Genomic DNA, 113,205 nt, shown 5'->3' with positions numbered 1-113,205 from the left:
CTCCCTTTCGACTATGAGAGTCGTCTCGAGGAGCATCCGGTGGACTTCATGCAGATGCGCACGGTGGCGGGCGAGCCGAACGCACGCACGCGCATTGCGCTGCTCGAGCGCCTGGCCGCGGACCGCGCCCGTTACGAGCTGCGGCCGCACAGCGGCGTGAAGCACCAGTTGCGAGCGCAGCTGTGCGCGCTGGGTCTGCCCATCGAGGGCGACCGCATCTATCCGGTGCTGCGCCCGGTCGAGGACGAGGTGGATTTCAGCCGGCCGCTGCAGTTGCTGGCGCGCGAGATCGCCTTCACCGATCCGATCAGCGGCCAGCCGCGGAAGTTCGTGACTTCCCTGAAGCTGGCCGGGTCCCCCGCGCCTGGATAAGGCCCGAGTACCACGATCTCACTGGGCCCGGACCTGGATAAGGCCCGAGCGCCTGGATCTCACTGGGCCCGGAACAGGGCTTGGGGTTCCCGGACGGGACGCCCCATGCCCTGTGATGGGCCGCGCCTGGCGACGGCACGCGAGCGCCGCCGGCAGGGCGCTCAAGCGCCCCGCACGCCTCGCAACGTCGAGCGCATCGAGCGCGTCGAGCGCCGCTCAGGCCGTCAACGCATCGAGCCGCCGCAACGCCGCCAAGGTCGCGCGGCAAGCGCTCGCGAGCTCGGTGCCCTTGACCACCAGGTGCTCGTGAAAGAACCCGTGGTGGGTCGCATGCTCGTGGAAGGCCAGCGGCGTCAGCACCGCCGAGAACACCGGCACGCCGGTATCGAGCTGCACCCGCATGAGCCCGTCGATGACGGCTTGCGCGACGAAGTCGTGGCGGTAGATGCCGCCGTCGACGACCAGCGCGCAGGCGAGCACCGCATCGAACTGCCCGCCGCGGGCGAGTTTCATCGCATGCAGCGGGATCTCGAAGGCGCCGGGGACCTCGAAGGTCTCGACGCGAACGGGGCCTGAAGCCTCGAGGCCGCGGATCGCGGCCTCCCGGCATCGGCCGACCAGGTCGGCATGCCAGCTCGCGGACACGATGGCCACGCGGGGGACGGCGGAGGAGGGGGAGTGGAGGGGGGTCTGATTCATGTGAACCCTTTGCAAGGTGGAACGATGAATCAGGGCGCGCACGCACAACGCGGCCGCCCGGCGGCGCAGGCGCGAACGCTTGCGCCGGCCCGCGAGGCCGACGATGGACGCGATCTCTTTCATCCGGACTGTGACCGTCGGCCCTGGCCTCTCACCAGGTCTGCTGACCCCGGCACCGCAAGGGCGATGCCGGGCGCTCGCGGGCTCCCGGGATCGACGGCCTGACGACCGCGTCCCGGATACCGCCGGTGGGGACTTCCACCCCGCCCTGAGAACGCTGCCCCTCGCGCCTTCGGGGGAAAGCGCGGCGGGGCGGGCGGATTCTAGGCAGCGCGGCGCGGCGTCGATGTCGCCTCGGCGCAAGACCCTGAAGGGAAGGGTCGGTGGGGCGATCCTCGATCCGCCGACGGCCCGTCCGGATCGCCGCGGGGAACGCCGGGCGACGTCCCGCTTGGAGTTTCCCCGGGGAAAGCGCCGGGCGCGGCTCGGCACAATGGCTCGACGGTGACTTGACGGCGACCCGCCGCGACTCCGGTCGCGGCCCTGGCATCCACCCATGACCCACAAGGCCATCCGCATCTCGCTCGGCGCGCGCCCGCTGCTGGCGCTGCTCGCGCTGGGCCTGCTGCTGATCGTGCTGTCCAGCGGCTGGCAGCTGCGCCAGACCACGCTGCAGCGCGCCGCGGAGACCGGCGCGGAGCTGAGCGCCATCCCCCTGATGTATGCCGGCCCCCTCGCCTACAGCCTGCAGCAACGCCCCCAGAAGCCGGAAGCCGTGCATGGCCTGCTGCATCACATCCTGACCCGCCACAAGCTGCGCCGCGTGGAACTGCGCACGCCGGACGGCGAGCAGTTCCGTGCCCTGTCCGACGACGACGGCGAGCCCGGCGAGAGCGCCGAGTTCTCCCTCGCCGACACCGGCGAGCTGCGCCTGCAGGCCACCGCCGCGACCGTGCTGGATACCCTGCGACGCGATCCGCTGCTGCGCAGCACGCTCATCCACCTGGCCATCGCGACGGCGCTCGGGCTGGCCGCGGTGCTGCTGCTGGACCGCTGGGTGCTGCAGCAGTTGCGGCGGCTGTCCGAGCAGGCCAGCCGCTTCGATCCGACACTGCCGCCGCCCTCGCCGTTCTGGCCGGAGGCCCACGAGCCGCGACCGCGCGAACTGCTGCAGCTGGAGCAGGCCATCGACCACGTCCGCACTTCGCTCGGCGACGAGCTGCATCGCGAGCAGTCGCGTGGGCGCGAGATGCGCGAGGAAATCGCGCGCCAGCATCGGGCCCTGCAGCAGGCGGAGCGGTCGCTGGAGGCCAAGCGCAGGGAGCTGGCCTCGATGGAGCGGCACGACGCGCTGACGGGCATCGCGAACCGGCGGGAGTTCGACGCGGCGCTGCGGCGCGAATTCAAGCGGGCGCAGCGCGATCAGGGCCGCCTGGCCTTGGCGATCCTGGATATCGATCACCTGAAGCCGTTCAACGCACACCACGGCCGCGGCGCCGGCGACGAGGTGCTGCGCCGCCTGGCCCGGTTGCTGTCGGATCATTTCCAGCGCGACACCGACCTGGTCGCCCGCCTGGGCGGCGAGGAATTCGCCGTGCTGCTGCCCGGCCTGGACGCCGAGGCGGCGCAAGGGCTGATGGAGACGCTGTGCGATGCGTGGCGCTCGCTCGCGGTGCCGCATGGCGCGCTCCCCGACGGCGCACCGGACGAAGGCATCGTGACCCTCAGCGCCGGCCTGGCGGCCTCGCAACCCGGCCATCCCTACCTGAGCGCGCAGGCGCTGATGCAGGCGGCGGACGAAGCCCTCTACCTGGCCAAGCACATGGGCCGCGACCGGCTCTGCCTGGCGTCCTGAACCCGTCTTCCCAAACGGAACGGCCGCCCCGGAGGGCGGCCGTCGTGGCAACGGACGCGGTGCGGCGCGATCAGCGACCGCGCGATTCCGCCTGCTGGAGCTGCTCTTCAACGCGGCGCGCGGCGCGCAGCATCAGCGTCTCGTCGAGCTGCGCCTGCGGAGCGATCTCCATCACCGTCTCGTCGAGCGACTCCGGCTTGTTCATCAGCGTCCAGGCGACCAGCGAGATCGCGCCGACGCCGCGGCGCTGCATGGCCTCGGGCATCTGCAGCTCATCCTGCACCTGCACGTGGTATCTCACGCTGGCCACGGCGGCGGGCGCCAGGCCCCAGCTCTCGCACAGGGCCGCGCCCAGCGCGTCATGGCTGACGCCGAAGGCGGTGTGCTCCAGTTGGACCAGTTCCTTGTCGCTGCCGGCCGCCCGCAGCATCGCCGGGTAATGCCCGGGCGCGTGGCGATAGAGCACCGCCTTGCCGCATTCCTCGAACAGGCCGGCCGAGTGCGCCGCCCAGGGGTCGACCCCGAGCATCTGTCCCATGCGGCCCATCAGAAGGCCGCGCTTGGCGGCGCGAGACCAGACGGGTTCAAGCTCGACGGCGGGCGGGAAGGCGGCGCGCAGGCCCATCTCGAAGGTGATCGCGGCGACCTCGCGCATGCCCAGGTAGGTCAGCGCCTGGTGCACCGTCTGGACCCGGCCGCGCAGGCCGTAGAGCGAGGAATTCACCGCCTTCAGCACGGCGGCGGCCAGCGCCATGTCGGTTTCCACCAGGGAGGAGACGGCCTGCAGGTCGATGTCCTCGTCCGCCATCAGCAGCGAGAGCTTGACCAGCACTTCCGGCTGGGTCGGGATCTCGATATCCAGCGCGCGCAGTTGAGGATCGACAGGCATGGTGAGCAGCGGTTGTTTGGTCGGATGGTAGCCCGGGCGGCGGGACGCCGGCATCCCGCCTTTGGCGGACAGCCAGTGACGAGTTGTTCACGGGGCGTTTGGCGTTCCCGGGTACGGTGTACACCGGCGGCTGCGGCGAGGTCCGCGGCGCAGTGTCAGCGCAGGAAGGCGTCGTAACCCGTCTTGAGGATCAGCAGCGACACCACGACGACGAACATGCCGCGCACGAACCCGGCGCCCTTGGCCAGCGCCATGCGCGTGCCGACCAGGCTGCCGAGGACGTTGGCCACCGCCATCACCGCGGCGACGTGCCACCACACGTGGCCCTTGGCCGCGAACAGCACCAGCGCCGCGAAGTTGGTCGCCGTGTTCAGCAGCTTGGCGGTCGCGGAGGCGTGCAGGAAATCGAAGCCCAGCAGGCGCACGAAGAGGAAGACGAAGAAGCTGCCGGTGCCCGGGCCGAAGAAACCGTCGTAGAAGCCGATCGTCAGGCCGATCGCGCTGGCGATGAGCGTCTGCGTCGTCGTCTCGTGACGGGGGGCATGGTGCCGGCCGAGGTCCTTCTTCGCCAGCGTGTACAGCAGCACGCCGAGCAGGATCGCCGGCAAGGCCTTGCGCAGCCCGCTCGGATCCACCTGCGTCACCGCCCAGGCGCCCGCGAAGCTGCCGACCAACGCGGCGCCCGCCGCCGGCATCAACGCCAGCCAGGGCAGCGACACGCGCTTCGCATATTGATGGGTGGCCCAGGCAGTCCCCCAGATGGCGGCGCCCTTGTTGGTGCCGAAGAGGGTGGCCGGCGCCGCGTTGGGATAGACGCTGAACAGCGCGGGAACCAGGATCAACCCGCCGCCGCCCACGACGGCATCGACAAAACCGGCCAGCAGCGACGCGACGGCCGCGGTGAACAACTCGATCATGAACAGCGATTCGCAAGGGCAGGAGCAGCCTCGGTCGCGAGGCTGCGGACATGGGCCGCGAACGATCGCTGGGAACGCACAACACCGGACCCCGAAAACAAAACGGGCACCTGATTCAGGTGCCCGCGAATTGTGACAGTGTCACTGCGATTCGTTGGTGTTGGTTTGATCTGTTTGTCTCCTCAGCCCCCGTAGGCAACCCCCTTGGCGTCGGCTTGTCGCTGGCGCGGGACGGGTGTCGCGTCGAGTGGGATGGATGCTAGGACCCGGTCCCCATGCACGCACTTGGGGTTTTCACCCGGCGCATGCACCAAGATGGAACGGTTAGCCGGCCCTCACTTGCGCAAAATGGCCCCAACGAAAACGATTTGCGAACATCGCACGCCGCACTGTTCTCGCGCCCGGGCGAGGGCCGCCGGTGTGGCGCGAAGGTGTCATTTCCCTGAAACATGGGGGTGGTGCGCGCGCTGGCGGGCTGTTCTTTTTGCGTGCCGGGAACTTTTGGAGCCGCTCGCGCAATACGGTCATGCTGCGAGACGCGGTCTCGCGCTGCCGAACTCCTCGGCGACCGCCGGTCGCCGTTCCGCCACCGACGCAACGACCACGCCGAACGCCGATGAGCTTGTGGACCCGCCTGGCCGGCCGCGCCCGCCCGAACCCTGACGCCGAGCCCGACGCCCCTTCGGCGTCGACCTCCTGCGCCACCAGCGCGGCGCTGGTGCGCCGCCTGCGCCAGGGCGATGCCGGCGCGCTGGAACCGCTGTATCGCAGCGAGTCGCCCGGTGTCTATCGCTACGCGCTGGCCCTGTGCGGCCAGGCCGACTGGGCGGCGGACGCGATGCAGGAGGCCTTCGTGCAGTTCGCCGGCCGGCCCGAGGGCTGGGACGCGGGCCGCGGGACGCTCGGTGCCTACCTCGCCGGCATGGCCAGACATCACCTGCTGAGCCGCTGGCGGGACCGCCCGGTCGCCCATGACGAAACCGACGCCGAGACCGCCGACGACCCAGCCGAGGCGCCCGAGCAGCAACTGGTCCGCGCGCAGGACCAGGCGCGCGTGTGGGCGGCCCTGGCGCAGTTGCCCTGGACCTTTCGCGAAGCGGTGGTGCTCGTCGACCTGCAGGAGCGCCCCTATGCCGAGGCGGCGCGCATCGCGGGCGTCGAGCTCAACACGCTGCGCAGCCGCCTGCACCGGGGCCGCGCCCGGTTGCTGGCCGCCTTGCAGGACGAGTGTCGGCCCGGGGTCGACACCGCCGCGTTCGACCGTTCATCGAAGTCCGCATGATGAAGACCACCGACTCCTCCCTGCCTCGCACCGCTCGATTGGCCGACTGGCTGTGGGCCGTCGCGCAGAACCTGAGACAACGCGCCCCGTCGCGCGAACGCGATGACGCGGTGCTCGACGCGATGCGGCGCCAGTTCGACGCCCGGCAGAAAACCGCCAAGGCCGGCCGGTGGCGCTGGGCGTTGGCGGGGCCCGCGCTCTGCGCGTCGGTGCTGGTCGCCTGCGTGTGGCTGCTGGGCTCGGCGCCGCCGGGCGAGTCCGGCGCCACCGTGATGGGCAACCCCGGCAGCGGCTTCATCGTGCTGGTGTCGGCGGACCGCTGGGCTGCGTACGAGAAGGCCGGCGCGAGCACCGCCTGGCTCGTTCCCGCTGAAGTTCCGCGCGAGCGGCTGGCCCTGCTGGGCCTGCCTTACGACCCCACGGACGCCGCAGCCCCAGTGCGGGCGGAACTGCTCGTCCACGCCTCCGGCGACGTGCTCGCGATGCGCGTCATGCCCTGAACCGACCGACGTCCTCATCGCTCGACATGGATCGCTCTGCCTCTTCATTCCCGCTGCCCTGCTTCCTGGAGACCGCCATGAACACCGCCTTCCCCCCACTCGCAGCCCTCACCCTGGCGTTCGCCGCCACCGCGGTCCACGCGCAGCCCGCGCCCGCCCCCGACGCGCGACCCGCGCCTCAACCACATGGGTCGGCTTCGCCGCGCCCGTCGCCACCTTCCTCGCCCGCGATGCCCGCCGTCGTGCCGCCCGTCCCGCCGACGCCTCCGGTCCCCGACGTCGCCGAACTGATTGCTGAGTCGGGCGTCGCCACGAACATCCTGAGCGCCGAGCGCGTCGTCAAGGGCGCGCCCTATTGCGCGCAAGCCGTGCACGAGACTGTCCAGGCCCTGGCCGACGGCAATCGCATCGTCCGGCAGCAGACCAGCCAGCTGTGCCGGGACGGCGAGGGCCGCACACGGCAGGAGGTGGAACGCCAGGGCCGCAAGATGGTCTACCTGCGCGACGCGGTCAGCGGCGAGAACTGGCTGCTCGACCCCGAGCGCAAGACCGCCCGCTACCTGGGCGGCGGCCGCGCCTCGGCCGAAGCGCAGCGCGAATACGGCGAACGCATGCGCGAGTACCAGGACAAGATGCGCGACTACAACGAGAAGATGCGCGAATACGGTCGCAAGATGCGCGATTGGGCGCAGGAGAACTTCGCCCACGGTGAGCCAACCCCGCGCGGCGACACGCCCCGGCCGCCGTCGCCGCCCGCCGCGCCGCGCGTGGCGACGCCAGTGGTGATCGCGCCGGGCGAGGGCGGCCAGGAAGTCCGCGTCATCCGCGTCGAAACCCCGACGAGCCCCACCCCGCCGATGCCGCCGCTCCCGGCGGCCCTGGCTCTGCGTCTGGAACCGCTGACCGTCCCCGGCGTCGACGGGCCGCTGAGCGACCTGCCGCCCAAGGAGATCGAGGGCCTCAAGGTCACCGGCGGTCGGGCAACGCGCATCATCCCCGCGGGCAAGATCGGGAACGAGAAGCCGATCGTGATCTCCCGCGAGGTGTGGACCTCGCCCGATCTCAAGGTCACCGTCAGCGCGCAGACCAGAGATCCGCGCAGTGGCGAGCAGAACTACCAGTTGCGCAACATTCGCCGCGCCGAGCCGGATGCCGCGCTGATGCAGGTCCCGGCGGACTATGCGAAGACGGGCCTGCCCAAGCCGCGGGCGCCCAAGGACGCCAGGGAGCGCAAGGAAGGCTAGGCGGCCGGTCCGACTCGCGCGTCGCGGCCGGCACCGACAATCGCGCCCGATGACCGCACCGCCCGTTCCGCTCCCGCCGAAATTGACCTTGCAGACCCTGAGCCGCGGCGATGGCCTGCTCGGGATGCGGCCGCACGGCAAGCTGGGGCCGCGCGGCGATCGCGTGACGCTGCTGCGGCTGGAGCGCTGGCCGGCGGATCCGGCCGCGCTCGAGCAGTGGCAGGCGCTGCCCCTGCATGCGGTCGACGTGGAGATGCTGCAGTGGCGGGACGCCTCGTTCGGCCATGGCCTGACGCCCTGCTGGACGCTGGAACAGGAGGATCTGTTTCCCGATTTCGCCGCCGACGAGTTGCCGCGGCTGCGCGGTCTCGGCTGGGAGATCGAGTGTCTGCCCGGCTTCGCGCATCACAGCGTCGCGATCGATGCCTGGTCGCTGGAGGTCCAGCCTGCGGGTGACGTGCCGGATGAAGGATTCCGGCCCGAGATGCCCGGCCAGGCCGACCGGCTGCCCGGCCTGGCGCTGTCGCGCCGTAAAGGGTCGTGGCTGCTGAGCCTGGGGGTGACCGTGCAGGGAACTCGCGTCGATCTGGCGCCGATGATCTGGGATCTGCTGCGCAAGGACCGCCGCTGGCTCTACGCCGAGGCGATCGCCGGCATCGACGACGACGCGATCGTGGGCCTGAAGGCGCCGGGCGGACGTCGCCTGCACACGACCGCTGCGCCGCTCAAGCGGCTGATGCTCAACCTGCTGGACGTGCTGGTCGCGCAGCGATCGAGGCGCGGACCAGTGGCGCTCACCGCTTGGGAGGCGGCGCGGCTGGCGGCGCTCGACACGCCGGACAGCCGTTGGCAGGTCTACGGCGCCGACGAGTTGCGCACGATGTGGCAACGCCTGCGCGACGCCGGGCCGCCGCCCGTGCCGGCCGAGCCGCTCGGGCTGGGGATCACGCTGCGCCCGTACCAGTTGCAGGGCCTGGCGTGGCTGCAGTACCTGGCGCGCCAGCAGTTGGGCGGCATCCTGGCCGACGACATGGGCCTGGGCAAGACGGCGCAGGCGCTCGCGCACCTGTGGGTCGAGAAGCAGGCCGGGCGGCTGACGGCGCCGGCGCTGGTCGTCGCTCCGACCTCGCTGATCTTCAATTGGACGCAGGAAGCGGCGCGCGTCGCGCCGGGCCTGCGGGTGGCCGCGCTCGCCGATCCGGCGGAGCGCGGCGAGGTGCTCAAGCGCCTGGGCGAGATCGACCTGCTGCTGTGCAGCTACGGCTTGGCCTGGCGCGAAGTGCGGGCGCTGACCCGGCCGACGTTCTCGGTGCTGGTGCTGGACGAGGCCCAGGCGGTCAAGAATCCGCGCTCGCGCGCCGCACGGGCCCTGCGGCGGCTGCGTGCCGGGCAGCGGATCGTGCTCACTGGCACGCCACTCGAAAACCACCTCGGCGAGCTCTGGACCCAGTTCGACTTCCTGATGCCGGGCTACCTCGGCGAGTCGCGCTCCTTCGCCCGCCACTGGCGCAAGCCGATCGAGCAGACCGGGGATGCCCGCCGCGCGCGGGAGCTCGCGAGCCGCGTGCGGCCATTCATCCTGCGCCGGCTGAAGGAAGAGGTCGCGCGGGATCTCCCCCCGATGACGGTGCTGACCCAACGCATCCCGCTGCTGGGGCGGCAACGTCAGCTGTACGAAAGCGTCCGGATCGGCGCCGACCACCTGGTGCGACGGCTGCTGAAGGAGTCTGAGATCTTCGGCTCCGGCTTGATGTCGGTGCTGGACGCCATGTTGAAGCTGCGCCAGGTCTGCTGCGACCCGCGGCTGGTGCCGGGCATCGAGATGGCCCCAGGGATGGAGACGGCCAAGCTCGCCTGGCTCCGGGAGAAGGTGCCCGAGATGATCGCCCAGGGGCGGACGATCCTGGTGTTCTCACAGTTCACCGGCATGTTGGCGCTGATCGAGGACGCGATGCGCGACGCGGGCGTGCCGCTGATGAAGCTCACCGGCGACACCCCCGAAGGGCGGCGAGGCGAGGTGGTCCGGCGCTTCCAGGCGGGGGAGTCGCCGCTGATGCTGGTCAGCCTGAAGGCGGGCGGCGTCGGGTTGACGCTGACGGCCGCCGATACCGTCATCCAGGTCGATCCATGGTGGAACCCGGCGGTCGACGCCCAGGCCCACGCGCGCGCGCATCGGATCGGCCAGTCGCGGCCGGTGTTCGTCCACCAGCTGGTGATCGAAGGCTCGATCGAGGAGCGGATGCTCGAACTGCAGGCCCGCAAGCGGGCGCTGGCTGACGGCCTGTTGGGCCGCGATGGCGGGGAAAGTCTGGAGAAATTCAGCGCCGACGAGATTGATCGGCTGCTGGCGCCGCTGCAGTCACCGGAGGACGAGGACTGAGCGGCGGCTGTGGCGGCGGAAGCCGGCCCCGGACCAGGGGCGGCTTCCGCGCCGGGGATCAGCGCTTGCGATCGAAGCGCAGGGCGCGCGCGACGCTGCGGCGGTCGCAGCCCAGGCTGGCAACTTCGAAGGCCTCGTGCTTGCGGCCCTTGTCGTGGTTCGCCAGTTCCGGCATCGGAAGGCGGCGCGGCTGGGATTCGGTACGGGTCTGGAACTTCATCATGGTCGGGGACCTCTGGCTTTTCAGCGTCGGGAAGCGGGGGATGACCGCTTTGTGCCAGCTAACGCAAGCCTTTGGGACTGCGTTGACAGCGCCCTCACAAATCTGAACAAAGCTCGCGCCATCGTCACGCATGACGCACCAATCAGGTGCATCGGACGCAGTTCGAACGCGATCGTGTCTGGCGCTTTCCCGCTAAGCTCGCCTCCCATGTCCGCCGTGTCGCCGTCCCCCTCGTCTCCCCCGTCGGCCCCCTCGTCCGAACTGCTGGTCGCCTGCCTGTGCGCCGCCTGGTGCCGCACCTGCGACACCTATCGGGATGATTTCGCGAGCTTGCGCCAACTGCATCCCGGTGCCCGTTTCCTTTGGGTCGACATCGAGGACGACGCCGAACTGGTCGACGACCTGGAGGTCGAGACCTTCCCCACGCTGCTGATCGGCCAGGGCGAGCGGCTGTGTTTCATCGGCCCGGTGCTTCCCGGCCCGGGCGCGGCGCAGCGTCTGATCCAGGCGGCCGAGGACAACCCGGCGATGTCCGCCGCCAGCCCGAGCGCGCCGGCCGGCACCACCGCCGCGGCGCAGGCCTTGCTGTCGCGCCTGCGGCAGTCCTGCTGATCGCCCTTCCCCTCACCGGTTCCTGACGGCGATCTGCCATCGGGCGACGCTCGTCGGCGGCGTGCCCCCGGACGGCGGCATGACCCCCTTCCACCGAGGGAAGCGCGAGCGAGAATGCGCCACCGCCAACCCCCAAAGGCCGGCCTCCCGCGCGACCCGCGACGGACCGGTGCATCGATGAACGTCCAATTCAAGAACTCGGTGGCTCGCGCCACGCCCATCCTGGCGCTCGATCGCGCCACCTACCAGGCCCTCGGCCCCAAGCTGCCCAAGCGCACCCAGCAATGGCTGGCGACGCTCGGCTTCTCGGCGGCGCCGGACACCTTCGCGCTGGTGCCGGGCGAGGACGGCAAGCTGGCCCAGGTCTTCGCCGGCGTGGCCCATGCCGCCCATCCGTTCGCGCTGTCCGCGCTGCCGCTGGCGCTGCCCGAGGGCAACTACACGCTGTCGCCGGAGGGCCTGGCGCTGCAGGACGAGGCTGCGGCACTGTCCTGGGAGCTGGGCTGCTACCAGTTCGACCTCTACAAGCCGCGCAAGCGCGAGCCGGCGCAGCTGCTGATCAAGAGCAGCGCGGACGGCCAGCGGGGGCTGGCCATCGCGACCGCGATCTCCGCCGTGCGCGACCTGGTCAACACCCCGGCCGAGCACATGGGCCCGGAGGAGCTGTCGAAGGCCGCCGCCGTGGTGGGCAAGCAGCATGGCGCCAAGTTCAAGGAGATCGTCGGCGACGACCTGCTGAAGAAGAACTTCCCCGCCATCCACGCGGTCGGCCGCGCCAGCAGCCGCGCGCCGCGCCTGGTCGAGCTGAACTGGGGCAGCGACAAGCATCCGCGGCTGACGCTGGTGGGCAAGGGCGTGTGCTTCGACACCGGGGGCCTCGACATCAAGCCGGCCGACGGCATGCGCCAGATGAAGAAGGACATGGGCGGCGCGGCCAACGCGCTGGGCCTGGCCACGCTGATCATGGCGCTGAAGCTGCCGGTGCGCCTGCAGGTGCTCATCCCGGCGGTGGAGAACTCGATCAGCGGCAATGCCTACCGGCCCGGCGACGTGATCAAGACGCGCGCCGGCCTGCACATCGAGATCGGCAACACCGATGCCGAAGGCCGCGTGATCCTGTGCGACGCCCTCGCCTACGCGGCCGAGTTCAAGCCCGAGCTGATCATCGACCTGGCGACGCTGACCGGCGCCGCGCGCGTCGCGCTGGGCGCGCAGTTGCCGGCGCTTTTCGCCAGGCACATGGACACCGCCCGCGACCTGGTCGACCTGGGCCTCAAGATGGACGACCCGCTGTGGCACCTGCCGCTGTGGGCGCCCTACAAGGAAGGCATCACCTCCAGCATCGCCGACATCGTGAACACCGGTCGCAGCGCGCTGGCCGGCGCGATCAACGCCGCGCTGTTCCTCGAGGCCTTCATCCCGGCCGAGCAGGACTGGCTGCATGTCGACCTCTTCGCCTGGAACGACATCGCACGCCCCGGCCGCCCGGTCGGCGGCGAGGCCCAGACCCTCCGCACGCTGCTGGCCTACCTGGAAGAGCGCTTCAGCGGCTGACCGCCGCTCCCTCCCCGTCGGTCATTCCCCGGCGCGCAGCCAGGCGGCGGCGCGCTCCGCGATCATCAGCGTCGGCGAATTCGTGTTGCCGCTGGTGATCGTCGGCATCACGCTGGCGTCGATGACGCGCAGGCCGCTCACGCCGCGCACGCGCAGGCGGCTGTCGACCACCGCGCCGTCGTCGTCGCCGCGCCCCATGCGGCAGGTGCCGACGGGATGGAAGATCGTCGTCGCGATGTCCCCCGCCAGCCGCGCCAGCTCCTCGTCCGTCTGGAACTGCACGCCGGGCTTGTATTCGCTGGGCCGGTAGCGCGCCAGCGCCGGCTGTTCGACGATGCGTCGTGTCAGTCGCAGGCTGCGCGCGGCGACCTCGCGGTCCTCGGCGGTGCTGAGGTAGTTGGGCGCGATCAGGGGCGCATCGGCCGCATCCGCGCTGCGGATCGCGACGCTGCCGCGACTGGTGGGATTGAGGTTGCAGACGCTGGCCGTGAACGCGTTGAAGCCGTGCAGCGGCTCGCCGAAGGCCTCCAGCGACAGCGGCTGCACGTGGTACTGCAAATCGGGCCAGGCCTTGTCCGGACCGCTCCGGGCGAACGCGCCCAGCTGCGACGGCGCCATGCTCATCGGTCCGGTGCGGCGCAGCGCGTACTCGAGCCCGATGCGCGCCTTGCCGAACCAGCTCGACGCCAGCGTGTTGAGCGTGCTGACGCCCTCCACCTGGAACACCGCGCGGATCTGCAGGTGATCCTGCAGGTTGCCACCGACGCCCGGCAGGTCGCGCACGACCTGGATGCCGTGCCGCTGGAGCAGCGCCGCCGGGCCCAGACCCGACAGCTGCAGCAGGTGCGGCGAGCCGATCGCGCCGGCGGCGAGCAGCACCTGGCCGCCCGGGTTCAGGCGGATCTCCTCCAGCCCCTGGGGCGTGCGCACGAGCACGCCCTCGCAGCGCGTCGCGCCGTCGACCTGCTCGAGCAGCAGCCGCTGCGCCTGCGTGCCGGTCCACATCTCGAAGTTGGGGCGGCGATAGCAGGTCGGTCGCAGGAAGGCCTTGGCCGTGTTCCAGCGCCAGCCGGCGCGCTGATTGACCTCGAAGTAGCCGACGCCTTCGTTGTTGCCGCGATTGAAGTCGGGCGTCGCCGGGATGCCGGCCTCCTGCGCGGCGGCGGCGAACGCGTCCAGCACCGCCCAGCGCAGCCGCTGCTTCTCCACGCGCCATTCGCCGCCGTGGCCATGCAGAGCGGGATCGAACCCCGGCGGCCGCTCGGCGCCGTCGTCCAGCCGCCAATGGTCCTCGTGCTGGCGGAAGTAGGGCAGCACCGCGTCCCAGCGCCAGGCGTCGTCGCCGGACGCGGCGGCCCAGCCGTCGTAGTCGCGGGCCTGGCCGCGCATGTAGATCATCCCGTTGATGCTGGAGCAGCCGCCCAGCACCTTGCCGCGCGGATAGCGCAGGCTGCGGCCGTTCAGGCCGGCGTCGGGCTCGGTCTTGAAGAGCCAGTCGGTGCGCGGGTTCCCGATGCAGTACAGGTAGCCGACGGGGATGTGGATCCAGTGGTAGTCGTCGCGGCCGCCGGCCTCGAGCAGCAGCACGCGTTTGGCGGGGTCGGCCGACAGCCGGTTGGCCAGCAGGCAGCCGGCGGTGCCGGCGCCCACGATGATGAAGTCGAAGCGGCCCGAGGCCGCCTCGCGGACCGTCGCCGGTCCGTCCGCAGGGTTGTCTCCGCCCATGTCTCTCTTGTCGTCCAGGGTCCGTGGAGACCCATGCTGACCGAGCCGCGGGCGGGCGGCAACCGCGTTGTCACGGAGTGCCCGCGGGCGCGACCTCCGGCGGATCCGCAGTGCGCCCGCCCAGCGCATACCAGTCGATGCGCCGCGTCAGCGCCATCACCGCGGCCAGCACCGCGAAGAGCAGGGTCGCGCCGACCAGCAGCGAGGCCGTCTCCAGGCTGAGCAGCACGTACAGCGCGCCGTAGAGCACCGCGACCAGCGCGCCGAAGCCCAGGCCGCGCCAGGCCGCCCCGAGCATCGAAGCCCCGTAGAAAGCCAGCAGCCCGACGGCCGCGCCAGCCGCCAGCGCATAGGAGACCGGGAAGCTCAGGTGCTCCGACAGGCTCAGCAGCAGCAGGAAGAACAGCGTCATCGCCAGGCCGACCAGCAGGTACTGCACCGGATGCACGCGGCGGCCGGACAGCAGCTCCAGCAAGCCGACGCTGACGAAGGTCAGCACGATGAACATCAGGCCGTACTTGATGGCGCGGTCGCTCATCACATACGGGTTGACCGGGTCGATCATCGAGAAGGCCAGCGTGTCCGCCACGACCTCGGCGCGGCCCTCCTGCGCGGCGACCCGGGCCGGCGCATACGCGGCGGGGCCGGCATCGGGATCCCGCGCCACGCCGGGCAGCGCGAAGCCGGCGAGCACGTCGCGCGGCGCGGTCGTGGCGAGCTCGGTGACCTGCCATTGCGCCTCGAAGCCGCTGTCGTCGATCCGCCGGGACATCGGCAGGAAGCGGCCGCCGAAGCTGGGATGCGGCCAGTTCGAGCGCAGCTTCACCTGCGTCGCCGACGCGGCGGGCACGATGCCGAAGTCGGTCATGCCGATCAGCTTGATGGCCACCGTCAAGCTCAGCGGCTGGTCCAGCGCGGAGTCCGGCAGCACGGCATGCAGGCCATGCGGATAGCTGCCATGACGGGTGCCCGGGCGCACCGCCAGGGCCTCCGTGCCGCGCTGGAGCGTCACCGCGCGCAGGCCGCGCGCGTCGCTGACGGCGACCATCACGCGCGGGTCCTCGCAGCTCAACCGGCCCTTGTGCTCGGCCACCGGCACCAGCGCGCCGAGCGACGCCCAGCGTGCCTGCAGCGCGACCTCGCCCGCGTAACCGTTCACCTTGAACAGGCCGCGCTGGCGCTGTTCCTGGTTCAGCGTGCCGTCGACGGCCAGTTCTACCGGCACCGCCGACAGCACGAAGTCGCGCCGCTCGGCGGTGCGTGTCTGGTCCTTGCCGGTCCCACTGACGTTCTCCCACTCCTCGGTGCAGCTGCGCTGCAGCACCGGCCCGAGCAGCACCTGCGGTCCGGCCTGCGCCAGCGCCACGCTGGCCTCGGCGGCGCGCTGGCGCTGCTGGCGCTCGTCGACCAGCCAGCCGATGCGCATCAGCACCATCAGCAACAGCAGCGTCACCCCGCCCAGGATCAGCAGCTTCCACCACAGCGCCTTGCTCTGCATTCGTCCTCTCCTTGCCCGCGGGCCATTTAGGGAAGGCGGCAGTCTCGGCAGGCGGGGTGAGCTCAGGACGAAGTTTGTGTGGCGGCCGTGAAGTGGGGGAAGGAGAGCCGCACGCGCAGGCCCGGCTCGGCCGGCTCGAAGCGCAGGTCGCCGCGGTGCAGGCCGGCGATCTGGCGCACGATCGCCAGGCCCAGGCCGGAGCCCTTGCGCAGGCTGCCCGGTCGCGCCGTCGAGAAGAAGCGCTCGCCCAGCTGCGCGAACGCGGCGGTCGGCACGCCGGGCCCCTGGTCGCGGAGCTCGAAGAACGCGCGGCGGCCGCCCGCCCCGGACGCGGGCTCGATGCCGACCTGCAGCGTCAGCTCCGCGCCGGCGGGCGAGAAGTCGATCGCGTTGACCAGCAGGTTGCTGATGGCGAGCATCAGCATCTCGGCGTCGGCCTGCAGCTCGACCTCGTCGCGGCGCAGCCAGCGCACCGTCAGCGCCTGCTGCGCCAGGCGGTCGTCGAGTTGCGCGAGCACCTCGTCGACCGTGGCCGCCAGCGCCACCGGCCGCGGATGCGCCGGCCCGCGCCGCAACTCCAGCGTCGACAGCGCCAGCAGCCGCTCGACCAGTTCCGTCATGCGCTCGCTCTGCGAGACCACCTGCGCGGCGAAGCGCTGGCGGTCCGGCGCCGGCAGGTCGTCCTGCAGCAGCTCGCCGGCTCCGCGCAGCGCCGCCAGCGGGCTCTTGAGCTCATGCGTGAGCGCGCGCGCCATGTGCTCGAGGCGCTCGCGCCCATCGAGCCGCTCCCGCATCGCGTCCATCGCATGGGCCAGGTCGCCGAGTTCACCGGGCACCTTGGGCGGCGCCTGGCGCTCGCCCATCTGCACTTCCTGGGCGTAGCGGCGCAGGCGCCGCACCGTGACGATCATCCAGGCCGTCACCGCCACGCCCACCGCCAGCGACACCGCCAGCAGCGACAGTCCCGCCATCCAGATGCGGCGCTCGGCGCGGTAGATGATCTGCTGCACCGCGGCGGCCGGCTTGGCGACGGTGACCACGCCGATCGTGCGGCCGTCCAGGCGCACCGGCGCGGCCACGTACATCACCGGGCTGCCCTGCGCGTCCTTGCCGTTGCCCAGGTCGCCGGCGTTGCCGTAGGGCGTGAGCTGTTCCGGTGTCGTCCGGGCGCCGTATTCGCCGCGCAGCGTGCGGGCGACGTCATTCCAGGCCGAGTAGTCCTGCCCGACCGCCGGCGCGGGACTGGTGTCCAGCACCACGCGGCCGACGGCGTCGGTGACATAGATGCGGAAATCCAGCGTGCGCTTGCGGGCGCTGAGGATGCGGGCGTCCACCGGCCGCTCCGCGTAGTCCTTCACCCGTTGCGCGAAAGCGGTGCCCACCAGGTCGCCGCCCGGCGGCATCGCGGCCAGTTCATCGCGGGCCAGCGCCGCCACCAGGTTGGCGGTGTCCACCATCATGTCTTCCATCACCTCGCGCACGCTGGGCTTGAACTCGCCCAGCACCACGCGCAGCAAGATGAAGGCGCTCAGGCCCGCCACCAGGAAGAAGCCGAGGAACAGCCGCAGGCCCAGGCGCATGCGCCGTCACTCCAGCGAGTAGCCCATGCCGCGGTGCGTGCGGATGGGGTCCAGCTCCGGGCGCACCTGGCGCAGCTTGGCGCGCAGCGTCTTGATGTGGGTGTCGACGGTGCGGTCCCCGCTGTCGGCGTCCAGGCCCCAGACGGCATCGAGCAGGCTCTCGCGGCTGTGGATGCGACCGGGCGCCTTCAGCAGGCGCAGCAGCAGGCCGAGCTCGCGGCGCGTCAAGGGCAGCAGCTCGCCATGGAAACGCACGCGGGAGCCCTCGGCCTCGACGAGGAAACCGGCCACGGCCGGCGCGCTCGGCTCCGCGGGGGCCTGGGCCCGCCGCAGCAGCGCCCGCACCCGCGCCACCAGCTCCCGGTTGCTGAAGGGCTTGGCGAGGTAGTCGTCCGCGCCGAGTTCCAGCCCCAGCACCTTGTCGCTCTCCTCGCTGCGCGCGCTCAGCATCAGCACCGGCAGGCGCCCGAGCGGGCCCTGGCGCAGTTCGCGGCACAGGTCCAGGCCGTTGCCGTCGGGCAGGCCCACGTCCAGGATCGCCAGGTCCGGCGGCGTCGTGGATAGCGCGGCGCGGGCCTCGTGCAGCCAGCCGCAGGCGCGGACGCGGTAGCCCTCGCGTTCCAGCACGAAGCTGACCGTCTGGGCGATGGCGGGGTCGTCCTCCAGCAGCAGGACCTGGCCGGCGAACGGCGCGGGCGGCAGGGTGGGCGGGGACGAAGCGGGAGCGGTCGAACTCATGGGCGCGATCATCGCGGAGCGGCGGACAGTCCGCGAAGGTAACGCAGCCCCTCGGCGGCGCGCGGGCCATACCAGCTGACCAACTCGCCGTCGACGAGGCGCACCCTCGCGTTCGGACACAGGGCCTGGGCTTCGGCCACGTGCTGGGCGCCGAACCGGTAGGGCTCGGAACTGAGCAGCAGTTCGTCGACGCCGGCCAGCCAGAGCTCGTCGCCCGTCAGCACCGGATAGCGCGCCGCGCCGCGCTCGCCGCCCTCGACCGGGGGCCAGGTCGACCAGCCCACCTCCGCGAGCATGCAGGAGATATAGGTATCGCGGGCGACCGTCATCCAGGGGTCGCGCCAGATCAGGTAGAGGACGCGCGGCGTCGGCCGCCCCTCGCCGGATGTCCGCAGGGCCAGGCAGGCCGCCAATTCCTCCCGCAGGGCGTCGGCCAGCCGGTTCGCCCGGTCACGGAGATCGGGGACATGCGGGAGCGAACTCGCCCCTGTCGAACTTTCTTCCGAGCCTTGGAGATTTCTGCCGGTGAGTTCAGACCTGACCCTCCAATCGGCGGCAAAAACCTCCACCATCTCCACCATCTGGGTGACCAAGGTCAGGTTGTCAGCGGGTGCGCAGGGATGCGTCACCACCACATGGGGGACGAATTCGCGCAGGGCCTGGACCGTCTCGAGCCGGTTTTCATCAACGTTCACGATGACATGGCTGGGGGCCAGCCTCCGCAGCTTGGGGAGATTGACGTCCTTGGTTCCACCGATCTTTGATATTGCTGACACCGCCGGCGCGGGATGAATGCAAAAACCGGTGCGACCGACCACCCAAGGCCCCAGTCCGAGGGCGAACAGCAGTTCGGTCACCGACGGAACCAGCGAGACGATGCGCAGCTCGGGCGTGAGCGGGACGGGTGTGGACGGCGGGCGCTGGAGGGCGATGGGCGTCACCTTGTGCGATCAGGGGGTGGGTTCCCGCATAGTGGAAAACACCGAGCGCCGGCGGGGGGTCTCGGGAGCCGGTTTTGCCCCGATCTAAAGCCGGGGGCGAGGGATTTCCAGCGCTTCCGACACTGCTCGGGGTTTGCGCGCATAAGCCGAAAAACAACAACCGGCTTGACGCGTTGCGAACCGCCAATCCTGTCACACATAATCGGATCGCCTGAATGCAGCGCCTTCGTATGAGTGGTTCACGATGGGTTGAAGCAGCACATTGGGTTATTTGGTTTTGAAAGGGCTTCCCCCATGGGAAACAAGCTATACGTGGGCAACCTCGCTTACAGCGTGCGAGATGAGTCGCTCCAGGAGGCATTCTCGCAATTCGGCACCGTCATCTCCGCCAAGGTCATGATGGACCGCGAGACCGGCCGTTCCAAGGGCTTCGGCTTCGTGGAAATGTCGACCGACGACGAAGCGCAATCCGCCATCAACGGCATGAACGGTCAGGCCCTGGAAGGCCGCGCGATCGTGGTCAACGTGGCGCGTCCGCGTGAAGACCGTCCGGGCGGCGGCTTCGGTGGCGGCGGCGGCGGTGGTCGCGGCGGCTTCGGTGGCGGCGGCGGCAGCCGTGGCGGCTACGGCGGCGGCGGCGGTGGTGGCGGCTACGGTGGTGGCGGCGGCGGCGGTGGTCGCGGCGGCTACGGCGGTGGCGGCGGCAGCCGTGGCGGCTACGGCGGCGGTGGTGGCGGCGGCGGCTACGGTGGTGGCGGCGGCGGCAGCTACGGCGGCGGTCGCGGCGGCTACTGAGCCACGGCGGGGTTGATCCCCGCCTCGCAATGAACAAGGCGCTCCTCGGAGCGCCTTTTCTTTTGCCCGCATGGCAGAGCATCGCGGGAATCGTCATCGGCGCCACGGCGGCCGACGCGCGTCGGCCCACTTGGTGGGCGCGAGCGCCCCGAAGGGCGCTGCCTCTCAGCGCTCGCCCTGCCGATGCTTGCGCGGACGCCCCGCTAGCAGCTGGTCGAAGACCGCGCCCGGCAGCAGGCGCATCGCGTGCGCCACGAGCCCCATCTGCCAGGGAATGAAGCGCACCCGGGCGCCGGCCTCGATCGCGGCGTAGGCCTTGCGCGCGAAGTCGTCCGGCTGCATCAGGAAGGGCATGCTGTAGCGGTTCTCGCGCGTCAGCGGCGTATCGACATACCCCGGCGCGATGGTCACGACCTTCACGCCATCGGGCCGGCATTCGCCGCGCAGGCTCTCGCAATAGCTGAACACCGCCGCCTTGCTGGAGCAATACGCCCCGTGCCCCGGCAGTCCCCGGATGCCCGCGACGCTGGCGATGCCCACCAGCGTGCCGCCGCGGCGCTCGCGCATCGGGCCGACGAAGGGATGGAAGGTCGCCGCCAGGCCGATGTTGTTGGTCGCGTAGACGCGCTGCATCACGGCCAGGTCCTCATGGATCGCCGTGTCCATGCCGATGCTGATGCCCGCGTTGGCGATCACCACATCGGGCAGGCCCTGCTCGGCGATGCAGCGGCGGCCGGTGGCGGTGATGGCCTCGATGTCGCTGACGTCGGCGCGGTAGACCCGCCAGCGTGACGGCGCCAGGCCTTGCTGCTCCGCCCAGGCGCTGAGTTCCTCGACGCGGCGCGCGACCAGCGCGAGGTTCCAGCCCTCGCGGTAGTACTGGAGCGCGAGCGCCTGGCCGATGCCGCTCGAGGCACCGGTGATGTAGACGAGTCGATTCATGGCTTGCGGGCGGGCGTCGGCGCCGAGGCCCTGGCGGCCGGTGCCGCGGCGCGCGCGCCGGGTCGGGCGGCGAAGGTGGCGCGGCCACCGCCGCTGAAGCTCAGGCGCCCGGTGAGCTGGTCGTAGACGAAGCTCTTCACCTGCATCTCGCCGCCCATGCCGATGACACGCGCCGGCAGGTGCGAGCGGATCTGCTGCTGCGGGACGAAGGCATGGAGGAACTCGCCATACAGCTCCAGGTCGGGCGGCTGCGACGGATCGCCGTCCGGATAACGCTTGACCTTCACGTCCCCGAGCAGCTGCACCTCGCTGCCGTCACCGTTGGACAAACCGCGCTGCGCGTCGGCGACCAACAGTTCGCCCTGCTTGCCGTAGGCGCGCAGCTGCGGCGCGTCGATCTCCAGCGTGTCGTTGTCGGGGTAATGCCGCATCTCGGTGCCGATGATGCGTCCGGTCAACCGGCCGTCGCTGCTGAAGCGCTCGACCTCGAAGCCGTTCATCCGGTAGTCGGGCTCGTGCTTGGGCGCGGCCTTCTCGCGCGGCGTCTCCAGCTGCGGCGTGTTCTTGATCAGCCACCAGGTGAAGCCGGCCAGCATCGCCATCAGCAGCAGCGGCACGTAGCTGGCCAGCATCGACTGCAGGCGCCACAGCAAGGGCTGGACGCGGCGCCGCGGCGAGGTCGGCGGCGGAGCGAGCGCCGCCATCAGTGGCCGCTCCCGTCCAGGGTCTCGAGGTGGCCGTGCAGCAGCCGCGCGTACTGGCCGGCGGCCATCAGCAGCAGGTCGCAGAACTCACGGGCGGCGCCGTGGCCGCCGGCGGCGGTGGTGACGTGATGCGCGGCCGCCTTGACCTCGGCATGCGCCTGAGCCGGCGCGCAGGCGAAACCGGCGCGCACCATCAGCGGCAAGTCGGGCCAGTCGTCCCCGATCACGGCCACCTGCTCCCAGCGCAGGCCGAGCTGGTCGAGCAGCGGCTGCGCCGCGGCCAGCTTGTTCCTGGCCCCATAGACGGCGTGCGGCAGGCCGAGGTCGGCGACCCGCCGCCGCACCGCCGGCGAATCGCGGCCGGTGATGACGATCGGCACGATGCCGCCCTGCGCGAGCAGCTTCATCCCGTGGCCGTCCAGCGTCGCGAAGGCCTTGAACTCCTCGCCCTGCGCGCTGAGGTAGATGCGGCCGTCGGTCAGCACGCCGTCGACGTCGAAGATCGCGGCCCGCAGGCCGAGCGCCTGGCCCTGCGCCTTGAGCAGCAGTTCCGGCGGAAAGGCCAGCGCGGGCTGGAGCTCGCGCACGACCGGCGCGTCCGCGTCCGCGGGAGTCAGGGAGGAAGCGCTCATCAGATCACCTTCGCGCGCATCAGGTCGTTGATGCTGATCGCGCCGACCAGGCGCTGTTCGTCGTCCACGGCCAGCACCAGCGTGATGCGGGCCTGCTCCATCAGGTCGGCCGCGTCGACGGCCAGCGCGTCGGCGGCCACGGTGCGCGGATTCGGATGCATGACCTGGCCGGCCGTCAGGCCGCGCAGGTCGCCGCCGCGCTCGATCAGCCGGCGCAGGTCGCCGTCGGTGAAGATGCCGCCGGCCTTGCCGTCGGCGCCGACCAGCACCGCGCAGCCCAGGCCCTTGTCGGACATCACCCGCATCATGTCGAGCAGCGGCAGCTCGGCATTCACGCGCGGCAGCGCGTCGCCGCCGCGCATCAGGTCGCGCACATGGGTCAGCAGGCGCCGGCCGAGCGAGCCCCCCGGATGGGAGCGGGCGAAGTCCTCGGCGCGGAAACCGCGTGCGTCCAGCAGCGCCACGGCCAGGGCGTCGCCCAGCGCGATCTGCGCGGTGGTGCTGGCGGTCGGCGCGAGGTTCAGCGGGCAGGCCTCCTGCGCCACGCGCGAGTCGATCACGAAGTCCGCATGCTTGGCCAGCGACGACGACAGCCCGCCGGTCATGCCGATCAGCGTGACGCCCTGGCGCTTGAGCACCGGGATGATGGCGTTGAGCTCGTCGCTTTCGCCGGAATTCGACAGCGCCAGCACGATGTCGCCGGGCGTGACCATGCCGAGGTCGCCATGGCTGGCCTCGCCGGGATGGACGAAGAACGCCGGCGTGCCGGTGGAGGCCAGGGTGGCGGCGATCTTGCGGCCGACGTGGCCGCTCTTGCCCATGCCCATCACGACGACGCGACCGGAGCAATCCAGGATCTTGCGGACCACCTGTTCGAACGATTCGCCCAGGCGGGGACCGAGCGCGAGCAGCGCGTCGGCCTCGACTTGCAAGGCCGCGCGGGCCACGTCGAGCGCGCGGGAATGGGTGAGGGCGGCGTGGGTCGTCATAAGGGCGAAAGTGTAGCCGCCGGGGTCGATTCAGTCCGGCGCCGGCCCCAGTCTGAGGGCCACGCCGAAGCCCGCTTCCATGGCCGGCAGCCGCAGGTCGCCGCCGTGGGCGCGGGCCACGAGGTCGGCCATCATGAGGCCCAGGCCCATGCGCCCTTCGTACTGCTGCCGCTCCAGCGCGTCGTTGAGGTCCACGCGCTGCCAGTCGGCCACGCCCTCGCCGTTGTCGGTGAGCTCCAGCGTCATCCCCCCGTCCAGCTGGGCCTTCAGGCGCAGCCGTACCTGCGAGGCCCCGTGGCGCCAGGCGTTGTCGATCAGGTTGATCAGCGCGGCGGCCAGCAGGTCCGGATCGGCGTCGATGCCGGCCTCCGGCGGCAGGTCCAGCACCAGGCCGTCGGGCAGGGGCAGGAGCTGCATCAGCTCGACCAGGTCCAGGCGCTGCCAGCGCAGGCTCATGCCGGTGCGGAACAGCGTCAGCAGCGCGGTCACCACGCGGCGCAGCCGGTCGCCCGCCTCGCGGGTGCGCTGCAGCCGGGCGCGCGACTCGGGCGGCGCTTCGCGCAGCGCCATCGCGAGCTGGGCGTCCATGCCCGCGAGCGGCGTGCGCAGCGCATGCGCCGCATGCGCGCTGAAGGCACGCTCGTTGGCGACGCGCTGGGCCAGGCGCTGGCCCAGGTCGAGCACCGCGGCGCGGATCTCCGCCAGCTCGCTGCGCGGCTGCTCCGGCAGCAGTTGCCGGGTGTCGAGCGGGTCGTAGCCGCCCAGCGCGGCGGACAACTCGCCCAGCGGCGCGAGCTCGGCGCGTGCGCGCCGGTTCATCCACACCATGCACAGCCCGCCGACCAGCAGCGCGGACAAGGCGCTGGCCAGCCCGACGCGGCTGCGCACCTCCTTCCGCTCGGCGCTGGTCTGCGCCACCATCAGCCAGCCGGGGCCGGCCGCCGTCGGCAGCGGGCGCACGTGCACGCGCCAGTCGTCGCCATCGCTGCCGTCGTCCTGCCAGTCGCTGAAGCCCGGCGGCAGCTTCCAGGCCTTGATCGGCGCGAGCGGCGAGCGATGCAGCAAGGCGCCGTCCGGCGCCACCAGCTGCCAGGCGAAATGGGTGCTGAGGTCGTCGTTGTCGGCGATCTGGGCCGGCATGGCCTGGCTCTGGCGCAGCAGCTGGCCCAGCACCTGCGAGGACGCCTGCAGCGTCTCGTCGAGCAGCTCGTCGACCTCCTCCTGCACGACCAGCCAGACGCTCACCCCGGCCAGCACCGCCCAGAACGCCGAGATCAGCAGCAGCTGGCGCGCCAGACGGCCGGCGATGGACGGGCGGCGCGGCCCCGGCGTGCCGCTCACGGCGCCTCCGGGCCGAGCCGGTAGCCCAGGCCGCGGACGGTCTCGATGAGCTCGCGGCCGAGCTTGCGGCGCAGGCTCGACACATGGACCTCCAGCGCGTTGCTCAGCACCTCGGCGTCGTCGCCCAGCACCTGCAGCTCCAGGTCGCGCTTCGGATAGAGCCGGCCGCCGCGCTGCACCAGCGCCTCCAGCACGGCCCACTCGCGCGCGGTGAGCTCGACCGGCTGCCCGTCGCGCGTGGCCCGCTTGGCGGCCAGGTCCAGCACCACGTCGCCATGGCGGCGCTGCGAGCTGCTCGCGCCCGCATGGCGACGGCTGACGGCGCGCAGCCGGGCCGCCAGCTCCTCGGGCGCGAAGGGCTTGACCAGGTAGTCGTCGGCGCCGCTGTCCAGGCCTTGCAGCCGGTCGGCGAGCAGGTCGCGCGCGGTCAGCATCAGCGCCGGGATCGACACGCCCCGCTGGCGCAGGCCGCGCAGCCAGTCCAGGCCGGAGCCGTCCGGGAGCTGCCAGTCGACCAGCAGCGCATCGAACTCCTCATGCTGGCGCGGCAGCAGTTCGGCCAGGCGGCGGGCCCAGGTCACGGCATGGCCTTCGTCGCGCAGGAAATCGCGCAAGGCCTCGCCGAGCAATTCGTCGTCTTCGAGCAGCAGGAGTCGCATGGGCGTGCGGCGGGCAGCCGCGGGAAAGGGGGCCGTCGGGCCGAAAACGATACCAGCGGCCACCGGTCGGTCCGGCCGCGGCGCGCACTGTGCGGACTGTCGCAGAACTTCAGCCGGCCTTCAGCTTGGCTTCAGTCGAACTTCAGGGCGGCGGTGCCCACTGCGAGGCCGTGAACACGCCTCCCCTCTCCCCCCTGCCGCTGGGCGCCGGATCGGCGTCCGCGCCCGTCCTGTCCCCTGTCGGCGCGCTGCGCCTGCCGGACCTGCGCCGCGGCTGGCTGGTCGCGCTGGCGGGGCTCACTGCGCTGCTGCTCTGGGATGCGGCCGGCTGGGACCTGGCCGTGGTGCGGCTCTTCGCCGATGCGCACGGCTTCGCGCTGCGCGACCACTGGCTCACCTCGGGCCTGCTGCACCAGGGCGGGCGCTGGGTGGCGACCGGCCTGGCGGTCGTGTTGCTGATCAACGCGCTGCGACCCCTGTGGCCGGGACTGACGCGCCGCGAGCGCTGGGGCGCCGTCGCGCTGACAGCGGTCAGCCTGGTGCTGATTCCGCTGATGAAGCAGGGCAGCAACACCAGCTGCCCGTGGGACCTGGCCGAATTCGGCGGCGTCGCGCATTACGTGTCGCACTGGCGCTTTGGCGTCGGCGACGGCGGACCGGGGCACTGCTTCCCATCGGGTCATGCGAGTTCCGCCTTCGCCTTCTTCAGCATCTTCTTCATGCTGCGCCGCGCCTATCCGCGGCAGGCGCGGATCGCACTGGGCGCGGTGCTCGTGATGGGCACGCTGTACGGCCTGGCGCAGATGGCGCGCGGCGCGCATTACCCCAGCCACACGATGTGGACCGCCTGGATCTGCTGGACGCTCGCGGTCGCTGCCGCGCCGGCGCTGCGAGCCCGCGACGCCGACGCGGGTACATGAGGGATTCATCGACCTGACGGCCTTGGCCTCCCAGAATCGGCGCTCCCTCAACCGACTCTGGAGAGATGCGATGGGCAAGAAGCTGCTGCTGCTGGCGGGCGACTACGTCGAGGACTACGAGTTGATGGTGCCGTTCCAGGCGCTGCAGGCGGTGGGACACCGGGTCGACGCCGTCTGTCCGGGAAAGAAGGCCGGCGATTTCGTGCTCACGGCCATCCATGACTTCGAGGGCGCGCAGACCTATTCGGAGAAGCCGGGTCACCGCTTCACGCTGAACGCCAGCTTCGACGCGATCAAGCCGCAGGACTACGACGGACTGGTGATTCCGGGTGGCCGGGCCCCCGAGTACCTGCGCACGATGCCTGGCGTCCTGCCGCTCGTGCAGCACTTCTCCCAGGCCGACAAGCCGATCGCCGCGATCTGTCATGGCGCGCAACTGCTGGCCGCCGCCGGCATCATCCGTGGCCGCAAGGTATCGGCCTACCCCGCGTGCGCCGCGGAAGTGGAGCTGGCTGGCGCCAGCTACGCCGACATTCCGGTCGACCAGGCGGTGACCGACGGCAAGCTGGTCACGGCGCCAGCCTGGCCCGCGCACCCCGCCTGGATCGCACAGTTCCTGCAGGTGCTCGGCACGAAGATCAGCCACTGACTTCCTCCCCCAAAGTCCCCGCTGGCAAAACCGTCGAAGGACGGAGGTGATGGGGGACGGCAGGGCGTGGGGTTTTGGCGCTCGCCGCCAAGGCCCCATGCCCTGGCGGCCAACGCCCCGGCCTGCGCATGAACTCCACCTGCGCCCACCGCCGACCCATGAAAAATGGGCCCACATGGGGCCCATCCGCTCCGTAACCGCGAGAAACCCGCGGCTGGTCGATGAGGAGGGATCAGGGGTAGAGGCCGCGCTCTTCACGGGCCTGCAGCACGCGCGTGCAAGCGACCGTGAACGCCGCCGTCCGCAGCGGGATCTTGTGCTGCTCGGCCGTATCCCAGATGCCCTTGAACGCGCCGACCAGGATCTTGTCCAGGCGGACGTTGATCTCGTCCTCGGTCCAGAAGAACGACGAGAAGTCCTGCACCCACTCGAAGTAGGAAACGGTCACGCCGCCCGCGTTGGCGATCACGTCGGGGACGACGATGATGCCGCGGTCCGCCAGCACGGCGTCGCCGTCGGGCGTGGTCGGGCCGTTGGCGCCTTCCAGCACCAGGCGGGTCTGGACGCGCTTGGCGCGCTCGCCCGACAGCTGGCCTTCCAGCGCGGCGGGGATCAGCACGTCGGACTTCACGTCCCAGAAGTTCTCGTTGTCGATGCGGTCCGCGCCCTTGAAGCCGGCGACGCCGCCGGTGTGGCCGACGTGCTCCAGCAGCGAGGCCATGTCCATGCCGCTGTCGTTCTGGATGGTGCCGGTGTGGTCTTGCACGGCCACGACGATCGCGCCGTTGGCGGCGAACATCTTGGCGGCCACCGAGCCCACGTTGCCGAAGCCCTGCACCGCGACGCGGGCGCCTTCCATGTTGATGTTGAGGCGGCGCATCGCCTCGCGGCCGACGACGAACACGCCGCGGCCGGTGGCGGCCACGCGGCCCAGCGAGCCGCCCAGCGGGATCGGCTTGCCGGTGACGACGCCGGTGGCGGTGGCGCCGACGTTCATCGAGTAGGTGTCCATCATCCAGGCCATGATCTGGCCGTTGGTGTTGACGTCAGGCGCGGGGATGTCCTGGGTCGGGCCGATGATGATGCCGATCTCGCTGGTGTAGCGGCGGGTGACCTTTTCCAGTTCCTTCAGCGACAGCGTCTTGGGGTCCAGGCGGATGCCGCCCTTGGCGCCGCCGTAGGGCAGGTTCACCGCGGCGTTCTTGACCGTCATCCAGGCCGACAGCGCCATCACTTCTTCCAGCGTGACGTCCGGGTGGTAGCGCACGCCGCCCTTGCCGGGACCGCGGGTCAGCGAGTGCTGGACGCGGTAGCCCTCGTAGTGGGCGATGGTGCCGTTGTCGAGTTCGATGGGGATGTCCACGATCAGCGCGCGCTTGGGGCGGCGCAGCGTTTCCACCCAGCGGGCCAGCTTGCCCAGGTAGGGCTCGACGGCGTCGATCTGGGACAGGTAGGTGCCCCAGGGACTGTTGCGCGTGGGGGAAACGAAACTCAGGTTGGGCATGAAATGCTCCATAACTTTTCGGTGGCGCGAACGGTACCCCGAAGCCCTGCGCGTCCGCCACGTCCGGCAAAGCCGAGTACACATGCGGGCATGCGCCCGATGCATAAGGCGGGTAGTTTGCGCCTGACGCGTGACCAAAGCCAGTCCCGTCCCGCGGCGGCGGACCGCGTGTCGCGACCCGCGCCCGCATGGCTGGGGCGCCGCTCGCCGGCCCTATGGCGAGGCCTGTCCTTGCTGCATCCGGGGCCGCCCGGGGCCGGGGGCCAGTACCATCGCCGCCATGCTTTCCGCGCTGGACCTGACCCTCATCTACCTGATCGCCGCCGTGCTGGGCGTCGTGGTGTGCCGCTCGCTGAAGCTGCCGCCGATCCTGGGCTACCTGGTGGTGGGCGTGCTGATCGGTCCGAACGCGCTGGCGCTGGCCAGCGACGTCCCCGGCGTGCAGCACCTGGCCGAGTTCGGCGTCGTGTTCCTGATGTTCGCGATCGGCCTGGAGTTCAACCTGCCCAAGCTGCACAGCATGCGCGCGATGGTGTTCGGGCTGGGGCTGCTGCAGGTGGTGGTGACGATCGGCGGCACCATGGCGGGCAACCTCTTCCTGCGCTGGTTCTTCGGCCTGATGGGCTGGCCCTGGGACCTGGGCTGGCAGGGCTCGCTGGTGCTCGGGTCCGCGATGGCGATGAGTTCCACCGCCATCGTCGTGAAGCTGATGGCCGAGCGGCTGGAGCTCGAGAGCGAGCACGGCCGGCGCGTGATCGGCGTGCTGCTGTTCCAGGATCTGGCCGTGGTCCCGCTGCTGGTGCTGATCCCGGCGCTGGGCGGCAGCGGCACGCAGATGATCGAGTCGCTGGGCTGGGCGGCGCTGAAGGCGACGCTGCTGCTGGTGCTGCTGCTGACCGGCGGCCAGCACCTGATGCGCCGCTGGCTGACGCTGGTGGCGCGGCGCAAGAGCCAGGAGCTCTTCATGCTCAACCTGCTGCTGGTGACGCTGGGCCTGGCCTGGCTGACCGAGCATGCGGGGCTGTCGCTGGCGCTGGGCGCGTTCGTCGCCGGCATGCTGATCGCGGAGACCGAATACAAGCACCAGGTGGAGCTGGACATCCGGCCCTTCCACGACGTGCTGCTGGGGCTGTTCTTCATCACCATCGGCATGCGGCTGGACTGGCAGACGCTGGTCTTCCAGTGGCCGCTGGTCATCATCCTGACGCTGGTGCCGACGACGGCGAAGTTCGTGCTCGTGGCCGGGCTGGCGAAGCTGTTCCGCGCGCCGACCGGCGTGGCGCTGCGCACCGGCCTCTACCTGGCGCAGGCGGGGGAGTTCGGCTTCGTGCTGCTGACGCTGGGCGCGCAGCACAACCTGATCGCGGCGCAATGGGTCAGCCCGGTGCTGGCGGCGATGGTGCTGTCGATGCTGATGACGCCGCTGATCATCGAGCACAGCAACCGCATCGTCATGAAGCTGTCGGCCAGCGACTGGCTGCTGCAGTCGGTGCAGCTGACGACGATCGCGAAGAAGTCGATCAAGACCGATGCCCACGTGATCATCTGCGGCTACGGCCGCAGCGGGCAGAACCTGGCGACGCTGCTGGAGGCGGAGCACATCCCCTACATGGCGCTGGACCTGGATCCGGACCGGGTGCGGCAAGCTGCGGCGGCCGGCAAGAGCGTGGTGTTCGGCGACGCGGCGCGTCTGCCCAGCCTCATCGCCGCGGGCCTGACGCGCGCGAGCGCCGTCGTCATCTCGTACCACGACACGCCGTCGGCGCTGAAGGTGCTGCACGAGGTGCGCGGGCACGCGCCGCATGTGCCGGTGGTGGTCCGGACGATCGACGATACCGACCTGGAGAAGCTGCGCGCCGCCGGCGCCACCGAGGTGGTGCCGGAAGCGATCGAAGGGTCGCTGATGCTGGCCAGCCATGCGCTGGCGCTGGTCGGCGTGCCGATGCGGCGGGTGCTGCGGATCGCGCGCGATGCGCGGGACCGGCGCTATGGGCTGCTGCGTGGCTACTTCCACGGGGCGGACGACGACACCTCGGAGGAGCGCGATCAGGCGCGGCTGCAGTCGATCAGCCTGCCGATGGCGAGTGCGCTGGAGGGCCGCACGCTCGGGGAGCTCGGGCTGACCGGATGGGGCGTCAGCGTGCTTTCGGTGCGCCGTCCCAACGGCGCGGTCAAGGACGCGAGCGACGAGCTGGTGCTGCAGGGCGGGGACACGCTGGTCATCTCCGGCACGCCCGAGGCGCTCGCGCGCGCCGAGCACGGGTTGCTGGTCGGCTGACGCCGCCCCGGCGCGGGATCTGCCACTCCGAGAACTCCCTCGGCGAGGGACTCATTCAGTTCAATTTCGCAACGCGAGCTGCCGTTCGCCCACGGCTTCCGACATCACTGCCGGCATCAGCAGTCTCGAGCCCTCGCGGCTGAGGTGGCCCTGGTCGCGGTAGAGCGGCACGCCGTCGCGCTCGACCTGGCAGCTCGTGCCGTCGCACAGCAGCGGCTCGAAGCGCAGCACCGGCAGCCGCGCATCCGCCTTCGCGAGCGCCTCGATGAACGCATGCTCGGAGGCGCGCCGCTGTTCGTCGTCCTTCACATCGATCACGCAGCCCGGTGTAGCGCCGATCGTCCAGCGACGCGCCTGCCGGCGTTCCAGGCAGCCCGCGATGTCGAACGGGGCGGAAGGCGGTGGCGCCACCACCATCACCCGCTTGCCCATCGCCTTCAGACGCTTCACCGTCTCGGCCATGTCCGCCAGCAGGGCCTCTCTCATCGCCCGCTCGCCGCGCACCCGTCCGTCGTCCGACGCATCGCCGCGCGTGCGCTGCAACTCGTACTTCGACGCGTCCAGGTACTGCGTGAGCAAGCTGGACAGCACCACGGTCTCGATCTCCGGATGCCGCGCCAGCCAGCGCAGCACCGATGCGTTGAAGGCCTGGCACTGCTCGATCCACGGTGAAGCGAAGCTGTTGCCGCGGCCCAGTCCCGGTCGCACCGGCGTCAGCCCGGGGAACGGGCCGCAGGAGGACTTCGTCGCCTGCGCCAACCCCTGGTCGCTGGCCACGCGGACCAACCCCGGCACCAGGTGCATCGCGTAGGAATCGCCCCAGACCATCCAGCGCGCGCCCGGCCGCGTGCGGCAGTCCTCGCGGCCGTCGAAGGGCTCTTCGGCATCGCAGTTGGCCGACAGGCCGTAGTTGGGCTTGCGCAGCTCGACGAAGTCGATCGCCCCCGGCGCCGGCTTGTGCAGCGCCAGCACGATGCCTCCCAGCGCCAGCGCCGCCGTGCCGCTGCCCAGGATCCAGGCCCCGCGAGGCCCGGTCAGCGCCGCCTTGGCTGGCCGTTCGACGCCACGGTGCAGCAGCCACGCCAGCGGGAACGACAGCAGCACCGCGCCGATGCGCCAGGCCATCAGCGCCTGCGGATCGGCTTTCAACCCGACCCAGGCGTTGTGCAGGATCGCGATCAGCGGCCAGTGGACGAGGTACAGCGCATACGACCAGTCGCCGATGCGGATCAGCGGCGCCGCGACGCGCGGCCAGCCCTGCGGCTCGCGCAGCAGCAGGACCAGGGTCGCCAGGCCGACGACCAGCGCCGCCGGCCCCGGGTGCGCGGGGCCGAAGAGCTGCGGCGCCGCGAGGACGACAAGCAGCAGCGCCCATGACGGCAGCGTGAGCGCCCTCAGGACGCGCTGCCATCGCTGGGCGCGCACGTCGACCAACGCGGCCGAGGACCTCGCCGTCGCCGTCGCCAATGCCGTCGGCGCCGACACGGACGTCATCAGCGCCCCGATCGATCCCAGGCCCAGCTCCCAGGCCCGCGTGGGCAGCAGGTAGAACGCGCCGCCGGCGTCGATCGGCTGCCACCACGCCAGCAGCGCCAGGCTGCCGAGCGTCACCGCGATGGCCGTCGCCGTCCGCAGCCGCGCGGGACTGAAGACCAGCAGCGCGGGCAGCACGAGGTAGTACTGCTCCTCCAGCGCCAGCGACCAGAAGTGCAGCAGCGGCTTGAGGTCGGAGGCGCCCTCGAAGTAGCCGGTCTGCTTCCACAGCACGAGGTTGTTGGCGAAGCCCAGCGCGCCCAGCAACTGGCCGACGAAGTCGATCTGCTCGCGGCGGTTGAGCGCCCACGGCACGACGAGCAGCGTCGCGCCGAGCACCACGTAGGCCGCCGGCAGCAGACGCCGCGCGCGCCGGCCGTAGAAGGCGCGGAAGGAGAAGTCGCCGCGCCGCAGCGCGCGCTGGATCAGGCCGGTGATCAGGTAGCCGGAGATGACGAAGAAGATGTCGACACCGAGGTAGCCGCCCGACGCGCCGGGGATCTGCGCGTGATACAGCAGCACCCACAGCACGGCGACCGCGCGCAGTGCCTGGATGTCGTCGCGCAGCGGTGGCTCGCCGGCCGCGTGCGGGCCCGGCGGGCGATGAAGAGGGAGCGGAGCGGGGCTTGTCACCAAGGCGTCAGGACGGAAGCGGGGAACGGAAGTGGCACGGGTGCGCCGCTGCACGGCACGGCACGGCACGGCACGGCACGGCACGGCACGGCACGGCACGGCACGGCACGGCACGGCACGGCACGGCACGGCACGGCACGGCACGGCCGCGAATTGTGGCCCGGTCCGCGAGCCTGCCGCCTGCGTGACAGTGCGGCCTGCGTCGTTGCGCCACACTGCCGCCCATGTTGGACACCCAGCCCCGCAGCCCGCAACGCCGCCGCGTCTACCTGATGCGGCATGGCGCGGTGACCTACTTCGATGGCACGACCGGGCGTCCGGTGCTGCCCGAGCAGGTGCGGCTGAACGACGACGGCATCGCTCAGGCGCAGGCCGCGGGCGAGGCCTTCCGCGCGGCCGGCGTGCGATTCGATCGCGTGATCGTGTCGGGCCTGCCGCGCACCGTCGAGACCGCCGACCTGGTGCTGCGCCACGCCGGCCAGGGCGAGCTCTCGCCGCAGGTCTGGCCCGAGTGGCAGGAGATCCGCGGCGGCCGCCTCGGCGATATCCCCACCGATGAACTCGCGCGCACCTTCACCGGCCTGCAGCGCAGCCCGGTCCCGGAATCGCAGCGCTTCCTCAACGGCGAGAGCGTCGGCGAGCTGCTCGACCGCGTGCTGGGCGGCGTCGCCCGCCTGCAGGCCGATCCCGACTGGGACTGTGCGCTGCTGGTGCTGCACGGCGTCGTCAACGCCGCGATCCTGTCGCATGCGGTCACCGGCGGCCAGCGCCTGATGCTCGGCAGCTGGGTCCAGTCGCCGGCGTGCATCAACGTGCTGGACGTCGCGCCGCCGACCGGCGACGCGCCCGGCGACTGGCTGCTGCGCGTCTGCAACTTCGCGCCCTCGCATCCGCTGCATGCGGACGAACGGTCCACCACGATGGAGGCGCTGTACGCGCAGTACCTCCGCTATCGCGGCCAGCGCGGCTGACGCGCGCTGCGCCGACCCGCCGCGCGCCTCACGGCCTCACGAACGCATCAAGAACGCATCAAGAACGCCTCACCGGGAGACTCCTCCATGAACTTCGACTACAGCCCCAAGGTTGAACAGCTGCGCGACCGCCTGCTGGCGTTCTTCGACCAGCACATCTATCCCAACGAGCATCGCTACCACGCCGAGATCGAGGCCAACCGCCGCGCCGGCAACGCCTGGATCCCGACGAAGGTGATCGAGGAGCTCAAGCCCAAGGCGCGCGCCGCCGGGCTGTGGAACCTGTTCCTGCCGCGCTCGGCGCGCGCGCCGGAAGGGCTGTCCAACCTCGAGTACGCGCCGCTGTGCGAGATCATGGGCCGCGTGTACTGGGCGCCGGAGGTCTTCAACTGCTCCGCGCCCGACACCGGCAACATGGAGACGCTGGAGCGCTACGCCAGCGAGGCGCTCAAGGACCGCTGGCTCGAGCCGCTGCTGCGCGGCGAGATCCGCTCCGCCTTCCTGATGACCGAGCCCGACGTGGCCTCGTCCGACGCGACCAACATCCAGTGCCGCATCGAGCGGGACGGCGACGAATACGTCATCAACGGGACGAAGTGGTGGTCGTCGGGCGCCGGCGATCCGCGCTGCGCGCTCTACATCGTGATGGGCAAGACCAACCCGGACGCCGGCCGCCATGAGCAGCAGTCCATGGTGCTGGTGCCGGCGAACACGCCCGGCATCACGGTCAAGCGCCACCTCAGCGTCTTCGGCTACGACGACGCGCCGCACGGCCACATGGAGATCGAGCTGAAGAACGTGCGTGTGCCTGTCGAGAACATCCTGCTGGGCGAGGGCCGCGGCTTCGAGATCGCGCAGGGGCGCCTGGGCCCGGGACGGATTCACCACTGCATGCGTTCGATCGGCGCGGCGGAACGGGCGCTGGAGCTGATGTGCAAGCGGGCGATCTCCCGGGTCGCCTTCGGCAAGACGATCGCGCAGCAGACGGTGACGCAGGAGCGCATCGCCGAGGCGCGCTGCAGCATCGAGCAGGCGCGGCTGCTGACGCTCAAGGCGGCCTACATGATGGACACCGTCGGCAACAAGGTCGCCAAGGCCGAGATCGCCATGATCAAGATCGTGGCGCCGACGATGGCGCTGAAGGTGATCGACTGGGCGATGCAGGTCCACGGCGGCATGGGCGTCAGCGACGACACCCCGCTGGCCTACATGTGGGCGGGCCAGCGCACGCTGCGCTTCGCGGACGGCCCGGACGAGGTGCACCGCAACTCGCTGGCGAAGCTGGAACTGGCGCGCCACATGAGCCTGCCGAACGCGGGCGACATGCCGGTCACCCGCGGCGGCTGACCCGTCCCCGTACACCGTCGCTCACAAAGCGTGGCACCCCACCAACGAGGGGACGTCGCCCGAACCCGCTTCTCCCCCCGTGGAGCGGTATTCATCGCGGAGCGGGCTGGCTAGGATCAGCCACCCTTTTCCATGGCGTCGCCGCCGGCGCCGCGCTCCGCGATGAACCGATCCGCCGAAGTCCGCACCTGGCCGCTGCTGGCGTTCGCGCTGCTGGTGGGCCTGCAGGCCATCGTGCTGACGGTCACCCTCGGCGGCGACGCGGTCGACGGCTGGCTGGCGTGGGTGGGCGTGGCCTCGCTGGCGCTGACGGTGCTGCTGGCGGTGGCGGTCGTGTCGACGCTGGCGCGCACGCAGGCCCGCGCCCGGCTGGCGCAGCGCACGATGGAGGAAGCGATCGACGCGCTGCCGGCCAGCGTCGAGATCTTCGACGCCGAGGACCGCCTGATCGCCTACAACCGCCGCCTGGTCGAGATCTACCCGCACATGCTGCGGCACTTCCAGCGCAAGAGCACCTTCGAGGACCTGGTGCGGGAGTCCCTGGCGCGCGGCGGCATCCCGGAGGCGCGCGGCCGCGAACCCGAATGGCTGGAAGAGCGCCGCCAGGCGCGCGGCAAGCAGGTGTCGCCGCTGCTGCAGCGGGTGCACGACGACATGTGGCTGCGCATCTACGAATCCCGCACGCCATCCGGCGGCATCGTCGGCGTGCGCATGGACGTGACCGACCTGATCCACGAGCAGCAGCGCCTGGCGGCGAGCCGCGCGCAACTGCGCGCCACGATCGAGTCGGCGGCCAACGGCATCCTGACGCTGGACTCCGGCGGCCATGTGCTCGAGGCCAACCCGAGCTGCGAGTCGCTGTTCGGCTTCACCGCCTCGGAGCTGCAGGGCGTCCACCTGGGCATGCTGCTGGGCGCCGCGGCGGCGGCGGCCGGTGGTGCGGGTGCGACGCAGGAGGCGCCGCTGGACCCGCGCTCGCTGCTGGGCCAGCCGCGCGAGTTCACCGCCCGTCACCGCAGCGGCGAGGCGCTGCACCTGCAGCTGGCGATCGCCGAGGTCCGGACCGACACGATCCACCTCTACGTCTGCATCGTCACCGACCTGACCGAGCGCAAGCGCCAGGAGGAGCGGCTGCGCCGCGCCAACGAGCTGCTGGCCCGGCAGTCCACCACCGACGGGCTGACCGGCGTCGGCAACCGGCGGCTGTTCGACCAGCTGCTGCAGACGGAGTGGCAGCGCGCGACCCGCGCGGGCCGGCCGCTGGCGCTGCTGATGGTCGACATCGACCATTTCAAGCAATACAACGACTGCTACGGCCACGTCTCCGGCGACGACTGCCTGCGGCGCGTCGCGACGCTGCTGCGCAGCTGCGCCGGACGCGGCGGTGAATCGGTGTGCCGCTACGGCGGCGAGGAATTCGCGGTGCTGCTGGTCGACACGGACCTGGCCGGCGCGCAGGTGGTGGCGCAGCGCTGCCTGGACAGCGTGCGGCTGGCCGCGATCGAGCATGTGGGCTCGCCGGTGCGGCGCTCGGTGAGCCTGTCGATCGGCGTGGCGGCATTGATCCCGCGCAGCGGCGAAGAGGCCCAGCGCCTGATCCAGACGGCGGACGCCGCGCTCTACGAAGCCAAGCAGGCCGGCCGCGCCCGCCTGATCTGCCAGCAGCAGACGGCCTGACCCCGCCGAGCCCGGCCGGCGCGACAATCGCGCCCATGCCGCACACCGACCTCACCCCTGACCCGATCGCCTTCCTGAGGCAGCAGATCCGCACCGTGCCGGACTGGCCGGAGCCAGGCGTGCAGTTCCGCGACATCACGCCGCTGCTGGCGAACCCGCGGGCCTTCCGCGTGCTGATCGACCAGTTCGTGCACCGCTACTTCGACCTGCGGCCCGATGCGATCGCGGGGCTGGATGCGCGTGGGTTCATCATCGGCTCGGTGCTGGCCTATGAGCTCAACGTCGGTTTCGTGCCGATCCGCAAGAAGGGCAAGCTGCCCTTCACGACGGTGCAGGAGACCTATGAGCTGGAGTACGGCAGCGCGACGGTGGAGATGCACACCGACGCGGTGAAGGCCGGCGACCGGGTGCTGCTGATCGACGACCTGATCGCCACCGGCGGCACCATGATGGCCGGCAAGCGGCTGCTCGAGCGGCTGGGCGCCGAGGTCATCGAGGGCGCGGCGATCGTGGACCTGCCGGAACTGGGCGGCTCGAAGCGGTTGCGGGAGGGCGGGTTGAAGGTGTTCTCGCTGGTGGCGTTCGAGGGGCATTGAGCGCCTCGGCGCTCACTTGCCGATGCAGAACCTGCTGAAGATCTCCCCCAGCAGATCGTCGGCGGTGAACGCGCCGGTGATCTCGCCGAGCGCGTCGTGCGCCAGGCGCAGCTCCTCCGCCATCAGGTCCAGCGCTGGCGGCTCGGTCTCGGCCTGGGCCAACGCCAGCCCGATGTGCTCCTGGGTGCGGCGCAGTGCCTGCACGTGGCGCTCGCGCGCGATGAACAGGCCCTCCGGCACCGCGTGCCAGCCGACCTGCTCCAGCAGGCGCCGGCGCAAGGCGTCCAGGCCCTCGCCCGTCTTCGCCGACAAGGTCAGCGCGTCCGCCGGCAAGCCCGCCGGCGCATGCGCGTCGGCCTTGTTGTAGATCTGCAGGATCCGCGCCGGATCGACGCTCGTCAGGCGGCCGCGGATCTCGGCGTCCTCGGCCTCGTAGTCCGCATGGCCGACGCGCGTCAGGTCGTGCAGGAACAGCACCACGTCCGCATCCGCGATCGCGTCCCAGCTGCGGGCCACGCCGATGCGCTCGACCTCGTCCTCGGTGTCGCGCAGGCCGGCCGTGTCGCTGATGTGCAGCGGCACGCCCTCGATCTGGATGGTCTGGCTCAGCTTGTCCCGCGTCGTGCCCGGGATCGGCGTCACGATCGCCAGCTCGGCGCCGGCCAACGCGTTCAGCAGCGAGCTCTTGCCGACATTCGGCTGCCCCGCCAGCACGACCTTGATGCCCTCGCGCAGGATCGCGCCCTGGCGGCTGCGATCGAGCAGCGCCTCCACCCGCTGCAGCAACCGGCGCAACTTGCCCAGCGCATCGGCCTGCTCGAGGAAATCGATCTCCTCCTCGGGGAAGTCCAGGGTGGCTTCGACCAGCATCCGCAGCTGGATCAAGCCATCGCGCAGCCCGCCGACCTCGCCGCTGAGCGCACCGGCCAGCGCCCGACCGGCGCTGCGCGCGGCGGCTTCGGTGCTGGCGTCGATCAGGTCGGCCACGGCCTCGGCTTGCGCCAGGTCCAGCTTGCCGTTGAGGAAGGCGCGGCGCGTGAACTCGCCCGGCTCGGCCAGCCGCATCCGCAGCGCGGGATCGGCCTCCAGGCAGCGCGCCAGCAGCAGTTGCAGCACCACCGGGCCGCCGTGGGCCTGCAGTTCCAGCACATGCTCGCCGGTGTAGGAATGCGGCGCCGGGAAGAGCAGCGCCAGGCCGTGGTCGATCGCCTCGCCCTGGGCGCTACGGAAAGGCAGGTAGGTCGCCTCGCGCGGCTTGAGCGTGCGGCCACAGATCGCCGTCACCAGCGGGGCCAGGTCTTGTGGCGCGGACACCCGCACGATGCCGACGGCCCCGCGTCCGGGCGCGGTGGCGATGGCGGCGATGGGATCCTGGTGTCGCGACAGCATGGGCGCGATTGTCTCGCAGCGTCCGGGCACCAAGAACAACGGCGATGGGCCGCCAGGCCGCATCGCCGTCATCGTGGATGGCGCGGGGCAGGCCTCGTCGCCGCCTCTCGTGAGCCGGCGTCTTGCGCCTCCGGTCCCCCACCGTCCCGAGTCAGGTGGAGAAGCGATCCCCGCATGGACACGATTAAGCGCCTGCGCGCGGACGAAAAAAAGCCCCCGGGGTGCGGGGGCTCCTGCGATCGGCGTGAGGAATTGGCGAATCCCCCGCCGCCGTCGATCACTTCTTCGAGCCGCTGACGCCGATCTGCTTGTTGATCATCCATTGCTGGGCGATCGACAGGATGTTGTTCACCAGCCAGTACAGCACCAGGCCCGACGGGAAGAAGAAGAACATCACGCTGAAGGCCAGCGGCATGATCCACATCATCTTGGCCTGGACCGGGTCGGCCGGCTGCGGGTTCAGCCAGACCTGCAGCAGGCTGGAGGCCGTCATCAGCAGCGGCAGCGGGCCGATCGGCGCGCCGAACAGGTGGCCGAACAGGCTGTCGGGCTTGGACAGGTCGTGGATCCACATCACCCACGGCGCGCCGCGCATCTCGACGCTGGACAGCAGCACCCAGTACAGCGCGATGAAGAACGGCATCTGCAGGAAGATCGGCAGGCAGCTGCCCAGCGGATTGATCTTCTCTTCCTTGTAGATCCGCATCATCTCCTGCTGCATCTGCTGCGGCTTGTCCTTCAGGCGCTCGCGCATCTCCTGGATGCGGGGATTCACCGCCTTCATCTTGGCCATGCTGCGGTACGCGCTGGCGTTCAGGCCGTAGAACGCGACCTTCAGCAGCACGACCAGCAGGATGATCGCCCAGCCCCAGTTGCCCAGCAGCGTGTGCAGGACGTCCAGCAGCCAGAACAGCGGCTTGGACAGGATCTTGAAGATGCCGTAGTCCTTCACCAGCTCCAGGCCCGGGGCCAGCACTTCCAGCTTCTTCTCTTCCTGGGGGCCGACGTACAGCAGGTTGTCCAGCTTGGCCGACGCGCCCGGCGCCACGGCCGGGAAGTTCATCACCATGCCGGCGGTGTACAGGTCCTGGTTGAGCGGACGGACGTTGAACTCGCGCGGCCCGGCTTCGTTGCGGATCCAGGCGCTGACAAAGTAGTGCTGGACCATCGCGACCCAGCCGTCATCGGCGTTCTTCTCGTACTCGGCCTTGCCCTTCTTGAGGTCGTCGAACGCGAGCTTGTGGTACTTCGCCTTGTCGGTGTAGATCGCCGGGCCGGAGAACGAGGTCGGCGCGAAGGACGGACCGGTGTGCTCGACATGGCCGTCACGCACCAGCTGCAGGTACAGCTGCGGCGTGACCGCGGCCGCGCCGGTGTTGGTGACCTCGTGGTTCACCGCGATGGCGTAGTCGCCCCGCTTGAAGGTGTAGGTCTTGGCCAGCTTCACGCCGCCCTGTTCACCTTCCAGACGCACAACCAGGGTGTCCTGGCCGTCCTTGAGCTCCTTGGGGCCGTCGACCAGCGTCAGCACCGTCTGGTCGCTGGGCGCGTTCGGCACGTTCAGCAGGCCGGAACGGGCGCTGTAGTTGCGCATCGGATCCAGCACGACGACATGGCCGCTGGGGTTGGTGTCGTCGGCATGCTTGAGCAGCTCGACGCGCACCAGGCTGCCGCCGCGGGTGTCGATGGTGGCCTTGACCACGTCGGTGCTGAAGGTGACCAGCTCGTTCTTGACGACGGGCGCGACCGGCGCGCCGGCAGTGGCGCCGGAAGCAGCCGCGGCGGCCGGCAGCGCGGCGGCGGAAGCGGCCGATGCCGGGGCGGCGGGTGCGGTGGCGACCTTGGCCGGCGCCGGATGGAACAGCGACGGCTGGCCGTTGTGCCGCTGCCACCCGTCCCACAGAAGGACCAGCGACATCGTGAACACCACCCACAAGATGGTGCGGCGAATATCAGTCATGGGAAGCTTTTGGATTGGCGGTTGAAGAGGCTGACCCCGGACGGCATCTGGAGGGACGCTCGGTGAACCGGGTGAACAGGCGGGGCGGATTGTCGGGCACGGGATCGTGTCCGCCCAGACAGAAAGGGTTGCAACGCAGGACCCGTCCGACCGCAAGGTAGGTGCCGGCGGCGGCGCCGTGGCGGCGCAGGGACTGCATCGCGTAGTTCGAGCAACTCGGGCTGTAGCGGCAGCCCGCGCGCAACCAGGCGCTGAACAGCAGCTGGTAGCCGCGCACCAGCCCCATCAGCAGTCGCGTCGGCAGGCCGGGGCGGTCGTCCATGGTCGCTGTTCCGAACCGCGATCCGGTCAGCCGGCGGCGCCCGGGGGCGGTGGCGCGAGCTTGCGGGTCAGCTGCAGCAGCTCCGCGCGCGCGGCGGCGCGCAACGCGTCGGAAGAGGCGCTGGGGTACTGCTTGCGGTCGAAGGGCATGCGCAGCCGCACCACCCAGAGGCCGGGCGGCAGCGTCGGCAGGTCGCCGAACACGGCGCGGATCTGGCGCTTGAGCAGCGCCCGCGTCACGGCGCGCTTCGCGTGCCGCTTGGGCACGACGTAGCCCAGCCAGGCCCGATCGGGCGCGGCTGGAACCGATTCAACGGGGGTGGGCGCCACGTTCGCGGAGGACCGTTCATCCACAGCTTGGGGATGAATCGGTGCATCACCTGTGGACAAGTCAGCCGTTCCTGTGGATGGACGGCGCTTCGGCAGCGAGGGGCTGGCGGCCAGGTGATGCACGGCGAAGTGCGCGCTGCGTGCGCGGCTGGGGGTGCCCAGCACGCGCTCGAAATCGGCCGATCGCACGATGCGGCCGATCACGGTGCTGTCGGAGTCGTCTTGCGCTTCGCTCAGACGGCCAGGCGCTTGCGGCCCTTGGCGCGGCGAGCGGCGATGACGGCCTTGCCGCCACGCGTCTTCATGCGGACCAGGAAGCCGTGGGTGCGGGCGCGACGGGTCTTGGAGCCTTGATAAGTGCGTTTCATGTTCAACCTCTTGGAAATCTTCGGTACTTCCCGTCGCCTCGCGCCACCTTGGCGCCGCGGACGGTGGCGACGGTGGACATCTCGGAGGGATGTCGCAAGCCGCTCGAAAAGCGGAGGCCCACGCAGCAACGTCCGGGCGTCCGGAAAACCCGCGATTACAGCAAAGATTTGCATCAGGGTCAATCCGGAGGCTGGCAGGCACGGGGATTACCAGCACTTGACCGGGGCAAAAAATCTGTGGATAACCCTGGCTTCGCGGTCTCGCATCGGTACAATCCGGCCGCTCGAAGAATAAGTTTTCCACAATGAGCGCAGACTTGTCAGGGGCGGCCTTGTGGCAGCGCGGCTGCGAACGCCTGGCCGCCGAACTGCCTGAGCAGCAATTCAATACCTGGATCCGTCCGCTGCCCCCGGCAGAGGTCGCCCAGCAGGAAGAGAACGGCCACGAGGCCGTCCTGGTGTCCCTCCGTGTCCCCAACCGATTCAAGCTGGACTGGATCCGCAGCCAGTACGCCGGCCGCATCGAGGCCATCCTGACCGAGCTCGCCGGCAAGCCGGCACGCCTGGAACTGTCGCTGGCGCCGCGCGAGGCGATCGCGCCGCTGCCGCGCACGCAGCCGTCCAGCATGACCATGGGCCAGGTGCTGAACCAGCACGGCCTGGGCGCGCCGGCGGCCGGTCGGCCGGCCGTGCCGGCCTCGGTGGCCGCCCGTCCGGCCGCCGCGCCCGTGGCCGCCCAGCCGCCCGCGGCGCCGGCCACCGCCGCCAGCCTGATCCAGCCGGGCGCGACCCCCAACGTCCCGCCCAGCGCCACCCGCCACCGCATCAACACCAGCCTGACCTTCGACACGCTGGTGCCCGGCCGCGCCAACCAGATGGCGCGCACCGCGGCGCTGCACGTCGCCGGCGCGCCGGGCCAGATGTACAACCCGCTGTTCATCTACGGCGGTGTCGGCCTGGGCAAGACCCACCTGATCCACGCCGTCGGCAACGCGCTGCTCAAGGACCGCCCCGACGCCCGCGTGCTCTACCTGCACGCCGAGCAGTTCATCTCGGACGTGGTCAAGAACTACCAGCGCAAGACCTTCGACGAGCTCAAGGCCAAGTACCACTCGCTGGACCTGCTGCTGATCGACGACGTGCAGTTCTTCGCCGGCAAGGACCGCACGCAGGAAGAGTTCTTCAATGCGTTCGAGGCGCTGCTGGCCAAGCGGGCCCACATCATCATGACCTCGGACACCTATCCGAAGGGTCTGGTGGACATCGACGAGCGCCTCACCAGCCGCTTCGACGCCGGCCTGACCGTTGCGATCGAACCGCCCGAGCTGGAAATGCGGGTCGCCATCCTGATCAAGAAGGCCGAGGCCGAAAGCGCGCCGATGCCGGAGGACGTGGCCTTCTTCATCGCGAAGAACGTGCGCGCCAACGTGCGCGAGCTCGAGGGCGCGCTGCGCAAGGTGCTGGCCTACAGCCGCTTCTCGCACAAGGAAATCAACATCCAGCTCGCGCGCGAGGCGCTCAAGGACCTGCTCTCGATCCAGAACCGGCAGATCTCGGTCGAGAACATCCAGAAGACGGTGGCCGACTTCTACAAGATCAAGGTCGCGGACATGTACTCGAAGAAGCGCCCGGCCAGCATCGCCCGGCCGCGCCAGATCGCGATGTACCTGGCCAAGGAGCTGACGCAGAAGAGCCTGCCGGAGATCGGCGAGCTGTTCGGCGGCCGCGACCATACGACGGTGCTGCATGCGGTCCGCAAGATCGGCGGCGAGCGTCAGAAGAACACCGAGTTGAACCAGCAGTTGCATGTGCTGGAGCAAACGCTGAAGGGATGAGGAAAAACGCCTTCGCCTTCAGCGAAAATGCCGCGTTCGCCCGAACAGCCAACAGTGGAGAGAGGTTGACATGATCGTGTTGAAAGACAGCCAGGACAAAGTGCTTGCCGCGCTGCAGGCGGTGTCCGGCATCGTGGAACGGCGCCACACCCTGCCCATCCTGGCCAACGTGCTGGTCCGGAAGCAGGGCAAGCAGGTGGAGCTGACCACGAGCGACCTGGAAATCCAGGTGCGCACCACGGTCGAGTTCGAGGGCGACGACGGGGACTTCTCCACCACCATCGGCGCGCGCAAGCTGATCGACATCCTGCGCTCGATGCCGTCGGACCAGACGGTGAGCCTGACGTCCAACCAGAACAAGATGACGCTGCAGGGCGGCAAGAGCCGCTTCACGCTGCAGACGCTGCCGGCCGACGATTTCCCGCTGGTGCAGGAAGCGGCCGACTTCGGTCCCGCGTTCAGCGTGCCGCAGAAGACGCTCAAGGGCCTGATCAACCAGGTCCACTTCGCGATGGCGGTGCATGACATCCGCTACTACCTGAACGGCATCCTGTTCGTGGCCGAGGGCAAGACCCTGACGCTGGTCGCGACCGACGGGCACAGACTGGCGCTGGCCCAGGCCGAGACGGACACCGAGATGCCCAAGCAGGAAGTCATCCTGCCCCGCAAGACGGTGCTGGAACTGATGCGGCTGCTCAAGGACGGCGGCAAGGGCGACGACGAGAGCGCTCCGATCGAAATGCGCTTCGCCGGCAACCAGGCCAAGTTCAGCTTCAGCGGCATGGAGTTCGTGACCAAGCTGGTCGAGGGCAAGTTCCCCGACTACAACCGCGTCATCCCGAAGAACCACCGTTTCCACGTGATCCTGGGTCGCCAGCCGCTGCTGGCCGCGCTGCAGCGCGCCGCGATCCTGACCAGCGAGAAGTTCAAGGCGGTGCGCCTGTCCTTCGAGCCGGGCCTGCTGTCGATCGCCTCGAGCAACGCCGAGCAGGAAGAGGCCAAGGAAGAACTCGAGATCGACTACGGCGGCGACCAGATCGAGACCGGCTTCAACGTGACCTACCTGATGGACGTGCTGGCCAACATGTCGCAGGACATGGTGCGGGTGGACCTGAACGACAGCTCGTCCAGCGCGCTGCTCAGCATCCCCGAACACACCGGCTTCAAGTACGTCGTCATGCCGATGAGGATCTAAGGTCGCTGCGCGACCTTCGCTCCCCGGAGCGTGAACGTTGCGCACCCCCTGCCCCCGCCAGGCGGGGGTTCCAGCCAGTTTTTTCAGCGGCCGCCGCGGCGGCCTGAGTACCCCTCCGATGACCGATAACAGCACTCCTGAGAACACCCCGACGCCCGCGCCTCAAAACGACGGCGCGGGATACGGCGAGTCCAGCATCCAGATCCTGGAAGGCCTGGAGGCGGTGCGCAAGCGCCCCGGCATGTACATCGGCGACACCTCGGACGGTACCGGCCTGCACCACCTGGTGTTCGAGGTGGTCGACAACTCGATCGACGAGGCGCTGGCCGGCTACTGCGACGACATCGTCATCACCATCCACACCGACAACTCGATCTCCGTCATCGACAACGGCCGGGGCATTCCGACCGGCGTGAAGATGGACGACAAGCACGAGCCCAAGCGCTCGGCGGCCGAGATCGCGCTGACCGAGCTGCACGCCGGCGGCAAGTTCAACCAGAACAGCTACAAGGTCTCGGGCGGCCTGCACGGCGTGGGCGTGTCCTGCGTGAACGCGCTGTCCAAGACCCTGCGCCTGACGGTGCGCCGCGAAGGCAAGGTCCACCAGCTGGAGTTCAAGAAGGGCGTGCCGCAGGACCGCCTGATCGAGGTCCGCGACGGTTTCGAGACCAGCCCGATGAAGATCGTCGGCGAGACCGACAAGCGCGGCACGGAAGTCCACTTCCTGCCGGACACGGAGATCTTCACGCAGAACTCCGAGTTCCACTACGACATCCTGGCCAAGCGCCTGCGCGAACTCTCGTTCCTGAACAACGGCGTGAAGATCCGCCTGGTCGACGAGCGCAACAACAAGGAAGACAACTTCGCCTTCGCGGGCGGCGTGCGCGGCTTCGTCGAGTTCATCAACAAGGGCAAGACGGCGCTGCACCCCAACATCTTCCACGCCCAGGGCGACAAGATGTCGGAGCAGAACACCAACATCGGGGTCGAGGTCTCGATGCAGTGGAACGACGGCTTCAATGAAAGCGTCCTCTGCTTCACCAACAACATCCCGCAGCGCGACGGCGGCACCCACCTGACGGGTCTGCGCGCGGCGATGACGCGGGTGATCAACAAGTACATCGAGGACAACGAACTGGCCAAGAAGGCCAAGGTCGACGTCACCGGCGACGACATGCGCGAAGGCCTGGCCTGCGTGGTCAGCGTGAAGGTGCCGGAGCCCAAGTTCAGCTCGCAGACCAAGGACAAGCTGGTGTCGAGCGAGGTGCGCGGCCCGGTGGAGGAAATCGTCGCGAGCAAGCTGGGCGACTGGCTGCTGGAGAACCCGACCGACGCCAAGATCATCTGCGGCAAGATCGTCGAGGCGGCGCGGGCGCGTGAAGCGGCGCGCAAGGCGCGCGAGATGACGCGGCGCAAGGGCGTGCTGGACGGCATGGGCCTGCCGGGCAAGCTGGCGGACTGCCAGGAGAAGGATCCCGCGCTGTGCGAGATCTACATCGTGGAGGGTGACTCCGCCGGTGGCTCCGCGAAGCAGGGCCGCGACCGCAAGTTCCAGGCGATCCTGCCGCTGCGCGGCAAGATCCTGAACGTCGAGAAGGCGCGCTACGAGAAGCTGCTGACCAGCAATGAAATCATCACGCTGATCACGGCGCTGGGCACCGGCATCGGCCGCGGCGCGGGCAGCGACGACTTCAATCCGGACAAGCTGCGCTACCACCGCATCATCATCATGACCGACGCGGACGTGGACGGTGCGCACATCCGGACGCTGCTGCTGACCTTCTTCTACCGGCAGATGCCGGAGCTGGTGGAGCGCGGCCACATCTACATCGCGCAGCCGCCGCTGTACAAGGTCAAGGTCGGCAAGCACGAGCAGTACCTGAAGGACGGCCACGAGCTGGACGGCTTCCTGCTGAAGGTCGCGCTGAACGATGCCGAGCTGCACACCGCCGGCGTGGGCGCGGGTCCGGTGCTCAAGGGCGAGGACCTGGAGACCAAGGCGCGCCAGTACGTGGCGGCGCAGAACGTGATCGAGCGCCTGTCCGCCTGGATGGACGGCGAGGCGCTGCACCTGCTGGCGTCGGGCCTGTCGCTGAACCTGGACACGAAGGACGCGGCGGAGATCTCCGCGACGGCGCTGGCCTCGGCGCTGCACGACGCGGTGGTGACGGCCGAGACGGATCCGCGCACCGACAAGCAGCTGCTGCGCATCAGCCGTCGCCATCACGGCAACGTGCGCTCGAGCATCATCACGGCGGACTTCGTGCACGGCGCGGACTATGAAGTCCTGGCCGAGGCCGGCAAGACCTTCAAGGGTCTGGTGGGCGAGGAAGCCGTGATCCGCAAGGGCGAGGGCGAGAAGGCCAAGGAAAGCAAGGTGACGGACTTCCGCGGCGCGATGGCCTGGCTGATGACGCAGGCGGAGTCGAGCGTGGGCCGCCAGCGCTACAAGGGCCTGGGCGAGATGAACCCCGAGCAGCTGTGGGAAACGACGATGGACCCGACGGTCCGCCGCCTGCTGCGCGTGCAGATCGAGGACGCGATCGAGGCGGACCGGGTGTTCACGATGCTGATGGGCGACGAGGTGGAGCCGCGTCGGGAGTTCATCGAGACGAATGCGCTGCGCGCGGCCAACATCGACGTGTGATCACCCGTTCCCGCCTCGCTCCCCCTTTCACCGGCCTGCTCCTCGCCATCGCCGGCCTGCCCGCGCTCGGGCAATCGGAGCCGCATTCCCCTCCGGTCTATCCGCCCGACTGGATCGACCTGCCGACCGCGCCGATGGTGCTCGAGCTCAAGCCGGTGCGCGGCGAGCTCGCCCTGGTGCTGACCAACCGCGGCCCGCGGGGCATCGTCGCTGTCGAGCTCGGTTGCGTCCGCGAGCGCGGCACCGGCCACGAGGTGCTCAGCGAGTTCGCCGGCGTTTCGATCAGCGACGGCAGCATCGCGCCGGCGCATCACGTCGACATGAGCCATGAATTCGACCGGCCGCGTGATCAGTCACCGGCCCGTCCGATGCGCTGCCCGCAATCCCACGCCGCCGTCACGCGGGTCACTTTCGAGGACGGTACGGCATGGCACGCCGGTCCACCGGCCGACATGACCTCGGTCACACCCGCCCCCTTTGAAGGGGGCAAGCCGCCTCGACAGCGGTAGCCGCGCCCGTGGAGACTGCGCCTCGTCGTCCGATTCCACGAGGCTCACGCATGCGCGCTTCCCGATTCCGTCTCTCTTCCGCCGCCGCTCCGGCGCTCGCCCTGTCGCTGGGCCTGCTGACGCTGTCGGCGCCCGCCCAAGCCCAATCCATCAGCGTCAAGCCCGGCTTGTGGGCCAGCGCGAGCGTCAACACGCTCAACGGCCGGAAGATGCCCACGATCTTCGACATCAACGGCGCCCTGACGCCGCAGCAGAAGAGCAGCCTCGCCGCCGCGATGGCCAAGGTCGGCCTGCCTACCGGCGGCAGCCCGCATCTGGACTGCCAGCAGAGCCCCGAATTCGCCCTGCCCAAGCCGCAGAGCGTCGACGACTGCACCACGCAAGTGAAGCCCGGCGACGCCACCAGCGGCACCTTCACGATGAGCTGCAAGAGCGCGACGGCCAGCGGCATGGGCAACGGCTCCTACCAGGTCACCGACAAGTCCAGCGCCACCGTCAAGGTGACGTTCAAGGGCACGACCGCGCAGGGCATGCCGATCACCTATGAATCGACGTCGGTGCACAAGTGGATCGGCAGCGACTGCAGCGCACCGCCGCCCGGCATCGACCCGTCGCTGATGGATCTGATGCGCTGATCCCCCGGCGGGGCGCCTGACCCGCCCCGCGAAGCGGGGGGCGGTCCTCAAGCTTGAGGATGACGCCCACCGCCGGTGGCCCCGATCCTGCCTCCCCCAGGAGGGTCCCACCGTGAACAGCCTTGACCGCTGCCTGCGCCGGGCAACGCTGCCGGTGCTCGTGCTGATCGCCGGCTGCAGCACCGCGCTGCAGCCGCAGATCTTTTCCAGGCACCTGACGGCGTCGAAGAACGTGTCGGGCGAATACACGCTCGACAAGAACGACGAGCCCAAGACCTTCGACGAGGTCTACAAGGAGGTCGCCCTGGTCCGCGGCCGCTACGTCTCGGCGGTCAGCGACCTGTCCAACGCCAGTCCGCAGCTGTCCGCCTGGCTGCTGGGCCTGTCCGCCGCGGGCGCCGCCGTGGCGCTGGGAGACGGCAGCGCGCGCACCGTCGCGGGCATCGCCGGTGTCGGCGCCGCGAGCTATGCGGCGGGCAACCTCTTCATCGTGCGCGCGCGCATCGATGTCTATCGCGCCGGCGCCGAGGCGCTCCAATGCGGCCTCAACGCGGCGGCTCCGTTCCGGAACAAGGCCCGCCTCGTCGGCGAGCCCGACGATCCGGATTACAAGGACACCCTCTATGGCCTGAAGGCCGCCGTGGCGCGACGCAGCGACGAGCTGCGCGTGGCGATGCGCCAGTCCCAGGAGGTGGACCAGCCCGAACTCAGGATCGTCCCGGCGCGGACGCGCAGCTGCCCGCGCCCCAGGCCGGCCTGCCCCGCGGCGCCCGCCGGCGCGACCGCCGAGGAACTGAAGCTGTTGAACCGGTCCGCCTGCCTGCGTGAGCAGGCAACATGGGATCGCGACTGTGTCTCGACGTCGGAACGGACCGAGACCCTCCCCGCAGCCCCGGAGGCCATCCAGACCATGAAGGAGGCCCGCGCCAGCCTGGAAGACGGCAACCGGGCCCGGCGGCGCGCGGATCGGGCGATCGACCTGATCGAAGGCGCGGCCTCGGACCTGTGGGCCCGCGCCGTGGCCGTGCAGCTCAAGGTCAGCGAGGAGGTCGACAAGACGATCCCCAATCAGACGGCCGTGCTGGCCGCCATCAAGGCCGCGGGACCGGTGGCCGGTGCGCTGGAAGACGGCTTCAAGCGCGCCGGGGTCACTGGAGCGTCGACGCCCGCATCGGCTCCTGGCGGCGCGTCGGCCACCGGCGAGTCGCAGGGAACGGCCCGGCAGGTCCGCGCGCTGAGCGCCGGCGACCGCGCCCGTCTCCGAGACCTCGCGCAGCTCACGCTGGAGTTGCAGGAGGCGACATCGAGCCTCGACGAGATCGCGGCGAACGTCGCCGGCAGTGGCGCCGCGAAGGCGCGCAAGGCCATCGCGGCCTGCACGACGAAGATCAACAACACCACCCTGCGGGTCTCGCCCGACGCGACCAGCCTGCCGCTCGAGCTCGGCAAGACGCAGCCCTTCTTCGTCAGCAGCACCGGCGGCGTGCCCTCGGCCGACGTGGAGGTGGACGGCAAGACGAGCTCGCTGCCGGTCCAGGTGCAGGGTGGGCAGTTCCGCGTCGACTACACGGCCAGGGACGTCAAGGCCGGCGACACCGCGCTGCTGACGATCCGCGACGGCAGCGCCGAGCATGCGGTCAGCCTGTCCATCATCGAGGCGACCGGCACGCGCCGGAAACTGCCCGCCATCGATGCCGACACGCAGCGGAAGATGGGCCTGACGCCGCCCGCGAGCGAGGCGGAGCTCTACGCCGCCATCGACCGCTGCCAGGCCAAGGGCGCGGCCCCGAAGACCGGCGAGTGGGACGACGCCACGCAGAAGGCCGCCGGGCGCGGCGACTGCAAGCCGTGAGCGGGACGATGGCCGCCCACGCCGCTCCCTTGCTCGCCGTGCGGACCGCGCTCGGCGCGCTGATGACGTCGCGTCGCGAGGACGAGGCGCTGGCCGCCCGGCTCGGGCTGTCGGCGGACGCGGCGCGCGCGCTTCACTGGTGGCGCCTGCCGCTGCCGGGCAGCCACGGGCCGCGGCGCCTGACCCTGGCCTTCGGCGATGACTGTCCGGGACGGCAACTGCCGCGCGCGCTCCGCTCGCCGCTGACCGGCGAGACGATGCCCGTCGACGCCGTCCGCGGCGGACGGTTCGGCCACGCCCACGCCGCCTGGGTCCGCGCCGAGAACGCCTCCAACCGCTTCCTCGAAGGCACGCTGACCGCCGTGCTGCGCCGGACCGCGCGCCCGTCCAGCCTGCTGGCGCTGACCTCGGGCCATGTGCTGGCCGCGGCCCGGCCGAGCGCCCGCGGCGACGACGTGACGCTGTGGCTGGACGGCGAACCGGACGCGGCCCCGATCAACGGGCGCCTCTTCGACTGGCAGCCCAACTTCCAGGCGCTGCCGGTCACCTGCGCCGTGGACGCCGCGCTCGTGGAGGTGTCTGCCGCGGCGCTGCGGCCGCTCGCCGGTCGCGGCGCGGAGTGGCCGGTGGGCACCGCCTCGGCGCTGGCCGACGACCAGCTGTTCATCCGCACCCGCGGCCGCGCGATCGGCGGCCGGGCCCCGCATCTGTTCGGCGCCAGCCTGTGCATCGCCGGCGACGAGTCCCGCCCCTACCTGCTCGATGGCGCGCTGTGCTGGACGCCCGACGAGGCCACGCTCGGCGGCGACAGCGGCGCACCGATCTGGAACAGCCGCGACGAGCTGGTCGGCCTGCATGCCGGCGTCGCCCCCGATGGCGTGGGCCTGCGCTGCGCGATCGCCGTTCCCATCGCGCCGGTGCTGGCATGGGCCGGCGCCGAGCTCGTGCGCCGGGATGAGTCGCTGGTACGGGCCGGGCCCCTGGCGACGCCGGCGGCGCCCGTACCCGCGCCGATGGCTGGACCGGGTCCGGCGTCGGTCCCCGGGAGCTCGGCCGCGATGCCCGCCGCGGCCAGCCCGGCCGGGCAGGACGTCGTCATCCTGGCCCGTACCGTCTGGGGCGAGGCCCGCGGCGAGCGCGGCCAGATCGACGGGATGGAGGCCGTCGCCCACGTGGTGCTGAACCGCGTCCGGCGCGCGACCTATTGGGGCCGTGATGTCGTCGAGGTCTGCCGCAAGCCCTGGCAGTTCAGCTGCTGGAACCGCAACGATCCCAACCTGCCGCAGCTGCTCGCGGTGGACGCCACCAACGCGCGCTTCGCCCAGGCGCTCGCGATCGCGCGGCGGCTGATGGCCCAGGAACAGGACCGTCCGCAGGAACGGCTGCGCGGCGACCCGACGGCCGGCGCCACCCATTACCACGCCGCGCGGCTGGCGCCGCCGCCCCGGTGGGCCGCCGGCCATCGGCCCTGCGCGCGCATCGGCGCGCACCTGTTCTTCAACGACATTCCGTGAGGTCGAACGATGGACACCCGGATGATCGACGTCGTGATCGGAGTGGCGCTGGTGTTCGCGATCACCAGCCTGCTCGCGACGGCCCTGCAGGAGCTCTGGTCGTCCATCCGGTCGCTGCGCGGCAAGTACATGGAACGCGCGGTGATCTCCTTCTTCGGCGACGACCCCGTCTTCGCCAAGGGCCTGCTCGCGCACCCGCTGATCGTCGCGCTCTCGAAGGCCACCCGCGCGGAGGACCGCAAGCCGTCCTACATCAACGCGGACGCCGTCATCAGCTCCCTGATCGCGCTGCTCTGCGACAAGCATCTGGCCGGGCTGCGTCCGGCCACGCCGGCAGAGTTCGTGGCCACCGTCACGGACGCCTCGCAGCGCGCCGGTGGCGCCTCGTCGGGCGCCCTGCCCAACCCGGCCTTCGTCGACGCGATGCGCGGGCTCGCCATGGGCGTGGAACAGGACTGGCCCGCCTTCGAAGCCCGGCTCGCGGCCTGGTACGACGCGGTCGGCGAGCGCTCGATCGGCTGGTTCAAGCGCCATACGCAGGTGACGCTGTTCGTCTTCGGCTTCCTCGCCGCGATGGTCGCCAACATCAACCCCATCCTGATCTCCGCGCGACTCTGGCAGGACGAGGCGCTGCGCAAGGCCACGCTGACCGTCGCGCAGGAGGTCGCCACCAACTACAACCAGCAGGTGTCCGCCGCGGACAAGCCAGCCGTCACGCCACCCGCGGCGCCGGTCAGCGCGCCCGCCGCCGCGCCCGCGATCCCCGCGGCGTTGCCCCCTGCAGCTGCGGCAGCCTCGAAGACGCCGGGCCTGCCGGCTCCGGCACTCGCGCGGGCCCAGGCGTCGCTGCAGCCCCTGAATGCCGCCTTGCTCAAGCGACTCGCGGACACCAGCGACGCGCAGGTCCGCCAGCCGCTCGAGACGCTGCTGCGTGCCGCGATCACGCTGCGCGGCGCGCTCAACGCGACCCCGCCGGATGCGCAGGCCATCGCCCGATCGAGCGCTGCGCTGGAGCAGGCCTTCCTGCCCGGCGAGCCGCATGCCGAGCTGCGCGCGCTGTTCGAGCCGGTACGGCTGGCCCTCGTCCCGCCCACGGCGGCGGCTACGGCCGCGCCGAGCGCCGCTTCGGCGCCGACGGCGCTCGCCCGTCTCGTCAAGCCGACGGGCAAGGAGATCCCGCGCCAGTGCGAGCGCTTCGGGGACGACGTGGCGGCCAAGTCCTACTGCACGCGCCTGGCGGAACTGGACACGCTGCAGAGCATCGGCCTGCCGCTGGGCTGGACGGGATCCGCCTGGCCGACCTATTTCGACGAAGCCTGCGATCCGGCCGGGAAGGCGGTCCCCTGCCGCCTCGGCGACCGGATCGGCGATGGCGGCTGGTGGGGCAACCTGCTGATCGCGCTGCTGGGCTGGAGCATGACGGCGGTGGCCTGCACCCTGGGCGGACCGTTCTGGTTCGATTTGCTGAACCGGCTGGTCAAGCTGCGCGCCGCCGGCACGAAGGCGCAGGAAACGCCCGCGGCCGCCAATGCCGCGAGTGGCGCGGAGCCCCCCAAGTCGATGCTGGCCCGCACGCCCACGACCGCTGCGCCCGGTGCGACGCAAGAAGCGCCCCCGGAAGCGATGAGCGACGCGCTCAACGACGCCGAGCGCGGCCTGTCGCCGCAGGAGGTCGAGCGGGTGCAGCGGGGCCTGGGCCTCACCGGCGCCGAGGTGACGGCGCTCTTCGATGGCCGCACGCGCGCCGCGATCAAGACCTGGCAGGGCGAGCGCGGGCAGGCGCAGACGGCCGAGCTGACCTTGGTCCAGATCCAGGAACTGCTCGGCCTGGCTCCCGGGAGCAATGACGATGACTACCTCGCCTAAGCCAGTCGCGACGCCGCTCGCACCGCCGCGCCGCGTGCGCATCGAGCAGAAGCTGAACCTGCGCGGCGGGCCGGCGGTCGGTTTCGCCCGCATCGGCCGACTCGAGCCGGGCGACACCCTGATGGTCGATCGCGTCATCGACGGTGAGGCCTACCTGGGACGGCGCGCCTGGTATGGCGTCGAAGGGCGCGAGCACTACTTCTGGTCAGGCGCCGCCCAGTTCGAGGACGCCGCCACGCCGGTGCCGGCGGCACCGGCCGGCGCGGTCGCGCCCGACGTGCGGCGGCGGGGCAACGGCACGATCCTGCCGCTCTCGCAGGCGGAGCTGGCCGGCACCTTCGGCGCCTTCCAGTCGACGCCGGGCGCGCAGCGCGGCTCGATCGTCATCACGCCGGCGGCCTGGGTGACGCAGCACATCGCGCCCTTCAGCCATCCGGTGCTCGCGGCGCTCGGCCATCCGGCGGTGAGCCTGCACCGGCTGGCCCATCCGCACTTCCAGGCCGTGTTCGACCGCATCGACGCGCTCGGACTGGGCTCGCTCATCCAGACCTTCGACGGCGGCTGGGTGCCCCGCCACAAGAACTGGGATCCGGGCAATCCGGACCTCAGCTCCCACAGCTGGGGCGTCGCGATCGACCTGAACGCGCGCTGGAACGGCGCCGGCCATCCCCCCGCGTCGCCCGGCCAGCAAGGCGACCTCACCCCGCTGGTGCCGCTCTTCGCCGCCCAGGGCTTCGCGTGGGGCGGCCACTTCAGCAGCAACGTCGACGGCATGCACTTCGAGCTGGCCCGCCGCAATCCCTGACCGCGGCTCAGCCGTCGATCTCCTTGAAGACCTCGGCGGCCGAGCGGAACGCATCGATCGCCGCCGGCACGCCGCAGTAGATCGCCGTCTGCAGGAAGACCTCCTTGATCTCCTCGCGCGTGAGCCCGTTGTTGAGCGCGCCGCGCACGTGGATCTTGAGTTCGTGCGGCCGGTTCAGCGCGGTCAGCATCGCCAGGTTCAGCAGCGAGCGCGAGCGCCGGTCCAGCCCCGGCCGGTTCCAGACATCGCCCCAGCAGTACTGGGTCACCAGCTCCTGCATGTCGATGGTGAAGTCGGTGGCGTTCCGGATCGACGCATCGACGTAGGCATCGCCCAGCACCTCGCGGCGCGTGGCGAGGCCTTCATCGAATAGCGCCTGGTTCTTCGGGGCGTAGGGACGAGTCACGGGCAGCTCCTGTCAGCGGAAGACCAGCCGGTCCGGCCGGCGATGGGAGGCAATGTAGCCCGGTGCCGACCATGCGATGCCCAATGGGCCTGCACGCTGCCGGACGTGGGACGCATCCGACACCCGCATGCCGTGTTCCATCTTGGCTCATTTACCTGTCCGGTAAAGTCCCATCCGCCGTCCGCACCCGTTGACCGGAGATCGCGCGGGTCAGTTCGCTCTTGACCTGGCCGCCGGCTGGCGGCTGGTGTTTGCGCCCGCGGACGAGCCGATCCCTCGGCGCGCCGACGCCTCCATCGATTGGCCAATCGTGACCATCGTCTGTATCGAATTCATTGGGGACTACCATGGCTGACTCTGTGTTCGCGCCCGACTGGGTGTCGCCGCCCGGGGACACCATCCTGGACCTGCTCGAGGAGCGCGGCTGGACGCAGCTGCAACTGGCCGACCGGCTCGGCTTCTCCCTGAAACACGTCAATCAACTGATCAAGGGCAAGGTCCCTCTGTCGGAAGACGCGGCCGTGCGGCTTCACACCGTTCTGGGCGGCTCGGTCGGCTTCTGGCTGAAACGGGAGGCCCACTATCGCGAGCGCATCGCGCTTCAGGACGCCGCCGAGCGGAACGCGACGATGGTGTCCTGGCTGGACCGCTTTCCGATCAAGGAACTCATGGCGGTCGACGTCCTGGACAAGCGTCGGCTGGACGCGAAGTCCAAGCCGGCGCTGGTGGGCGAAATGCTGTCCTTTTTCGGCGTCGCCAGTCCTCAGCAATGGGAGCGCCAGTACGGCGAAATGCAGCTGGCCTTCCGTCGCAGCCGGCAGGACCAGGCCGATGTCGGCGCGATCTCGGCGTGGCTGCGCATGGGCGAGCGCCTCGCGGAAAGGCAGGACGGACCGCGCTACGACGAGGCCCGCTTCCGCGCCGCGCTCGAGGACATCCGCGCGCTGACGCTTCAATCGTCCGGGGACTTCCTGGCGGCCATGCGGCGTCTGCTGCAGGGCGCGGGCGTGGCCTTCGTGCTGGTGCCCGCGCTCCCGCGCACCCATGTGTCAGGCGTCGCGCGATGGCTGAGCCCGAGCCGGCCCTTGATCCAGCTGTCGCTCTACGGCAAGACCAACGACAAGTTCTGGTTCAGCTTCTTCCATGAAGCGGCCCACCTGCTGCTGCATGGCCAGCAGAAGTCGACGGTCTTCCTGGACGATCCGACCAAGTCGGGCAGCAATTCCAGAGAGGAGCGGGAGGCGGATGCCTTCGCTTGCGATGCTCTGATCCCGCCAGCGCTCGCCCGCGAGCTTCCGAACATCGCTGGCACGCGCGCGGCGGTGCGCGCCTTCGCGAAGCGCGCCGGCATTCACCCTGGCATCGTGGTCGGCCGGATGCAGCACGACGGCCTGCTCGACCTGGCCTGGCTGAATGACCTCAAGGTCAGTTTCCGGTGGGAGGCCGGTACCGACTGACGGTCCCCGTGCCGCGACATCCGCGTCTCCACGCCGCGGCGGCCGGGCCGGACGTCGTCTTCACCGCGCCAGCATCACCTCGTGATGCCCCTTCCCCGCCGGAATCATCGGGAAGCAGTTCTCCACTGGCGCGACGGCCACGTCGAGGAAATACGGGCCGTCGCTCGCCAGGCACTCGGCGAGCGCCGCATCGAGCGTATCCCGCCGCGTCACCCGCGCCGCCTCCCAGCCGAAGCCTTTCGCCACCGCGACGAAGTCCGGCATGCAGGCGTTGTAGCTGTGGCTGTAGCGCTCGCCGTGATGCAGCTCCTGCCACTGCCGCACCATGCCCATGTGGCCGTTGTTGCACAGCACGACCTTCACGCCCGCGCGGTGTTGCCGCGCCGTGGCCATCTCCTGCAGGTTCATCAGGATCGACGCGTCACCGCTGACGCACACGACCAGCCGCCCCGGATGCGCCACCTGCGCGCCGATCGCCGCCGGCAGGCCGTAGCCCATCGTGCCGGCGCCGCCCGAGGTGAGCCAGCGCCGCGGGCGCTCGAAGGCCAGGTGCTGCGCCGCCCACATCTGATGCTGGCCGACGTCCGTCGACACGACCGCGTCCCGGCCGGCGAGCTGCACCTGCAGCCGCGCCATCAGCGCCTGCGGCGCGATCACCTCCGGCGTGTCCTCGAAGGCCAGCGATCGGCGCGAGCGCCAGTCCTGGATCCGCGCCCACCAGTCGGCCAAGCGCTCCGGCGGCATCGGGCGTCGCTCCACCGCGCGGCGCAGGCGCGGCAGCAGCGTCCGCGCGTCCCCGCACAGGGCGAGGTCGGCGCGCCGGACCTTGTCGATGGACGAGGGGTCGATGTCGAGGTGGATCACGCGCGCGCCGGGCGCGAAGGCATCTAGCCGGCCAGTCACCCGATCGTCGAAGCGCGCGCCGGCGCAGACGATGAGGTCGGCGTGATGCATCGCCAGGTTGGCCTCCAGCGTCCCGTGCATGCCCAGCATGCCCAGCCAGTGCGGCGACGACGCCGGCACGGCGCCCAGCCCCATCAGCGTCAGCGTGCAGGGCGCGCCGGCCAGCGCCACCGCGGCCGCGAACGCGGCGCAGGCCTCGTCGCCGGCGTTGATCAGGCCGCCGCCGCCATAGAACACCGGCCGGCGCGCGGTGGCGATCCAGTCCACGGCCGTTTCCACCGCACGCACGTCGACGATGGGCGAGACGGGCAGCGCCGCCGCTTGCGGCCGCTCGTGTGCGGTCCGGGCGGTGGGCCTGGCATCAAGCCTCTCATCAGGCCGCGCCGGCGCCAGCTGCACATCCTTCGGCACGTCCAGCAGCACCGAGCCCGGACGACCGCCCCGCGCGATCTCGACGGCCTTGCGCACCAGCGCCGCGACGTCGCCACCGGGCCGCGCCTGCGCGTTCCACTTGGTCACCGGCCGCGAGATGCCCAGCGCATCGCACTCCTGGAAGGCGTCGGTGCCGATCGCCGCGCTGTTCACCTGGCCGCTGATGCACAGCACCGGCACCGAGTCGCACAGCGCGTCCAGCAGGCCCGTCGTCGTGTTGCTCATGCCGGGGCCCGAGGTCACCAGCACGACGCCCAGCCGGCCGGTGCTGCGCGCATACCCCTCGGCCGCATGCACCGCCGCCTGTTCATGGCGGACCAGGATGTGGCGCAGGCGCGGCTCGCCGTGCAGCGCGTCGTACAGCGGCAGCACCGCCCCGCCGGGATAACCGAACACGGTGTCCACGCCGCAGGCCACCAGCGTGTCCAGCAGCGTCTGGGCGCCGTTGCGCGGTGCCGCATTCCCGAGCGGGGCGACAGGGCCGGCGCTGGCCGGCGATGAGGGGGAGGAGGGAGAACAGGGCGCATCGATGACCGCGCCACGGGCGCTGACCTGGGCGCCGTCGAACCTGGCATTCATGGGTCCAGTGTCCCGGCACTGGCCCGGAAAGGGTTGCCGTTCTTGCCTCATAGAATCCACCGCACAGCAAATCTTCCTTTTGAAGCGCGATGGATCAGCAAATCAAGCTCGACAAGTTCGACCGCGCCATCCTGCGTGCGCTGCAGCGCAACGCGCGCGCCAGCCTGCAGGAGGTCAGCGAGGAGGTCGGCCTGACCACCTCGCCCTGCTGGACGCGCATCAAGCGGCTGGAGGAATCCGGCGTGATCGAGGGCTACACCGTCAAGGTGAACGCCGAGAAGATCGGGCGGCCCGAGCAGCTGATCGTGCAGCTCACCCTGAACAAGCACACCGACGCGGCGATGGCGGAATTCGCCCGCCACCTCGAGGCCATCCCCGAGGTCATCGATGCCTACCTGGTCTCCGGCGATTACGACTACGTGCTGCGCCTGTCCGTGCGCGACACCCGCGACTACGAACGCCTGCTGCGCGAGAAGCTCTACAAGATCCCCGGCGTGCGCCACAGCAAGTCCAGCTTCGTGCTGCGCTGCCTGAAGGCGAGCTCCCTACCCCTGTGAACGGCGCCCCGCGAACGGTACCGCGCCGAATGGTGGGCTGCCGCGGTCGGCGCGACCTCCGTCGAGGCCGCTCAGTCGGCGTCCGGCGCCTCGCTCGAGGTCGAACCCGGCGCGAACGACGCGCCCTCGACACGCGCCGGCAGCTCGGGCAGCCGCAGCAGGCGCAGCATGTAGGTCCGCGCGGCCGCGACATGGCGGCGCATCGCCTCGCCCGCGGTGACCGGGTCGGCCTGCCGGATCGCCTCGACCATCGCCCGGTCCTGGACAGCCAGCACGTCCAGCTCCGACGCCCACAAGGCCATGCGCGAGCGCCGGACCGCCTCCAGCAGCCGCCCGCGCGAGGCCTGCATCCCCAGCGCCTGCGCATTGCCGCCCCAGCGCGCGAGTTCCTCGTGCAGCGTCTCGTCGGCCGCCAGCAGCTCCCGCGCACGGCCATCTCGGGCGGCCTCCTCCACCGCCCGCACGAGCGCCTCGACCTGCGGCCCGTGCGCCGCCTCGCGGGCCTCGGGCCGACCGCAGGCCTGGGCCAGCAGCATCGTGTGCAGCGCTTCGCGCACGTCGAAATACTCCTCGATGAAGCGCGCGTCCACCGCTCGCACCACCGCGCCCTTGTTCATCCGCATGTCCACCATGCCGTCCCCCTGCAACTGCAGCAGCGCCTCCCGCACCGGCACGTTGCTGACCTGGTAATGCGCGCTCAGCTCGTGCAGCGTCAGGTGCTGGCCCAGGCGCCAGCAGCCGTCCTCGATGTCGGCGCGGATCTGGTCGCGCAGGCGCAGGTAGGTCGGCGCATTGATCGGGTGTGTGGATCGAACCATCGCGGCACTCCGTCCAGCAATTGCGGTGAATGAACGATTCACTCTAAGGAGCGCGCTCCCTGTCCATTCCCGGCGAAACGCGTCGCCGCCCGCGTTCTTGCCGAAGCGCAATGAACCGATGTCTCGCGCCGGCATGGACTGCGCAATCGACATGTATGTCGCCTGGCGCCCTACTGGAATCAGTCGAATCACCCCGTGTCAATGGGACAGGCTGTGTCGTTTCCGCATCGCTCGCGCGCAGGGCGCTACAGTCGCGCCCGGGAGGTCAGCGACACAGAGGCAGATGCCCAGGTCAATTCACCCCGAATGGAGTCAGCCGAATGGCGAAATCCTTGAAACAAGTCCTGAGTCAGATCGAGAAACTTCAGAAAGAAGCCGAGGCGCTGCGCGCGAAGGAAATCTCCGGCGTGGTCGCGCGGATCCGCGAGGCCATCGATCACTACGGCCTGACCCCCGAGGAATTGTTCGGCGCGACCCTGCAGCGTCCGCGCGCCGGCCGCAAGGCCGCCGCGAAACCGGCCCGCGCGGCCACCACCGCCAAGCGCAAGGCGCCGCGCGGCGCCGGCACGCCGAAATACCACGATGGCGCCGGTCGCACCTGGACCGGCGTCGGCAAGCGTCCCACCTGGTTCAAGGAAGCGCTGGCGGCCGGCAAGACGGCCGAGGACCTGCTGATCGGTTGACGTCGGCGGCCCGGGTCGGCGGACCCTCGCGCCGCGAGGCCCGCCGGGCCCGTCACCAGATGCGGCAGCGCTCGGCGTCGGGCTTGACCATCTTCTGGCCCGGCTTGCAGTGGAAGGCCCGCTCGAACTCCGGCATGTTCACCGCGACCCCGTTGATCCGGTAGCGCCCCGGCGAATGCGGGTCGGTCAGCGCATGCACGCGCGCGTACTCCGGCCGCGCGTGGCTGCAGTCCCACTGCGCGAAGCCGACGAAGAAGCGCTGCTCCGGCGTCAGGCCGTCGCGGTCCGCCGGCGGCGGCGACATGTCCGCGATCTGCGCCTTCCAGGCCGCATGCGCCAGCACCAGGCCGCCCAGATCGGCCAGGTCCTCGCCCAGCGTCAGCTTGCTGTTGATGCGGATGTCGTCGACGACCACGTACTGCGCGTACTGCTTCGTCACGCAGGCGGCGCGCTGCTCGAAGGCCTTGCCGTCCTTCTTCGTCCACCAGTCGCGCAGGTTGCCCTTGGCATCGAACTGCCGGCCCTCGTCGTCGAAGCCGTGGGTCAGCTCATGGCCGATCGTCCCGCCGGTGTTGCCGTAATTCGGCGCGTCATCCAACTTGGGATCGAACAGCGGCGGCTGCAGCACGCCGGCCGGGAAGTTGATGTCGTTCATCTGCGCGTCGTAATACGCGTTGACTGTCTGCGGCGTCATGCCCCATTCGCCGCGGTCCAGCGGCTTGCCGATCTTGGCCAGCTGGCGCTTGAGCTCGAAGGCATTGCCCCGCATCACATTGCCGGCGAAATCGTCGCGCGCGACGCTCAGCGCGCCGTAATCGCGCCAGCGGTCCGGATAACCGACCTTGTTGACGATCGCATGCAGCTTCTCCTGGGCGCGCTGCTTCGTGGTCTCGCTCATCCAGCTCAGCGACCGGATGCGCGCGGCCATCGCGTCCTCGATCTGCTTCGTCATCGTCAGCGTCTTGTCCTTCAGGTCGGGACTGAAGTTGCGGGCGACGAACTCCTGGCCCAGCGCCTCGCCGAGCTGCGCGTCGACCAGCTCGACGCAGCGCTTCCAGCGCGCCTTGTTCTGCGGCACGCCCTGCAGCGTCTGGCCGAAGAACTCGAAGTTGGCCTGCACCGCGGCGCCGGAGAGCGTCGGCGCCTGGCTGCTGACCAGCTGCCAGCGCAGGTAATGGCGCCACTGCGCCAGGTCGCGCTGGCGCAGTTCCCTGGCCATGGCCTTGAAGAAGGCCGGCTCGGTCACGTTGTAGGCCGCCTGCGGGTCCAGGCCCAGCGCGCGCTGGTAGGCCGCCCAGTCGAAGCCGGGCGTGAGCGCCTGCAGCCCGGCCGCCTTCATCGGGTGGAAGCCCTTGTAGGGATCGCGCTTGTCGACGCGGCTCAGCGAGGCGCGCGCCAGCGCGGTCTCCAGGGCCATCACCTGCCTGGCCTGCGTGCGCGCCGCCTCCGGCGCATCGCCGAGCAGCTCGAAGCTGCGCGCGACATGCGCGATGAACTGGTCCCGCAGGGTGCGGGATTTCTCGTCGGCCTTGAAGTAGTACTCGCGGTCCGGGAGGCTCAGCCCACCGGCGTAGGCGAAGGCGATGACGCGCGCCGAGTCGGCCATGTCCTGGCCCGAGCTGAAGTGGAACAGCACGCGCTCGTTGTTGGTCGCCAGGTGCAGCGCGGCCAGCAGCGCCGGCAGATCGCGGCGGTCCTTCAGCGCGTCGATGCGCGACAGCAGCGGCCGCAGCGGCGCCAGCGCGTGGCGCTCGGCCGCCGCTTCGTCCATGCAGGCGGCGAAGTAGTCGCCCATGCGCGCCTGGTTGGCGCTGCGCGCCGGATCGGCGGCCGAGAGCTTGTCCAGGATGCCCCAGAGGTAGCGCTGGTTCTCGTTGGCCATCTTGGCGTAGACCGACCAGCGCGCCTGGTCCGGCGGGATCGGGTTGGCCGCCATCCAGCCGCCGCAGGCGTACTGGTAGAGGTCGTCGCAGGGATCGGCGTTGCGATCCATCGCCGCGGTGTCCAGGCTCGGCGTGTAGGGCAGCTGGTCGAGCGGCGCTTCGGGCGCGGTGGCGGGTGCGGATGCGGCCGCGCCGGGCGCGGGCGTCGCGGCCTGGGCGAAGGGGGCGGCGCCAAGGGAAACGGCCGCGACAAGCGCGGCCGCCGTGGTGCGGGCGAGGGGGTGACGGGTCATGCGCGACAGCCTGGAGTTCTTGCTGGCGGGCATTCTCCGTCAGCGTCCCGCGGCCGCCGAGGTGCCGGAGGACACCTCGGGTAGACCCGACCGCGAGTGACCGGGCCGCCGGCCGGTCAGGGCGCCACGTAGCTGCTCAGCGCCTTCGGGAACTTGAACAGCCACAGGTGGGTGAGGCGGTCGACCTCGTTGCCGCGGGTCACGCGCGCGGTGACCGCGCCGGCCGCGCAGCTGCCGTCCTGGACGATCACGCCGTTGGCGTCGACGGTGCACTCGGTCGGATCGCCGGCCAGCAGCTTGCCCTTGGCGTCCACCAGCGTCGACTTCAGGCCGAAGTCGTTGTCGTTGATCAGCGCCAGCGTGTTGCCGTCGACGACCGCCAGGCCCTCGGCCTTCTCGGCCTTCCAGCCGGCGGCGTTCAGGTCCAGCAGCACCGTCTTCTTCAGCTTCACGACCTGGGCCCAGGTCACCGCCGAGGCGGTCACGCCATCGATGCTGTTGCGCTCGAGCTCGGTCCCGATGGCGGCGATGTCGGTCGCCGCGGCCGGCAGCTCCACCAGCATCAGGAAGTTGCGCACCGCGCCGGTCGAGTCGGCGCCCTGCTCGATGACGATGAACCTGCCGTTGCCCAGCGAGACCAGGTCGCCGAGCTTGGCGCTGCCGGTGCGGTTGCGGTCCCACTTCTCGCCCTTGGCGGCGAGCGGGTAGCTGAGCGGATAGGCGTAGAGCCGCGAGGTCTCGGTCTTGGGATCGAACTCGATCCAGCGCGCGAACTGGGCGAAGTCGCGCACCTTGACCTTGTCGGTGGTCTTGCCGTCCTGGTCCAGGTCGGCACTGTCGACGACCTCGAGGCTCTTGCCGGCGGCGTCCACCGGATCGATCGGGCTCTGCAGGAAGCCATGCAGCCGGCCGGTGGCCGCGTCCATCGTCAGGCCTTCCATGCCACGGTTGGGGCGGCGATGCTTCAGCACCTCGGGCAGGCTGCCGGCGGTCGTGCCGGGCGCGTAGCGCTTGACGACCTGGAAGCTGGCCGCGTCGATCTTCACGATGAAGGGGCCGTACTCGTCCGAAGTCCAGAACACCTTGTTGGCAGCGTCGTGGACCAGCGTCTCGCTGTCCAGGCCGTTCGCGTCGAAGTTGCCCTTGGTCTGGTCGAACTTCAGGGTGTCGGCCAGCGGCACCTCGGCGCTGTTGCCGACGGCGCCGAAGGGCAGCGGGCGGCCGGTGACCTTCGAGCCGTCGGGGTTCTTGAGCGGATTCAGGCTGGTGATGACCGCGCCGTCCTTGCCCAGCGTGATCACGCCGATCGACGGCGCGAAGCTTGGCGCGGGGAACATCTTGGTCGTCACGGCCGCGCCGGTGTCCGGGCGCGGCGCGCTCGGGCTGTCGCCGTTGGGGCCGCGGTCGGTGATGCCCCAGAACTCCAGCGCGCCGTCGGCGTTCCTGCCCTTGTAGGCCAGGCCCGAGCCGACCGCCGGATAGAAGCCCTTGGGGAAGTCCTTCTTCGCGTCGGCGTTGCTGCCCTCGTAGGGCACGTACTGGTTGTCGGCGGCGCGGATCTGGAACTTGGTGATCGCGACGGCGCCGCCGGCGCTGTCCTGCGTGGCGCTGCTGGTCTCGGTCTTGCCGAGCAGCGTGGCCATCGTCGATTCGTAGTGGTCGATCGCGGCGGCGCGGCGGCTGGCGCTCATCGCGCGGCCGGCGTAGGGCTGGCCGTAGACGTCGTTCTGCCCGGCCGGCAGCAGCGCGGCGAAGGCCTTGTCGAAGTCGGCCGCGGCCAGGTTGAAGTCCAGCGCCTGGGTCAGCGCGTCGTGCACCGCGGCCGTGATGCGGATGCCGTTGGTGGGATCGTCGTCCTCGTCCAGCGCCTGCAGGAAGACGAGGCGGTTCTGCAGCTTGACGTCGCCCAGCGTGCTGGTGCCGGCGAGGTCCGCCGCGGCGACGGTCGCCGCGCAGGCGGCGCTGCCCACGACGACGCCGCCGACGCTGAAGCTCACCGTGTCGCCCGCCTTGCAGGTGAAGACGCCGTTCGCGCCGGTCTTGCCGGAGATCGCCGACGGCATGGCCTGGTAGCTGACGCCCTCCACCGGCGCATCGACGAGCCGGCCCTGCGTCGGCTGGACGACGGCCGGGATGTCGTAGCCGTCGTTGTCCTTGGTGTTGCAGGCGCTCAGCGCCGCGATCGCGGCCAGGCTCATCAGGGTCCGGCCCAGCCGGCTCGGACGGCGCAGGCGGGGAACGGAACGGACGGTCGTCTTCTTCATGTCGATCTTTCGTGGCTCGAGGACGCCGCGGCCCGGTCTCCCTCGACGGGCCGGGTGGCGACAGGGCGGCACGCTAGGCAGCGCGGATGACAGCCCCGTGAAGCGCGTTAACGAATCGTCACGAATACGACAGGAAACCGGGAATACCCCGGGCGAAGGCCGACAGCAGAAAGCCCCGGCACCGCGTCGGGCGACGCGGGCCGGGGCCCCGGTCAGACGGCTGCAGAGGAGGAGATCAGCCGTTGACCTTGATGCGGTTGTTGACCGACTGGACGCCCTTGGCGGCCAGGGCCATCGAGCCGGCGCGGTCACGCGCGGCCAGGTCGGGCGCGGTGCCGTCCAGGGTCACGTGGCCCTTCTCGGTCTCGACCTTCACATCGAGCGCGCTGAGCTTGGGGTCGCCCGCCAGCGCGGTCTTGATGGACGTCGTGATCTGGGCGTCGTCGACGGCGGCGCCGACCTTGTCGACGGTCCGGTCCATCTTGTTGCCCATGTTGTCCATGGCCTGGCGGGTGTCCTGCTTCGCTTCCTCGGACTTCTGCTCCATCTTGGAGATGCCGTCGTCCAGGCGCTGGCCGGCGGTGCGACCGTCGTCCTCACGACCGCAGGCGGTCAGGGCGACGGCGGCCACCACGGCGGGCAGCAGCAGGGCGAGTTGGCTGGGGCGGGAAGAGTGCTTCATGGCGAGGCTCCTTTCGGGGATATCGCGGTGTCGCGGAAATTCCGCGGAAGGCCGCGGATCCATGCCCTCACTCTAGGCAGGCGCCCGGCGCCACCGGGTCGGCGGCGACCGGAAGCGGTGGTCGCCGAGCGTCCCGGGCGCTCGTAGGAGCCCGCCTACAGCCCGCCACCCGCAGACGAGGCGCCACCTTCCCCGGGCATCCCCGCCATCCCGGGAATCGGAAAGTCGATGCGCGGAATCTCCGGCTCATCGCGTTTGAGCGGCAACCAGGCGCAGACCTCGGTGCCCTGCCCCGGCGCGCTGCGCAGGCGCAGCTGGCCGCGCTCGGCCTCGACGCGGAAACGCATGCCCAGCAGCCCGTGCGAGCCCAGCGTGAGCCGGTCCGGCTCGAAGCCCTGGCCGTTGTCGGCGACCACGACCATGGCCTGCGCGTATTCGCGCTTGAGCGTCACCTCGACCTCGGTGGCCCGGGCGTACTTGGCGGTATTGGTCAGCGCCTCCTGCACCAGCCGGAAGGCCGTCAACTGCGCGCTGGGCGGCAGCTCGACCGCGGGATCCAGGCTCATGCGGATCGGCACGCCGAGCCGCTCGGAGGTCTCGCGGCACAGGATCTCGAGCGCCGGCACCAGGCCGAGCTGGTCCAGCGTCGACGGCCGCAGGTCCTCGATGATGCGGCGCTTGAGCGCGATGCCGCTGTTGAGCGTCTCCGTCAGGTGGTTGAGCCGCTGCATCAGGTCGGGCGCCCCGGCCTGCAGCTTGGGCCGCAGCCGCGCGACGTCGAGCTTGGCCGCGGTCAGCAGCGCGCCGAGCTCGTCATGCAGGTCGCGGGCGAGGCGGGCGCGCTCGTCCTCGCGCGCGGTCTGCAGGTGGCGGGCCAGCTGGGTGAGCTCGGCGGTGCGGCGCGCCACCTCGACCTCCAGCCGGTCGCGCTCGGCGCGCACTTCCTGCGCCTGCTCGGCGCGCTGGTCGTCGAGCGCGCGGCTCTTGCGCACGAACAGCACGAACACGATCAGGCTCAGCAGCGTCATGCCGGCCACGCCGATGCGGCTGAGCATCAACGTGTCGTAGACCTGGCCGGTGCCCAGCGCGATGCGGCGGTTCTCGTCGGCCAGCAGCTCGGCCGAGCGACGGCGGATCTGCTCCATCTGGTCGCGGCCGATGTCGGTCATCATGAGCTCCCGGCCGGCCGCCTCGCGCCCGCTCTCATAGAGCTTGAGCACCTCCTGCAGCTCGCTGAGCTTGGCGCCGACGGCGCTGGCGATCTCCTTGCTGCGGCGCTCGGCATCCTCGGCGCCGACCTGCGCGTACATCCGCTGCAGCGCGCTGAGCCCCTGCGAGGCGTCTTCCGCGGCGAAGCGGTAGGGGTCCAGGTATTCCGGCCGGCGGGTGATCAGGTATCCCCGTTGCCCTGACTCGGCGTCGGTCACGCGGGCCATCAGCCGGAGCAGTTCCATCCGGGCCCGGCCCAGCGTGTCCAGACGGTCCATCTGCGACACGGCGCCGAAGTAGGCCAACTCGCTGATCAGGATCATCAACAGGGCCACGAACACGCCCAGCGGCATCGCCCAGGTCTTGCGACCCAGGTTCGTGACGGTGTCCTTCAGGCTCATCCTCTACACTCCCCGAGCGATTTCGCTCGCTTGACCATCGCCTCACCATGATCCGAATCGCCATCGTCGACGACCACGCGATTGTCCGCGCCGGGCTGCGGCAATTCCTCTCCGAGCAGGTCGACCTGCGCGTCACCGGCGAAGCCAGTTCCGGCCGCGAGGCCCTGGACCTGGCCCGCGCCGGCGAAGTCGACGTGATGCTGATGGACCTCTCGCTGCCCGACCAGAGCGGCGTCGAGACCCTGGCCGCCATCAAGGCCCGCAAGCCCGAGCTGCCGGTGCTGATCCTCAGCGGCTTCCCCGAGACCCACTACGCGACCACGCTGCTGCGCCAGGGCGCCAGCGGCTACCTGAACAAGGAATGCGACCCCGAGGAGATCGCCACCGCGATCCGCACCGTGTTCCGCGGTCGCAAGTACATCACGCCCGCGGTGGCCGAGCTGCTGGCCGAGGGCCTGGGCGCGCCGGCCGACCAGGCGCCCCACGAGTCCCTGTCCGAGCGCGAACTGCAGGTCTTCCTGCGCCTGGCCCGCGGCGAGACCGTCGGCCATATCGCCGACGGCATGTCGCTGAGCGTGAAGACGGTCTCGACCTACCGCTCGCGCGTGCTGGAGAAGCTCGCGCTGAACACCAACAGCGAGCTGACGTATTACGCCCTCAAGAACGGGCTGATCGAGTAGCCGCATCGCGATGGGCCGCATCGGCCAGGCCGCCGCAGTAGGCGAGCAGGTCCTCGAGCTCGGCTGACTTGTCGAACACCTTGTCGGCGCCCAGCGCGAAGCAGCGCTGGCGCATGTCCGGCGTCGCGTAGTTGCTCAGCACCACGCGGCGCGCCTGCGGCATCCGCTCGCCGGCGGCGCGCAGCACGTTCAGCCCGGTGCCCTGGGCCAGGAAGATGTCGATGATCAGCAGGTCGCAGCCGGGATGGGTTTCCGACAACCAGTCCAGCGCGCCGCGCTCGTCCTCCGCGTGACCGAGCACGCGCAAGTCCACCATCTCCTCGAGCGTCGCCACCAGGTTCTCCCGGATGACGGCGTTGTCCTCGACGAGGAAGCAGGTGAGGGCGGCGCTGGCGGGCTGGGACTCCATGGCGGGACTCGTGTACTTCTCGGAACCACAAGCGGGTGCGCGCGAACGGACGGGATGCGGAGGCACACCGTCCGTTCGCGCACAGCGCCCGGGGCGGTCGGTCAGGCCGCCACCGGGCGCGTGTCGGTCGCGCGTCAGCGCGTCAGGCTGGGCCTCCGCGGCCCGATCGGTCACCCGATCAGTTGCGGATGGCGATCTCGTTCTTGACGCGCTTCACGCCCTTGACCTCACGGGCCAGGCGCTCGGCATCGGCCTTCTCGGTGGCGCTCTTGGCGAAGCCCGACAGCATCACCTCGCCCTGCAGCGTCTCGACGTGGATGGAGCTGGCGTCGACGGTCTTGGCCTCGACGAACTTGGACTTCACCGCGGTGGTGACGGCGGCATCGTCGACGTATTCGCCGACCGAGGATTGGCCGCGGGTGACGGCGCAGCCCGGCAGCATCGTGATGGCGCCCACAGCGGTGGCCAGGGCGAGAACGGTGGCTCGAATCATCATGTTGATCTCCTTGGATTGATGACAGGGCTCGGACTCACGCGGCGTGGCGGTCTGTCGACACGACGGCAGGGGCCGGCTCGGCGAACGTCGCGGGGGCGTGGTCCATCAGGTAGGGCAGGGCCGCTTCCAGTCCCAGGACCGGTTCGTGGTCGCCGACGGCGGTCCACTGGACCTGGCAGGCGATCTCATGAACATGCAGGGCGAGGGAATGGTGGTCGGCGATACCCATCTGTCGGCTCCTTGTGCACCCCGCGGTGCGCTGGAACTGACTCTACGTATGCCGAACAGCCGGCCCTGTCGTCCGCATGCGCGTTGTTGTGTAGGACAAGCGGAGATCGCCGGCGAATGGCGCGCCCGCGGTTCGGGTCAAAGGCGGCGAGGGCGATCACCGCCTGCGGGATGAGGCAATGTCCTACAGGGCGTCGCGGGCGACCCCGACACCCACGGGCATGCGCCCTGCCTACGATCGCGGCCATGGAAACGCTGGAAATTGTGAATGCCGAACTGCTGTTGTCGACCCCGCTGACGGTGGTCGTGCGGGCGCGGCTGGACTTCATTGAAGCCGACGGCCACGAGACGCAACGCGAACTGGCCCTGGTGATCCCGCGCAGCCGCTGCGACGGCGACCGCCCGCTATGGCCGGCGCTGATGTCCGCGGCCAGCGAGCACTGGCACCGCTGCCCCGGCAGCGCGCGCCGCCTGCAGGTCTGCATCGACGGCGAATGGGAGACGCTGCTGACCTCGCAGCTGGCCCACTGAGCCCGCAGCCGCACAGCAGTGCGATGACGACGGGGCGTCGTCAGCCCGGACACGGATAATCCGCCGCTGGCCGATCACGGCCCGACGACGATGATCCGACGCCTCACTTCCGATTCCCTTCGCCCCTGGGCCATGGCGGCCCTGGCGGCCGCGCTGCTGGCCGGCTGCGGCGCCTTCGGGCCGGGCAGCGCCGCGCGCAAGAACTCCGTCTACCAGAACGAGCGCTTCGCGGCGGACGAGACCTTCTCGCGCCTGTTCGACGCCAGCGTCAACGACACCTGCGAGGCCGCGCGGCGCGCGCTGCTGAGCCAGGGCTACGTGATCAACACCGCGACGCCGGACTCGATCGCCGGCACGAAGCGCTTCCAGCCCGAGGGCGAGGTGCACGTGGAGATCAGCTTCACCATCGTCTGCGTGCCCGAGGGCGGCAGCGGCAAGCTGGCCACCGCCTACGTGTCCGCGCTGCAGGACCGCTACAACGTCAAGCGCAGCGCCAATTCCACGAGCCTCGGCGTGAGCGCGATCGGCTCGATCTCGGTGCCGCTGTCGTCGACCTCGGAATCACTGGTCAAGGTCGCGTCCGAGACCATCCCGGCCGGACAGTTCTACGACCGCTTCTTCGCGCTGATGCAGCGCCTGTTGAAGGACCAGGGGGCAGCGGAATCGCCGGTCGAGGACAAGACCGGCGGGTGATCTGGGCTACTTCGCCTTCAGCGTCGGATCCTCGCGCTGAATCTTTTCTGCCAGTTCTTGAATTTCAGCCTCGATCAATGGATCGATGTCTGGAAACCCACCGGCACCGTACCGTTCCCGAGTCAGCCTGACAGCTTCCTCGGTCGACATCGGACGACAGAATCGCGCGGCAATTTCCCAAGGGTTCATAGGGTCACCGCACCAATTCTTCATCCGCATACCAGCCGTGCAATTCCGGCGCACGGCGCACTTGCACGCTCGCCACGTCAAACCACTTCCTCGTGATCTCATCCATCCGCACTGCTCCACCTCGACAACGAGGCGGAAAGTCTGGTGCCGCCGGTGCCTCCCAAAAACGAAAGAGGGCGCCTCGATGAGCGCCCCCTTTGACCTAGCACAAGCAACGACCCACCGAGGGGTGGGTCGCATCGTCGTCACTCCGCCGTCGTCCCGTGCGGCTTTACCGCGGTGCGGGTCTTCTCAAGGACCAGCCCGCGGCGCTCCAGCAGCGGCTGGATCTGCGGCTCGTGCCCGACGACGCCGCGGAACAGCGTCAGCGCGTCCTGGCTGCCGCCCTGCGACAGCAGCTTGGCGCGGAAGGTGTCGCCCAGCTCGCGCTTGAGGCCGCCATTGGCCTTGAACCACTGCACCGTGTTGGCGTCCAGCACCTCCGACCACACGTAGGCGTAATAACCGGCCGCGTAGCCGCCCATGATGTGGCTGAAGTAGGGCGTGCGGTAGCGCGGCGGCACCGCGTCATAGTCGTAGCCCTCCTCGCGCAGCGCCTGGGCCTCGAAGGCCATCACGCCGTCGGCCGCCGGGATCCGGTCCAGCGGCAGCTGGTGCCAGCGCTGGTCCAGGCTCGCGGCGCTCAGGTACTCGGTCGAGGCGAAACCCTGGTTGAACTGCTTGGCCGCCAGCACCTTGTCCAGCAACGCGCGCGGCATCGGCTCGCCGGTCTTGTAGTGCTTCGCGTAGTTCGCCAGCACGCTCGGCCAGTCCGCCCACATCTCGTTGACCTGCGACGGGTACTCGACGAAGTCGCGCGGCACCTTGGTGCCGGCCATGCTCGGGTACTTCACGTTGGAGAACATGCCGTGCAGCGCATGCCCGAACTCGTGGAACAGCGTCGTCACCTCGTCCCAGGTCAGCAGCGTGGGCTTGCCGTCGGCCGGCTTCGGGATGTTGAGGTGATTCGCCACCACCGGCTTCTGGTTCATCAGCCCGCTCTGGTCGACATAGGCATTCATCCAGGCGCCGCCACGCTTGGAGGGCCGCGCGTACAGGTCGGCCAGGAAGATCGCCAGCTGCGAGCCGTCCGCGTTGAACACGTCGTAGACCAGCACGTCGGGGTGGTAGACCGGCAGGTCGCGGCGTTCCTTGAACTTGAGGCCGTAGAGCTGCCCCGCCGCGTAGAACACGCCGTTCTCCAGCACGTTCCTCATCTCGAGGTAGGGCTTGAGCTGCGACTCGTCGAAGCCGTACTTCTCGGCCCGCAGCTTCTCGCTGTAGAAGCTCCAGTCCCAGGCGGCCAGCTTGAACGAGGGCTGATGGCGCGCGGCCTGCTCGCGATCGATCACGGCCTGCAGCTCGGCGCCCTCGCGCCGGGCCGCACCGACCGCCGACGGCGCCAGCTGGCGCAGCATGCCGTTGACGGCCTGCTGGGTCTTGGCCGTCTCGTCCTTCAGCACGAAGTCGGCATGCGTGGCGAAGCCCAGCAGCCGCGCCCGCTCGGCCCGCAACGTGACCACGCGTGAGACCAGCGCGGTGTTGTCGAAGGCATTGCCGCGCGAGCCGCGCGCCACCGAGGCCTCGTACACCCGCTGGCGCAGCGCGCGGTTCTCCAGCTGCGCCAGCACCGGCTGGCCGGTCGTGTTCAGCAGCGCAATCAGGTACTTGCCGTCCAGGCCGCGGGCCTTGGCGGCCGCCGCGGCGGCGGAGATCTGCTCCTCGTCCAGCCCCTTGAGTTCCTCCAGGCTGTCGACGACGACCGCCGAGTCGTTCACTTCCGCCAGGACGTTCTGGTTGAAGCGCGCCCCCAGCTGCGCCATCTCGGCGTTGATCGCCTTCATGCGGGCCTTGCCGTCCTCGTCCAGCTTCGCGCCGGCGCGCAGGAACTGCTGGTACTGGCGTTCGATCAGGCGCTGCTCCTGCGCGCCCATGCCCAGCGCGGCGCGGCGCTGGTACAGCGCCTCGATGCGGGCGAAGAGCCTGGGGTTGAGCTGGATCGCGTCGCGGTGCGCGGCCAGGCGGGTGGCGTAGTCGGCCTGCAGCTTCAGCCGCGCGGGGTTGGCGTCGGCGCCGGTGAGGCTCATCAGCAACGTGGTCGCGCGGCCCAGCGTGCGGCCGCCGCGTTCGAGCGCCACGATGGTGTTGTCGAAGGTCGGCGCGGCCGGGTTGTCGGCGATCGCGGCCACCTCGGCCAGTTGCTCCGCCATGCCCTGGTCGAGCGCGGGGCCGATGTCGGCATCGGGAATGCGGTCGAACGGCGGGTACTGCAGCGGCAGCGGACTCGGCGCCAGCAGCAGGTTGGCGGACGGCGCGCCGGTGGCGGCCGACGCCACGGCGGAGGCCGGGGCCGCGGCGGGCGTGACGGTCTGCGCCAGGACGGGCGCGGCGAGGGCCACGGTGGCGGCCAGGACGAAGGGAATCCTCATGGGAGACGGCCCGCGTGGGTCACAGGCATTCGTGTTGTGCGAGGCCGCCACCTTAGCCGATGACCCCGCCGGGAACGAAGGGCATGGGCGTCGTCCGCCCCCGTGGCGAACCCTGCCCCGGGACAACCCTGAGGCCTTCCGCGGCAAGACGTCACGACGGCGTTGGCGATTAGCATGTCGGCTCCCCTTGCCGCACATCGCGGGACCGGCCCGCTTCCCCACCGACCCATGTCCGACTCCACCTTCCAGTGGGCCGTGATCGGCCCGGGCGCGATCGCCCATCGCTTCGCCGATGCCGTCGCGCGCCTCGACGGCTGCCGCCTGCATGCGGTCTGCGGCCGCGATGCCCATCGCGCGCAGCAGTTCGCCGACCGCTGGTCCGCAGCGGGAGAGTCCGCCGTGCTTGCCCACACCGATCCGGCGGTGCTGCTGGCCGATCCGGCCATCGACGGCGTCTACGTGGCCACGCCCCATGGCCAGCACTACGAGCCCGTCCTGGCCGCGCTGCGCGCCGGCAAGGCGGTGCTGTGCGAGAAGTCGCTGGTGCCCAATCAGGAGATGGGCCGCCGCCTGGTCGAGGCCGCGCGGACGCACCGGAGCTTCCTGATGGAAGCCGTCTGGACGCGCTTCCTGCCGGCCTACCAGGAGCTCGCGGCCTGGCTGCGCGACGGCCGTCTCGGCGCGCTGCACGGGTTGCAATCGAGCTTCTGCTTCCCCGCGCCCTACGACCCCGACAGCCGCATCTTCAGCCCGGCGCTGGCCGGCGGCGCGCTGCTGGATGTCGGCATCTACAACCTGACCGCCACGCGCTGGGTGCTGCAGCACGCGCTCGGCGAGGTGCCGCCGCTGGTGGACCTGCAGGTGCGAGCCAAGCTCGCGCCGACCGGCGTGGATGCGCGGCTGGCGGTGGCGCTGGACTTCGGCGACGGGCTGGTGTCGCAGTTCCATTGCGCGGTGGACACCTTCGCGCCCAACACGATGCAGGTGCTGGGCGCGGCTGGCGCCATCGTGCTGCCGGAGACCTTCTGGGAAGCGACGCGTCTGCAGTGGCTGCCGGCGCGCGGCACGGTCGAGACGATCGAGCGCCCCTTCGAGATCAACGGCTTCGAGAACGAGATCCGCGAGGCGATGCGCTGCGCCCGCGCCGGTGAGATCGAAAGCCCGGTGGTCCCGCATGCGGAGACGCTGGCGGTGCTCGGCTGGATGGATCGCATCCGCGCGCTGGCCGGCGTGCGCTATCCCTTCGACGACGACTTCCCGCCGCCGCGCTGACGCGGCCGGGAGAAGACCACAGGAACAGCCAGCAGCGAGGCCTCATGGAGACACGACCCGGCGCCTTTTCCGACTCGATTCCCGTGCCGCTTCCCGACAGCCCGGCGCTGCGGATCGAGCGCGCGGCGCCCGACGACCTGCCGCGCATCGAGAACCTGATGCAGTTCTACAACTACGACCTCAGCGAGTGGACGCCGGTGGCGTTCGCGCCCGAGGGGCGCTACCAGCTGCGGCCCAAGGCGCCGTACTGGGCGCAGCCGGACGTGCATCCGTTCCTGATCTGGGTCGGCGACGAACTGGCCGGCTTCGCGGTGGTCGACCGCGACTGCGAGGACAGCCAGTCCGACCACAACATGGGCTACTTCTTCCTCGCGCGGGGCTACCGCGGCCATGGCCTGGCGGCGCGCGCGGCCGGCGAGGTACTGGCGCGCTTCCCGGGCCGCTGGGAGGTCTACCACCTGATGGCCAACACCCCCGCCGCGCAGTTCTGGCCCGGCGTCATCCGCGGCCGCGCCGCCGGCGAGATCGATCGCGAGGTCCGCACCCTCCACGGCGACGAGTGCTGCCTCTACCGCTTCACCGTGGCGCTGCCCGCCGGCGCCTGAGCCCACCACGTCCCCTCACGAAAGTTCCGCCATGCAGCTCATCGGCATGCTCGACTCCCCCTACGTCCGCCGCGCCGCGATCGCGATGCAGCTGCTGGGCCTGCGCTTCGAGCACCGCTCGCTGTCGGTGTTCCGCACCTTCGACGAATTCAGCCGCATCAACCCGGTCGTCAAGGCGCCGACCTTCGTCTGCGACGACGGCACGGTGCTGATGGATTCGACGCTGATCCTGCAGTACGCGCAGTCGCTGTCGCCGGGACGGGCGCTGCTGCCGCCCAGCGATCCGGCGCTCAAGCGCGCGCTGCGGCTGATCGGCCTGGCGCTGGCGGCCACCGACAAGAGCGTGCAGGCGGTGTACGAGCAGCAGCTGCGCCCGGACGACAAGCAGCATGCGCCCTGGCTCGAGCGGGTGGGCGCCCAGCTGCGCGCCGCGCTGCTGGAGCTCGAGGCGGAGATGGGCAAGGCGCCGCTCTCGGCCGAGCGCGACGCGATCGGCCTGGCGGGCATCACGATCGGGGTGATGTGGGAATTCGTCCGGCAGATGACGCCGGAGCTGTTGCCGCCGGCGGAGCGGCTGCAGACGCTGATCGCCTATGCGACCGAGGTCGAGCAGCTGCCCGAGTTCCGCGCCGCGCCTCACGGCGACGGCCTCGTCCAGCCCTGCGGGGGCTGAACGAGGCCGGGGACGCGTCAGCGTGTCGCCGCGGCGGGACCGCCGCCGGTGCGCGGGAGGCTCTTGATCAGGTGATTGAGCAGCAGCGCGATCACGATCAGCACCGTCAGCCCAAAGGCCCAGGTGACCCATACCACCGGTACCAGCCAGCCGATCGCCGTCCCGGCCATCGGGGCGCCGGTGCCCGCCATCTCCATCAGCCAGCGCACGAAGGACTGGAGCATCTCGAGCAGCCCGGTGTCGAGGAAGGGCTCGGCCCAGGCCGGGAACTTGAACTCGACCGCGGCCTTGCCCAGCTCGGTGGCGCGGCCGGTGGAGAGCGCCTCCACCGTCCAGCGCACCAGGCCGGCCGCCGCCCAGGCCAGTCCGCTCCAGACCAGCGCGAACACGCCGGTCAAGGACCACAGCAAGGTCTTCATCGTCGCGCCGTCAGTCGTCGCTGGAGCCAGCGAAGCCGAAGATGCTCAGCAGGCTGGTGAACAGGTTGAACAGCGAGACGAACAGGCTGACCGTGGCCATCACGTAGTTCCGCTCGCCGCCGTTCACGATCATGCTGGTGTGGAACAGGATCATGCCCACCGACAGCAGCGCCACGACGCCCGAGACCACCATCGCCAGCATCGGCAGCTGGAAGAACAGGTTGGCCAGCGACGCCAGGATCGCGATGATCATGCCGGCGAACAGGAAGCCGCCCATGAAGCTGAAGTCCTTCTTGGTCGCCAGCACATAGGCCGACAGCACCAGGAAGGTCGCGCCGGTGGTGCCCAGCGCCAGGGCGATCGTGTTGGCGCCGCCGGGCAGGTTCAGGATGGCGCTCAGCAGCGGGCCCAGGGTGTAGCCCATGAAGCCGGTCAGCGCGAAGACCAGCGGCACCGACGCGGCGGAATGCTGCGTCTTGTGGATCGCGAACAGCAGGCCGAAGTAGCCGATGAGCGTCAGGATCATGCCCGGGGCGGGCAGCTTGAACGCCACCGCGGCCGCCGCCACCGCGCCGCTGAACAGCAGCGTCATCGACAGCAGCGCATAGGTGTTGCGCAGCACGCGCGCCACGTCGGCGCGCTGGGTGAAGACCGAATCGCCGCCGCTGGCGGTGGCGGGCGTCCAGGCCGAGGGGGACGCCGGATGTCGTTGGTAGTCGCTCATGACTGGTTCTCCTGGATCCGAGTGAGCCGTTGGACGGAACGCGCGCTCTCGCGCGCACGAGGTGCGGACCTTAACGCCGTCTTCACTTCGTATAAACCTGCTTCAATCTCATTCTGCTGAAGCAATTTCCGATTCGTTGTCCATCGGCGGTTCCTGCGTGCCGCGACGCTGCAGCAGCTTGGCCACCAGCGGATGGTTCTGGCCGCGACGCGAGTAGATCCCGTGCACGTCCTCGACGACCTCGGTCTGGCCCAGCAGGTGCAGGCCGGCCATCATCGACAGGTCGTCCGCGCCCAATCGGCTGACCGGGAAAACGCCCAGCCCGCGCGCGGCGAAGACGCTCATCAGCGCGCTGTCCTCGAACTCGCCGACGATCTGCGGACGGATGTGGTGCTGCTCGAACCAGCGCTCCAGGCCCGCGCGCAGCGAGGCGTGGCGCGTCGGCAGCAGCACCGGCAGCGTCTCCAGCACGTGAGGGAAGCCCTTGTTCGGCGCGCGACGGGCGCGCTCGACCAGTTCCGCGGGGCCGTACCAGTCGACCGAAGTGCTGGCCAGCAGCTGGCTGGTGATGCGCAGCGTCGGGTTCACCGGCGCGGGCTGGTCGGTGAGCACCAGGTCCAGGTGGTGCAGGGCCAGCTCGCCGATCAATTGGTCGACCTCGCCCTCATGGCAGACGAGGCGCAGGTTTGGCGTGTCCAGGACCGGCGCCAGCAGGGCATGGGCCGCCAGCTTGGACAGGCCGTCGGACAAGCCCACCGACAGGCGCTGCACGCGCTGCGTGGCCGCCTCGTGGACCTCGTGCGCCACCATCTGGCCGATCTGGAAGATCTCCTCGGCGCGGGCGAAGGCGGCTTGGCCGGCCTCGGTCAGCACCAGGCCTCGGCCTTCCGGCTTGAGCAGCTGATGGCCCAGCGAGCGCTCGAGCTCCCGCACCTGCGCGCTGATCGTCTGCACCGCCATGCCGAGGCGATCCGCCGCCCGGGCGAAGCCGCCCTCCTTGGCGACGACCCAGAAGTAGTGCAGATGGCGGTAGTTGAGGGCAGACATGAGAGGGCCTCCGAGAAAAACGAAGCCGGATCATAAATAACTTCGCTTAAACGGAAGTTAAGAAAGACTTGTCGAAGGTTTTTCCGACGAGCCAACAAATCCGGTGCGCGTGGATTCGCCACTTGGCGGCGCAACGCTTCGCGCGTTTGACGCGCGCATCTTCACGCATTCTTCACGTCGCACTTCGATTCTTGTGCGGCCAGCGGTTCGGAAAAGCAGAACGCGCCGGCGGCCTCCCGGCCCCGGCGCGTTCGTCCGCCGCGGAATTCCCGCAGCGCGCTCCTCGGTCAGACGGCGTCCAGGCCCGCCTTCAGGTCGTCGCGCAGGTCCTCGAGGTCCTCGATGCCGGCGGAGATCCGCACCAGCGAATCGGTGATGCCCAGCCGCGCCCGCGTCTCCACCGGGATCGACGCGTGCGTCATCAGCGCGGGCAGCGAGATCAGGCTCTCGACGCCGCCCAGGCTCTCGGCCAGCGAGAAGATCCGCACCCGCTCCAGGAAGCGGCGCGCGCCGGCCAGGTCGGTATCGAGCTGGACGCTGATCATCCCGCCACCGCCGCGCATCTGGCGCTGGGCGAGCGCCTGCTGCGGATGGCTTTCCAGGCCCGGATAGTGGACACGGCGCACCTTGGGCTGGCCTTCCAGCCAGCGGGCGAGCTCCAGCGCGCTCTCGTTGTGGCGCGCCATGCGCAGCGCCAGCGTCTTGAGCCCGCGCAGCGCGAGGAAGCTGTCGAAGGGGCCGGCGACCGAGCCCACCGCGTTGTGCAGGAACTCGAGCTGCTCGCGCAGCGCCGCCTGACGCTGCTCGCCCCCGACCACGACCACGCCGGAGATCACGTCGCTGTGCCCGTTGAGGTACTTCGTCGCCGAATGCATCACCGCGTCGAAGCCCAGTTCCAGGGGACGCTGCGCCCAGGGGCTGGCGAAGGTGTTGTCGGCGATGGCCAGCGCGCCGTGCTCGCGCGCGATCTTCGCGACGGCGGCCAGGTCGGTCAGCTTCAGCAGCGGGTTGCTGGGCGTCTCGATCCAGATCATCTTCGTCTCGGGCCGCAGCGCGGCGCGGACGTTCTCAGGATCGCTGCTGTCGACGTAGCTCACCTGCAGGCCGGCGCTGCGCTTGCGCACGCGCTCGAACAGCCGGTAGCTGCCGCCGTAGAGGTCGTCGCCCGCGACGATGTGCGAGCCCGCGTCCAGCGTGTCCAGCACCGTCGCCATCGCGGCCAGGCCGGACGAGAAGGCGTAGCCCTGCACGCCGCCCTCCAGGCTGGCGATCGCGCGCTCATAGGCCTGGCGGGTCGGGTTGTGGGTCCGGCCGTATTCGTAGCCCTGATGGACGCCGGGGCTCTGCTGGCGGTAGGTCGAGGTCGCGTAGATCGGCGGCATCACCGCGCCGGTCAGCGGGTCGGGGCGTTGGCCGCCATGGATCGCGCGGGTGTCGAAGCGCAGGTCGGCGTCGGCCGGATGGTCGTTGTCTTTCTCGGGGGAATGGCTCATGACAAGCCCTTTCGCAGGTGGTTCAACAGGTCGAAGCGGGTGACGAGGCCGTGGAAGCTGCGATCGTCGGCGATCACGGCCACCAGGCCCTTGCGCAGCTGCGCGATCAGGTCGGACAGCGGCGCGCCCGGCGGCAGCGTCTGCACATCATGGCTCATCGCGCTGTCGACGCTGTCCTTGAAGTGGCGCGCGTCCATGTGCATCTGCGCGAGCAGGTCGGACTCGTCCAGCAGGCCCACCAGCTTCCCGTCCTTGAGCACCGGCAGCTGCGAGACCTCGGCCTGGCGCATGCGCGAGAAGGCGGTGGCCAGGGTGTCCTCGGGGCTGACGCTGATGACGGCGCCATCCTCCGGCCGCCGCGCGATCAGGTCGCGCAGGTCGCCCTTGCTCTCGCGCTTGAGCAGGCCCTGGTCGAACATCCACGGGTCGTTGTAGACCTTGGAGAGGTAGCGGGTGCCCGTGTCGCAGACCAGCGTCACCACGCGCTTGGGCGTGGTCTGCGCGCGGCAGTACTTCAGCGCCGCGGCCAGCAGCGTGCCGGTGGACGAGCCCGCCAGGATGCCCTCGGCGCGGTACAGGTCGCGCGCGGTGGCGAAGCTCTCCTCGTCGGTGATCGCGTAGGCGTGGCGCACGCCGCTCAGGTCCGCGATCGGCGGCACGAAGTCCTCGCCGATGCCCTCGACGGCCCAGGAGCCGGCCTCGCCGAAGCTGCCGGTCTCGATGAAGTCCTTGAGGATGGAGCCGGCCGGATCGGCCAGCACCACGTCCAGGCCCGGCCGGACCTTGGCGAAGAAGCGCGACAGGCCGGTGATGGTGCCGCCGGAGCCGACGCCGCAGACCAGCGCGTCGATCCGGTGGCCGACCTGCTGCCAGATCTCCGGACCGGTGGTGGTCTCGTGCGCGAGCGGGTTGTTGGGGTTGTTGAACTGGTCGGCGTACCAGGCGCCGGGGAGGTCCCGGACCAGGCGCGCGGCGCGGTCCTGGTAGTAGTCGGGGTGGCCCTTGCCGACGTCGGAGCGGGTGATGTGCACCTCGGCGCCGAGCGCCTTGAGCTGCAGCACCTTCTCGGCCGACATCTTGTCCGGCACGACCAGCACGACCCGGTAGCCCTTCGCCCGCGCGACCAGCGCGAGCCCGAGCCCGGTATTGCCGGCCGTGGCCTCGACGACGGTGCCGCCGGGCGGGAGCAGGCCGTCGCGTTCGGCCGCCTCGATCATCGACAGGCCGATGCGGTCCTTGATCGAGCCGCCGGGGTTCTGCGATTCCAGCTTCAGGAAGAGCTGGCAGGGGCCGGTGTCGAGCCGGTTCACCGGCACCAGCGGCGTGTTGCCGATCAGGTCCAGCACGGCGGGGCGGTCGGGCCGCTCGATCGCTGGCGACGCGGTGGGGGAAGAGGTCTCCTTGGCACTCATGGGCGCTCCTTGTGATCCTGGTGGGATGGTCGGGCGACGCGTCCGGCGGGGTGGTACCGGACGCGGGCAAACCGCGCAGCCTATCCGCCGGGAGCGGGTCGCTCCAAGCGCGGTTGTCGCCGCAGCTTATCCGCTTCGCTTCGTTCCCGGCGTGGCGCCACGTCCCTACCCTTCATCCGTGTCGTCCAGCATGAGGAAGCCCAAGACCCAGCCATGAACTGACCCTTGTCATCCGATGCGAGCAGCGCCCCGGCTTCGGCCGGGGCGTTTGTTTTTGGGGGCGGCACCACTGGAGTCGGTGGGCCGGTCCGGCAGCGGCATAGGAACAGGCCACTGACGGCGGGGGCGAGGCGGCGCAAGCTGGCGCCTTCGCAATCCGATGCGCGTGTCGAGTCACTGATCCGGCTTCAGTGATGCCGCCTCGGAGCGACTCGTGAAAAGGAAGATCATGCTTGACCAAGCCCTCTATCAACGCGCCCTCGAGCTCTCCGACACACCCATGAGCCCCCAGGAGATGGTGACCTTGGCGATGAAGACCTACATCGCCATCCAGGCGGCGCATCGATTGGCCGATCTTGGCGGCTGCGCGCCGGACATGGAGGACATTCCTCGCCGTCGCTGGGATCCGGAGGTTCCCGAATGAGCACCTGCATCGTTGTCGATTCCTCGATCTGGATCGAGCACTTCCGCCGCAGTAATCCACGATTGCTTGAGCTCCTCAAGGACCATCGCGTAGTCACTCATGAGCTTCTCATTGGTGAGCTGCGTTGCGGCACACCGCCCGTACCGCGATCAGCCACCTTGCAGCTTCTTGCGAACCTGCTCCAGATCGAATCCGTCGATATCGACGAAGTTCTGACGGTGGTCGAAGAACGGAGGATGTACGGCTCCGGCTGCGGCTTGGTCGACATGGCCGTCCTGGTGGCCACGCTCAGGACGCCGGAAGCCAGGCTCTGGTCGAAGGACAAGAAGATGCAACGCCTGGCGACGCTGCTCGGTATTCCGCTGATGGAGGGAGAGCCCGCGCCGAGATCCGTCCGGACCGCCGACCTCAGCGCTGCATGCCCCACCGCCTGACCGTCACGCGTTCGATCGTGCTGAACACCAGCCGCTCGACCAGCCATCCGATCAGGATCACCAGCGCGAGTCCCGCGAAGACGCGATCGGTCATCAGCTCGTTGCGGTTCTGGAAGATGTACCAGCCCAGGCCGCCCTGGCCCGAGGAGGCGCCGAAGAACAGCTCCGCGGCGATCAGCGTCCGCCACGCGAAAGCCCAGCCCACGCGCAACCCCGACAGGATGGCCGGCAGCGCCGCGGGCAGCAGGATCTGCGCGACATAGCGCGGTCCCCTGAGGCCATAGTTGCGGCCCGCCATGCGCAGGGTCTCGGGCACCGCCGCGAACCCCGCCGAAGCCGCCAGCGCCAGCGGCCACAGCACCGCATGGACCAGCACGAAGATCAGGCTCCCCGAGCCCAGTCCGAACCACAGCAGCGCCAGCGGCAGCAGCGCGATCGCGGGCAGCGGATTGAACATCGCCGTCAGGCTGGACAGCAGGTCCCGGCCCCAGCGCGACGAAGTGGCCAGCGCCGTCAAGCCCAGCGCGAGCGTCACGCCCAGCGCATAACCCTGCAGCAGCAGCCTCAGCGAGATGAACGCCCGCTGCAGCAACTCCCCGCTGGCGAGCCCCTCCCACAGGGCGCTCGCGGCCGCGGTGAAGGTCGGCAGCAGCAGGTCGTTGCCGGCGGCGCGCGCGGCGATCTCCCACAACGCGGCCAGCAGCGCCAGCAGCGCGGCCTGGCGCCAGGCGCTCGAGTCCAGCGCGCGCCGCCACAGCGGCACGGGCGTCGCCTCGACCGGCGGGGCATCGGTCAGCGCGAATTCGCGCTCGGCTCGCGCGGCAGGGTCCAGCAGCCGAGAGGTCGGCAACGCGGTCACGGTCATCGCGCCTCCTCAAGTCAGGGCCGCGGCCCGTTCAGCAGCCACCGGCTCGCTGATCGCATCGACCGCCTCCCGGTCGCCGAACAGCAGTCGTTCGATGCGATTGGCCTGCGCGGCCCGCTGCGCCGGCGTGAGCCCTTGCGCATTCAACTCCGCCCGCACCCGTCCCGGATGCGGCGACAGCACCAGCACCCGGTGCCCGACGATCAAGGCCTCCTCGATCGAATGGGTCACGAAGAGCAAGGTGAAGCGCTCCTGCTCCCACAGCGCCAGCAGCTCGTCCTGCATGCGACGTCGGGTCAGCGCATCCAGCGCGGCGAAGGGCTCGTCCATCAACAGCACGCGCGGCTTCATCGCCAGCGCGCGGGCGATCGCGACGCGCTGCTTCATGCCGCCGGACAGCTGATGCGGATAGGCCGACGCGAAGTCCGCCAGGCCCACGCGGGCGAGCCAGTCCCGCGCCTGCTCCAGCGCCGCCTTGCGCGGCAGCGAACCCGAGGCGATCAGCGGGAACGCGACGTTTTCCAGCACCGTCTTCCACGGCGGCAGTTGGTCGAATTCCTGGAACACCGCGATGCGGTCCGGCCCGGGTCCGTCGATCGGCCGGCCGTCGACCAGGATCCGGCCCTCGGCGGGCGCGATGAAGCCGCCGACCGCCTTCAGGAGCGAGGACTTCCCGCAGCCCGACGCGCCAAGCAGCACGAAGCGCTCCGACGGCAGCACGTCGAAACCGACGCGATGGGTCGCGCGGATCGGGCCGCGTTCGCCGCGGTATTCGAGGCTGACGCCTTCCACCCTCAGCCGCGCCTGCTGCGCCAGCGGCACGCCCGCCGCCTGGCCGCCGGCCTCGCACACCTCGCAGCCAAGCCGGGTGTCGATCGCGTCGAGCCGCTCCAGCACCGCGCTCATGCTCAGCTCCCCGCCGCGTTGTGCGGATCGTCGAAGAAGTAATCCTGCGCGGAGGCCGGCTTGTTTTTGATCGCGCCGATCCGATGCATGAAGGACGCCAGCGCGAAGGTGTTCTGCGGCGTGATCTTGAACTGCACCTCCGGGTTCTTGATCACCTTCAGCAGCAGGTCCTTGGGCACCTTGGAGTTCTCGTTGCGGATGTAGATGTCGGCCGCGCGCTCGGGGTGCTTCGCGATGAAGTCCGCCGCCTCGGCCAGCGCGCCGACGAAGGCCTTGTAGGTCTTCGGGTTGTCGCGCCGGAACTTCTCCGTCGTGTACAGCACCGTGGCCGACGCCGGCCCGCCCAACACCTCGTAGCTGCTGAGCACCACATGCACGTTGGGATTGCCCGCCAGGCCCTGTTCCTGGAACGGCGGGTTGCCGAAGTGGGCGTTGATCTCGGTGCCGCCCTTGATCAGCGCCGCGGTCGCTTCCGGATGCGGCAAGGCGACCTGCAGGCGGTCCAGCCGGTTGAACTGTGCATCGCCCCAGCGCCTGGCCGAGGCCAGCTGCAGGATGCGCGACTGCACCGACACACCCACCGCCGGCAGCGCGATGCGGTCCTTGTCGCTGAAGTCGTCGATGCTCTTGACGGCGGGATTGCTGCTGGTCAGGTAGTACGGGAAGTTGCCCAGCGAGGCGATGCCGCGCACGTTCTGCCGCCCCTGCGTCTTGTCCCACAGCGTCAGCAGCGGGCCGACGCCCGCGCCGGCGATGTCGATGCTGCCGGACAGCAGCGCCTCGTTGATCGCCGGTCCGCCGGACAGCTGCACGCGCTCGACCTGGATGTCGACGCCGGCGGCCTTGCCGTGCTTCTCGATCAGCTGCTGATCCTGGGCGACGTTGAGCAGCAGGTAGACGATGCCGAACTGCTCGGCGATGCGGAGCTTGCCTTCCGCCTGCGAGGCGGTGCCGGCCAGCGCGAGCGCCAGTCCGAGGGCGGCCATCAGGGGTTTCTTGAAGGAAGAGGTCATGGCAGGGAAGTGGAGGCGGGTGAAGCACGCGAAGGGGTGGGTCATCCCACCGGAGCGTCGCCCTCGATGGTGGTGCGGTGGAGGTGGCGGCGCAGGGAGTCCGGACAGCCCGCGGCCAGGTGCAGCAGCGAGCGGTTGTCCCAGAACACCAGGTCGTGCGCCTGCCAGCGGTGGCGGTAGACGATGCTCTCCCGGCTGCTGTGCTGGAAGAGCTGCGCCAGCAGGTCGCGGCTTTCGTCCTCGGGCAGGTCCAGGATGCGCGTCGTGAAGTGCTCGCTGACGAAGAGCGCGCGTCGGCCGGTCTCCGGGTGAATGCGCACGACCGGCTGCGACACCGGCTTGACCTCGGCGATCTGCGCCGGCGTCAGCTTCGGGCGCCAGGGATTGCGCGCCCGCAGTTCCTCGTACTTCGCCAGGTAGCTGTGCTCCGCGCGCTTGCCGGCGATCGCGGTCTTCAGCGCCAGCGGCAGGCCGTCATAGGCGAGATGCTGGTTCGCGAACAGCGTGTCGCCGCCCTCCGCGGGCAGTTCCTGCGCATGCAGCAGCGAGCCCAGGCTGGGGCGCTCCTTGTAGGAGAGGTCGGAATGCCAGTACTGGCCGGCGTCGCCCAGCCCGACCGGCTGGCCCTGCGCATCGCGGAGGTTGGACACCTGCAGGATCTCCGGATGGCCCGGCAGCTGGAAATTGCGCAGCACATGGATCTGCAAGGGCCCCCAGCGCCGGCTGAAGGCGATGTGCTGCGCGGGCGTGATGCGCTGGTCGCGGAAGACCAGGACGTGGTGGTCCAGGTGCGCGCGGTGCAGTCGCGCGAAGTCGGCGTCGTTCAGCGGCCGCGCCAGGTCGAGCCCCAGCACCTCCGCGCCAAGCGGCGCGTCGAAGGCCTGGACCTCGAAGGCCTGCGAGGGCGCGTCGGCGTCTTCCACGAACGCGGCGGGCCGCAGGGGCGGGACGGTCAGGGGCGGGGCGAGGGCTGTCATGGGCGCCGACTCTAGGCAGCGCGCTTCCTCGCCGGAACGAAGGTCCTGGCATGTCCAACTGCGCCCATCGCATATCGAAGCCAGTCCGGCGGCGGGTGCGTCAGTCGCCCGGCGGGGCGCCCGATGTCCCGCGTCATCGAGGCGGAAAGCCCCGTTTGCAATCCAGTTACAGGCAGCTGCGTATAGTGTCGTCCTTCCCTATCTGGGTGAGACCACAACCAAAATGAGCCATCGCTCCCCCATGAAACAAGTCATCTGCGTCAAGTGGGGCACCGCTTACGGCCCGGAATACGTCAACCGCCTCTACGGCATGCTGCGCCGGCATGTGACCGGCGATTTCCGCCTGGTCTGCCTGACCGACAACGCCGAGGGCCTGCGCCCGGAGGTGGACGCTTACCCGCTGGAGGAACTCGGCTGCGAATGGCCGAAGAAGTCCCTGGGCAAGTGGCGCAAGCTGGTGATGTGGAGCGCCGACCTGGGCGAGAAGACCGGCCTGTCCGGCCCGGTGCTGTTCATCGACCTGGATTCGGTGATCGTCGACAACATCGACGGCTACTTCACCCACGGCCATCCCGACGACGTGGTGCTGGCCCGCAACTGGGCCAAGCCGATGCAGCGCCTGGGGCAGACCTCCGTGTTCCGCTTCCCGGTCGGCAAGTACCCGCACATCATCGAGAAATTCCGCGCCGACCCCCAGGCCGTGGCCGACAAGCATGGCTTCGAGCAGCACTGGGTGACGGCCTCGGTGCCCGGCGGCATCAAGTTCTGGCCGCACCTGTGGACGCGCCATTTCCGCCTGCACTGCCTGCCGGCCTTCCCGCTGCGCTACTTCAAGCCGGCCAAGCTGCCGGCCGGCGCGCGCATCGTGACCTTCCCGGGCGGACCGAATCCGGCCGACGTCATGCTGGGCCGCTGGAACACCCAGGACCCGCCGCACGAGAAGCCGTGGGACCACTTCCGCGCCGCGTTCGCCGGCGGCGTCAAGCACCGCTGGCGCCACCTGCGCAGCTACGTGCTGCCCACCCCCTGGCTCACCCAGCATTGGGTGGAGTGACCCCCGCCGGGGGGGCGCGGCCCTCACTGGGCCGATTCGGGGCGGGCCAGGTCCTGGATGACCTCCAGCGCGGTCTTGACCTTGAAGGGCTTGAGCATGATGCGGCGCACCTGCAGCTCCTTGTAGAGCTGCGCGGTGGGCAGGTCGCAGGCCTCGGCGGTCAAGGCCACCGGGGTGGACGGCGGGCAGCGCAGGGCGCCGGCGCGCACGCTCTGCAACAGCGCGAGCGCGTCCAGCCCCTGGCCGATGTCCAGCAGCAGGCCGTCCATCGACTGGTGCTCCAGCAGGCGCTGCGCCGCCTCGAGGCTGCTGGACTCATGCACCTGCGCGATGCCCAGCTGCCGCGCGACCATCGCGACCGTGCGGCGGAACAGCGAATGCGGGTCGACCAGCAGCAGCTGGGGCGGCGCGACGGCGCTCATGAATCCGACTCCGCGGCCTTCCCGAGCAGTTCGGAGACCACCACGTCCCGCAGGCTCATGAGGATGGCCAGGTCGGTGTCGTCCAGCGCGCGGCGACGCCGATCGATCAGGCACAGGGTGCCGACACGGACGCCAGGGCGGATCTCCAGCGGCGCGCCGGCGTAGAAGCGGATGTGCGGCGGCCCCAGCACCATCGGGTTGTCCGCGAAACGCGGATCCTGGGTGGCATCGGACACCACCATCACCTCCGACACATGGATGGCATGGCCGCAGAAGCTGCTGCGCCGGTCGGTCTCGCACACCGCCAGCCCGAAGCGGGCCTTGAACCACTGGCGGTCGTCGTCGACCAGGCTGATCAGCGCGATCGGCACGCCGAATTCCTCGGCGGCGAACTCGACGATGCGATCGAAGCGCTCCTCGGGCGGCGTGTCCAGGATCAGCAGCTCGCGCAGCGCCTGGATCCGCTCCGCTTCGTTCGCGGGGATCGGGGCAGTCATCATGGAGGCGGTTCCTCGCTCTGGCGGTGGGGTTCGTGCTCCCTGCGCAGCCTAGCGGACTCCCCCACCGCCCGCCATCGCCCTCGTCCATCGGAGGGAGGACAGCGCGGCACGTCGCACGCGGCCGGTGGCCGCCCATATGAGCCGGCCGACGCTGCTCACTTGCATTCCGCATTGGCGATGACGAGCGACCCGCACCAGACTCCGTTTCACGGGGCGCGCCCATGTCGCCCCCGCCGGCGGCGGCAGTAGGGCCGCCGGGAAGGCATGGTGAAAGCCCAGGTCGCGACCGGGCGCCGCCCTCGGGGTCTTGGGGGAGGCGCTTCCGGCGGAGCCCGATCGCGGTCCTGGCGCCTTTCATCCCACTCGCCTCGCATATTCGATATGCGAGATAAGCAAATGCTCAAACAATCGTTCCTGGAATAAGGACTGTTTGGCAAGCTTCGCAGCCCGACCTTCAACGTCGCCGGCCCCCGCCTGCTTGCCATGCTCCAGAACAACGCCCACAAGAACCGCTCCCTGTTCTCCGCCACGCGCCGCCGGGCGCTGCTGCTGGCCGCCGCGACGCCGCTGCTGGGCGTGCCGATGCTGGCGTCGGCCGAGCAGCCGACGACGCTGCTGAACGTCTCCTACGACGTGGCGCGCGAGCTCTACAAGCAGATCAATCCGGCCTTCGTCGCCGCGTACAAGGCCAAGACCGGCCAGACGATCACGGTGAACCAGTCGCACGGCGGCTCGTCCAAGCAGATCGGCTCGGTGATCGGCGGGCTGGAGGCGGACGTGGTCACGATGAACCAGGCCACCGACGTCGACACGCTGGCCGAGAAGGGCCTGACCGGCGCCGACTGGCGCAGCAAGTTCCCCAACGGCGCCGCGCCCTACAGCTCGACCATGCTGTTCCTGGTGCGCAAGGGCAATCCCAAGGGCATCAAGGACTGGGCCGACCTGGCCCGTCCCGGCATCTCGGTGATCATTCCCAACCCCAAGGTGACCGGCAACGGCCGCTACGGCTACCTGGCCGCCTGGGGCAGCGTCATCGCCAAGGGCGGCAGCGACGCGCAGGCCCGGGACTTCGTCTCCAAGGTGCTGGCCAACGTGCCGGTGCTGGACGGCGGCGGCCGCGGCGCCACCACCACCTTCACCCAGCGCGGCATCGGCGACGTGCTGCTGACCTTCGAGTCCGAGGCCGAGCTCATCGAGAACGAATTCGGCAAGGGCAACTTCGAGGTGGTCGCGCCCAGCATCTCGGTCGAGGCCGACGCGCCGGTGGCCATCGTCGACAAGGTCGTCGCCAAGAAGGGCTCGGCCGCGCTGGCCAAGGCCTACCTGGACTTCCTCTGGACGCCGGAGGGCCAGGAAATCATTGCCCAGAACAACTTCCGCCCGCGCGATCCGGCGATCTTCAAGAAGCACGAGAAACGCTACGCGCCGATCAAGCTGTTCAGCGTCGACCAGACGCTGGGCGGCTGGGCCAAGGTCGGCAAGACGCACTTCGCCGACGGCGGCACCTACGACCAGATCATGGCCGCGCGCCGCTGATCGAAGCCCGCGCCGTCCGCCCTCCCCGCCGACTCCTGACCGACTGATCCGATGAACACCGCCGTGCTCCCCGCGACGCAGGCCGCCCCGGCGCCCGCCCGCAAGCGACGCCGCGTGCTGCCCGGCTTCGCGCCGACGCTGGGCTTCACGCTCTTCTATCTCTCGCTGCTGGTGCTGATCCCGCTGTGCGCGGTCTTCCTGAAGTCCGCCGGCCATGGCGTCGAGGCCTTCTGGGCCGCGGCCACCTCGCCGCGCGTGCTGGCGTCCTACCGCCTGAGCTTCGGCGCGGCGCTGCTGGGCGCCTTCATCAACGTGATCTTCGGCTTCATCCTGGCGTGGTCGCTGGTGCGCTACGACTTCTGGGGCAAGAAGCTGGTGGACGCGCTCATCGACCTGCCCTTCGCCCTGCCCACCGCCGTGGCCGGCATCGCGCTGACCGCGCTGTACGCGCCCAACGGCTGGATGGGCCAGTGGCTGGAGCCGCTGGGCATCAAGGTCGCCTTCACGCCGCTGGGCGTGCTGGTGGCGCTGATCTTCATCGGCCTGCCCTTCGTCGTGCGCACGGTGCAGCCGGTGCTGGAGGACCTGGACACCGAGCTCGAGGAAGCCGCCGCCTCGCTGGGCGCGCACCGCTGGCAGGCCTTCCGCCTGGTGGTGCTGCCGATGCTGACGCCGGCGCTGCTGACCGGCTTCGCGCTGGCCTTCGCGCGGGCCGTGGGCGAATACGGCTCGGTCATCTTCATCGCCGGCAACATGCCGATGGTCAGCGAGATCACGCCGCTGATGATCATCACCAAGCTCGAGCAGTACGACTACGTCGGCGCCACCGCGATCGCGGTGGTGATGCTGGTGTTCTCCTTCGTGCTGCTGCTGGGCATCAACGGACTGCAGGCCTGGAGCCTGCGCCGCAACGGACTGGACGGGAAGCGCTGACATGGCCGGATCCGCCGCATCGCTCGGCCGGGCCCGCTCGGCCGGTCACTATCAAGGCAACCCCGCCACCGCGGAAAAGCGCTGGGTGCGCTACACGCTGCTGACGCTGGGGCTGGCCTTCTTCGCGCTGTTCCTGCTGCTGCCGCTGGCCGCCGTCTTCACCGAGGCGCTGCGCAAAGGCTGGGACACCTACCTGGCTTCGCTGATCGAGCCCGACGCCGTCTCCGCGATCAAGCTGACGCTGATCGCCGCGGTCATCGCGGTGCCGCTGAACGTCGTCTTCGGCGTCAGCGCCGCGTGGGCGATCACCAAGCACGACTTCCGCGGCAAGCAGCTGCTGATCACGCTGATCGACCTGCCGTTCTCGGTCTCGCCGGTGGTGGCGGGCCTGATCTACGTGCTGATCTTCGGCGCGCAGGGTTGGTTCGGGCCCTGGCTCGCGGAGCACGACATCAAGATCATCTTCGCCGTCCCCGGCATCGTGCTGGCCACGGTCTTCGTGACCTTCCCCTTCGTCGCGCGCGAGCTGATCCCGCTGATGCAGGCGCAGGGCCGCGATGAAGAAGAAGCCGCCACAGTGCTGGGCGCCAGCGGCTGGCGCACCTTCTGGCATGTGACGCTGCCCAACATCAAGTGGGGCCTGCTCTACGGCGTGATCCTGTGCAACGCGCGCGCCTTCGGCGAGTTCGGCGCGGTGTCGGTGGTCTCGGGCCATATCCGCGGCCAGACCAACACGCTGCCGCTGCAGGTCGAGATCCTCTACAACGAATACCAATTCGCCGCGGCCTTCGCCGTCGCGTCGCTGCTCGCGCTGCTGGCGCTGGTCACGCTCGGACTCAAGCAGTTCGTCGAGTGGCAGGCCTCGCGCAATGTGATCAAGGAAGAAGCATGAGCATCCAGGTCCGCAACATCCACAAGTCCTTCGGCAGCTTCACCGCGCTGGGCGACGTCAGCCTGGACTTCCCCACCGGCGAGCTGACCGCGCTGCTGGGTCCCTCGGGCTGCGGCAAGACCACGCTGCTGCGCATCATCGCGGGCCTGGAGACCGCCGACCGCGGCCAGGTGCTGCTCGACGGCGCCGACGCCTCCGACACCCACGTGCGCGAGCGCGAGGTCGGTTTCGTGTTCCAGCACTACGCGCTGTTCCGCCACATGACGGTGTTCGACAACGTCGCCTTCGGCCTGCGCGTGAAGCCGCGCAAGCAGCGCCCGCCCGAGTCGGAGATCAAGCGCAAGGTCCACGAGCTGCTGCAGCTGGTGCAGCTGGACTGGCTGGCCGATCGTTATCCGCCACAGCTGTCCGGCGGCCAGCGCCAGCGCATCGCGCTGGCCCGCGCGCTCGCCGTCGAGCCGCGCGTGCTGCTGCTGGACGAGCCCTTCGGCGCGCTCGACGCCAAGGTGCGCAAGGAGCTGCGCCGCTGGCTGCGCCGCCTGCATGACGAGCTGCACATCACCAGCATCTTCGTCACGCACGACCAGGAAGAGGCGCTGGAAGTGGCCGACCGCGTCGTGCTGATGGACCACGGCCGCGTGGAGCAGGTCGGCTCGCCGACCGAGGTCTACCAGCGTCCGGCCACGCCCTTCGTCTACGGCTTCCTCGGCGCGGTCAACCGCTTCGAAGGCCGCGTGGACAGCGGCATCGTGCGCGTCGGCGACCAGACGCTGGCGCAGGGCGCCGGCGCCGCGATCGAAGGTGCCCAGCAGGGCCTGGTGCAGGCCTACGCGCGCCCGCACGAGCTGGTGATCATCCCGGCGCAGGACGCACCCGGCCTGCCCGCCACCGTCGAGCGCGTGCTGGCCTTCGGCGCCGCCGCGCGCGTGGAACTGCGCGGCGCCTCCGGCGAGCACCTGGAAGCGGAACTCAGCCGCGAGCAGGCCGAGGCGCTGCAGCTGGCCTCGGGCCAGCGCGTCCGCCTGCAGGCCTCGCGCCTGAGCCTGTTCGGCATCGATCAGGCTGCTTGATCCCCCTCGATCAGCGAGCCGCAGAGCGCGCGATCCCTCGAGTCCTCCGACCATGAATCTCCAACAGCTCCGCATCGTCCGGGAGGCGGTGCAGCAGAACTTCAACCTGACCGAGGTGGCGGCGGCGCTGTTCACCTCGCAGTCGGGCGTCAGCAAGCACATCAAGGACCTGGAGGACGAGCTCGGCGTCGAGCTCTTCCAGCGCCGCGGCAAGCGGCTGCTCGGGCTGACCGAGCCGGGCAAGGAGTTGGCGGTCGTCGTTGACCGCATGCTGCAGGACGTGCGCAACATCAAGCGGCTGGCGCAGCAGTTCAGCAGTGCGGATCAAGGCCAGCTGACGATCGCCACCACGCACACGCAGGCGCGCTACGCGCTGCCGCAGGTGGTGGCGCGCTTCAAGGCGGCCTACCCGCGCGTGCACCTGGTGCTGCACCAGGGCAGTCCGTCGGAGATCGTCTCGCTGCTGCAGTCGGGCGAGGCCGACATCGGCATCGCCACCGAGGCGCTCGGCAAGGACGACGCCTTCGTCACCTTCCCGTTCTACGAATGGCGCCATGCGGTGGTCGTGCCCGAGGGCCATGCGCTCACGCGCCAGCCGCTGACGCTGGAGGCGCTGGCCGAGCAGCCGCTGATCACCTATCACGAGGGCTACACCGGCCGCGCCCGCATCGACGCGAGCTTCGCCGCCGCCGGCCTGGCGCCCGACGTGGTCATGTCGGCGCTCGATGCGGACGTCATCAAGACCTACGTGCAGATCGGGCTGGGCGTGGGCGTCATCGCGGCGATGGCCTTCGAGCCGGGTCGCGACTCGGGCCTGCAGCTGATCGACGCGAGCCACCTGTTCCCGCCCAACACGACGCGCATCGCGCTCAAGCGCGGTCACTACCTGCGCGGCTTCGCCTATCGCTTCCTGCAGGAATGCGTGGCCGAGCTGACCGAGGACGCGGTCCGCGAGGCGATGGATCCCGACGCCTGACGCTGGAGCGCAGGCGCGTCGTGCCTGCATTGCTCATGCGGGCGCCGCGGGATTGCTTATCGGAATTTGTTGGAGGACATCGGCGGCGCGGATTCGAATAATCAATCCGCATAAGCAAGCCGCTTTCGCGACGTTCATCGAATGCCGTCGAGGCCGGCGAGCCCTCCCCCGATGTGACTGCCGACGATGAACTTCCAGCAACTCCGATCCGTCCGCGAGGCCCAGCGCCGCAACTTCAACCTGACCGAGGTGGCGCAGGCGCTGCACACCTCGCAGCCCGGCGTGAGCCGGCAGATCCGCGAGCTCGAGGACGAGCTCGGCATCGACATCTTCGTGCGCGCCGGCAAGCGCCTGACGGGCCTGACCGAGCCGGGCCGCAACGTGATGCCCATCGTCGAGCGGCTGCTGCGCGAGGCCGAGAACCTGCGCCGCGCCGGCGAGGACTTCGCCCGCGCCGACAGCGGCCATCTGCGCATCGCCGCCACGCACAGCCAGGCGCGCTACGCGCTGCCGCCGGCGGTGCGCGATTTCCGCGAGTCCCATCCCGAGGTCAGCCTGCAGTTCACGCAGGGCTCGCCGCAGCAGGTCGCACGGCTGCTGATCGACGGCGAGGCCGACATCGGCATCGCGACCGAAGCGCTGGCGCTGCATCCGCAGCTGCTGACGCTGCCGTGCTACCGCTGGACCCACACGGTGCTGGTGCCGCCGGGCCATCCGCTGGACGCCGAGGCCAGCGCCGGCACGCCGCTGACGCTGGAGCGTCTGGCGGAGTTCCCGGTCATCACCTACGAGACCGGCTACACCGGCCGCTCGCACATCGACGACGCCTTCGCGGCGGCCGGGCTCGACCTCAACGTCGTGCTGGTGGCGATGGACGCGGACGTGATCAAGACCTACGTCGAGCTCGGGCTGGGCGTGGGCATCGTCGCGGCGATCGCCTACGACGAGGAGCGCGACCGCCATCTGCGCGCGATCGATGCGCGCCATCTCTTCGCCGACAACCTGACGCGGCTCGCGGTGCGGCGGGATGCCTACCTGCGCGACTATGTCTACGCCTTCATCGAGACCTTCGCGCCGCCGCTGACGCGTGACCTGGTCGAGCAGGCGCGGGTGTCGCCCAACGGGTCGGACTGAGGGCCACGCGGAAGCTCCGGCTGAGCGGCGGAGTGAGGACCGCCGGGGGTGCCGGAAGAAAATCCGCATGTGCATAACCGGACCGCACAACAAAGCAAAGCAGAAACGATTGCTTCATCGACCTGAGGGCGCTTCCTAGAGTGACGGGCTCACCTGTTCACTCCCACGAGGAAGTCTCTTGAAGCCCTTCGTCGAGCACGCGGCCCGCCTCACCGGATCGGCCGCCACGCTGGCCGCCGCACTGGCGGCCGCATCTCCCATCGCCGTCCTTTCCATCGCTGTCCTGCCCGTCGGCAGCGTTCACGCCCAGGTTCCGGCCACGGCGCCCGCCCAGGACGCCAGTCCGGCCAAAGATCCCAAGGACTCCAAGGCGGTCAACGACGCGAAGGACGCGCCCTTGCCGTCGGTGGTCGTCACCGGCTCGCGCATCTCGCGCGTCAACAGCGAAGGACCGAGCCCGGTCACCGTCATCAAGTCGGAGGACCTGGACCGGCTCGGCTACAAGAACGTCTCCGACGCGCTGAGCGGCCTGACCGAAAACACCGGCTTCACGCAGGGCGAGGATTTCGGCAACACCTTCACGCCGGCGGCCAATGCGATCAGCCTGCGCGGCCTGGGGCCCAACCACACGCTGGTGCTGGTCAACGGCCGACGCGTCGCCGACTACCCGACCGCCTACGAGGGCTCGGTCAACTTCGTCAACATCGCCAACATCCCGTCCGCGCTGATCGACCGCATCGAGGTGCTCAGCGGCGGCGCGTCCTCGGTCTACGGCTCGGACGCGATCGCCGGCGTGGTCAACATCGTGCTGAAGAAGCGGGTCGAGGGCGTCTCGGTGAACCTGCGCGCCGGCGGCACGCAGCGCGGCGGCGGGGAGAACGCCCGCGCGCAGGTCACCGGCGGCTTCGACGGCGGCCGGCTGCAGGGCGTGTGGGGCGTCGAGCTCAGCGGCCGCGAGCCGATCTGGAGCCGGCAGCGCGACTTCATGGCCGACACCACCCTGAGCGGCGCGGCGCCGACGGTGGTCTTCGGCCGCCGCAACGCGTCCGGCGGCGCCTACCTCACGCCCAGCGACGGCTGCGCCGCGGCCGGTGGGCTCTTCGAGGGCTCGGTCGCGCCTTATCAAGCCAGGAACGGCACCTACTGCGGCAGCGGTCGGGCCTCGCCGACCTACTGGACCACGCAGACCGGCAACCGCAGCGCGCAGGCGGCCGGGGGCCTGACCTGGCAGCTAGATGGCGGGCTGGAGCTGTTCGCCGAAGGCCAGTTCGGCTGGGCGCGGACCGAGAACAACACCCGCGGTCCGAGCTGGACCTCGGACGCCGCCGGCAAGGGCTACTTCCGCAATGCCGCGACCGGCCAGCTGGAGATCTGGACCCGGCGCTTCGCGCCCGAGGAACTGGGCGGCGTGGACCGCTTCAACCGCCAGTGGCGAGACGCGACGCACAACGTGGCGGTCGGCGCGCGCGGGGAGCTCACCGGCAGCTGGACCTTCGAGGTCGCGGCCAACAGCTCCTACTACCTCAACCGCACCACGACCCCGCGCCTGACGGCCGGCATCGAGTCCCTGCTGCTCGGCCCGCGCATCGGGACGGACGCGGACGGCGTGGCGATCTACTCGGCCGATCCGGCGCGGCTGTTCCGCCCGCTCACGCCGCAGGAGATCGACAGCGTCAGCGACCGCAGCTGGACGCGCAACGCGAGCTGGAACCAGCAGCTGAGCGCCTCTGCGAGCGGCGAGTGGTTCCGGCTGCCCGGTGGTCCGGTGCGGGCCGCGGTGGTGGCGGAGGCCGGCACGCAGGGCTTCCGCAACGAGGCCGACCCGCGACTGGGGCAGGGCGTCTTCTACAACACCAGCGCCTCGCCGACGGTGCGCGGCACGCGCGAGCGCCTGGCGCTGGGCGGTGAGTTGAACGCGCCGATCACCCGGCAGCTGACGGCCACCGTCGCCGCGCGCCATGACCGTTATGAATTCGCCGGCCGCAGCGACGGCAGCACGACCTACAACGCCGGCCTGGAGTTCCGGCCGCTGTCCACGCTGCTGCTGCGCGCGCAGCACGCAACCAGCTTCCGCGCGCCGGACATGAATTACATCTTCGCGCAGCAGACCAAGGGCTACTACTCGTCGTCGACCGACTACTACCGCTGCGCGCAGGCCGGCCAGCCGCTGTCGCAATGCGATTTCGCCGGCGTGTCACCAGGCTTCAACTACGTGCGCACCGGCTCGTCGGACCTGAAGTCCGAGCGCGGCCGCTCCTGGGGACTGGGCGCGGTGTGGCAGCCGGCCGCGTCCTTCGATCTCTCGGTGGACCTGTGGAAGATCGCCATCCGCGACCTGGTCACCGACCTCAGCGCCGACGGCGTGCTGCGCACCGAGGCGGACTGCCGCACCGGCGTGAAGGACGCGCAGTCGCCGACCTGCCAGGACGCCGTGGCGCGGGTGCGCCGCAATCCGCTGGATGCGCTCGTGCGGCCGGGCGAAGTGGCGGAGATCCGCGTCAACCCGATCAACGCGGCCAATGAATCGACCTGGGGCGTGGACATCGGCGCGCGCTACAGCTGGACGACGGCGACCTGGGGCCGCTGGACGGCCGACGCGAAGTACACGCGGGTCAAGAGCTTCAAGTACCAGCAGTTCGCCGGCGACGACAACCGCAACCTGGTGGGCACGCCGGACTTCAGCGACTGGCCGAGCAAGCTCAACGCCAGCCTGTCCTGGCAGGTCGGCGACTGGACGCACACGCTGGCCGCGCAGCGCAACGGCCGCATCGCCCGCGAGGCGCAGGACGGCTGGCTGGGCCCGTACTGGAACGTCAACGCGAGCACCGCCTGGCAACTGGACAAGCGCACCCGCGTCAGCGTCATCGTCAACAACCTGTTCGACAGCATCCGCCGCGATCCCAGCGCGACCTGGCCGTACTACCCGGTCGGCTACTACCTGCCGCATGGGCGGCAGGGCTGGATCGAGCTGGACTACCGCTTCGGCGGCTGAGCGCGGCGGCCCCTCCCGTCGATCCGACTGCTGGCGCGACCCCGCGCTGGCTTGCGGGCCGCTCCTCACGAGGGAGCGGCCCTTTTTCCAGGCCAGGCTGCAAAGCAAAGCAGATCTTCTTCGTTCCCTTGGACGGTGCGCTTGCCTACATTGGGCGCTCCCCTCAACCCCCCGTGAAGAGAAGACTCCCGTGAACGCACTCCGACGCACCGTCTCGCTGCTTGCCACCGCCGCTCTGCTGGGGGGTGCCGCGCTGATGCCCCAGGCCCATGCGCAAGGCGCGGTCACGCTGCTCAACGTCTCCTACGACCCGACGCGCGAGCTGTACCAGGACTTCAACGCCGCGTTCGCGAAGTACTGGAAGGCCAAGACCGGCGAGACCGTGACGGTGAAGAACTCGCACGGCGGCTCGGGCAAGCAGGCGCGCTCGGTCATCGACGGCCTGGACGCCGACGTGGTGACGCTGGCGCTGGCCTACGACATCGACGCGCTGCACGACCACGGCAAGCTGCTGCCCGCCGACTGGCAGAAGCGCCTGCCGAGCAACGCGTCGCCGTACACCTCGACGATCGTCTTCCTGGTGCGCAAAGGCAATCCGAAGCACATCAACGACTGGCCGGACCTGGCGCGTGGCGGCATCGACGTGATCACGCCCAATCCGAAGACCTCGGGTGGCGCGCGCTGGAACTACCTGGCGGCCTGGGCCTATGCGCTGAAGCAGCCGGGCGGCAACGCCGAATCGGCCAAGGCCTTCGTCAAGCGGATCTATGCCAACACCAAGGTGCTGGATTCCGGCGCGCGCGGCTCGACGACGACCTTCGTCGAGCGCGGCATCGGCGACGTGCTGATCGCCTGGGAGAACGAGGCCTACCTGGCGGTGAAGGAGCTGGGGCCGGACAAGTTCCAGATCGTCACGCCCAGCCTGTCCATCCTGGCGGAGCCGCCGGTGTCGGTGGTGGACAAGACGGTGGACAAGAAGGGCACGCGCAAGGTGGCGCAGGCCTACCTGGAGTACCTGTATTCGCCGGAGGGCCAGGAGATCGCCGCGAAGAACTACTACCGTCCGCGTGACCCGAAGGTCGCCGCCAAGTACGCCAAGCAGTTCGCGCCGGTGAAGCTGGTGACGATCGACGAGGTCTTCGGCGGCTGGCGCAATGCCCAGAAGACCCACTTCGACGACGGCGGCGTCTTCGACCAGATCAACGAGAAGCGCTGATCCGGCGCCTCGGGCAAGAACACCTGTTTGTCTCCTCGGTCGGTCTCGGGCGCCGCGCAAGCGGCGTCACAGGCAATCAGACCGTTCGCTCTGTGCGAGCAGCCCCGCTGGCGATGGCCGGTGGGGCTTTTTTTGTCCTGACGTTCTCGTAGCTACCCCATGAACATTCGTGAATGGGGAACGGCCCTTGCTGGCGGGAGACTCCGGAGCGCCGCGTCATCGCTGCGGCGCCCGCGCCTTCGCATCGTTGAAGGAGTTTTCGCGCCGGCAAGGTTCCATGCCGAGACCGCACATAAGGTCTGTGGAACGTCTTCGACACCGGCGCCGACCGCCGGCACACCTGGCAGTACAGATGACCATCAACAATCTTCGCAATCTCTTCCGGACGAATCGCACGCCCTCTGCGGAATCCAGTAGCTCGCCAGCGCAACGCCAAGAGACGGCTCCCGAGGCACGAGCCTCGCAGAACGCGCCAGCATCGCCTTACGGTATTCCGACCGGGCGGCGCCATCAGGCTGCGGCCACGGCTGAAGATGGACGCAGGCATCGAGTGCAGATCGGCAATCCCACGCCACGCAGCGATGCAGCACGCCACGCTGGGGCGGCAGCTGGCGCGACCGTGGCTGGCCCTGGGCGCATGCCAAACCGTGAAGTGGTGGAAGGCGCGTTGCGCCTATTGGGTGGGACAGACCGCTCCAACATCACAGGCATGAGCCATCGAGATGTGCTCCACGTGACCAATCACGTCCACCAGATCGCCATGCTGCCCGCATCTCGCCTCGACCCACGGGTCGTCGAAGCTGCGCAGCGAGGCAGCGGCAGCGCGGAACAACTGGTGCGCAACCTGTTGGCGTTGGTGACGTCAGACTCGCCGGTATTGCCGCGAAGCCAGAGATCCGAAACACGTCCTGGCGATCAGTTGTTGGCCTCGGCCCCCGCAAATCAGCCGGATCGGGCGACCAACCGCCCCAGCCATACAAACATGCCCAGGCAGGACGTCCAGTCCAATGCTGACCGTCGCACAGCGATGTTGCATGACGCCATGGACATGCTCACCGGCATGCACGACATCGACTTGACGGCCGTGGCGGGCCGCAACACGCAAAACCTGGTCGATCATCTGCAGGACATCCACTCGCCGCCCTCTGGCGGTCTGAATGCGCAGGTGGCAAGGGCCGCGACCCGGGCGAACGGCGACCCCGAGCAGTTGGTGCTCAACCTGCTGCGTCTTGTGACCAGGAAAGAACCGGTGCTGTCCACACGAGCGACCTCATCGGTTCAGCCGCCGACCGTGCCGAGCGCAGAAGTGATTGGTGATGCCGTCGTGCTGGTCGCGCGCGGCACAGGCATGCCGCAGGCCACCGAGCAAAACCGGCGCGATGTGGCCGGCCATCTGCGGGACATCGTGACGCAGCCATTCTCGTCATTGCATGCAGGCGTGCGGCAGGCGGCACAACGGTGGCACGACAACCCGGAACAGCTGGCCAGCAGTCTGCTGACCCTTGTGACCGCGAACCCGCCGGTGCTGTCGAACAACCCGAGCCCTTCAACACAGACCGCAGACCGGCGCTCCCCGGCAGCCGACCAAGGCGAGCGCAGGAATGGAGCGCAGACCGTACAGGGCTCAAACCACGCCCGTTCGCGTGCCCGTCATCTGGACAATGGCTCGGCGACTCCGGCACACCGTGGCCCATTCGACGTGGGGCACTATCCGACCGAGCTGATGGGCGATCCGCAAAACCCGAACAACGACCACGCCCGAATCTTTTCGCGTCCGAACAACCCACGCGGGCCACGAACCTGAGTTCAGGAAGCATTGCGCCCAGACGCCCAGACCTGGACCTTGCCTCGTTGATTGGCCGGAGGGCCGGCCCGACGCTCCGCGCTCGAAGACACGCCGGGAGTGACCAACTACCGCTCTGCGGCTCCGGCGGGAGGGACGGCGGACGAGCGTCGCGGGTGATCCCCGTATGCTGCCCGCCGTGAACCCCCTTGCCTCGAACTGCGGCCGTCTCGTCGCGTCGCTTCCGTTGGCCGCCTCGCTCTTGGGCGGGGCGCTCGCGCCTGCACAGGGGGACGCCGTGGGGGCGGCGGCGGTCGCGCCGCCGGTGGTCGCCAAGATCACCTGGCTCGCCTCCGACCACGCGCCGCAGATGACCGGGGCGAGCGCGAGTGGCGTCACCGGCCACGTGATCACCTACCTCGACAAACGCTGGCCCGGCGTCCGGCACGAGATCGTCTTCGCCAACGCCAAGCGCAGCTGGCAGATGATCGAAAACGGCGACGAGGTGTGCCGCGCCAACGTGGTCCGCACGCCGGAGCGCGAGCGCGCCGCCTACTTCATCAACACGCAGCTCACGCCGCCACCGCAACTGATCGTGCGACGCGAGCTGCTCAAGCGACTGCCGCGCAACGGCGCCGGCGAAGTGCTGCTGCCGCGCCTGCTCGCCGACACCTCGATGCGGGGCGCGCTGATCGACGGCCGCAGCTATGGGCCGGTGCTGGACGAGGCACTCGCCGCACGGCCGGCCGACAGCGCCGTCTCGCTGTACTCGCCGAAGGACTTCGGCGCGCGCCTGCTGCAGATGATCAGCCTCGGGCGCGCGGACTATTCAGTCGAACTCGACATGGCGCTGGTCATGGCCGGACATCCGGCGGACCTCGTCAGCGTCCCCATCCACGGCGCCAGTGAGCTGGTCATGGCCGGCATCGCCTGTCCCCGCACGCCTTGGGGCCTGGCCGCGATCCGGGGCATCGACAAGGCCTACGGCCGCCCCGAAGGCGCCGCCAGCCTGCGCAAGGGCCTGATGCATTGGCTCACGCCGGAAACCAAAGCCCACTACGCAGCCCGCTTCGACGCGTTCTATCGCGAACGCGCCAAGCCCTCTCGCATCGATCCCTGATGCCACCGCCGATCGGCACCGTCGGGCGTAATGCCGGTGCCTGTGCCGATGCCGATGCCGGCAGCGACCTCAGGACCGCCGCCGCCCATCAGGCCTGGTGCTCGACGCGGTTGCGTCCGCCGTCCTTCGCGCGGTACAGCGCCTGATCGGCGCGGCCGAGCAGCTCGTCCACCCGCAGGTCCTCGGGGCGCAGGGCCGTCACGCCGAAGCTCGCCGTCAGCGACGCCGGTGGCAGGCCCGGCTGCAAGGCCATGCCGCTGGTCTCGATGTGATGGCGTAGCCGCTCGACCAACTGCATCGCATGCGCCAGCGAGGTCTGCGGCAGCAGCAGCGCGAACTCCTCGCCGCCGAGCCGTCCCAGCAGGTCCTGCTTGCGCACGACCTGCGCGCACAGCTGCACCAGGCGGCACAGCGCCGCGTCGCCGCGCGCGTGGCCCAGCGTGTCGTTGATGCGCTTGAAGTGGTCGACGTCCATCATCACCAGCGCCATCTCCAGCCCGTAGCGCCGGCTGCGCGCCACCTCCGCCTCCGCGTGGTCCAGGAAGCAGCGCCGGTTGGCCGCGCCGGTCAGCGCATCGGTGGTCGCCAGCCGCTGCAGCTCGAGCTCCAGCCGCTTGCGGTCGGTGAAGTCGACCAGCGTGCTGAGCACCGAGGGCTCGCCGTCGTACACGACCGGCACCATCGACAGCAGCATCCACAGCTCGCCGCCGTCGGCCGCCAGCAGGCAGACCTCCTCGCCCTGCAGCCGGCCTTCCTCCTTGAACTTGAGCTGCATGCGCTCGCGGTCGCCCGGGTCGCGGTAGAAGCTGATCGCCGGCTTGCCGACCAGCTCATCCAGCGTCCGTCCCGCGATCACGGCGGACGGGCCATTCGCATACACGATCAGCGCATCGCGCTCGCGCGTCACCACCATCGGGATCGGCGCGTGGTCCAGCACGGCGCGCAGGCGCTCCTCGCTGTCGGCGAGCTCGCGGGTGCGCTGCGTCACGCGACGCTCCAGGCTGGCGTTGAGCTCCTGCAGCTCCGCCACCAGTCGCGCGTTGTCCACCGCGTTCACCACGTTGGCGCAGAGCAGCTCCAGGAAACTCACCCGCGCCTCGGTGAACACGCCGGCCGCGGCCGCGTTCTCCAGGTAGAGCGCGCCCACCGTCTGCCCCTGCTTGAGCAGCGGCAGCGCCAGCACCGAGCGCGGCGGCGCGGCATGGCGCTGGAAGTAGTCCTCCATCGTCGCCAGGCCCCGCGCGTCGACGATCAGCTCGCGTCGCCCGTCGCCGAGCACCCGAGCCATGAGCGCCAGCGGCAGCTGCGCCCCGGCACGTTCCAGCGGCAGCTGCTCCAGCAAATGCAGCCGGGGCTGCTCGCCCAGGGTCGCCTCGGCCTGCAGCACCCAGCGCGACGCGCCTGCCGTGCCGCTGGCCAGCACGATCGCCGCGCGCTGCGCGCCGGCGTTCTCGGCGACGACCTCCAGCAGGCGACGCAGCAGGCGCGGCAGGTCCGGCTGGCTGCTGATGGCCTGCACCGCCTTGGTCAGCGTGCTGAGGTCGGCGGCATCGGCGCGGATCTCCGTGCCCTCGGTGGCGGCACCGGCCGACCGGCCCGGCGCATCGGACAAGGGCGCGAGCGCCAGCGCCTCGCCGGCGAGCGCGATCACGCCCCAGTCCTTCCACGCCAGTTGCAGGCGCTGACGCGCCCGGTCGGCCTGCGCTGGATCGCGCTCGCGCCACCAGTCGACCTGCGCGCGCAGCACGGCCGCGACATCGAGCGGCGTGCCTTGCGGCCCCTCCGCCGCTGCCAGCGCCCGGTCCAGGGCCGCGGCGATCTGCTCGTCCGGTTCGTCCGCCAGCATCGCCTGCTGCGCCCGCAGCAGCGCCACGCGATCGGCCAGGTGTCCCGGTCCCGCGTCCTGCCAGCGTTGCAGGCGCCGCAGCGCGTCGTCCTCGAGCGCCTGGTCGCGCGCCCCGCCGGCCAGCGCGACGCGCTGCGCCGCCCAGGCCGCGATGAACAGCAACAGCGATTGCGCATGCATGCCGCGGCCGGCCGCGAACAGGCCGCGAGCGTCGAGCGCCAGCCGCAGCGCGGACTCCGGCCGGTCCGCCACGAAGTGCAGCACCGCCTGCCAGCCGTGCAGGAACATCAGCCCGGTCTGGTCCTGACGCTCGCCATAGGTGCGCGCGAACGCCTCCAGGCCGTCGAAGCCGTCCTCGGGCAACCGCGGCTGCTGCAGCGTCCGCACCAGCGCGAGCAGCGCGTCCTCGTAGTCCGCCGCCACCGGTTGGCGCATCGCGCGCAGGCGCCGGCCGTGCGTGACGAGCTGCTCCTCCAGCGCCGGCAGCGGCATGCCGGACAGGAAGGCATGCGCGTCGTGCACGTACAGGCCCAGGCCCGCATGGCGCAGGTTGCCGAATTCCAGCCCATTGCGATGCGTCTGCATCAGGCCGTCCATGCTCACGCGCAGGCCCTGCACCCAGTGGCTGAGGAAGGCATGAAAGGAGAAGCCCGCATGCGCGTAGACCTGCATCCAGCCGTGCCGGCTCACGAGCTCGGTCGACATGCGGCCCAGGTCATGCGCGAAGCGGTAGTCGCCGAGGAACTCCGCGCACATCAGCCCGAGCACCGAATACGCCGACAACGCCTGCGGCACATGGCCGTGGTCCACCATCAGGCGGACCTGGAACAGCGTCAGCAAGGGCAGCAGCGCGGGCCGCACGATGTAGGCGGCGGCGGTCATCTTGGCGGCGATCGAGATCAGCAGCAGCCGTTGCTCGTCGCGCATCGGCGCGCGCGCGGCCAGCGTGTCCAGCCCGATCGCGGCGATCTCCCGCTGCAATCCGGCCAGCAGTTCCATGACCTGCGCCATCGGGTCGGGCCCGGCGGCGCGCGGCAGCTCCGCACCCAGCAGCAGGAACAGCTCCAATCCCAGGTCGACGGTCTCGGCCAGCCGCCCTTGCGCGTAGAAGGCCTCCATGCGGACTTCCAGCAGCCGCGCGCGCTGCGCGTTGTCGCCGGCATCGGCGAGCGCCGATTCGAGCAGCGCATCCATCCGCGACGGCCGGCCCGCCAGGTAGGCCATGCGGGCCGCGTGATGCAGCCAGGCGGCCCGCTGCGGCGCCAGGGGCGCCAGCTCGAGCGCGAGCTCCGCGTAGTCGGCGGCGGGCTCGAAGGCGGCAGCGTCCATCGCCTGGAACGAGGCCTGCGCGTTGAACGCGGCCAGCGCCTGGCGCTCCGCCTCCTGCGCCGGCTCGCACAGCAGCAGCCGCGACGCGTTCAGGTGATGCAGGACCGTGTAGGGCAACGGCAGGTCGGCGTTGGCGGCGAGGTGTCGGTCGCGCAGCAGCCGGCCGATGCGCAGTTGCAGCGCCGGCCGCTGGTCGGCCGCGATGCGTTGCAGCGCCGCCTCCTGCACGCGGTCATGGGCGAAGGCGTAGCGCACGCCCTCGCTGACCTGTCCCTGCAGCTGCGGGGCGTAGCGGTACAGCGCGCTGGCGGGCACCAGCAACTGCGCCTGCAGCGCCGGCAGCAGGTCGGTGGCCAGGGCGTCGGCGGGCACGTCCAGCGCGGTGGCCAGGCCGTCGAGGCCGAAGTTCGCGCCCAGCAGCGCCGCCACGCTCAGCGCCTGGCGCGTCGCGTCGGGCAGGCGCTCGAGCTGCTGCAGCATCAGCGCGACGACGTTGTCGGCCGTGCGCGTCGCCGCGATGCGTTCGAGCGCATGGTCCCAGCGCTGCGTCGCAGCGTCGTAGTGGATCAGGCCGCGCCGCACCAGGTCCTCGAGCAGGCGGCGCAGGAAGAACGGATTGCCGGCGGTGCGGGTCTGGCACAGGCGCGCGAGCTCATCCAGGCCGGCATCCTCGACCTCGGGATCGCGACGCAGGCTGTCCGCGAGCAGGCGCCGCGTGTCGTCCAGGCCCAGCGGTCCGACGCGCAAGGGCGTGAAGCGCTCGCCGAGCTGCTGGCGCAGTTCCGTCAGCTCCTGCGCGATCGGATGGCCGGGCGGGGTCTCGTTGTCCCGGTAGGCGATGACGAACAGGGTGTGGCGCAGCGTCGCGTCGTTCAGGCATTCGCGCAGCAGCCGGCGCGACGCGCGGTCGGCCCATTGCCAGTCATCGAGGAACAGTGTCTGCGGCTCGCCCTCGCGCGCGAGCGCCGCGAAACCCTGGCTGATGCTGCGCAGGAAGCGGTTCTCCGCCTCCGCCGGGCCCACCGGCACCAGCGGCGCGTCCGGCGTCAGCAGCGGCGCCATCTCCGGCAGCGCCTGCGCGAGCAGCGCGGCATTCGCGCCCAGGCGCTCCCGCAGGCGATCGCGCCAGCTCGATTGATGTTCAGCGGGCAGCGACAGCACCTGCGCGGCGCGCTGCTGCAGCAGGTGCAGCAGCGGCCCGTAAGGCCGGTCCTGGCCGTACTGGTTGAACTTGGCGGCGGCGAAGTGGCCGCGCTGGGCCAGCAGACTGCGCTGCGCGGCCAGCACCAGCGCGGTCTTGCCGATGCCGGAGAAGCCTGCCACGGCCACCAGCCCCGGCCCGCCGGCCAGGCCCGACGCGGCCTCGTCGAAGGCCTGCCCGAGCTGCGCCTGCGCCGACTCGCGACCGTAGAGCCGGCCACTGGGCTGGAAGCGCACGGCGGCATCGCCATGGCCGGGTTCGAAGCCGGGCAGGTCGCGGCCCTGTGCCAGCGCCGCCTGGCAGAGCTGCAAATCCTGGCGCAGGGCCTGATGGCTCTGGTAGCGGCTTTCGGGCTCCTTGTGCAGGCAGTGGGCGACGACCTGTGCCAGCGGCGTGAAGACCTGGTGATTGCGGCTGGTCGCCATCGGCGCGGCGAGCGCCAGGTGCGCATGCACCGCGCGCGCCGGATCGTCGACGCTGAAGGGCGGCGCGCCGGTCAGCGCCTCCAGCAGCGTGGCGCCGAGGCTGTAGAAGTCCGCGCGGTAGTCCACATCGCGGCTCATCCGGCCAGTCAGTTCCGGCGCCAGCGTCGCCAGCGAAGCCTCGATCAGCTCGGCGCGCTGGACCAGCGGCCGTTCCCGCTCGATCTCGGCGGCCAGGCCGAGGTCCGCGATCAGCGTCCGGCCGGCCTCGCGGCCCGCGCCGGGCAGCAGCAGCACCTGGCCCGGCCCGAGGTTGCGATGGATCAGACCCTGGCCATGCAGGTGCTGCAGCGCCTCCACCAGATCCAGCGCGATCCGGATCAGCGCGTCGTTGTCCAGCGTGCCGCGCCGCAGGCGCTGCCGCAGCGTCTCGCCTTCCAGCTCGGGCAGCAACAGCGCGGGACGCTGGTCATGCTCGACCAGCGCGCGCGGTCGCAGCACGAAGGCGGGATCCAGGCGCTGGGCCAGTTCATATTCGCGGCGCAGCCGGGCGATGGCGGCCGCGTCCGGCCGGGCGTCGCGCAGGCGCTTGAGCAGCGCCCGCCCGCCCCGGCCGTCGCCGACCTGGAGGACCTCGCTCCGCCGACCCTGATGGATCGTCCGCTCCGCCTGCCAGGCCTCTGGATCGGCCGCCTCCCACGCTCGTCTGTCCGTCATCCCGTCCGCTCTCGGTTGTCGACGGACTGTAACGGGAGACCAGCCCGGCACCGCGTCGCGTCGGCGCCAGTACCGCGACGAATGCGGCCGGAAACGGAAGAAAGCGACAGATCGGCGCGCGGCGCGCCGATCGCCGCGTCAGCTGCCGTACTTGATCGAGCAGCCGTAGGGCTTGGTGCTGGCGTGCGTGATCTTCTTGCCGGCGGCCAGCTCGCCCAGCGCGGTCTTCACGTAGGGATCCGCCTTGGGGATGTCGTCGACCTTGGCGGTGGCGATGCTGTCGATGCCGCCCTTGTAGACCAGCACGCCCTGCGGATTGACGATGAACAGGTGGGGCGAGGTCTGCGCGCCGTAGCTCTTGCCGATCTGGCCGCTCGGGTCCAGCAGCACCTGCGTCGGCGCGGCGCCGCGGTCCTTGTTCAGCTTGAGCGCGGTCGGCCCGTCCACATGGCCCTGCTGGCGCGGCGCCGACGAGATCACCTGCAGCCACACGACGCCTTGCGCCGTCGCCTCCTTCTGCAGCGCCGGAATGTTGCCGCTGCCGTAGTGCTTCTTCACGAAGGGGCAATCGTGGTTGGTCCACTCCAGCACGACGGTCTTGCCCTTGTAGCTGTCGAGCGAGACGGTCTTGCCTTCGGCCGTCGTCGCGGTGAACGCGGGCGCGGGCTGGTCCAGCTGCGCCTGGGCTCGGGCCAGGCCGCCGGTGGCCAGCAGCACCGTCGTCGCGGCGCCGGCCAGCACGGTGCGGCGCGACAGCAGGCCACGCAGGAAGGGGGTCTTGGAGGTCATCGAGCGGGTCATGTTGCAGTCTCCAGGGATGAAATCGAAGCCGAGGGTTGATCGGATCCGGGGAATCGATCGGGAAGCTCGCTCAGGCGGCACCGCCACGCAGCGCGGTGGTGACGATGCCCGGCGTGAGCAGTTGCGGCAGCACCTGGGCGTCGCTGCCCGTGCCGGCCGGATAGAACAGGTAGAGCGGCACGCCGCTGCGATCGTGCTGCTTCAGCAGCTCGGTGATGCGCGGATCCTGGCGCGTCCAGTCGCCCTTCAGGTAGGTCACGCCTTCACGCACGAAGGCCTCGCGCACCTCGTCGGTGGATAGGGCCACGCGCTCGTTGACCAGGCAGGTGATGCACCACGACGCGGTCAGGTTCACGAACACCGGCTTGCCCTGCGCGCGCAGCTGGGCCAGGCGTTCCGGCGAATACGGCTCGTGATCGGCACTCGCCGACGGACTGCTCGTGCTGTCAGAGCCGCCGCCGCGTGCGACGTCCTCGCCGGCCACCGTGCCGAGCGTCGGCACCAGCGTCGCCGCGGCGACGACGGCCGCCAAGGCGGCGCCCGCGCCCGTCCACTGCCAACGCGGCGTCGCGTGCCGGCTCACCGCGCGGATCCACGCGGCCAGCGCCAGCAGACCCATGCCGGCCAGCGCCACCAGCACGCCCATCGGCCCGGCCTGCTGCGCGATCACCCACACCAGCCAGATCGCCGCGGCAAACATCGGGAAGGCGAGCGCCTGCTTGAGCACGTCCATCCAGGGCCCCGGCCGAGGCATTCGGCGCTGCAACGCCGGCCACCAGGCCAGCGCGAGGTAAGGCAGCGCGAGCCCCAGGCCTAGCGCGAGGAAAACCGCCATCAGCTCCACGGCCGGCTGCGCCAGCGCGTAGGCCATGGCCGCGCCCATGAAGGGCGCGGTGCATGGCGTCGCCACGACGGTCGCCAGCACGCCGGTGAAGAAGCTGCCGCTGAGACCCGGCTTCTCCGCGAGGCCCTGTCCGACACCGGCGAAACCAGCGCCGATCGACAGCAGCCCGGCCAACGACAGGCCGAGTACGAACATCAGCCAGGCGAGCAGCAGCACGAACAGCGGCGACTGGAACTGGAAGCCCCATCCCACGCCCGTGCCGGCGCCGCGCAGGGTCAGCAGCACCGCGCCAAGCGCGGCGAATGTGGCCAGCACGCCGGCGGTATAAGCCAGCCCCTGGCGGCGATGCGTGGATGCGCTGCCGTGCAGAAAGCCCAACGCCTTGATGGCCAGCACCGGAAACACGCAGGGCATCAGATTGAGGATCAGGCCGCCGATCAGCGCCAGACCCATCGCGGCCCAAAGGCCGAGACCAGCGGCCTCAACGGCACCGGCACCGGCACCGGCGGTGGCGGTTGCGATGGCGCCTGGGGTCTTCGTCGTTGTCGCGGCGGGCGAAGTCGCGGGATTGGTCGCATTGGCGGCGTTCCCGGCGTTCGTCGCGTTCGTCGCATTGGCCGTGTTGGACGACAAGGTCCCGCCGCCCGTGTCCAGGCTCCCGCTGACGGGCAGGCTGACCGCCCAGGCCTGGCCGTCGATCAGTAGCAGGCCATCCAGCGGCTTGCCGGCTGAAGGCGGCTCATCGCCGACCGGCATGCGCAGCCGCCACTGCTGGCCATCGCGATCCAGTTGGGGCTTCGCCGCATGCTGGATGCGTCCCCAGGCCTCCGGCAGGAACAGCGCCTGACGGACCTCTCGGCCTGAGGCGCCGCCGGCACCTGTGAACGGCCAGCTCACGATCAGGTCCCTGCCTTCGAGCCGCGCGACGGCGGCAAAGGGCGCCGGACCGGGCAGCGCGGCTCGAGCCGCGGCAAGCGCGCTGTGCTCGAGCGATGGCTTGGCCGTGGGCCCCACCGACAGGGAGAGCGACAGCGTCGCCTGTTGCGGGATGCATTCCTCGCGGCAGACCAGCCAGGTGGCTTCGGCGCCGATCGTCGCGGTGGAGCCGGGGGTCAGGCCTTGCGGCAGGCGGATTTCAGTCAGGAGGACGACCCGGTCCTCGTAGCCGTAATTGGTGATGGGGCCGACATCGAAACGCTTGGGGGCGGGCCAGAGGATGTCGCTGGCGGTGGCGCCTTGGGGCAGCTTCCATTCGATGCTGGTGGGCTGGCCGGAGTCGCCGGGGTTTTTCCAGTAGGTGTGCCAGTGGGGTGCGATCTTCTGCTCGAGCGCCAGCAGCAGGGTCTGGCCGGGCGCGACCTGGGTGCTGTCGCTGATCAACCGGACCTGGACTTCATCGGTGGCGGCGCGATCCGAGGGTGGCGCGGCGAGCGACGCGCTCGTGAGGGCCGCGAGGGTGATCGCTGCGAGTGCTGGCGCGATGGCGAGTCGGAAAAGACGCATGGGCGCGATGCTAGGGAATGGGGCCGACCCTCACAAGGCGTCGGCTTCCTTGTTTCCTTACTCCCTGGATTCGAATAATCCGGTGTCCCTGTGATCCTGGATTCGCTCGATCCGTGACGCCCCCGAGTCATTCTCTCGGCCACGACGTCGACGACCACGAGCGCGGCTGGGGCCGGAACAGGGCTTGGGGGTCCAGGAGGGATCCCCCATGCCCTGTGGAGAGCCCGCGCTTGGCGAAACGCAGGAGAGGACCCTGGGCGACGGCGAAAAAAATGAGGAGAGCCTGACAAGCCCTGACAGCCGCAACCCGACGCCGGGCAGCGCCGGCGCTCCAAAAAATCAGAGGGGCAGAAAAACGGGCAAAACCAGGGAGGCCCCATCGGGCCGCCCGATCGAGCCACCGATCAGCCGTTCGGAATCAGCCGTTCGGAATGTCCGGCTCGACCAACTGGGTGAGCAGCGCCAGCGACTCCTGCCATCCCAGATGGCAGGCCTGCGACGGGATCACGTCCGGGATGCCTTCCTGGGTGATCTGCATCTCGGTCCCGCAGAAGACCTGCGACAGCTCCACCGTGGTGGTCATTTCCCCCGGCAGGTTGGGGTCGTCGAACTTGCTGGTGTAGCGGAGCCGCTTGCCGGGCTGCAGCTCCAGGTAGTTCCCGCCAAAGGTGTGGGTTGCTCCGGCCGAGAGGTTGGTGAAGGACATGCGCCAGCTGCCGCCGACCTTCGGTTCCATGTGGTGCATGGTGCCGGTGAAGCCATGCGGCGGCAGCCATTTGCACATCGCCGCCGGATCGGTGAACGCGCGATAGACGCGCTCCGGCGGGGCCTTCAGGACGCGGTGCAGGCGGAGGGTGAAGGGCATCGGTGTCTCCTGGATTCATGCACGAATGGGAGACGGACCATAGCCCTGGATCGTGTCCGGCGCGAGACTCCTCGCCCCTGACAGGGATTCCCCGGGACCTCGGCCCGGCGTGTCAGCGCAGGGTCCCGGCGCGGGGGCTCAGCGCGCCGTGTCGCCTGCCCACACCCGCATGATCCGGTAAGGCGGCTTGCCTTCGTCCCGCCCGCCGGTGAAGGCCGGCGTCTTGTACAGCTGGTTCACCGAGATGTAGAGCCAGGACGAATCGCCCACATGGACGCTGTCGGGCCAGTCCAGCCGTGCGTCGCGCACCAGCGGGACGAGCTTGCCATCGGTACCGAGGCGGTCGATGCCGCCCTCGTTGACGTTGGTGAAGAAGTGGCGTCCGCTCGCGTCGGTCGCGGCGCCGTCGGAGACTGGTTTCGGGCCAACGCGGCGGATCGCCGCGGCGGTCTCGGCGTCCGGGACGCCGGTGCGCAGCAGCCGCGCCGGCACCGAGTACCAGCTGCGACCGTTCATCGCGCCGAAGAACAGCGTCTCGCGATCGGCCGAGAGCGTGATCGGATTGACCGCGACATTCGCCGGCTTGCCCTGGAACTGGATCGGCCGGCCGCCGATGACCATCCGCGCCTGCGGCTCGGCCTGCAGCGCGGCGTGACCGCCGAAGCGGCGGGCACGACCGGTCGCGATCTCGACGGCGATCAGGCCCGGGTTGGCGATGTCGGCCAGATAGACCCAGCCCGCGCGGTCGTCGACGACCAGGTCCTGCACGAAGCTGCCTTTGGGCGCGATCTCCGGCGGCAACTCGATGCGCTGGACCTGCCGGCCGGATTCGGCCTCGAAGGCCCAGAGCCGGGTCTTTCCAAGGTTCAGCCCCATGTCGACGATCCAGATGCGGCCAAGGCCGTCGCCGATGATGCCCAGCGGCGAGTCGATGCGATCGTCGCTGGCGGTCGACGTGCCACGCTGGAGGTCGGCGGACGGCCAGGGCTTGAAGCTGTCCCGGCCGGTGATCTCGATTAACTGCGCCGCGGCGGGCGCGCCCAGCGGATGCACGGTGGCGAACAGCCGGCCAGCGGGCCCGGGCACCACGTTGCCGGGACGGATCGGGAGCTCGGCGACGACTTCGAGCTCGCCGGAGGTCGCCGCGCGGGCAGACAGGGCGGGGACGGCAGCGAGCGCGAAAGTCAGCGCGCCGGCCAGTGCGGTCGCGGCGCGATGGATCGAGTGGAAGCGGGCGGATGGCTTCGAAGGATGACGGTTCATGGAGTCCTCGTTCAGACAATCGGTGGAGACGGGACGCAGTGTTCCGCCGGGCCGACTTTCAATGAACGGGTCAATCGTTGAACCTATTTCAAGCCTCGCTTGAAGCTGGCCCACCCGATCAGACCGAGAACGACCACTCCAGGATGCTGGCCCGCGCCGGTCGGCGCTCGCGCGCGGCGCGGGCCCGGGCGGCCTCGACCCAGCGCTTGGCCAGCGGGAAGGGGCCGAAGCCCGATTCGCTGTTGATGTGGCCCACCAGACCGATGTTGCTGTAGCTGCTGCCCCAGCGCGTCGCCCAGCGCAGCGCGCTGGAGGCGCTCATCCAGGGATCGTTCTGGCTCGCGATCAGCGCCGTCGGCCGGCCCAGCCGCTGGTGCGGCAGGCTCTCCGCCAGGCCGAACTTGTCGGGCTCGGCGGGGGCGACCAGCAAGGCCTCGCGCACCGGCGAATCGGGATGGCGCTGCAGGTGATGCGCCAGCGCCAGGCAGCCGAAGCTGTGCGCCACGGCGATCCATTCGCCGGGGCCGGCGCTGTCGATCCGCGCGTGGATGCGGTCCGACCAGCGCTCCAGGTCGGGCTGGCTGAAGTCCCGCTGCCGCACCCGGTGGGCGTCACGGTACTGCTGCTCGAGCCAGCTCTGCCAGTGCGCCGGCCCGCTGTCGTGCAGGCCGGGGATGATCAGCAGCCGCGGCTCGGCGCTGCCGTTGTGCTGCGCGGAGCGGTGAGGGTAGAGCGCCATGGCGGTCTCCTGCGGGGTCGATGCGGACAGCGCGCGTCAGAGGGTCGCGATCGACACCTCAGTGGACTTCACCAGCGCGACGACTTCCTTGCCGACCGTCAGCTGGAGTTCCTTGACCGAGCGCGTCGTGATCACCGAGGTGACGATCAGTCCACCGGCGGTCTGCACGTCGACCTCGGACACGACCGGTCCTTCGACGATCTCCTTGATGGTGCCGCGGAACTGGTTGCGGACATTGATGGCGGTAATGGTCATGCGAGGGGCTCCTGAGAAGGTGACGGTCAGCTTAGGCAGCGCCCTTCATTTGCCGAACGAAGCGCTTTGCCCATGGACATGCGGTCGGCGCATAAGCCCCGGCCCCGGGGATCCCCGCCGCTGTCTGTCACGAGCCGCCATGCACAATCCGCGATCCCCTGCCGGCGCACCGCCGGCGCATCGTCCGACACGGGTTCCTGTCATGACCACTTCCTTCGCGCGCGGCATCGCCGCGCTGTCGCTGCTTGCCGCCTGCTGCGGCTCCGCCTTCGGCTTCGGCGCCGTCGGCCACAACGCGGTCGGCGACATCGCCGCCCAGCTGATCAAGGGTCATCGCGCCGAAGCCGAGGTCCAGCGCATCCTCGGACCGGTCTCGCTGCGCGACATCGCCGTCTGGGACGACTGCGTCAAAGGCATCGACACCGGCAACGACTTCAAGTACGCGGTGACCGGTCGCTTTCCCGAATGCGCGGTCTTCGAGAACAACGCCGAGGAAGAGGCCCGGATGCGCGACTACGTGAAGCGCAATTTCGAGCAATGCGGACCCAAGCCGGGCGAGGAGTCCTGCAACAAGCAGTACCACTACGCCAACGTCGCGATCCAGCGGGGCCGCTATGTGCCGGGCGCGATCGGAACCAGCGAT

100 protein-coding genes and 1 riboswitch (2 of these 101 cut by a window edge) are annotated in these 113,205 nt (G+C 70.2%); of the genes, 48 read left to right on the top strand and 52 right to left on the bottom strand.

The window, feature by feature from the left end:
* Window positions 1-372, top strand: partial view of a pseudouridine synthase gene (locus FHT38_RS23130; RefSeq protein ID WP_183493349.1) — the end only. The gene continues 561 nt to the left of window position 1, outside the view; 372 of the gene's 933 nt are visible here — the last part of the coding sequence; its start codon lies beyond the left edge, outside the window; it ends in the stop codon at window positions 370-372.
* Between the two features lie 216 nt (window positions 373-588).
* Here the strand turns inward: FHT38_RS23130 and FHT38_RS23125 are convergent, their stop codons facing one another.
* Window positions 589-1,071 (bottom strand): 6,7-dimethyl-8-ribityllumazine synthase, encoded by a 483-nt coding sequence (locus FHT38_RS23125; protein WP_091731838.1) that lies wholly within the window; start codon window positions 1,069-1,071, stop codon window positions 589-591.
* 107 nt (window positions 1,072-1,178) lie between these two features.
* Window positions 1,179-1,351: riboswitch (FMN riboswitch) on the bottom strand.
* A 276-nt stretch (window positions 1,352-1,627) separates the two neighbouring features.
* On the opposite strand from FHT38_RS23125, the gene FHT38_RS23120 reads away from it, so the two are divergent.
* On the top strand, window positions 1,628-2,926 hold the full coding sequence (locus FHT38_RS23120; protein ID WP_183493348.1) for a diguanylate cyclase: 1,299 nt from the start codon (window positions 1,628-1,630) through the stop codon (window positions 2,924-2,926).
* A 70-nt stretch (window positions 2,927-2,996) separates the two neighbouring features.
* Here FHT38_RS23120 and FHT38_RS23115 read toward each other — a convergent pair whose 3' ends face one another.
* Together FHT38_RS23115 and FHT38_RS23110 are read right to left on the bottom strand one after the other, a co-directional pair.
* Window positions 2,997-3,815 carry an HDOD domain-containing protein gene (locus tag FHT38_RS23115; RefSeq protein WP_091731834.1) on the bottom strand — a complete coding sequence of 273 codons (819 nt, stop codon included), beginning with the start codon at window positions 3,813-3,815 and terminating at the stop codon, window positions 2,997-2,999.
* Between the two features lie 155 nt (window positions 3,816-3,970).
* On the bottom strand, window positions 3,971-4,732 hold the full coding sequence (locus tag FHT38_RS23110) for a TSUP family transporter (RefSeq protein ID WP_091730025.1): 762 nt from the start codon (window positions 4,730-4,732) through the stop codon (window positions 3,971-3,973).
* Between the two features lie 616 nt (window positions 4,733-5,348).
* Here FHT38_RS23110 and FHT38_RS23105 point away from each other — a divergent pair.
* From FHT38_RS23105 to FHT38_RS23090, 4 genes are all read left to right on the top strand, one after another.
* Complete coding sequence (locus FHT38_RS23105; protein WP_183493347.1) at window positions 5,349-6,014, top strand: RNA polymerase sigma factor; 666 nt, start codon at window positions 5,349-5,351, stop codon at window positions 6,012-6,014.
* Window positions 6,014-6,514, top strand: coding sequence for a hypothetical protein (locus FHT38_RS23100; protein ID WP_183495092.1), 501 nt, complete (start codon window positions 6,014-6,016; stop codon window positions 6,512-6,514). Before FHT38_RS23105 ends, FHT38_RS23100 begins: the two co-directional genes overlap by 1 nt.
* 77 nt (window positions 6,515-6,591) lie before the next feature.
* Entirely contained in the window at window positions 6,592-7,758 is a 1,167-nt protein-coding gene (locus FHT38_RS23095) for a hypothetical protein (RefSeq protein WP_183493345.1), read from the top strand.
* Window positions 7,759-7,846: 88 nt separating this feature from the next.
* Window positions 7,847-10,138 carry a DEAD/DEAH box helicase gene (locus tag FHT38_RS23090; protein WP_255488896.1) on the top strand — a complete coding sequence of 764 codons (2,292 nt, stop codon included), beginning with the start codon at window positions 7,847-7,849 and terminating at the stop codon, window positions 10,136-10,138.
* Between the two features lie 58 nt (window positions 10,139-10,196).
* Here the strand turns inward: FHT38_RS23090 and FHT38_RS23085 are convergent, their stop codons facing one another.
* Window positions 10,197-10,361, bottom strand: coding sequence for a hypothetical protein (locus tag FHT38_RS23085; protein WP_158238893.1), 165 nt, complete (start codon window positions 10,359-10,361; stop codon window positions 10,197-10,199).
* Between the two features lie 207 nt (window positions 10,362-10,568).
* On the opposite strand from FHT38_RS23085, the gene FHT38_RS23080 reads away from it, so the two are divergent.
* Together FHT38_RS23080 and FHT38_RS23075 are read left to right on the top strand one after the other, a co-directional pair.
* Window positions 10,569-10,973, top strand: coding sequence for a thioredoxin family protein (locus FHT38_RS23080; protein WP_147240300.1), 405 nt, complete (start codon window positions 10,569-10,571; stop codon window positions 10,971-10,973).
* Between the two features lie 177 nt (window positions 10,974-11,150).
* Entirely contained in the window at window positions 11,151-12,527 is a 1,377-nt protein-coding gene (locus FHT38_RS23075) for a M17 family metallopeptidase (protein ID WP_183493343.1), read from the top strand.
* Window positions 12,528-12,548: 21 nt separating this feature from the next.
* Here FHT38_RS23075 and FHT38_RS23070 read toward each other — a convergent pair whose 3' ends face one another.
* From FHT38_RS23070 to FHT38_RS23050, 5 genes are all read right to left on the bottom strand, one after another.
* Complete coding sequence (locus tag FHT38_RS23070) at window positions 12,549-14,252, bottom strand: GMC family oxidoreductase (RefSeq protein WP_183493342.1); 1,704 nt, start codon at window positions 14,250-14,252, stop codon at window positions 12,549-12,551.
* Between the two features lie 70 nt (window positions 14,253-14,322).
* Window positions 14,323-15,750, bottom strand: coding sequence for a cell envelope integrity protein CreD (creD, locus tag FHT38_RS23065; protein WP_183493341.1), 1,428 nt, complete (start codon window positions 15,748-15,750; stop codon window positions 14,323-14,325).
* 62 nt (window positions 15,751-15,812) lie between these two features.
* The gene (gene creC, locus FHT38_RS23060) at window positions 15,813-17,330 is read right to left on the bottom strand and encodes a two-component system sensor histidine kinase CreC (RefSeq protein ID WP_183493340.1); all 1,518 of its coding nucleotides are present in this window, start codon (window positions 17,328-17,330) and stop codon (window positions 15,813-15,815) included.
* A gap of 6 nt (window positions 17,331-17,336) precedes the next feature.
* Window positions 17,337-18,068 (bottom strand): two-component system response regulator CreB, encoded by a 732-nt coding sequence (gene creB, locus FHT38_RS23055; protein ID WP_183493339.1) that lies wholly within the window; start codon window positions 18,066-18,068, stop codon window positions 17,337-17,339.
* Window positions 18,069-18,076: 8 nt separating this feature from the next.
* Window positions 18,077-19,009, bottom strand: a complete 933-nt coding sequence (locus tag FHT38_RS23050) for a helical backbone metal receptor (protein WP_310737418.1) — start codon at window positions 19,007-19,009, stop codon at window positions 18,077-18,079.
* 294 nt (window positions 19,010-19,303) lie between these two features.
* Between FHT38_RS23050 and FHT38_RS23045 the strand changes: the two genes are divergently transcribed.
* On the top strand, window positions 19,304-19,804 hold the full coding sequence (locus tag FHT38_RS23045; RefSeq protein WP_183493338.1) for an RNA-binding protein: 501 nt from the start codon (window positions 19,304-19,306) through the stop codon (window positions 19,802-19,804).
* A 165-nt stretch (window positions 19,805-19,969) separates the two neighbouring features.
* Here the strand turns inward: FHT38_RS23045 and FHT38_RS23040 are convergent, their stop codons facing one another.
* The 6 genes from FHT38_RS23040 to FHT38_RS23015 are packed head-to-tail and all read right to left on the bottom strand — an operon-like array spanning window position 19,970 to window position 25,071.
* Window positions 19,970-20,746, bottom strand: coding sequence for an SDR family oxidoreductase (locus FHT38_RS23040; protein ID WP_183493337.1), 777 nt, complete (start codon window positions 20,744-20,746; stop codon window positions 19,970-19,972).
* A complete protein-coding gene (lptC, locus tag FHT38_RS23035) occupies window positions 20,743-21,450 on the bottom strand; it encodes an LPS export ABC transporter periplasmic protein LptC (protein ID WP_183493336.1) in 708 nt (235 codons plus the stop codon). Before lptC ends, FHT38_RS23040 begins: the two co-directional genes overlap by 4 nt.
* On the bottom strand, window positions 21,450-22,082 hold the full coding sequence (locus tag FHT38_RS23030; RefSeq protein ID WP_183493335.1) for an HAD family hydrolase: 633 nt from the start codon (window positions 22,080-22,082) through the stop codon (window positions 21,450-21,452). The genes lptC and FHT38_RS23030 overlap by 1 nt, the downstream gene beginning before the upstream one ends.
* A complete protein-coding gene (locus FHT38_RS23025) occupies window positions 22,082-23,071 on the bottom strand; it encodes an SIS domain-containing protein (protein ID WP_091729944.1) in 990 nt (329 codons plus the stop codon). The genes FHT38_RS23030 and FHT38_RS23025 overlap by 1 nt, the downstream gene beginning before the upstream one ends.
* A 30-nt stretch (window positions 23,072-23,101) precedes the next feature.
* On the bottom strand, window positions 23,102-24,412 hold the full coding sequence (locus tag FHT38_RS23020) for an ATP-binding protein (RefSeq protein ID WP_254783493.1): 1,311 nt from the start codon (window positions 24,410-24,412) through the stop codon (window positions 23,102-23,104).
* Window positions 24,409-25,071, bottom strand: coding sequence for a response regulator transcription factor (locus FHT38_RS23015; RefSeq protein ID WP_183493334.1), 663 nt, complete (start codon window positions 25,069-25,071; stop codon window positions 24,409-24,411). Before FHT38_RS23015 ends, FHT38_RS23020 begins: the two co-directional genes overlap by 4 nt.
* A gap of 170 nt (window positions 25,072-25,241) precedes the next feature.
* Here FHT38_RS23015 and FHT38_RS23010 point away from each other — a divergent pair, with 170 nt between their 5' ends.
* Both FHT38_RS23010 and FHT38_RS23005 read left to right on the top strand, forming a co-directional pair.
* The gene (locus tag FHT38_RS23010; RefSeq protein ID WP_310737417.1) at window positions 25,242-25,991 is read left to right on the top strand and encodes a phosphatase PAP2 family protein; all 750 of its coding nucleotides are present in this window, start codon (window positions 25,242-25,244) and stop codon (window positions 25,989-25,991) included.
* A gap of 70 nt (window positions 25,992-26,061) precedes the next feature.
* Complete coding sequence (locus FHT38_RS23005) at window positions 26,062-26,640, top strand: DJ-1/PfpI family protein (RefSeq protein WP_091729937.1); 579 nt, start codon at window positions 26,062-26,064, stop codon at window positions 26,638-26,640.
* Window positions 26,641-26,872: 232 nt separating this feature from the next.
* On the opposite strand, the gene FHT38_RS23000 is transcribed toward FHT38_RS23005, so the two are convergent.
* Window positions 26,873-28,144 (bottom strand): Glu/Leu/Phe/Val dehydrogenase, encoded by a 1,272-nt coding sequence (locus FHT38_RS23000; protein ID WP_091729933.1) that lies wholly within the window; start codon window positions 28,142-28,144, stop codon window positions 26,873-26,875.
* 280 nt (window positions 28,145-28,424) lie between these two features.
* Between FHT38_RS23000 and FHT38_RS22995 the strand changes: the two genes are divergently transcribed.
* Complete coding sequence (locus FHT38_RS22995) at window positions 28,425-30,422, top strand: monovalent cation:proton antiporter family protein (protein WP_147241137.1); 1,998 nt, start codon at window positions 28,425-28,427, stop codon at window positions 30,420-30,422.
* Window positions 30,423-30,482: 60 nt separating this feature from the next.
* Here FHT38_RS22995 and FHT38_RS22990 read toward each other — a convergent pair whose 3' ends face one another.
* Complete coding sequence (locus FHT38_RS22990) at window positions 30,483-32,588, bottom strand: acyltransferase family protein (RefSeq protein ID WP_183493333.1); 2,106 nt, start codon at window positions 32,586-32,588, stop codon at window positions 30,483-30,485.
* Between the two features lie 224 nt (window positions 32,589-32,812).
* On the opposite strand from FHT38_RS22990, the gene FHT38_RS22985 reads away from it, so the two are divergent.
* The 4 genes from FHT38_RS22985 (at window position 32,813) to FHT38_RS22970 (ending at window position 37,179) form a co-directional block, all read left to right on the top strand.
* Window positions 32,813-33,559 carry a histidine phosphatase family protein gene (locus FHT38_RS22985; protein WP_091729921.1) on the top strand — a complete coding sequence of 249 codons (747 nt, stop codon included), beginning with the start codon at window positions 32,813-32,815 and terminating at the stop codon, window positions 33,557-33,559.
* Window positions 33,560-33,646: 87 nt separating this feature from the next.
* Window positions 33,647-34,906, top strand: coding sequence for an acyl-CoA dehydrogenase family protein (locus FHT38_RS22980; RefSeq protein ID WP_091729918.1), 1,260 nt, complete (start codon window positions 33,647-33,649; stop codon window positions 34,904-34,906).
* 162 nt (window positions 34,907-35,068) lie between these two features.
* Entirely contained in the window at window positions 35,069-36,583 is a 1,515-nt protein-coding gene (locus FHT38_RS22975) for a diguanylate cyclase (protein ID WP_183493332.1), read from the top strand.
* 35 nt (window positions 36,584-36,618) lie between these two features.
* A complete protein-coding gene (locus tag FHT38_RS22970; RefSeq protein ID WP_147241709.1) occupies window positions 36,619-37,179 on the top strand; it encodes an adenine phosphoribosyltransferase in 561 nt (186 codons plus the stop codon).
* Window positions 37,180-37,191: 12 nt separating this feature from the next.
* Here the strand turns inward: FHT38_RS22970 and mnmE are convergent, their stop codons facing one another.
* The 5 genes from mnmE to rpmH form a co-directional block, all read right to left on the bottom strand.
* Window positions 37,192-38,568, bottom strand: coding sequence for a tRNA uridine-5-carboxymethylaminomethyl(34) synthesis GTPase MnmE (gene mnmE, locus FHT38_RS22965; protein ID WP_183483683.1), 1,377 nt, complete (start codon window positions 38,566-38,568; stop codon window positions 37,192-37,194).
* Window positions 38,569-38,845: 277 nt separating this feature from the next.
* Window positions 38,846-40,528, bottom strand: coding sequence for a membrane protein insertase YidC (yidC, locus tag FHT38_RS22960; protein WP_091729900.1), 1,683 nt, complete (start codon window positions 40,526-40,528; stop codon window positions 38,846-38,848).
* The gene (gene yidD, locus FHT38_RS22955) at window positions 40,521-40,850 is read right to left on the bottom strand and encodes a membrane protein insertion efficiency factor YidD (RefSeq protein WP_091729896.1); all 330 of its coding nucleotides are present in this window, start codon (window positions 40,848-40,850) and stop codon (window positions 40,521-40,523) included. The genes yidC and yidD overlap by 8 nt, the downstream gene beginning before the upstream one ends.
* Window positions 40,851-40,876: 26 nt before the next feature.
* The gene (locus FHT38_RS25760; protein ID WP_404932658.1) at window positions 40,877-41,179 is read right to left on the bottom strand and encodes a ribonuclease P protein component; all 303 of its coding nucleotides are present in this window, start codon (window positions 41,177-41,179) and stop codon (window positions 40,877-40,879) included.
* 233 nt (window positions 41,180-41,412) lie between these two features.
* Window positions 41,413-41,547 carry a 50S ribosomal protein L34 gene (rpmH, locus tag FHT38_RS22945; protein ID WP_067065970.1) on the bottom strand — a complete coding sequence of 45 codons (135 nt, stop codon included), beginning with the start codon at window positions 41,545-41,547 and terminating at the stop codon, window positions 41,413-41,415.
* A gap of 305 nt (window positions 41,548-41,852) precedes the next feature.
* Between rpmH and dnaA the strand changes: the two genes are divergently transcribed.
* From dnaA to FHT38_RS22900, 9 genes are all read left to right on the top strand, one after another.
* Window positions 41,853-43,382, top strand: coding sequence for a chromosomal replication initiator protein DnaA (gene dnaA, locus FHT38_RS22940; protein ID WP_147241711.1), 1,530 nt, complete (start codon window positions 41,853-41,855; stop codon window positions 43,380-43,382).
* 70 nt (window positions 43,383-43,452) lie between these two features.
* A complete protein-coding gene (gene dnaN, locus FHT38_RS22935) occupies window positions 43,453-44,577 on the top strand; it encodes a DNA polymerase III subunit beta (protein ID WP_091729890.1) in 1,125 nt (374 codons plus the stop codon).
* Window positions 44,578-44,695: 118 nt separating this feature from the next.
* Window positions 44,696-47,224 carry a DNA topoisomerase (ATP-hydrolyzing) subunit B gene (gyrB, locus tag FHT38_RS22930; RefSeq protein WP_147240953.1) on the top strand — a complete coding sequence of 843 codons (2,529 nt, stop codon included), beginning with the start codon at window positions 44,696-44,698 and terminating at the stop codon, window positions 47,222-47,224.
* Window positions 47,221-47,733, top strand: a complete 513-nt coding sequence (locus FHT38_RS22925) for a hypothetical protein (protein WP_091729883.1) — start codon at window positions 47,221-47,223, stop codon at window positions 47,731-47,733. The genes gyrB and FHT38_RS22925 overlap by 4 nt, the downstream gene beginning before the upstream one ends.
* 50 nt (window positions 47,734-47,783) lie before the next feature.
* The gene (locus FHT38_RS22920) at window positions 47,784-48,368 is read left to right on the top strand and encodes a DUF3617 family protein (protein ID WP_183493330.1); all 585 of its coding nucleotides are present in this window, start codon (window positions 47,784-47,786) and stop codon (window positions 48,366-48,368) included.
* 112 nt (window positions 48,369-48,480) lie between these two features.
* On the top strand, window positions 48,481-50,220 hold the full coding sequence (locus FHT38_RS22915) for a hypothetical protein (protein WP_183493329.1): 1,740 nt from the start codon (window positions 48,481-48,483) through the stop codon (window positions 50,218-50,220).
* Window positions 50,221-50,228: 8 nt separating this feature from the next.
* Window positions 50,229-51,734 (top strand): cell wall hydrolase, encoded by a 1,506-nt coding sequence (locus FHT38_RS25130; RefSeq protein ID WP_221213880.1) that lies wholly within the window; start codon window positions 50,229-50,231, stop codon window positions 51,732-51,734.
* 9 nt (window positions 51,735-51,743) lie between these two features.
* On the top strand, window positions 51,744-53,600 hold the full coding sequence (locus tag FHT38_RS22905; RefSeq protein ID WP_183493328.1) for a hypothetical protein: 1,857 nt from the start codon (window positions 51,744-51,746) through the stop codon (window positions 53,598-53,600).
* The gene (locus tag FHT38_RS22900) at window positions 53,584-54,405 is read left to right on the top strand and encodes a M15 family metallopeptidase (protein WP_141225388.1); all 822 of its coding nucleotides are present in this window, start codon (window positions 53,584-53,586) and stop codon (window positions 54,403-54,405) included. Before FHT38_RS22905 ends, FHT38_RS22900 begins: the two co-directional genes overlap by 17 nt.
* Window positions 54,406-54,412: 7 nt before the next feature.
* Here FHT38_RS22900 and pcaC read toward each other — a convergent pair whose 3' ends face one another.
* Window positions 54,413-54,811 (bottom strand): 4-carboxymuconolactone decarboxylase, encoded by a 399-nt coding sequence (pcaC, locus tag FHT38_RS22895; RefSeq protein WP_183493327.1) that lies wholly within the window; start codon window positions 54,809-54,811, stop codon window positions 54,413-54,415.
* Between the two features lie 347 nt (window positions 54,812-55,158).
* Here pcaC and FHT38_RS22890 point away from each other — a divergent pair, with 347 nt between their 5' ends.
* Complete coding sequence (locus FHT38_RS22890; RefSeq protein ID WP_183493326.1) at window positions 55,159-56,268, top strand: helix-turn-helix domain-containing protein; 1,110 nt, start codon at window positions 55,159-55,161, stop codon at window positions 56,266-56,268.
* A 60-nt stretch (window positions 56,269-56,328) separates the two neighbouring features.
* On the opposite strand, the gene ilvB is transcribed toward FHT38_RS22890, so the two are convergent.
* Window positions 56,329-58,182: a biosynthetic-type acetolactate synthase large subunit gene (ilvB, locus tag FHT38_RS22885; RefSeq protein WP_183493325.1), complete on the bottom strand. Its 1,854-nt coding sequence runs from the start codon at window positions 58,180-58,182 to the stop codon at window positions 56,329-56,331.
* Window positions 58,183-58,271: 89 nt separating this feature from the next.
* Here ilvB and FHT38_RS22880 point away from each other — a divergent pair, with 89 nt between their 5' ends.
* Window positions 58,272-58,739 (top strand): Lrp/AsnC family transcriptional regulator, encoded by a 468-nt coding sequence (locus FHT38_RS22880; protein ID WP_221211160.1) that lies wholly within the window; start codon window positions 58,272-58,274, stop codon window positions 58,737-58,739.
* A 71-nt stretch (window positions 58,740-58,810) separates the two neighbouring features.
* Here FHT38_RS22880 and FHT38_RS22875 read toward each other — a convergent pair whose 3' ends face one another.
* Window positions 58,811-59,557, bottom strand: a complete 747-nt coding sequence (locus FHT38_RS22875; RefSeq protein WP_183493324.1) for a GntR family transcriptional regulator — start codon at window positions 59,555-59,557, stop codon at window positions 58,811-58,813.
* A gap of 332 nt (window positions 59,558-59,889) precedes the next feature.
* Here FHT38_RS22875 and FHT38_RS22870 point away from each other — a divergent pair, with 332 nt between their 5' ends.
* Window positions 59,890-60,240 carry an H-NS histone family protein gene (locus tag FHT38_RS22870; RefSeq protein WP_310735233.1) on the top strand — a complete coding sequence of 117 codons (351 nt, stop codon included), beginning with the start codon at window positions 59,890-59,892 and terminating at the stop codon, window positions 60,238-60,240.
* 52 nt (window positions 60,241-60,292) lie between these two features.
* Here FHT38_RS22870 and FHT38_RS22865 read toward each other — a convergent pair whose 3' ends face one another.
* The 4 genes from FHT38_RS22865 to FHT38_RS22850 form a co-directional block, all read right to left on the bottom strand.
* Complete coding sequence (locus FHT38_RS22865) at window positions 60,293-62,416, bottom strand: M13 family metallopeptidase (protein WP_183493323.1); 2,124 nt, start codon at window positions 62,414-62,416, stop codon at window positions 60,293-60,295.
* 116 nt (window positions 62,417-62,532) lie between these two features.
* Window positions 62,533-64,680: an esterase-like activity of phytase family protein gene (locus FHT38_RS22860; RefSeq protein WP_183493322.1), complete on the bottom strand. Its 2,148-nt coding sequence runs from the start codon at window positions 64,678-64,680 to the stop codon at window positions 62,533-62,535.
* Window positions 64,681-64,915: 235 nt separating this feature from the next.
* On the bottom strand, window positions 64,916-65,362 hold the full coding sequence (locus FHT38_RS22855; RefSeq protein WP_183493321.1) for a BON domain-containing protein: 447 nt from the start codon (window positions 65,360-65,362) through the stop codon (window positions 64,916-64,918).
* A gap of 155 nt (window positions 65,363-65,517) precedes the next feature.
* Entirely contained in the window at window positions 65,518-66,972 is a 1,455-nt protein-coding gene (locus FHT38_RS22850; RefSeq protein ID WP_091729834.1) for a CHASE3 domain-containing protein, read from the bottom strand.
* A gap of 47 nt (window positions 66,973-67,019) precedes the next feature.
* Here FHT38_RS22850 and FHT38_RS22845 point away from each other — a divergent pair, with 47 nt between their 5' ends.
* Window positions 67,020-67,652 (top strand): response regulator transcription factor, encoded by a 633-nt coding sequence (locus FHT38_RS22845; RefSeq protein ID WP_091729829.1) that lies wholly within the window; start codon window positions 67,020-67,022, stop codon window positions 67,650-67,652.
* Here the strand turns inward: FHT38_RS22845 and FHT38_RS22840 are convergent.
* The 3 genes from FHT38_RS22840 to FHT38_RS22830 form a co-directional block, all read right to left on the bottom strand.
* Complete coding sequence (locus tag FHT38_RS22840; RefSeq protein WP_183493320.1) at window positions 67,630-68,061, bottom strand: response regulator transcription factor; 432 nt, start codon at window positions 68,059-68,061, stop codon at window positions 67,630-67,632. The two genes, FHT38_RS22845 and FHT38_RS22840, sit on opposite strands and share 23 nt — an antisense overlap.
* Window positions 68,062-68,239: 178 nt before the next feature.
* Entirely contained in the window at window positions 68,240-68,557 is a 318-nt protein-coding gene (locus FHT38_RS22835) for a BON domain-containing protein (RefSeq protein WP_091729824.1), read from the bottom strand.
* Window positions 68,558-68,591: 34 nt separating this feature from the next.
* Entirely contained in the window at window positions 68,592-68,786 is a 195-nt protein-coding gene (locus tag FHT38_RS22830; protein WP_091729820.1) for a hypothetical protein, read from the bottom strand.
* 245 nt (window positions 68,787-69,031) lie between these two features.
* Here FHT38_RS22830 and FHT38_RS22825 point away from each other — a divergent pair, with 245 nt between their 5' ends.
* Both FHT38_RS22825 and FHT38_RS22820 read left to right on the top strand, forming a co-directional pair.
* Window positions 69,032-69,316: a hypothetical protein gene (locus FHT38_RS22825; protein WP_091729815.1), complete on the top strand. Its 285-nt coding sequence runs from the start codon at window positions 69,032-69,034 to the stop codon at window positions 69,314-69,316.
* A 90-nt stretch (window positions 69,317-69,406) separates the two neighbouring features.
* A complete protein-coding gene (locus FHT38_RS22820; protein ID WP_221213879.1) occupies window positions 69,407-70,009 on the top strand; it encodes a DUF2242 domain-containing protein in 603 nt (200 codons plus the stop codon).
* 6 nt (window positions 70,010-70,015) lie between these two features.
* On the opposite strand, the gene FHT38_RS25125 is transcribed toward FHT38_RS22820, so the two are convergent.
* The gene (locus FHT38_RS25125; protein ID WP_186830522.1) at window positions 70,016-70,198 is read right to left on the bottom strand and encodes a hypothetical protein; all 183 of its coding nucleotides are present in this window, start codon (window positions 70,196-70,198) and stop codon (window positions 70,016-70,018) included.
* Window positions 70,199-70,443: 245 nt separating this feature from the next.
* Window positions 70,444-72,666, bottom strand: a complete 2,223-nt coding sequence (locus tag FHT38_RS22815) for a M3 family metallopeptidase (protein WP_183493319.1) — start codon at window positions 72,664-72,666, stop codon at window positions 70,444-70,446.
* A gap of 228 nt (window positions 72,667-72,894) precedes the next feature.
* On the opposite strand from FHT38_RS22815, the gene FHT38_RS22810 reads away from it, so the two are divergent.
* From FHT38_RS22810 to FHT38_RS22800, 3 genes are read left to right on the top strand one after another with little or no spacing between them, the layout of a single operon-like run.
* Window positions 72,895-73,938, top strand: a complete 1,044-nt coding sequence (locus tag FHT38_RS22810) for a Gfo/Idh/MocA family protein (RefSeq protein WP_183493318.1) — start codon at window positions 72,895-72,897, stop codon at window positions 73,936-73,938.
* A 44-nt stretch (window positions 73,939-73,982) separates the two neighbouring features.
* Entirely contained in the window at window positions 73,983-74,543 is a 561-nt protein-coding gene (locus FHT38_RS22805) for a GNAT family N-acetyltransferase (protein WP_183493317.1), read from the top strand.
* A gap of 31 nt (window positions 74,544-74,574) precedes the next feature.
* Window positions 74,575-75,216, top strand: a complete 642-nt coding sequence (locus FHT38_RS22800) for a glutathione S-transferase family protein (RefSeq protein WP_183483653.1) — start codon at window positions 74,575-74,577, stop codon at window positions 75,214-75,216.
* 17 nt (window positions 75,217-75,233) lie between these two features.
* Here FHT38_RS22800 and FHT38_RS22795 read toward each other — a convergent pair whose 3' ends face one another.
* The 5 genes from FHT38_RS22795 to FHT38_RS22775 all read right to left on the bottom strand — a co-directional run bounded on the left by FHT38_RS22795 (window position 75,234) and on the right by FHT38_RS22775 (window position 80,311).
* Complete coding sequence (locus tag FHT38_RS22795; protein WP_147239832.1) at window positions 75,234-75,635, bottom strand: hypothetical protein; 402 nt, start codon at window positions 75,633-75,635, stop codon at window positions 75,234-75,236.
* Between the two features lie 10 nt (window positions 75,636-75,645).
* Complete coding sequence (locus tag FHT38_RS22790) at window positions 75,646-76,359, bottom strand: Bax inhibitor-1/YccA family protein (protein WP_091729789.1); 714 nt, start codon at window positions 76,357-76,359, stop codon at window positions 75,646-75,648.
* Between the two features lie 108 nt (window positions 76,360-76,467).
* Entirely contained in the window at window positions 76,468-77,406 is a 939-nt protein-coding gene (locus tag FHT38_RS22785) for a LysR family transcriptional regulator (protein WP_183493316.1), read from the bottom strand.
* A 287-nt stretch (window positions 77,407-77,693) separates the two neighbouring features.
* Window positions 77,694-78,899: a PLP-dependent aspartate aminotransferase family protein gene (locus FHT38_RS22780; protein ID WP_183483649.1), complete on the bottom strand. Its 1,206-nt coding sequence runs from the start codon at window positions 78,897-78,899 to the stop codon at window positions 77,694-77,696.
* Window positions 78,896-80,311 carry a pyridoxal-phosphate dependent enzyme gene (locus FHT38_RS22775; RefSeq protein WP_183493315.1) on the bottom strand — a complete coding sequence of 472 codons (1,416 nt, stop codon included), beginning with the start codon at window positions 80,309-80,311 and terminating at the stop codon, window positions 78,896-78,898. Before FHT38_RS22775 ends, FHT38_RS22780 begins: the two co-directional genes overlap by 4 nt.
* A 433-nt stretch (window positions 80,312-80,744) precedes the next feature.
* On the opposite strand from FHT38_RS22775, the gene FHT38_RS22770 reads away from it, so the two are divergent.
* Together FHT38_RS22770 and FHT38_RS22765 are read left to right on the top strand one after the other, a co-directional pair.
* On the top strand, window positions 80,745-80,954 hold the full coding sequence (locus FHT38_RS22770; protein ID WP_147240975.1) for a type II toxin-antitoxin system VapB family antitoxin: 210 nt from the start codon (window positions 80,745-80,747) through the stop codon (window positions 80,952-80,954).
* Complete coding sequence (locus FHT38_RS22765) at window positions 80,951-81,388, top strand: type II toxin-antitoxin system VapC family toxin (RefSeq protein WP_183493314.1); 438 nt, start codon at window positions 80,951-80,953, stop codon at window positions 81,386-81,388. The genes FHT38_RS22770 and FHT38_RS22765 overlap by 4 nt, the downstream gene beginning before the upstream one ends.
* Here the strand turns inward: FHT38_RS22765 and FHT38_RS22760 are convergent.
* The 4 genes from FHT38_RS22760 to FHT38_RS22745 form a co-directional block, all read right to left on the bottom strand.
* Window positions 81,363-82,253, bottom strand: a complete 891-nt coding sequence (locus FHT38_RS22760) for an ABC transporter permease (RefSeq protein WP_091729769.1) — start codon at window positions 82,251-82,253, stop codon at window positions 81,363-81,365. The two genes, FHT38_RS22765 and FHT38_RS22760, sit on opposite strands and share 26 nt — an antisense overlap.
* A 9-nt stretch (window positions 82,254-82,262) precedes the next feature.
* Window positions 82,263-83,159 carry an ABC transporter ATP-binding protein gene (locus FHT38_RS22755; protein WP_183493313.1) on the bottom strand — a complete coding sequence of 299 codons (897 nt, stop codon included), beginning with the start codon at window positions 83,157-83,159 and terminating at the stop codon, window positions 82,263-82,265.
* Between the two features lie 2 nt (window positions 83,160-83,161).
* Window positions 83,162-84,145, bottom strand: coding sequence for an ABC transporter substrate-binding protein (locus tag FHT38_RS22750; protein ID WP_222617131.1), 984 nt, complete (start codon window positions 84,143-84,145; stop codon window positions 83,162-83,164).
* 68 nt (window positions 84,146-84,213) lie between these two features.
* Window positions 84,214-85,149 carry a TauD/TfdA family dioxygenase gene (locus FHT38_RS22745; RefSeq protein WP_183493312.1) on the bottom strand — a complete coding sequence of 312 codons (936 nt, stop codon included), beginning with the start codon at window positions 85,147-85,149 and terminating at the stop codon, window positions 84,214-84,216.
* 241 nt (window positions 85,150-85,390) lie between these two features.
* On the opposite strand from FHT38_RS22745, the gene FHT38_RS22740 reads away from it, so the two are divergent.
* Window positions 85,391-86,203, top strand: a complete 813-nt coding sequence (locus FHT38_RS22740) for a glycosyl transferase (protein WP_183493311.1) — start codon at window positions 85,391-85,393, stop codon at window positions 86,201-86,203.
* 23 nt (window positions 86,204-86,226) lie between these two features.
* On the opposite strand, the gene FHT38_RS22735 is transcribed toward FHT38_RS22740, so the two are convergent.
* Both FHT38_RS22735 and FHT38_RS22730 read right to left on the bottom strand, forming a co-directional pair.
* Complete coding sequence (locus FHT38_RS22735; RefSeq protein WP_183483642.1) at window positions 86,227-86,625, bottom strand: response regulator; 399 nt, start codon at window positions 86,623-86,625, stop codon at window positions 86,227-86,229.
* Window positions 86,622-87,125 (bottom strand): GAF domain-containing protein, encoded by a 504-nt coding sequence (locus FHT38_RS22730; RefSeq protein ID WP_183493310.1) that lies wholly within the window; start codon window positions 87,123-87,125, stop codon window positions 86,622-86,624. The genes FHT38_RS22735 and FHT38_RS22730 overlap by 4 nt, the downstream gene beginning before the upstream one ends.
* 483 nt (window positions 87,126-87,608) lie before the next feature.
* On the opposite strand from FHT38_RS22730, the gene FHT38_RS22725 reads away from it, so the two are divergent.
* The 10 genes from FHT38_RS22725 to FHT38_RS22680 all read left to right on the top strand — a co-directional run bounded on the left by FHT38_RS22725 (window position 87,609) and on the right by FHT38_RS22680 (window position 100,777).
* Window positions 87,609-88,661: a sulfate ABC transporter substrate-binding protein gene (locus FHT38_RS22725; RefSeq protein ID WP_183493309.1), complete on the top strand. Its 1,053-nt coding sequence runs from the start codon at window positions 87,609-87,611 to the stop codon at window positions 88,659-88,661.
* A 51-nt stretch (window positions 88,662-88,712) separates the two neighbouring features.
* Window positions 88,713-89,594, top strand: a complete 882-nt coding sequence (gene cysT, locus FHT38_RS22720; protein WP_091729746.1) for a sulfate ABC transporter permease subunit CysT — start codon at window positions 88,713-88,715, stop codon at window positions 89,592-89,594.
* A 1-nt stretch (window position 89,595) separates the two neighbouring features.
* Entirely contained in the window at window positions 89,596-90,486 is an 891-nt protein-coding gene (gene cysW, locus FHT38_RS22715) for a sulfate ABC transporter permease subunit CysW (RefSeq protein WP_183493308.1), read from the top strand.
* Window positions 90,483-91,556 (top strand): sulfate/molybdate ABC transporter ATP-binding protein, encoded by a 1,074-nt coding sequence (locus tag FHT38_RS22710; protein ID WP_183483639.1) that lies wholly within the window; start codon window positions 90,483-90,485, stop codon window positions 91,554-91,556. Before cysW ends, FHT38_RS22710 begins: the two co-directional genes overlap by 4 nt.
* Window positions 91,557-91,608: 52 nt before the next feature.
* Complete coding sequence (locus FHT38_RS22705; protein ID WP_147241232.1) at window positions 91,609-92,532, top strand: CysB family HTH-type transcriptional regulator; 924 nt, start codon at window positions 91,609-91,611, stop codon at window positions 92,530-92,532.
* A gap of 186 nt (window positions 92,533-92,718) precedes the next feature.
* A complete protein-coding gene (locus FHT38_RS22700) occupies window positions 92,719-93,666 on the top strand; it encodes a CysB family HTH-type transcriptional regulator (RefSeq protein ID WP_183493307.1) in 948 nt (315 codons plus the stop codon).
* Between the two features lie 178 nt (window positions 93,667-93,844).
* On the top strand, window positions 93,845-96,658 hold the full coding sequence (locus tag FHT38_RS22695) for a TonB-dependent siderophore receptor (protein ID WP_183493306.1): 2,814 nt from the start codon (window positions 93,845-93,847) through the stop codon (window positions 96,656-96,658).
* Between the two features lie 256 nt (window positions 96,659-96,914).
* Window positions 96,915-97,874, top strand: a complete 960-nt coding sequence (locus FHT38_RS22690) for a sulfate ABC transporter substrate-binding protein (RefSeq protein ID WP_183484197.1) — start codon at window positions 96,915-96,917, stop codon at window positions 97,872-97,874.
* Window positions 97,875-98,511: 637 nt separating this feature from the next.
* Window positions 98,512-99,678: a hypothetical protein gene (locus tag FHT38_RS22685; protein ID WP_183493305.1), complete on the top strand. Its 1,167-nt coding sequence runs from the start codon at window positions 98,512-98,514 to the stop codon at window positions 99,676-99,678.
* A gap of 166 nt (window positions 99,679-99,844) precedes the next feature.
* Window positions 99,845-100,777, top strand: a complete 933-nt coding sequence (locus FHT38_RS22680) for a TIGR02285 family protein (protein WP_255488892.1) — start codon at window positions 99,845-99,847, stop codon at window positions 100,775-100,777.
* 88 nt (window positions 100,778-100,865) lie between these two features.
* Here FHT38_RS22680 and FHT38_RS22675 read toward each other — a convergent pair whose 3' ends face one another.
* From FHT38_RS22675 to FHT38_RS22645, 7 genes are all read right to left on the bottom strand, one after another.
* On the bottom strand, window positions 100,866-106,292 hold the full coding sequence (locus FHT38_RS22675) for a diguanylate cyclase (protein ID WP_183493303.1): 5,427 nt from the start codon (window positions 106,290-106,292) through the stop codon (window positions 100,866-100,868).
* Between the two features lie 138 nt (window positions 106,293-106,430).
* Complete coding sequence (locus FHT38_RS22670; protein WP_221213878.1) at window positions 106,431-107,093, bottom strand: redoxin domain-containing protein; 663 nt, start codon at window positions 107,091-107,093, stop codon at window positions 106,431-106,433.
* 70 nt (window positions 107,094-107,163) lie between these two features.
* Complete coding sequence (locus tag FHT38_RS22665; RefSeq protein WP_183493302.1) at window positions 107,164-109,440, bottom strand: protein-disulfide reductase DsbD; 2,277 nt, start codon at window positions 109,438-109,440, stop codon at window positions 107,164-107,166.
* A 418-nt stretch (window positions 109,441-109,858) separates the two neighbouring features.
* Window positions 109,859-110,305, bottom strand: a complete 447-nt coding sequence (locus FHT38_RS22660; protein WP_091729712.1) for an SRPBCC family protein — start codon at window positions 110,303-110,305, stop codon at window positions 109,859-109,861.
* Window positions 110,306-110,443: 138 nt separating this feature from the next.
* Window positions 110,444-111,568 (bottom strand): L-dopachrome tautomerase-related protein, encoded by a 1,125-nt coding sequence (locus FHT38_RS22655; RefSeq protein ID WP_183493301.1) that lies wholly within the window; start codon window positions 111,566-111,568, stop codon window positions 110,444-110,446.
* 118 nt (window positions 111,569-111,686) lie between these two features.
* The gene (locus FHT38_RS22650; protein ID WP_091729704.1) at window positions 111,687-112,307 is read right to left on the bottom strand and encodes an alpha/beta hydrolase; all 621 of its coding nucleotides are present in this window, start codon (window positions 112,305-112,307) and stop codon (window positions 111,687-111,689) included.
* Window positions 112,308-112,343: 36 nt separating this feature from the next.
* Window positions 112,344-112,562: a molybdopterin-binding protein gene (locus FHT38_RS22645; protein ID WP_091729700.1), complete on the bottom strand. Its 219-nt coding sequence runs from the start codon at window positions 112,560-112,562 to the stop codon at window positions 112,344-112,346.
* A gap of 202 nt (window positions 112,563-112,764) precedes the next feature.
* Here FHT38_RS22645 and FHT38_RS22640 point away from each other — a divergent pair, with 202 nt between their 5' ends.
* A protein-coding gene (locus tag FHT38_RS22640) for a S1/P1 nuclease (RefSeq protein ID WP_183493300.1) crosses the window boundary here: on the top strand, window positions 112,765-113,205 show its 5' end (the start). Its footprint extends 600 nt past the window's final position; 441 of the gene's 1,041 nt are visible here — the first part of the coding sequence; its start codon is at window positions 112,765-112,767; its stop codon lies off the right edge, out of view.

Origin of the sequence: Mitsuaria sp. BK041 (assembly GCF_014193085.1) — a bacterium.
Taxonomy (GTDB): Bacteria; Pseudomonadota; Gammaproteobacteria; order Burkholderiales; family Burkholderiaceae_C; genus Roseateles.
This window is presented reverse-complemented; position numbering and strand designations above follow the sequence as displayed.

Bases quoted from the DNA above. Each gene is read 5' to 3' on its own strand.
- FHT38_RS23000 (WP_091729933.1), bottom strand. From the start codon at position 28,144: ATGCCCAACCTGAGTTTCGTTTCCCCCACGCGCAACAGTCCCTGGGGC.
- FHT38_RS22855 (WP_183493321.1), bottom strand. From the start codon at position 65,362: ATGAAGCACTCTTCCCGCCCCAGCCAACTCGCCCTGCTGCTGCCCGCC.
- yidD (WP_091729896.1), bottom strand. From the start codon at position 40,850: ATGGACGACCGCCCCGGCCTGCCGACGCGACTGCTGATGGGGCTGGTG.
- FHT38_RS22810 (WP_183493318.1), top strand. From the start codon at position 72,895: ATGTCCGACTCCACCTTCCAGTGGGCCGTGATCGGCCCGGGCGCGATC.
- FHT38_RS23075 (WP_183493343.1), top strand. From the start codon at position 11,151: ATGAACGTCCAATTCAAGAACTCGGTGGCTCGCGCCACGCCCATCCTG.
- FHT38_RS23120 (WP_183493348.1), top strand. From the start codon at position 1,628: ATGACCCACAAGGCCATCCGCATCTCGCTCGGCGCGCGCCCGCTGCTG.
- cysW (WP_183493308.1), top strand. From the start codon at position 89,596: ATGGCCGGATCCGCCGCATCGCTCGGCCGGGCCCGCTCGGCCGGTCAC.
- creC (WP_183493340.1), bottom strand. From the start codon at position 17,330: ATGCGCCTGGGCCTGCGGCTGTTCCTCGGCTTCTTCCTGGTGGCGGGC.
- FHT38_RS22905 (WP_183493328.1), top strand. From the start codon at position 51,744: ATGGACACCCGGATGATCGACGTCGTGATCGGAGTGGCGCTGGTGTTC.
- FHT38_RS22800 (WP_183483653.1), top strand. From the start codon at position 74,575: ATGCAGCTCATCGGCATGCTCGACTCCCCCTACGTCCGCCGCGCCGCG.
- FHT38_RS22730 (WP_183493310.1), bottom strand. From the start codon at position 87,125: ATGATGACTGCCCCGATCCCCGCGAACGAAGCGGAGCGGATCCAGGCG.
- FHT38_RS23095 (WP_183493345.1), top strand. From the start codon at position 6,592: ATGAACACCGCCTTCCCCCCACTCGCAGCCCTCACCCTGGCGTTCGCC.
- FHT38_RS22785 (WP_183493316.1), bottom strand. From the start codon at position 77,406: ATGTCTGCCCTCAACTACCGCCATCTGCACTACTTCTGGGTCGTCGCC.
- gyrB (WP_147240953.1), top strand. From the start codon at position 44,696: ATGACCGATAACAGCACTCCTGAGAACACCCCGACGCCCGCGCCTCAA.
- FHT38_RS22970 (WP_147241709.1), top strand. From the start codon at position 36,619: ATGCCGCACACCGACCTCACCCCTGACCCGATCGCCTTCCTGAGGCAG.
- FHT38_RS22995 (WP_147241137.1), top strand. From the start codon at position 28,425: ATGCTTTCCGCGCTGGACCTGACCCTCATCTACCTGATCGCCGCCGTG.
- FHT38_RS22835 (WP_091729824.1), bottom strand. From the start codon at position 68,557: ATGATGATTCGAGCCACCGTTCTCGCCCTGGCCACCGCTGTGGGCGCC.
- FHT38_RS23115 (WP_091731834.1), bottom strand. From the start codon at position 3,815: ATGCCTGTCGATCCTCAACTGCGCGCGCTGGATATCGAGATCCCGACC.
- FHT38_RS22890 (WP_183493326.1), top strand. From the start codon at position 55,159: ATGGCTGACTCTGTGTTCGCGCCCGACTGGGTGTCGCCGCCCGGGGAC.
- FHT38_RS22860 (WP_183493322.1), bottom strand. From the start codon at position 64,680: ATGAAGAAGACGACCGTCCGTTCCGTTCCCCGCCTGCGCCGTCCGAGC.
- FHT38_RS23085 (WP_158238893.1), bottom strand. From the start codon at position 10,361: ATGATGAAGTTCCAGACCCGTACCGAATCCCAGCCGCGCCGCCTTCCG.
- FHT38_RS22665 (WP_183493302.1), bottom strand. From the start codon at position 109,440: ATGCGTCTTTTCCGACTCGCCATCGCGCCAGCACTCGCAGCGATCACC.
- FHT38_RS22645 (WP_091729700.1), bottom strand. From the start codon at position 112,562: ATGACCATTACCGCCATCAATGTCCGCAACCAGTTCCGCGGCACCATC.
- FHT38_RS22880 (WP_221211160.1), top strand. From the start codon at position 58,272: ATGGATCAGCAAATCAAGCTCGACAAGTTCGACCGCGCCATCCTGCGT.
- FHT38_RS22805 (WP_183493317.1), top strand. From the start codon at position 73,983: ATGGAGACACGACCCGGCGCCTTTTCCGACTCGATTCCCGTGCCGCTT.
- mnmE (WP_183483683.1), bottom strand. From the start codon at position 38,568: ATGCTGTCGCGACACCAGGATCCCATCGCCGCCATCGCCACCGCGCCC.
- FHT38_RS23005 (WP_091729937.1), top strand. From the start codon at position 26,062: ATGGGCAAGAAGCTGCTGCTGCTGGCGGGCGACTACGTCGAGGACTAC.
- FHT38_RS22980 (WP_091729918.1), top strand. From the start codon at position 33,647: ATGAACTTCGACTACAGCCCCAAGGTTGAACAGCTGCGCGACCGCCTG.
- FHT38_RS23070 (WP_183493342.1), bottom strand. From the start codon at position 14,252: ATGGGCGGAGACAACCCTGCGGACGGACCGGCGACGGTCCGCGAGGCG.
- FHT38_RS22755 (WP_183493313.1), bottom strand. From the start codon at position 83,159: ATGAGCGCGGTGCTGGAGCGGCTCGACGCGATCGACACCCGGCTTGGC.
- FHT38_RS23015 (WP_183493334.1), bottom strand. From the start codon at position 25,071: ATGCGACTCCTGCTGCTCGAAGACGACGAATTGCTCGGCGAGGCCTTG.
- FHT38_RS22745 (WP_183493312.1), bottom strand. From the start codon at position 85,149: ATGACAGCCCTCGCCCCGCCCCTGACCGTCCCGCCCCTGCGGCCCGCC.
- FHT38_RS22690 (WP_183484197.1), top strand. From the start codon at position 96,915: ATGCCCCAGGCCCATGCGCAAGGCGCGGTCACGCTGCTCAACGTCTCC.
- lptC (WP_183493336.1), bottom strand. From the start codon at position 21,450: ATGGCGGCGCTCGCTCCGCCGCCGACCTCGCCGCGGCGCCGCGTCCAG.
- creD (WP_183493341.1), bottom strand. From the start codon at position 15,750: ATGCAGAGCAAGGCGCTGTGGTGGAAGCTGCTGATCCTGGGCGGGGTG.
- FHT38_RS22705 (WP_147241232.1), top strand. From the start codon at position 91,609: ATGAATCTCCAACAGCTCCGCATCGTCCGGGAGGCGGTGCAGCAGAAC.
- FHT38_RS22740 (WP_183493311.1), top strand. From the start codon at position 85,391: ATGAAACAAGTCATCTGCGTCAAGTGGGGCACCGCTTACGGCCCGGAA.
- FHT38_RS25130 (WP_221213880.1), top strand. From the start codon at position 50,229: ATGGCCGCCCACGCCGCTCCCTTGCTCGCCGTGCGGACCGCGCTCGGC.
- FHT38_RS22700 (WP_183493307.1), top strand. From the start codon at position 92,719: ATGAACTTCCAGCAACTCCGATCCGTCCGCGAGGCCCAGCGCCGCAAC.
- FHT38_RS22670 (WP_221213878.1), bottom strand. From the start codon at position 107,093: ATGACCCGCTCGATGACCTCCAAGACCCCCTTCCTGCGTGGCCTGCTG.
- FHT38_RS22655 (WP_183493301.1), bottom strand. From the start codon at position 111,568: ATGAACCGTCATCCTTCGAAGCCATCCGCCCGCTTCCACTCGATCCAT.
- FHT38_RS22775 (WP_183493315.1), bottom strand. From the start codon at position 80,311: ATGAGTGCCAAGGAGACCTCTTCCCCCACCGCGTCGCCAGCGATCGAG.
- FHT38_RS23025 (WP_091729944.1), bottom strand. From the start codon at position 23,071: ATGACGACCCACGCCGCCCTCACCCATTCCCGCGCGCTCGACGTGGCC.
- FHT38_RS22920 (WP_183493330.1), top strand. From the start codon at position 47,784: ATGCGCGCTTCCCGATTCCGTCTCTCTTCCGCCGCCGCTCCGGCGCTC.
- creB (WP_183493339.1), bottom strand. From the start codon at position 18,068: ATGAGTTCGACCGCTCCCGCTTCGTCCCCGCCCACCCTGCCGCCCGCG.
- FHT38_RS22780 (WP_183483649.1), bottom strand. From the start codon at position 78,899: ATGAGCCATTCCCCCGAGAAAGACAACGACCATCCGGCCGACGCCGAC.
- FHT38_RS23110 (WP_091730025.1), bottom strand. From the start codon at position 4,732: ATGATCGAGTTGTTCACCGCGGCCGTCGCGTCGCTGCTGGCCGGTTTT.
- FHT38_RS22900 (WP_141225388.1), top strand. From the start codon at position 53,584: ATGACTACCTCGCCTAAGCCAGTCGCGACGCCGCTCGCACCGCCGCGC.
- FHT38_RS23100 (WP_183495092.1), top strand. From the start codon at position 6,014: ATGAAGACCACCGACTCCTCCCTGCCTCGCACCGCTCGATTGGCCGAC.
- FHT38_RS23125 (WP_091731838.1), bottom strand. From the start codon at position 1,071: ATGAATCAGACCCCCCTCCACTCCCCCTCCTCCGCCGTCCCCCGCGTG.
- FHT38_RS22735 (WP_183483642.1), bottom strand. From the start codon at position 86,625: ATGAGCGCCGTCGCGCCGCCCCAGCTGCTGCTGGTCGACCCGCATTCG.
- cysT (WP_091729746.1), top strand. From the start codon at position 88,713: ATGAACACCGCCGTGCTCCCCGCGACGCAGGCCGCCCCGGCGCCCGCC.
- dnaN (WP_091729890.1), top strand. From the start codon at position 43,453: ATGATCGTGTTGAAAGACAGCCAGGACAAAGTGCTTGCCGCGCTGCAG.
- FHT38_RS22840 (WP_183493320.1), bottom strand. From the start codon at position 68,061: ATGGAGTCCCAGCCCGCCAGCGCCGCCCTCACCTGCTTCCTCGTCGAG.
- FHT38_RS23040 (WP_183493337.1), bottom strand. From the start codon at position 20,746: ATGAATCGACTCGTCTACATCACCGGTGCCTCGAGCGGCATCGGCCAG.
- FHT38_RS22830 (WP_091729820.1), bottom strand. From the start codon at position 68,786: ATGGGTATCGCCGACCACCATTCCCTCGCCCTGCATGTTCATGAGATC.
- ilvB (WP_183493325.1), bottom strand. From the start codon at position 58,182: ATGAATGCCAGGTTCGACGGCGCCCAGGTCAGCGCCCGTGGCGCGGTC.
- FHT38_RS22975 (WP_183493332.1), top strand. From the start codon at position 35,069: ATGAACCGATCCGCCGAAGTCCGCACCTGGCCGCTGCTGGCGTTCGCG.
- FHT38_RS22875 (WP_183493324.1), bottom strand. From the start codon at position 59,557: ATGGTTCGATCCACACACCCGATCAATGCGCCGACCTACCTGCGCCTG.
- FHT38_RS23045 (WP_183493338.1), top strand. From the start codon at position 19,304: ATGGGAAACAAGCTATACGTGGGCAACCTCGCTTACAGCGTGCGAGAT.
- FHT38_RS22795 (WP_147239832.1), bottom strand. From the start codon at position 75,635: ATGAAGACCTTGCTGTGGTCCTTGACCGGCGTGTTCGCGCTGGTCTGG.
- FHT38_RS22850 (WP_091729834.1), bottom strand. From the start codon at position 66,972: ATGAGCCTGAAGGACACCGTCACGAACCTGGGTCGCAAGACCTGGGCG.
- FHT38_RS22650 (WP_091729704.1), bottom strand. From the start codon at position 112,307: ATGGCGCTCTACCCTCACCGCTCCGCGCAGCACAACGGCAGCGCCGAG.
- FHT38_RS22985 (WP_091729921.1), top strand. From the start codon at position 32,813: ATGTTGGACACCCAGCCCCGCAGCCCGCAACGCCGCCGCGTCTACCTG.
- yidC (WP_091729900.1), bottom strand. From the start codon at position 40,528: ATGACTGATATTCGCCGCACCATCTTGTGGGTGGTGTTCACGATGTCG.
- FHT38_RS22760 (WP_091729769.1), bottom strand. From the start codon at position 82,253: ATGACCGTGACCGCGTTGCCGACCTCTCGGCTGCTGGACCCTGCCGCG.
- FHT38_RS22845 (WP_091729829.1), top strand. From the start codon at position 67,020: ATGATCCGAATCGCCATCGTCGACGACCACGCGATTGTCCGCGCCGGG.
- FHT38_RS22710 (WP_183483639.1), top strand. From the start codon at position 90,483: ATGAGCATCCAGGTCCGCAACATCCACAAGTCCTTCGGCAGCTTCACC.
- FHT38_RS22750 (WP_222617131.1), bottom strand. From the start codon at position 84,145: ATGGCCGCCCTCGGACTGGCGCTCGCGCTGGCCGGCACCGCCTCGCAG.
- FHT38_RS23080 (WP_147240300.1), top strand. From the start codon at position 10,569: ATGTCCGCCGTGTCGCCGTCCCCCTCGTCTCCCCCGTCGGCCCCCTCG.
- dnaA (WP_147241711.1), top strand. From the start codon at position 41,853: ATGAGCGCAGACTTGTCAGGGGCGGCCTTGTGGCAGCGCGGCTGCGAA.
- FHT38_RS22815 (WP_183493319.1), bottom strand. From the start codon at position 72,666: ATGAGGATTCCCTTCGTCCTGGCCGCCACCGTGGCCCTCGCCGCGCCC.
- FHT38_RS22675 (WP_183493303.1), bottom strand. From the start codon at position 106,292: ATGACGGACAGACGAGCGTGGGAGGCGGCCGATCCAGAGGCCTGGCAG.
- FHT38_RS22820 (WP_221213879.1), top strand. From the start codon at position 69,407: ATGATCCGACGCCTCACTTCCGATTCCCTTCGCCCCTGGGCCATGGCG.
- FHT38_RS22865 (WP_183493323.1), bottom strand. From the start codon at position 62,416: ATGACCCGTCACCCCCTCGCCCGCACCACGGCGGCCGCGCTTGTCGCG.
- FHT38_RS22725 (WP_183493309.1), top strand. From the start codon at position 87,609: ATGCTCCAGAACAACGCCCACAAGAACCGCTCCCTGTTCTCCGCCACG.
- FHT38_RS23030 (WP_183493335.1), bottom strand. From the start codon at position 22,082: ATGAGCGCTTCCTCCCTGACTCCCGCGGACGCGGACGCGCCGGTCGTG.
- FHT38_RS22765 (WP_183493314.1), top strand. From the start codon at position 80,951: ATGAGCACCTGCATCGTTGTCGATTCCTCGATCTGGATCGAGCACTTC.
- FHT38_RS22825 (WP_091729815.1), top strand. From the start codon at position 69,032: ATGGAAACGCTGGAAATTGTGAATGCCGAACTGCTGTTGTCGACCCCG.
- FHT38_RS23105 (WP_183493347.1), top strand. From the start codon at position 5,349: ATGAGCTTGTGGACCCGCCTGGCCGGCCGCGCCCGCCCGAACCCTGAC.
- FHT38_RS22680 (WP_255488892.1), top strand. From the start codon at position 99,845: ATGCTGCCCGCCGTGAACCCCCTTGCCTCGAACTGCGGCCGTCTCGTC.
- FHT38_RS22790 (WP_091729789.1), bottom strand. From the start codon at position 76,359: ATGAGCGACTACCAACGACATCCGGCGTCCCCCTCGGCCTGGACGCCC.
- FHT38_RS25125 (WP_186830522.1), bottom strand. From the start codon at position 70,198: ATGAACCCTTGGGAAATTGCCGCGCGATTCTGTCGTCCGATGTCGACC.
- FHT38_RS22685 (WP_183493305.1), top strand. From the start codon at position 98,512: ATGCCAAACCGTGAAGTGGTGGAAGGCGCGTTGCGCCTATTGGGTGGG.
- rpmH (WP_067065970.1), bottom strand. From the start codon at position 41,547: ATGAAACGCACTTATCAAGGCTCCAAGACCCGTCGCGCCCGCACCCAC.
- FHT38_RS22660 (WP_091729712.1), bottom strand. From the start codon at position 110,305: ATGCCCTTCACCCTCCGCCTGCACCGCGTCCTGAAGGCCCCGCCGGAG.